The organism is Streptomyces graminofaciens (assembly GCF_030294945.1).
Classification (GTDB): domain Bacteria; phylum Actinomycetota; class Actinomycetes; order Streptomycetales; family Streptomycetaceae; genus Streptomyces; species Streptomyces graminofaciens.
The window spans coordinates 5,630,415-5,745,757 of the sequence record NZ_AP018448.1 but is presented as its reverse complement, the minus strand read 5'-3'; the positions used below and the strand labels follow the sequence as shown (position 1 = coordinate 5,745,757).

At 70.0% G+C, this 115,343-nt stretch carries 88 protein-coding genes, 3 rRNA genes and 1 pseudogene (2 of these 92 cut by a window edge); 52 read left to right on the top strand and 40 right to left on the bottom strand.

Annotated elements, in window-relative coordinates; genetic code table 11:
- The 4 genes from hutU to hutI form a co-directional block, all read left to right on the top strand.
- Window positions 1-987: the 3' portion of a urocanate hydratase gene (gene hutU / locus SGFS_RS24525; RefSeq protein ID WP_286253479.1), read on the top strand. 678 nt of this gene lie to the left of the window's left edge; only the last 987 of its 1,665 coding nucleotides appear in the window; the start codon falls outside the window, past its left edge; it ends in the stop codon at window positions 985-987.
- 113 nt (window positions 988-1,100) lie between these two features.
- Entirely contained in the window at window positions 1,101-2,393 is a 1,293-nt protein-coding gene (locus tag SGFS_RS24520) for an allantoate amidohydrolase (protein WP_286260038.1), read from the top strand.
- Window positions 2,390-3,742: a formimidoylglutamate deiminase gene (locus SGFS_RS24515; RefSeq protein WP_286253478.1), complete on the top strand. Its 1,353-nt coding sequence runs from the start codon at window positions 2,390-2,392 to the stop codon at window positions 3,740-3,742. The genes SGFS_RS24520 and SGFS_RS24515 overlap by 4 nt, the downstream gene beginning before the upstream one ends.
- Window positions 3,739-5,022 carry an imidazolonepropionase gene (gene hutI / locus SGFS_RS24510; protein WP_286253477.1) on the top strand — a complete coding sequence of 428 codons (1,284 nt, stop codon included), beginning with the start codon at window positions 3,739-3,741 and terminating at the stop codon, window positions 5,020-5,022. Before SGFS_RS24515 ends, hutI begins: the two co-directional genes overlap by 4 nt.
- A gap of 69 nt (window positions 5,023-5,091) precedes the next feature.
- Here the strand turns inward: hutI and SGFS_RS24505 are convergent, their stop codons facing one another.
- A complete protein-coding gene (locus SGFS_RS24505; protein WP_286253476.1) occupies window positions 5,092-6,636 on the bottom strand; it encodes an RICIN domain-containing protein in 1,545 nt (514 codons plus the stop codon).
- A 161-nt stretch (window positions 6,637-6,797) separates the two neighbouring features.
- Window positions 6,798-7,712: an RNA polymerase sigma factor SigF gene (locus tag SGFS_RS24500; RefSeq protein ID WP_286253475.1), complete on the bottom strand. Its 915-nt coding sequence runs from the start codon at window positions 7,710-7,712 to the stop codon at window positions 6,798-6,800.
- Between the two features lie 234 nt (window positions 7,713-7,946).
- Between SGFS_RS24500 and SGFS_RS24495 the strand changes: the two genes are divergently transcribed.
- The 3 genes from SGFS_RS24495 to SGFS_RS24485 all read left to right on the top strand — a co-directional run bounded on the left by SGFS_RS24495 (window position 7,947) and on the right by SGFS_RS24485 (window position 9,928).
- Window positions 7,947-8,315 carry an STAS domain-containing protein gene (locus SGFS_RS24495; protein ID WP_286253473.1) on the top strand — a complete coding sequence of 123 codons (369 nt, stop codon included), beginning with the start codon at window positions 7,947-7,949 and terminating at the stop codon, window positions 8,313-8,315.
- A gap of 215 nt (window positions 8,316-8,530) precedes the next feature.
- Entirely contained in the window at window positions 8,531-9,046 is a 516-nt protein-coding gene (locus SGFS_RS24490) for an ATP-binding protein (RefSeq protein WP_286253471.1), read from the top strand.
- A 234-nt stretch (window positions 9,047-9,280) separates the two neighbouring features.
- Window positions 9,281-9,928, top strand: a complete 648-nt coding sequence (locus SGFS_RS24485) for a tetratricopeptide repeat protein (RefSeq protein WP_286253470.1) — start codon at window positions 9,281-9,283, stop codon at window positions 9,926-9,928.
- 74 nt (window positions 9,929-10,002) lie between these two features.
- Here the strand turns inward: SGFS_RS24485 and SGFS_RS24480 are convergent.
- Window positions 10,003-10,092 (bottom strand): annotated as a pseudogene (locus SGFS_RS24480) (transposase); the annotation flags it as partial.
- Between the two features lie 172 nt (window positions 10,093-10,264).
- Between SGFS_RS24480 and SGFS_RS24475 the strand changes: the two are divergent.
- The 3 genes from SGFS_RS24475 (at window position 10,265) to SGFS_RS24465 (ending at window position 13,625) form a co-directional block, all read left to right on the top strand.
- Window positions 10,265-11,008: an LPXTG cell wall anchor domain-containing protein gene (locus tag SGFS_RS24475; protein WP_286253468.1), complete on the top strand. Its 744-nt coding sequence runs from the start codon at window positions 10,265-10,267 to the stop codon at window positions 11,006-11,008.
- Window positions 11,009-11,070: 62 nt separating this feature from the next.
- Window positions 11,071-12,213 carry a hypothetical protein gene (locus SGFS_RS24470; RefSeq protein WP_286253467.1) on the top strand — a complete coding sequence of 381 codons (1,143 nt, stop codon included), beginning with the start codon at window positions 11,071-11,073 and terminating at the stop codon, window positions 12,211-12,213.
- A 56-nt stretch (window positions 12,214-12,269) separates the two neighbouring features.
- Window positions 12,270-13,625: a hypothetical protein gene (locus SGFS_RS24465; RefSeq protein WP_286260037.1), complete on the top strand. Its 1,356-nt coding sequence runs from the start codon at window positions 12,270-12,272 to the stop codon at window positions 13,623-13,625.
- A gap of 63 nt (window positions 13,626-13,688) precedes the next feature.
- On the opposite strand, the gene SGFS_RS24460 is transcribed toward SGFS_RS24465, so the two are convergent.
- Window positions 13,689-15,233 carry a peptide MFS transporter gene (locus tag SGFS_RS24460; protein ID WP_286253466.1) on the bottom strand — a complete coding sequence of 515 codons (1,545 nt, stop codon included), beginning with the start codon at window positions 15,231-15,233 and terminating at the stop codon, window positions 13,689-13,691.
- Between the two features lie 397 nt (window positions 15,234-15,630).
- Between SGFS_RS24460 and SGFS_RS24455 the strand changes: the two genes are divergently transcribed.
- Window positions 15,631-16,308, top strand: a complete 678-nt coding sequence (locus SGFS_RS24455) for a response regulator transcription factor (protein ID WP_286253464.1) — start codon at window positions 15,631-15,633, stop codon at window positions 16,306-16,308.
- 355 nt (window positions 16,309-16,663) lie between these two features.
- Window positions 16,664-17,932: an ATP-binding protein gene (locus SGFS_RS24450; protein WP_286253463.1), complete on the top strand. Its 1,269-nt coding sequence runs from the start codon at window positions 16,664-16,666 to the stop codon at window positions 17,930-17,932.
- 98 nt (window positions 17,933-18,030) lie between these two features.
- Here the strand turns inward: SGFS_RS24450 and SGFS_RS24445 are convergent, their stop codons facing one another.
- On the bottom strand, window positions 18,031-18,585 hold the full coding sequence (locus SGFS_RS24445; protein ID WP_286253461.1) for a GtrA family protein: 555 nt from the start codon (window positions 18,583-18,585) through the stop codon (window positions 18,031-18,033).
- A gap of 202 nt (window positions 18,586-18,787) precedes the next feature.
- Here SGFS_RS24445 and SGFS_RS24440 point away from each other — a divergent pair, with 202 nt between their 5' ends.
- From SGFS_RS24440 to SGFS_RS24425, 4 genes are all read left to right on the top strand, one after another.
- Window positions 18,788-19,927 carry a 5-(carboxyamino)imidazole ribonucleotide synthase gene (locus tag SGFS_RS24440; RefSeq protein ID WP_286253459.1) on the top strand — a complete coding sequence of 380 codons (1,140 nt, stop codon included), beginning with the start codon at window positions 18,788-18,790 and terminating at the stop codon, window positions 19,925-19,927.
- A complete protein-coding gene (gene purE, locus SGFS_RS24435) occupies window positions 19,924-20,448 on the top strand; it encodes a 5-(carboxyamino)imidazole ribonucleotide mutase (protein ID WP_286253458.1) in 525 nt (174 codons plus the stop codon). Before SGFS_RS24440 ends, purE begins: the two co-directional genes overlap by 4 nt.
- Window positions 20,449-20,516: 68 nt before the next feature.
- On the top strand, window positions 20,517-21,695 hold the full coding sequence (locus SGFS_RS24430) for a dipeptidase (RefSeq protein ID WP_286253457.1): 1,179 nt from the start codon (window positions 20,517-20,519) through the stop codon (window positions 21,693-21,695).
- Between the two features lie 156 nt (window positions 21,696-21,851).
- Complete coding sequence (locus tag SGFS_RS24425) at window positions 21,852-23,141, top strand: dipeptidase (RefSeq protein WP_286253456.1); 1,290 nt, start codon at window positions 21,852-21,854, stop codon at window positions 23,139-23,141.
- A gap of 29 nt (window positions 23,142-23,170) precedes the next feature.
- Here SGFS_RS24425 and SGFS_RS24420 read toward each other — a convergent pair whose 3' ends face one another.
- Window positions 23,171-23,533, bottom strand: a complete 363-nt coding sequence (locus SGFS_RS24420) for a VOC family protein (protein WP_286253455.1) — start codon at window positions 23,531-23,533, stop codon at window positions 23,171-23,173.
- A 96-nt stretch (window positions 23,534-23,629) separates the two neighbouring features.
- On the opposite strand from SGFS_RS24420, the gene SGFS_RS24415 reads away from it, so the two are divergent.
- Window positions 23,630-24,169, top strand: coding sequence for a CGNR zinc finger domain-containing protein (locus tag SGFS_RS24415; protein ID WP_286253454.1), 540 nt, complete (start codon window positions 23,630-23,632; stop codon window positions 24,167-24,169).
- A 370-nt stretch (window positions 24,170-24,539) separates the two neighbouring features.
- Here the strand turns inward: SGFS_RS24415 and SGFS_RS24410 are convergent, their stop codons facing one another.
- Window positions 24,540-25,883 (bottom strand): UDP-glucose dehydrogenase family protein, encoded by a 1,344-nt coding sequence (locus SGFS_RS24410; protein ID WP_286253453.1) that lies wholly within the window; start codon window positions 25,881-25,883, stop codon window positions 24,540-24,542.
- Window positions 25,884-26,081: 198 nt separating this feature from the next.
- Between SGFS_RS24410 and SGFS_RS24405 the strand changes: the two genes are divergently transcribed.
- A complete protein-coding gene (locus SGFS_RS24405) occupies window positions 26,082-27,239 on the top strand; it encodes an acyl-CoA dehydrogenase (RefSeq protein ID WP_286253452.1) in 1,158 nt (385 codons plus the stop codon).
- Between the two features lie 176 nt (window positions 27,240-27,415).
- On the top strand, window positions 27,416-27,772 hold the full coding sequence (locus tag SGFS_RS24400; protein WP_286253451.1) for a four-helix bundle copper-binding protein: 357 nt from the start codon (window positions 27,416-27,418) through the stop codon (window positions 27,770-27,772).
- Window positions 27,773-27,838: 66 nt separating this feature from the next.
- Here the strand turns inward: SGFS_RS24400 and SGFS_RS24395 are convergent, their stop codons facing one another.
- Window positions 27,839-29,113: an LCP family protein gene (locus SGFS_RS24395; protein WP_286253449.1), complete on the bottom strand. Its 1,275-nt coding sequence runs from the start codon at window positions 29,111-29,113 to the stop codon at window positions 27,839-27,841.
- A 112-nt stretch (window positions 29,114-29,225) separates the two neighbouring features.
- A complete protein-coding gene (locus SGFS_RS24390; RefSeq protein WP_461850771.1) occupies window positions 29,226-30,665 on the bottom strand; it encodes an LCP family protein in 1,440 nt (479 codons plus the stop codon).
- 127 nt (window positions 30,666-30,792) lie between these two features.
- Here SGFS_RS24390 and SGFS_RS24385 point away from each other — a divergent pair, with 127 nt between their 5' ends.
- Entirely contained in the window at window positions 30,793-31,821 is a 1,029-nt protein-coding gene (locus SGFS_RS24385) for a glycosyltransferase family 2 protein (RefSeq protein WP_286253445.1), read from the top strand.
- A gap of 195 nt (window positions 31,822-32,016) precedes the next feature.
- Here the strand turns inward: SGFS_RS24385 and SGFS_RS24380 are convergent, their stop codons facing one another.
- The 4 genes from SGFS_RS24380 to SGFS_RS24365 all read right to left on the bottom strand — a co-directional run bounded on the left by SGFS_RS24380 (window position 32,017) and on the right by SGFS_RS24365 (window position 38,096).
- Window positions 32,017-33,687: an LCP family protein gene (locus SGFS_RS24380; RefSeq protein WP_286253444.1), complete on the bottom strand. Its 1,671-nt coding sequence runs from the start codon at window positions 33,685-33,687 to the stop codon at window positions 32,017-32,019.
- 299 nt (window positions 33,688-33,986) lie between these two features.
- Window positions 33,987-35,726, bottom strand: coding sequence for an LCP family protein (locus SGFS_RS24375; RefSeq protein ID WP_286253443.1), 1,740 nt, complete (start codon window positions 35,724-35,726; stop codon window positions 33,987-33,989).
- A 244-nt stretch (window positions 35,727-35,970) separates the two neighbouring features.
- The gene (locus SGFS_RS24370) at window positions 35,971-37,167 is read right to left on the bottom strand and encodes an LCP family protein (protein ID WP_286253442.1); all 1,197 of its coding nucleotides are present in this window, start codon (window positions 37,165-37,167) and stop codon (window positions 35,971-35,973) included.
- Between the two features lie 173 nt (window positions 37,168-37,340).
- Window positions 37,341-38,096: a TIGR03089 family protein gene (locus SGFS_RS24365; protein WP_286253441.1), complete on the bottom strand. Its 756-nt coding sequence runs from the start codon at window positions 38,094-38,096 to the stop codon at window positions 37,341-37,343.
- Between the two features lie 149 nt (window positions 38,097-38,245).
- On the opposite strand from SGFS_RS24365, the gene SGFS_RS24360 reads away from it, so the two are divergent.
- Window positions 38,246-39,619, top strand: coding sequence for a peptidoglycan recognition protein family protein (locus SGFS_RS24360; protein ID WP_286253440.1), 1,374 nt, complete (start codon window positions 38,246-38,248; stop codon window positions 39,617-39,619).
- Between the two features lie 237 nt (window positions 39,620-39,856).
- Window positions 39,857-40,939 (top strand): mannose-1-phosphate guanylyltransferase, encoded by a 1,083-nt coding sequence (gene manB / locus SGFS_RS24355; RefSeq protein ID WP_286253439.1) that lies wholly within the window; start codon window positions 39,857-39,859, stop codon window positions 40,937-40,939.
- 208 nt (window positions 40,940-41,147) lie between these two features.
- Here the strand turns inward: manB and SGFS_RS24350 are convergent, their stop codons facing one another.
- From SGFS_RS24350 to SGFS_RS24335, 4 genes are all read right to left on the bottom strand, one after another.
- Window positions 41,148-42,149: a DNA-3-methyladenine glycosylase family protein gene (locus SGFS_RS24350; protein ID WP_286253438.1), complete on the bottom strand. Its 1,002-nt coding sequence runs from the start codon at window positions 42,147-42,149 to the stop codon at window positions 41,148-41,150.
- 136 nt (window positions 42,150-42,285) lie between these two features.
- Window positions 42,286-43,683 (bottom strand): coenzyme F420-0:L-glutamate ligase, encoded by a 1,398-nt coding sequence (locus SGFS_RS24345; protein ID WP_286253437.1) that lies wholly within the window; start codon window positions 43,681-43,683, stop codon window positions 42,286-42,288.
- On the bottom strand, window positions 43,680-44,639 hold the full coding sequence (cofD, locus tag SGFS_RS24340) for a 2-phospho-L-lactate transferase (RefSeq protein ID WP_286253436.1): 960 nt from the start codon (window positions 44,637-44,639) through the stop codon (window positions 43,680-43,682). The genes SGFS_RS24345 and cofD overlap by 4 nt, the downstream gene beginning before the upstream one ends.
- 108 nt (window positions 44,640-44,747) lie before the next feature.
- Window positions 44,748-45,263, bottom strand: a complete 516-nt coding sequence (locus SGFS_RS24335; RefSeq protein ID WP_286253433.1) for a cysteine dioxygenase — start codon at window positions 45,261-45,263, stop codon at window positions 44,748-44,750.
- A gap of 688 nt (window positions 45,264-45,951) precedes the next feature.
- Here SGFS_RS24335 and SGFS_RS24330 point away from each other — a divergent pair.
- The 3 genes from SGFS_RS24330 (at window position 45,952) to SGFS_RS24320 (ending at window position 51,514) form a co-directional block, all read left to right on the top strand.
- Window positions 45,952-46,215: a WhiB family transcriptional regulator gene (locus tag SGFS_RS24330; RefSeq protein ID WP_003975777.1), complete on the top strand. Its 264-nt coding sequence runs from the start codon at window positions 45,952-45,954 to the stop codon at window positions 46,213-46,215.
- A gap of 173 nt (window positions 46,216-46,388) precedes the next feature.
- Complete coding sequence (locus SGFS_RS24325; protein ID WP_286253337.1) at window positions 46,389-50,027, top strand: glycosyltransferase family 2 protein; 3,639 nt, start codon at window positions 46,389-46,391, stop codon at window positions 50,025-50,027.
- A complete protein-coding gene (locus tag SGFS_RS24320) occupies window positions 50,024-51,514 on the top strand; it encodes a DUF5719 family protein (RefSeq protein ID WP_286253335.1) in 1,491 nt (496 codons plus the stop codon). Before SGFS_RS24325 ends, SGFS_RS24320 begins: the two co-directional genes overlap by 4 nt.
- Window positions 51,515-51,599: 85 nt before the next feature.
- On the opposite strand, the gene SGFS_RS24315 is transcribed toward SGFS_RS24320, so the two are convergent.
- On the bottom strand, window positions 51,600-52,049 hold the full coding sequence (locus tag SGFS_RS24315) for a metallopeptidase family protein (protein WP_286260036.1): 450 nt from the start codon (window positions 52,047-52,049) through the stop codon (window positions 51,600-51,602).
- A 294-nt stretch (window positions 52,050-52,343) separates the two neighbouring features.
- On the opposite strand from SGFS_RS24315, the gene SGFS_RS24310 reads away from it, so the two are divergent.
- The 8 genes from SGFS_RS24310 to SGFS_RS24275 all read left to right on the top strand — a co-directional run bounded on the left by SGFS_RS24310 (window position 52,344) and on the right by SGFS_RS24275 (window position 61,071).
- Complete coding sequence (locus SGFS_RS24310; RefSeq protein WP_286253334.1) at window positions 52,344-52,769, top strand: DUF3499 domain-containing protein; 426 nt, start codon at window positions 52,344-52,346, stop codon at window positions 52,767-52,769.
- Window positions 52,770-52,915: 146 nt separating this feature from the next.
- Window positions 52,916-54,280 (top strand): phosphomannomutase/phosphoglucomutase, encoded by a 1,365-nt coding sequence (locus SGFS_RS24305; protein ID WP_286253332.1) that lies wholly within the window; start codon window positions 52,916-52,918, stop codon window positions 54,278-54,280.
- Between the two features lie 285 nt (window positions 54,281-54,565).
- A complete protein-coding gene (locus SGFS_RS24300) occupies window positions 54,566-54,736 on the top strand; it encodes a Trm112 family protein (protein ID WP_286253331.1) in 171 nt (56 codons plus the stop codon).
- A 118-nt stretch (window positions 54,737-54,854) separates the two neighbouring features.
- Window positions 54,855-55,982 (top strand): SIS domain-containing protein, encoded by a 1,128-nt coding sequence (locus SGFS_RS24295; protein WP_286253328.1) that lies wholly within the window; start codon window positions 54,855-54,857, stop codon window positions 55,980-55,982.
- 77 nt (window positions 55,983-56,059) lie between these two features.
- The gene (gene manA, locus SGFS_RS24290; protein WP_286253326.1) at window positions 56,060-57,211 is read left to right on the top strand and encodes a mannose-6-phosphate isomerase, class I; all 1,152 of its coding nucleotides are present in this window, start codon (window positions 56,060-56,062) and stop codon (window positions 57,209-57,211) included.
- A 185-nt stretch (window positions 57,212-57,396) separates the two neighbouring features.
- Entirely contained in the window at window positions 57,397-58,374 is a 978-nt protein-coding gene (locus SGFS_RS24285) for a cation diffusion facilitator family transporter (protein ID WP_286253324.1), read from the top strand.
- Window positions 58,375-58,759: 385 nt separating this feature from the next.
- Window positions 58,760-60,217, top strand: coding sequence for an adenosylhomocysteinase (ahcY, locus tag SGFS_RS24280; protein ID WP_286253323.1), 1,458 nt, complete (start codon window positions 58,760-58,762; stop codon window positions 60,215-60,217).
- Between the two features lie 239 nt (window positions 60,218-60,456).
- Window positions 60,457-61,071: a hypothetical protein gene (locus SGFS_RS24275; protein ID WP_286253322.1), complete on the top strand. Its 615-nt coding sequence runs from the start codon at window positions 60,457-60,459 to the stop codon at window positions 61,069-61,071.
- Between the two features lie 137 nt (window positions 61,072-61,208).
- On the opposite strand, the gene SGFS_RS24270 is transcribed toward SGFS_RS24275, so the two are convergent.
- Window positions 61,209-62,282 carry an RDD family protein gene (locus tag SGFS_RS24270; RefSeq protein ID WP_286253321.1) on the bottom strand — a complete coding sequence of 358 codons (1,074 nt, stop codon included), beginning with the start codon at window positions 62,280-62,282 and terminating at the stop codon, window positions 61,209-61,211.
- 137 nt (window positions 62,283-62,419) lie between these two features.
- Here SGFS_RS24270 and SGFS_RS24265 point away from each other — a divergent pair, with 137 nt between their 5' ends.
- The 4 genes from SGFS_RS24265 (at window position 62,420) to rrf (ending at window position 69,193) form a co-directional block, all read left to right on the top strand.
- Window positions 62,420-63,427, top strand: a complete 1,008-nt coding sequence (locus tag SGFS_RS24265; protein ID WP_286253320.1) for a stage II sporulation protein M — start codon at window positions 62,420-62,422, stop codon at window positions 63,425-63,427.
- A gap of 598 nt (window positions 63,428-64,025) precedes the next feature.
- Window positions 64,026-65,552, top strand: a 16S ribosomal RNA gene (locus SGFS_RS24260).
- A 311-nt stretch (window positions 65,553-65,863) separates the two neighbouring features.
- Window positions 65,864-68,987 (top strand): 23S ribosomal RNA (locus SGFS_RS24255).
- Window positions 68,988-69,076: 89 nt separating this feature from the next.
- A 5S ribosomal RNA gene (gene rrf, locus SGFS_RS24250) occupies window positions 69,077-69,193 on the top strand.
- Together the 16S, 23S and 5S rRNA genes form the textbook arrangement of a ribosomal RNA operon.
- A gap of 97 nt (window positions 69,194-69,290) precedes the next feature.
- On the opposite strand, the gene SGFS_RS24245 is transcribed toward rrf, so the two are convergent.
- Genes SGFS_RS24245 through SGFS_RS24225 form a run of 5 tightly spaced genes read right to left on the bottom strand, consistent with a single transcriptional unit; the run spans window position 69,291 to window position 74,919 of the window.
- Window positions 69,291-70,601, bottom strand: coding sequence for a DUF58 domain-containing protein (locus tag SGFS_RS24245; RefSeq protein ID WP_286253318.1), 1,311 nt, complete (start codon window positions 70,599-70,601; stop codon window positions 69,291-69,293).
- On the bottom strand, window positions 70,601-71,590 hold the full coding sequence (locus tag SGFS_RS24240) for an AAA family ATPase (RefSeq protein ID WP_286260035.1): 990 nt from the start codon (window positions 71,588-71,590) through the stop codon (window positions 70,601-70,603). Before SGFS_RS24240 ends, SGFS_RS24245 begins: the two co-directional genes overlap by 1 nt.
- Window positions 71,590-72,798, bottom strand: coding sequence for a DUF4350 domain-containing protein (locus SGFS_RS24235; RefSeq protein ID WP_286253317.1), 1,209 nt, complete (start codon window positions 72,796-72,798; stop codon window positions 71,590-71,592). Before SGFS_RS24235 ends, SGFS_RS24240 begins: the two co-directional genes overlap by 1 nt.
- Entirely contained in the window at window positions 72,795-73,523 is a 729-nt protein-coding gene (locus SGFS_RS24230; RefSeq protein ID WP_286253316.1) for a DUF4129 domain-containing protein, read from the bottom strand. Before SGFS_RS24230 ends, SGFS_RS24235 begins: the two co-directional genes overlap by 4 nt.
- A 4-nt stretch (window positions 73,524-73,527) precedes the next feature.
- Window positions 73,528-74,919, bottom strand: a complete 1,392-nt coding sequence (locus SGFS_RS24225; RefSeq protein ID WP_286253312.1) for a glycerophosphoryl diester phosphodiesterase membrane domain-containing protein — start codon at window positions 74,917-74,919, stop codon at window positions 73,528-73,530.
- Window positions 74,920-75,059: 140 nt separating this feature from the next.
- Between SGFS_RS24225 and mtnA the strand changes: the two genes are divergently transcribed.
- The 7 genes from mtnA to SGFS_RS24190 all read left to right on the top strand — a co-directional run bounded on the left by mtnA (window position 75,060) and on the right by SGFS_RS24190 (window position 84,070).
- Window positions 75,060-76,205, top strand: coding sequence for an S-methyl-5-thioribose-1-phosphate isomerase (mtnA, locus tag SGFS_RS24220; RefSeq protein ID WP_286253310.1), 1,146 nt, complete (start codon window positions 75,060-75,062; stop codon window positions 76,203-76,205).
- Between the two features lie 8 nt (window positions 76,206-76,213).
- Complete coding sequence (gene mtrA / locus SGFS_RS24215) at window positions 76,214-76,903, top strand: two-component system response regulator MtrA (RefSeq protein ID WP_286253308.1); 690 nt, start codon at window positions 76,214-76,216, stop codon at window positions 76,901-76,903.
- Between the two features lies 1 nt (window position 76,904).
- The gene (mtrB, locus tag SGFS_RS24210) at window positions 76,905-78,980 is read left to right on the top strand and encodes an MtrAB system histidine kinase MtrB (RefSeq protein WP_286253306.1); all 2,076 of its coding nucleotides are present in this window, start codon (window positions 76,905-76,907) and stop codon (window positions 78,978-78,980) included.
- Window positions 78,970-80,793: an LpqB family beta-propeller domain-containing protein gene (locus SGFS_RS24205; RefSeq protein WP_286253304.1), complete on the top strand. Its 1,824-nt coding sequence runs from the start codon at window positions 78,970-78,972 to the stop codon at window positions 80,791-80,793. Before mtrB ends, SGFS_RS24205 begins: the two co-directional genes overlap by 11 nt.
- 171 nt (window positions 80,794-80,964) lie before the next feature.
- Entirely contained in the window at window positions 80,965-82,107 is a 1,143-nt protein-coding gene (locus SGFS_RS24200) for a ComF family protein (RefSeq protein WP_286253303.1), read from the top strand.
- A gap of 315 nt (window positions 82,108-82,422) precedes the next feature.
- Entirely contained in the window at window positions 82,423-83,115 is a 693-nt protein-coding gene (gene hpf / locus SGFS_RS24195) for a ribosome hibernation-promoting factor, HPF/YfiA family (protein WP_434027998.1), read from the top strand.
- Between the two features lie 205 nt (window positions 83,116-83,320).
- Complete coding sequence (locus tag SGFS_RS24190) at window positions 83,321-84,070, top strand: response regulator (RefSeq protein WP_286253300.1); 750 nt, start codon at window positions 83,321-83,323, stop codon at window positions 84,068-84,070.
- Between the two features lie 151 nt (window positions 84,071-84,221).
- On the opposite strand, the gene SGFS_RS24185 is transcribed toward SGFS_RS24190, so the two are convergent.
- Together SGFS_RS24185 and SGFS_RS24180 are read right to left on the bottom strand one after the other, a co-directional pair.
- On the bottom strand, window positions 84,222-85,385 hold the full coding sequence (locus SGFS_RS24185; protein WP_286253298.1) for a winged helix-turn-helix domain-containing protein: 1,164 nt from the start codon (window positions 85,383-85,385) through the stop codon (window positions 84,222-84,224).
- A gap of 183 nt (window positions 85,386-85,568) precedes the next feature.
- Window positions 85,569-86,159: a GNAT family N-acetyltransferase gene (locus SGFS_RS24180; protein WP_286253296.1), complete on the bottom strand. Its 591-nt coding sequence runs from the start codon at window positions 86,157-86,159 to the stop codon at window positions 85,569-85,571.
- Between the two features lie 366 nt (window positions 86,160-86,525).
- On the opposite strand from SGFS_RS24180, the gene secA reads away from it, so the two are divergent.
- Window positions 86,526-89,378, top strand: coding sequence for a preprotein translocase subunit SecA (gene secA / locus SGFS_RS24175; RefSeq protein ID WP_286253293.1), 2,853 nt, complete (start codon window positions 86,526-86,528; stop codon window positions 89,376-89,378).
- Window positions 89,379-89,552: 174 nt separating this feature from the next.
- On the opposite strand, the gene SGFS_RS24170 is transcribed toward secA, so the two are convergent.
- On the bottom strand, window positions 89,553-90,053 hold the full coding sequence (locus tag SGFS_RS24170) for an Rv3235 family protein (RefSeq protein WP_286253290.1): 501 nt from the start codon (window positions 90,051-90,053) through the stop codon (window positions 89,553-89,555).
- Between the two features lie 316 nt (window positions 90,054-90,369).
- Here SGFS_RS24170 and SGFS_RS24165 point away from each other — a divergent pair, with 316 nt between their 5' ends.
- The 3 genes from SGFS_RS24165 (at window position 90,370) to SGFS_RS24155 (ending at window position 92,508) form a co-directional block, all read left to right on the top strand.
- Window positions 90,370-90,885 (top strand): DUF6912 family protein, encoded by a 516-nt coding sequence (locus tag SGFS_RS24165; protein WP_286253288.1) that lies wholly within the window; start codon window positions 90,370-90,372, stop codon window positions 90,883-90,885.
- A gap of 74 nt (window positions 90,886-90,959) precedes the next feature.
- Complete coding sequence (locus SGFS_RS24160) at window positions 90,960-91,625, top strand: HAD family hydrolase (RefSeq protein ID WP_286253286.1); 666 nt, start codon at window positions 90,960-90,962, stop codon at window positions 91,623-91,625.
- Window positions 91,626-91,971: 346 nt separating this feature from the next.
- The gene (locus tag SGFS_RS24155) at window positions 91,972-92,508 is read left to right on the top strand and encodes a hypothetical protein (RefSeq protein ID WP_286253284.1); all 537 of its coding nucleotides are present in this window, start codon (window positions 91,972-91,974) and stop codon (window positions 92,506-92,508) included.
- 51 nt (window positions 92,509-92,559) lie between these two features.
- Here SGFS_RS24155 and SGFS_RS24150 read toward each other — a convergent pair whose 3' ends face one another.
- Window positions 92,560-93,132 carry a DJ-1/PfpI family protein gene (locus SGFS_RS24150; protein WP_286253282.1) on the bottom strand — a complete coding sequence of 191 codons (573 nt, stop codon included), beginning with the start codon at window positions 93,130-93,132 and terminating at the stop codon, window positions 92,560-92,562.
- Window positions 93,133-93,613: 481 nt separating this feature from the next.
- Here SGFS_RS24150 and SGFS_RS24145 point away from each other — a divergent pair, with 481 nt between their 5' ends.
- Entirely contained in the window at window positions 93,614-98,566 is a 4,953-nt protein-coding gene (locus SGFS_RS24145; RefSeq protein ID WP_286253281.1) for an NAD-glutamate dehydrogenase, read from the top strand.
- A gap of 75 nt (window positions 98,567-98,641) precedes the next feature.
- Here the strand turns inward: SGFS_RS24145 and SGFS_RS24140 are convergent, their stop codons facing one another.
- Window positions 98,642-100,489: a serine/threonine-protein kinase gene (locus SGFS_RS24140; protein ID WP_286260034.1), complete on the bottom strand. Its 1,848-nt coding sequence runs from the start codon at window positions 100,487-100,489 to the stop codon at window positions 98,642-98,644.
- Window positions 100,490-100,718: 229 nt separating this feature from the next.
- Complete coding sequence (locus tag SGFS_RS24135) at window positions 100,719-101,762, bottom strand: serine/threonine-protein kinase (protein ID WP_286253279.1); 1,044 nt, start codon at window positions 101,760-101,762, stop codon at window positions 100,719-100,721.
- A gap of 232 nt (window positions 101,763-101,994) precedes the next feature.
- On the opposite strand from SGFS_RS24135, the gene SGFS_RS24130 reads away from it, so the two are divergent.
- The gene (locus SGFS_RS24130; protein ID WP_286260033.1) at window positions 101,995-104,823 is read left to right on the top strand and encodes a bifunctional glycosyltransferase/CDP-glycerol:glycerophosphate glycerophosphotransferase; all 2,829 of its coding nucleotides are present in this window, start codon (window positions 101,995-101,997) and stop codon (window positions 104,821-104,823) included.
- A complete protein-coding gene (locus SGFS_RS24125) occupies window positions 104,820-105,920 on the top strand; it encodes a glycosyltransferase (protein ID WP_286253277.1) in 1,101 nt (366 codons plus the stop codon). Before SGFS_RS24130 ends, SGFS_RS24125 begins: the two co-directional genes overlap by 4 nt.
- Before the next feature lies 1 nt (window position 105,921).
- Here SGFS_RS24125 and SGFS_RS24120 read toward each other — a convergent pair whose 3' ends face one another.
- Together SGFS_RS24120 and SGFS_RS24115 are read right to left on the bottom strand one after the other, a co-directional pair.
- Window positions 105,922-106,746, bottom strand: coding sequence for an ABC transporter ATP-binding protein (locus SGFS_RS24120; RefSeq protein WP_286253275.1), 825 nt, complete (start codon window positions 106,744-106,746; stop codon window positions 105,922-105,924).
- Window positions 106,739-107,674 carry an ABC transporter permease gene (locus SGFS_RS24115; RefSeq protein WP_286253273.1) on the bottom strand — a complete coding sequence of 312 codons (936 nt, stop codon included), beginning with the start codon at window positions 107,672-107,674 and terminating at the stop codon, window positions 106,739-106,741. Before SGFS_RS24115 ends, SGFS_RS24120 begins: the two co-directional genes overlap by 8 nt.
- Window positions 107,675-107,883: 209 nt before the next feature.
- On the opposite strand from SGFS_RS24115, the gene SGFS_RS24110 reads away from it, so the two are divergent.
- Entirely contained in the window at window positions 107,884-108,516 is a 633-nt protein-coding gene (locus tag SGFS_RS24110) for a TetR/AcrR family transcriptional regulator (protein WP_434027987.1), read from the top strand.
- Window positions 108,517-108,567: 51 nt separating this feature from the next.
- On the opposite strand, the gene SGFS_RS24105 is transcribed toward SGFS_RS24110, so the two are convergent.
- The 8 genes from SGFS_RS24105 to SGFS_RS24070 form a co-directional block, all read right to left on the bottom strand.
- Window positions 108,568-108,858 (bottom strand): hypothetical protein, encoded by a 291-nt coding sequence (locus SGFS_RS24105; RefSeq protein ID WP_286253270.1) that lies wholly within the window; start codon window positions 108,856-108,858, stop codon window positions 108,568-108,570.
- Window positions 108,839-109,852: an ADP-ribosylglycohydrolase family protein gene (locus SGFS_RS24100; protein WP_286253269.1), complete on the bottom strand. Its 1,014-nt coding sequence runs from the start codon at window positions 109,850-109,852 to the stop codon at window positions 108,839-108,841. Before SGFS_RS24100 ends, SGFS_RS24105 begins: the two co-directional genes overlap by 20 nt.
- A gap of 281 nt (window positions 109,853-110,133) precedes the next feature.
- Window positions 110,134-110,511: a toxin-antitoxin system YwqK family antitoxin gene (locus SGFS_RS24095; protein WP_286253268.1), complete on the bottom strand. Its 378-nt coding sequence runs from the start codon at window positions 110,509-110,511 to the stop codon at window positions 110,134-110,136.
- Window positions 110,508-110,879: a toxin-antitoxin system YwqK family antitoxin gene (locus SGFS_RS24090; RefSeq protein WP_286253267.1), complete on the bottom strand. Its 372-nt coding sequence runs from the start codon at window positions 110,877-110,879 to the stop codon at window positions 110,508-110,510. Before SGFS_RS24090 ends, SGFS_RS24095 begins: the two co-directional genes overlap by 4 nt.
- A complete protein-coding gene (locus tag SGFS_RS24085) occupies window positions 110,876-113,413 on the bottom strand; it encodes a hypothetical protein (protein WP_286253265.1) in 2,538 nt (845 codons plus the stop codon). Before SGFS_RS24085 ends, SGFS_RS24090 begins: the two co-directional genes overlap by 4 nt.
- Window positions 113,410-113,847 (bottom strand): DUF6507 family protein, encoded by a 438-nt coding sequence (locus SGFS_RS24080; RefSeq protein ID WP_286253263.1) that lies wholly within the window; start codon window positions 113,845-113,847, stop codon window positions 113,410-113,412. Before SGFS_RS24080 ends, SGFS_RS24085 begins: the two co-directional genes overlap by 4 nt.
- Before the next feature lie 186 nt (window positions 113,848-114,033).
- Entirely contained in the window at window positions 114,034-115,017 is a 984-nt protein-coding gene (gene galE / locus SGFS_RS24075; RefSeq protein WP_286253261.1) for a UDP-glucose 4-epimerase GalE, read from the bottom strand.
- Window positions 115,018-115,065: 48 nt separating this feature from the next.
- Window positions 115,066-115,343, bottom strand: partial view of a glycosyltransferase family A protein gene (locus SGFS_RS24070; protein WP_286253259.1) — the end only. It continues 1,354 nt past the right edge of the window; only the last 278 of its 1,632 coding nucleotides appear in the window; its start codon lies beyond the right edge, outside the window; it ends in the stop codon at window positions 115,066-115,068.

The window sequence follows — 115,343 nt, the reverse complement described above, 5'->3', positions numbered from 1 at the left end:
CAGCGCAGGCCCCTCTCCATCGGCGTCCTCGGCAACGCCGCCGACCTCGTCCCGCAGCTCCTCGCCATGGGCGCCCCCATCGACATCGTCACCGACCAGACCTCGGCCCACGACCCGCTGGCGTATCTGCCGGTCGGCGTCGACTTCGACGACATGGCGTCGTACGCGGCCAAGGACCCGGCGGGCTTCACCACCCGTGCCCGTGAGTCGATGGCCCGCCATGTCGAGGCCATGGTCGGCTTCCTGGACGCCGGTGCCGAGGTCTTCGACTACGGCAACTCCATCCGCGGCGAGGCACGACTCGCCGGATACGACCGGGCGTTCGCCTTCCCGGGCTTCGTCCCCGCCTACATCCGCCCCCTCTTCTGCGAGGGCAAGGGCCCCTTCCGCTGGGCGGCCCTCTCCGGCGATCCCGCCGACATCGCCAAGACCGACCGGGCGATCCTCGACCTCTTCCCCGAGAACGAGTCCCTCCACCGGTGGATCAAGATGGCCGGCGAGCGGGTGCACTTCCAGGGGCTCCCGGCGCGCATCTGCTGGCTCGGCTACGGCGAGCGGGACAAGGCGGGCGAGCGGTTCAACGACATGGTGGCGAGCGGGGAGCTGGCGGCGCCGCTGGCGATCGGCCGCGACCACCTGGACTGCGGTTCCGTCGCCTCGCCGTACCGCGAGACCGAGGCCATGCTCGACGGCTCCGACGCGATCGCCGACTGGCCGCTGCTGAACGCCATGGTGAACGTCGCTTCCGGTGCGTCCTGGGTCTCCCTCCACCACGGCGGCGGCGTCGGCATGGGCCGCTCCATCCACGCCGGTCAGGTCACCGTCGCCGACGGTACGAAGCTGGGCGGGGAGAAGATCCGCCGGGTGCTGACGAACGACCCCGGGATGGGCGTGATCCGCCACGTCGACGCGGGCTACGACATCGCGGAGTCGGTCGCCGACGAGCGGGGTGTACGGGTGCCGATGCGTGAGGGTGACTCGGAGTGAAGCAGCGCGGCAACGGTCCGGCGGAGGCTGACGTCTCGTCGCCGGGTGCGGGTGCGGGTGCGGGTGCGGGTGCGGGTGCGGGTGCGGCTGCGGCTGCGCCCACCCGTTCCGCCCTGCGGAACGACTGCCCACAGCCTGGAGCTGCATCAGGTGGCACCGACGCCGACTCGTCGCCCGTCCCCGGCGGAACCTCCTTCCACGAGATGTGGCGTGAGCTTCGGCCCATCGGGCGGCACCCTGACTCCGGTGGGTATCGGCGGTTCGCCTGGACGGCGGCCGATGGCGAGTGCCGGGGCTGGTTCGAGGAGCAGGCCAGGGGCCGTGGCCTGACCTACGAGGTCGACCGGAACGGCAACCAGTGGGCCTGGCTCGGGGATCCCGAGCAGGGGGACGCGGTCGTCACGGGCTCCCACCTCGACTCCGTGCCCGACGGCGGCGCCTTCGACGGGCCCCTCGGGGTCGTGTCCTCCTTCGCCGCCCTCGACGAACTGCGGGCCCGGGGCGCTCGGTTCGACAAGCCGTTCGGCATCGTCAACTTCGGGGACGAGGAGGGGGCGCGGTTCGGGCTGGCCTGTGTGGGGTCGCGGCTCGCCGCCGGGCAGCTGACCGTCGAGCAGGCGCACCGGCTGACCGACGGCGACGGGGTCACCCTGCCGCAGGCCATGGAGGCCGCGGGGTACGACCCGGAGGACATCGGGCCCGACCCCGAGCGGCTCGCCCGTATCGGAGCCTTCGTCGAACTCCATGTCGAGCAGGGCCGGGCCCTGGACCTGTCAGGCGACTCCGTCGGCATCGCCAGCGCCATCTGGCCGCACGGGCGGTGGCGGTTCGACTTCCGCGGCGAGGCGAACCACGCCGGCACCACCCGGCTCGTCGACCGGCGCGACCCCATGCTGTCCTACGCCGAGACCGTGCTCGCCGCCCGGCGCGAGGCACGGCTCGCCGGTGCCGTCGCCACCTTCGGCAAGATCTCCGTCGAGCCGAACGGCGTCAACGCCATCCCCTCCCTCGTCCGCGGCTGGCTCGACTCCCGCGCCGAGGACCAGAAGACGCTGGACGTCGTCGTCACCGCCATCGAGGAGGCGGCCCGCGACTACGCGCAGGAGCACGGCGTCGCACTCGACGTCGTACGTGAGTCCTTCACCCCCGTCGTCGAGTTCGAGCACGCCCTGCGGGACGAGATCGCCCGCATCCTGGGCCGGGACGCCGACCTCAAGGTGCCCGTGCTCGGGACGGGGGCCGGACACGACGCCGGGATCCTCTCCGGGCGCGTCCCGACCGCCATGCTGTTCGTGCGCAACCCCACCGGCGTCTCGCACTCCCCGGCCGAGCACGCCGCCGAGGACGACTGTCTGGCCGGGGTGACCGCGCTCGCCGACGTACTGGAAGGGCTGGCCCGCAGGTGACGGAGACGACCTACTGGCTCGAACACGCCTGGCTCGACACACACGTCGAGCCGGGCGTGGCCCTGACCGTGACCACCACCAGCGGTGACGACGGCCGTATCACCGCCGTGCGCACCGACACCCCCGCCCCGCCGCCCGGTGCCGTGGTCCTGCGCGGGCTCACCCTTCCAGGGCTCGCCAACGCGCACAGCCACGCCTTCCACCGGGCCCTGCGCGGCACGGTCCAGGTCGGCTCGGGCACCTTCTGGACCTGGCGCGAGGTCATGTACCAGGTCGCGGACCGGCTGACCCCGGACACCTACCACGCCCTCGCGCGGGCCGTGTACGCCGAGATGGCGCTGGCCGGGATCACCGCCGTCGGCGAGTTCCACTATGTGCACCACGCCCCCGGCGGCACCCCTTACGCCGACCCGAACGCCATGGGCGAGGCGCTGATCGCGGCCGCGCGGGAGGCCGGGATCCGGATCACCCTGCTCGACACCGCCTACCTCTCCGCCGGGTTCGGACAGCCGCCGGGCCACCACCAGCTGCGCTTCTCCGACGGCACGGCGGAGGCCTGGGCGGAACGCTGTTCAGTTCTCAAGGACCGGGATCACGTGCGGATCGGCGCGGCCGTGCACTCCGTACGGGCCGTGCCGGCCGGGCAGCTGGCGACGGTGGCGCGCTGGGCCGAGGAGCGGCGGGCCCCGCTGCACGTACACCTCTCGGAGCAGACGGCGGAGAACGACGCCTGCCGCGCGGCACACGGACGCACTCCCACCCAACTCCTCGCCGACCACGGGGTGCTGGGCCCACGGACGACGGGTGTGCACAACACCCACCTCACCGACACCGACATCGCGCTGATCGGTGACAGCGGCACCGGCACCTGCATGTGCCCCACCACCGAGCGCGACCTCGCGGACGGCATCGGACCGGCCGTGGCCCTCCAGCGGGCGGGCTCCCCGCTCTCCCTCGGCTCCGACAGCCACGCCGTCATCGACCTCCTCGAAGAGGCGCGCGCGATGGAGCTCGACGAGCGGCTGCGCACCCGGACGCGAGGTCACTGGACGGCGGCGGCCCTCCTGCGGGCGGCCTCGGCCGACGGCCACGCCGCCCTCGGCTGGGACGAGGCGGGCACCCTGGAGCCCGGCGCGCTCGCCGACTTCACGACGATCGCGCTCGACTCGGTCAGGACTGCAGGGCCGCTTCCGCGGCTCGGGGCCGAGACGGCTGTATTCGCCGCGTCGGCAGCGGACGTGTCGCATACGGTCGTGGGCGGTCGGCACGTCGTACGGGACGGGGTCCACTGCCTCGTACCGGATGTGCCGCGGGCCCTCGCGGACGCCGTCGCAGCCCTGCGCGGATGACACCGGGCCGACCACCCGCACGGCCCGCCCCCGAACCCACCGCCGACCAGGCCAACAAGGACGCCATGAGCAGCGCTACGACCGTCAGCCCCGCCAACTCCGCGAGCACCGCAAGCACGCTCATCACCAACATCGCCGCCCTGGTCACCAACGACCCCTCCCTCGGTGACGGATCCCCCCTCGGACTGATCCAGGACGCGGCCGTCGTCATCGACGGTGAACGCATCGCGTGGACCGGTGATCAAAGCAAAGCACCCGCCACTGACAATCGGGTCGACGCCGGTGGCCGGGCGGTGCTCCCGGGCTTCGTCGACTCCCACTCCCACCTCCTCTTCGCGGGAGACCGGACCGCCGAGTTCAACGCCCGTATGTCCGGCCGGGCCTACAGCGCCGGCGGCATCCGGACGACCGTCGCGGCCACCCGCGCCGCCACCGACGAGGAACTGGAGGCCAACCTCACCCGTTACCTCCACGAGGCCCTCCGCCAAGGCACGACCACCTTCGAGACGAAGTCCGGGTACGGCCTGACCGTCGAGGACGAGGCCCGCGCCCTGCGCATCGCCGCCGCCCACACCGACGAGGTCACCTACCTCGGCGCGCACATCGTCGCGCCCGACCTCGCCGACGACCCGGCCGCCTACGTCGACCTGGTCACCGGTGAGATGCTCGACGCCTGCGCCCCGTACGCCCGTTGGATCGACGTCTTCTGCGAGCGGGGCGCCTTCGACGGCGACCAGGCCCGCGCGATCCTCACGGCCGGCCGGGCCAAGGGCCTGCACCCCCGCATCCACGCCAACCAGCTCTCCTACGGCCCCGGAGTCCAGCTCGCCGTCGAACTCGACGCGGCCAGCGCCGACCACTGCACCCACCTCACCGACGCCGACGTCGACGCCCTGGCCGGCGGAAACACCGTCGCCACGCTCCTCCCCGGCGCCGAGTTCTCCACCCGCGCCGAGTGGCCGGACGCCCGGCGCCTCCTCGACGCCGGTGTCACGGTCGCACTGTCCACCGACTGCAACCCCGGCTCGTCCTTCACCTCCTCGGTCCCCTTCTGCATCGCCCTCGCGGTACGGGACATGGGGATGACACCGGACGAGGCGGTCTGGTCCGCCACGGCAGGGGGCGCGCGGGCCCTGCGCCGCGACGACATCGGACGGCTCACACCGGGCGCGTACGCCGACCTCACGCTCCTGGACGCGCCCAGCCATGTCCATCTGGCCTACCGGCCGGGAGTTCCGCTGGTGGCGGGGGTGTGGCGCAGGGGCGTACGCCAACTCTGACGCGCGCCCAAGCCCTCAAACCGAAGCCCAAGCCCTCAAACCGAAAGCCCTCAACCGAAGCCCAAGCCCTCAGCGCGGCCCGGCCCCCGTCCGCCACCGCTGCCCCGCGCGCCCCGTCCCCTCGGCCAGGGACACCGCGCCGAGCGCGTCCGGTGTCACCGCGTGATCCGGGGCGATCGCCGGGCGGATCGCCCCTCGGGAGTCGACCGTGAACCTCAGGTTCCGGCCGTTGTCGCCGTCGACCGAGTCGCACTCCCAGATGCCCACACCGTCGTCGGTCGCCCCCCGGCTGTCCAGACAGAAGTCGGGGTCGGCGTACGACTGCACCACACCCCGGTCGGCGTCGACCCGCCAGCGCTGGGTGTCCGCCCGGGTACAGATGGCCGTGACGACGTCCGTCCCCTTCTCCAACTCGCCCCGCACATCCAGACACAGGCCCGACGCGACGTTCACGACCTGCGCGTATCCGCTGCCCGGTTGCTGCGCCGACGGAGCCGGGCTCTGCGTCGGCCCGGTCGGTTCCGGCGACTCGACCGAACGTGACACCGAGGGGCTCGGGTCAGGGCTCGGTGCCGGGCTCGACGGGACCGTCACCGACGGCGGGCTCGCCGGCGTACGGACGGCGTCCGCGCCCGCCGGGGCCGGGGACGGGGACGACGAGTCGCCCGAGAACAGCAGAAAACCCAGCAGCGCCAGAGCGGCCACGCCCAGGACCGCCGAGGTCAGCACGAACCGGCGGGACGGCGGCCGACGGGATTTGGTGGCGCCCCCGCCCGCATCCCGGGCGGTCGCCTCGCCGACGCCCTCGCCCGCGTCCCCGGCCGACGCCTCACCGACGCCCCCGCCCTCCTGCCCCTCGCTCTCCCTGCCGCGCACGTACGCCGCCCCGCCCCACGGCAGCAACCCCTCCGCCAGGGCCGCGCGCGGAGCGTCACGCAGGGCGCGGAGTTCCTCGAACGCGCCGGTGCAGTGGGCGCAGTGCGCCATGTGGGCGTGCAGATCCGCGCTGTGGCGGGGGGTGTCGGGGCGTACCGACTCCTCGATCAGCCGGCGGAAGTCCTGGCAGCGCGGGTCGTCGGAGGCGGCGAGACGGGTCCGGAGACAGGCTTGGCGCAGGGTGTGCAGCGCCGGGCCCTTCTCGTACGTCACGTCCTCGCGGGTGAGGCCGAGGAAGGCGGCCGCCTGGTCATCGGGCTCCCGCTCCACGAACCCGTACCAGAGCAGCCCCTGGGCGCGGGGCGGCAGTGAACGGAACGCCATGAGCATGGGCGGCTCCGGGCCGTCGGGGCCCGTGGTGTTCAGCATGACGAGCAGCCCGGCGTCGAGCCCGCCCGCGCGCTCGTCCCCGGCCCATGCGGCGGCCGACCGCCCGGCCAGCAGCAGGAGTTGGTGCCGCCACGGGACGCTCGGCTCAAAGCCCTGTGCCGTCTCGCGGGCCGCCGTCGTGAACACCTGCGCCGCCAGCTGCCGTGCCGCCGCCTCGCTCGCGGTGCACAGGCGGGCGTACGCGAGGACCGACGGGTGATGGCGTGCGCGCAGTTCGCGCAGTGCCGGGAACACGGTGGGGGTGTCGGCGCGCAACAGCTCGGTGAGCCGCGCGTCGGACCGAGCCATTCTCTGGCCTCCTCGCACCCCCGTGCGGGTGACCATAGTGGTGGAAGGAGACTCGCGGGAAAAGAGGTTCCCGTCAGTAACTACCAAGAACGACAAGGGACCAGGCCCGGCAGGAGAACAACTCCTACCGAACCCGGCCCACTTGTGTCATGACGAGGCGTTCACTCCTCGACCGTCAGCCCCTTGCGTAGTCGCACGAGTGTGCGTGACAGCAGCCGGGAGACATGCATCTGGGAGATGCCGAGTTCCTCGCCGATCTCCGACTGGGTCATGCCCGCGACGAAGCGGAGCGAGAGGATCTTCCGGTCACGCGGCGGGAGTTCCGCGATCAGCGGCTTGAGCGACTCGACGTACTCGATGCCTTCGAGCCCGTGGTCCTCGTAGCCGATCCGGTCCGCCAGCGCGCCCTCGGAGTCGTCCTCCTCGGGCTGGGCGTCGAGCGATGACGCCGTGTAGGCGTTCGACGCGGCCATCCCCTCCACGACCTCGTCGTTCGTCAGGCCCAGCCGCTCAGCCAACTCGCCCACCGTCGGAGCGCGGTCGAGCTGCTGCGCGAGCTCGTCACCGGCCTTGGCCAGGTCGAGCCGGAGTTCCTGCAGTCTTCGCGGTACGCGGACGGACCACGACGTGTCACGGAAGAAGCGCTTGATCTCGCCGACGATCGTCGGCATGGCGAAGGTCGGGAACTCGACGCCTCGGCTGAGCTCGAAGCGGTCGATCGCCTTGATCAGCCCGATCGTGCCGACCTGGATGATGTCCTCCATCGGCTCGCTGCGTGAGCGGAAGCGGGAGGCGGCGAACTTGACCAGCGCGAGGTTGAGTTCGACGAGCGTGTTGCGGACGTACGAGTACTCGTGCGTTCCTTCGTCGAGGGACTGCAGCCGCTCGAAGAGGGTCTTGGACAGAGCTCGTGCGTCAACCGGCCCCACCTCGTCGTACGGGGGGATCTCGGGAAGTCCTTGGAGCGCGTCGCTGAGGTGGGGGTCGAACGCGTCCCGGGTGTCTTCCGGAGAGGGTGTCGACGTCGCCGTCCGGGTATGCGATGCGTCGAGCCGGGGTGACATGATGTCCTCCATCGTTCTCGGCGTATGGCCGCCGATGCCAATACGTGCACTGCGGTGTGCGGCGCCCTCCGAGCGGCCGTGTCGATTGGTGTCCTTACTAGCCCTACCCGCAATCCGGAGTTCATCGCAAGTGCGTACTGCGGTGAAATGTCCACTTCTGGGCGGTTGTTCGGGTGTCGGAGATTGTGAGGAAGGCGTAGTGTTCGAGAGCGAGTCAACAGTCACGACGGTCGGGAGAGAGACGGCATGGACCGTGGGACGGTCGGCAGCGCGCAGTCGGGCCGACTGCACGTCGAAGTGCGGGAAGAGGGCCCCAGTGCCGTCGTGGCGCCGGCGGGTGAGCTCGATCACCACACCGCCGATCTGCTGCGCGAGCCACTCGAAGGGTGTCTGGAGAAGGGGTTCACGCGTCTCGTCGTGGACTGCTCCCGCCTCGAGTTCTGTGACTCCACCGGGCTCAACGTCCTCCTGGGGGTCCGGCTGAAGGCCGAGGCCGCGGGCGGCGGGGTCCATCTCGCGGCGATGCAGCCGGTGGTGGCCAGGGTGTTCGAGATCACCGGGGCGGAGGCCGTCTTCACCGTCCATGACTCGGTCGAGGCGGCGTTGGCCGGCTAGTCCGTCGGCGTCACAGCTTCTGTGCCGAAAACGTGGGTGTTCTGACGGTTCGCTCGGGCAGGAGACATCCTGAACGAGTCGACAGTACGGAACGTACGGGAGCGCGTACGGGGTGCGGGAGGCCCTGCCGTCCACACCGCGCCTCTGCCCCGCACTCCGTACCCGCACTCTGAGTCCTGAATCGTGAACTGGTGAATCGGTGAGGTGAAGTGCTGATGAGCACCCCCCGGCCTTGCTCGCCGGGCGACCGCGGCCCGGAATCGGGCATCGGCGGCGCTTCCGGCGCGTCCGGGGAGGACGCGTCCGCCGTGTCGGCCTCCGGTGGCCGCTCCCGCCGGCTGAGCTTCGACGGCGAGAGCGGGGTGGTGCCGCTCGCCCGCGACTTCGCCCGGCAGGCCCTGTACGCGTGGGGGTGGCTTCCCTCGGCCACCGCCGATCAGCGGGCGGCGGCCGAGGATGTGCTGCTGGTGGTCTCCGAGTTGGTCACCAACGCGTGTCTCCATGCGGAGGGCCCGGCCGAGTTGTGGATCGGCTCCGACGGCAAGGTGCTGCGGATCGAGGTGTCCGACCGGGGGGCGGGGGATCCGGCGCCGCGTACGCCGCACAGAGCCGGTAGGCCGGGTGGGCACGGGATGTTCATCGTGCAGCGGCTTTGTCTCGACTGGGGGGTCGTACGGACTCCTGGGGCGCCGGGGAAGACCGTTTGGGCGGAGCTGGGGGCGCCCGCCTAGGGCCTGTTGGGGAAGTCGCGGACGCCTGGACTCGTCGTCCAGTGAAGGACGCCTGAACCCGGAAGCCCGGACTGGCCGTCAGCGCGGGCTGACAGCTCGGGACCGCGCCCGGGGCACTCGCCAAGGTCACGGGCGAATGGGGCGCTTGAGGGCCGCCCTCGGAAATTGCCGAGTCCCGGCGGGAGGGCGGAGATAGCCTCGGCAGGCGAATCGTCCAACGGGGAGGGGCAGGGCATGCCAGGGCAGGACTGGATCGAACGTGCGGGAGAGTTGTTCGAAGCGGCGATGTTCGGCGGCGACACGTCCGCGCTGGATCGGTCCGATGACGCGCTGGACGCGATCGAGGCACCCCTCGCCATGGCGCGTGGAAAGGTGTTGCACGTCCGCTTCCTGAACGACCGCGAGGAGAACGGCCAGGAACTGGTGCTGTTCGAGCGCGCGGCCGAGTTGTACCAGCGTCTCGGGGACGTGTCGGGTGAGGCGGACGCGTTGTTCTGGGTCGGCTGCTGGCATCAGGTGGTGAAGGGCGATGGCGCCACCGGCAGGCCGTACTTCGACCGGTCGTACACGCTGGCGAAGTCCGTCGGCGACCGGATGACGATGTCCTACGCGGTACGCCATCTCGGCTTTGCCGACAAGGACGCAGGCCGGTTCCATCAGGCCCGCGAGCGGTTGACCGAATCGGTGACACTGCGCCGGGAGATCGGCTTCAGGCCCGGGGAAGCGGCCGGCCTGGTGGCGCTGGCCTACTTCTCGGCCGAGACGGGCGACCGATCGGCGGCGCTCGACCACCTCGACGAGGCCGAGTCGGTCGCCGAGGCGTGCGGTGCCAAGGCCGTGCTGGGGTGGATCGAGCATGCCCGCACGCTCATCCGTCCCTAGGCTCCATGGACAAGTGCTGGTCACAGGGCCTTCGCGTGGGCTTCGGCCTGGAGACGGGTGACGATCCGGGCTCACGTGCCATCCCGCTGCCAGCGGCGGAACAGGTCATGGACCCGGTCCCAGGGCCCGTGGCGTTCCGGGATGTCGCGCCAGGGGGCACCGGTCCCAGCGAGATCGTCGTGCCTGATCGCGCAGGTCCCCGCGCCCTGTGAAAGCCCGCGCCCCGCCTTGCTCGCAAGGCGGCCGCCGCACCCCCACACATCCGACACCCGCCTGTGTCTTCCTTCTCCAAGGGGCCCGGCGTACCTTGAGCGGCCGATCTGATGTCCCGTCAGAATGTGGGGTGCCGAGGTGTCGTACCGGACGTACCAGAAACGGACCGCCGCGTTCGCGTCTCTCGCGGCGCTGGCCGGCTCGGCGGTGCTGATGGCCGCGCCGGCGGCCCATGCCGAGGTCGTGAACGTCGAGTACAACTGCAAGACGCCGATCGGTGACAAGTCCGCCGTCTCGCCCATCGACATCAAGGGCGTCAAGAGCGGCAGCGGCTACAAGATCACCATGTCCTGGCAGAAGGGCGTCTCGTCCAGCCCGGTCGAACTCGGCAAGGGTGCGATGGAGCCGAGCGCCACCATCGCGCTGGGCGGCGCCGACAGCGGCACGCTCACGGTGACGGGTCCGGCCAACCAGGCGGCCATCCCCGCCGACACTCCCATCAAGATCAACGACCTGAGCGGCACGTACACCCCGAAGAAGTCCGGCAAGGTCACCTTCACCGCGGGCGTCCTGACCATCAAGGCCCTCGGTACGACCACGACCTGCACGCCCGGCAACACCCCCGGGCCGTCGCTGACGCTCGACGTCACGGCAGCGGGCGGAGGTTCGACGGGTGGCTCGACCGGTGGTTCGGATTCCGGCGGGTCGGGTGGGTCGAGCGGCTCGGGCGGTTCCGGTGGCGAGCTGCCGCAGACCGGGCCCGAGGACTCGGCGGTCGCGCTCGGCACGCTCGGCGGCACGGTGCTGCTCGTGGGCGCGGCGGGGGCGCTGTGGGTGACCCGTAGGAAGCAGGCGGTACGGCGGTGACGGCCGTGCACCGCTGAGGCGAGTTGTCGAGTTGTCGAGCTGACGGAAGCGGGGAGCGTGACGTGGAGAAAGGGCGGAACCGTACGTCGGCTGTGGTGCTGTGCGCGCTCGTCCTGCTGCTCGTGCCGGTGTTCGCGGGCGCGGCGGGTCGGGCCGCGGCCGCCGACAAGCCGAGCCTGAAGCTGTCCGAGTCTCAGGCGGGGACCGGCGGTTCCCTCACCGTCACCGGTACCGGCTGGCGGCCGAAAGCGCTGCTGATGATCCTGATCTGCGGTCAGGCCGAGCCCTCGCGGGGCGTGCCCGGTGGCACCAACTCCTGTGCCAACTCCGACGGCCGGGCCGCGACCGCGGACGGCGAGGGCCGGTTCAGCCGGAAGCTGCCGGTGGCCGAGCCGCCCGTGCCGTGCCCATGCGTGGTGCACGTGTCCACCATCACGGGCGAGAAGACCGAGGCCGACGTGGTCTTCCAGGTCGCCGGGCACTCCGTCCAACCCCTGCCCGAGGAAACGGGCAGCGGACGGCTGTCGGTCCTGACGGACACCCGGCTGGAGGGTTCGAGCGGCCTGCTGACCTGGTTCGGGGCGCCGCCCGCGCGCGAACTGGTCCTCACCGTCGGCAATGTCGGCACCGCGCCGGTCAAGGACCCCCTCTTCCAGGTGGGCACCTCGCACGGCGTGTTCGCGCCGAAGTGGGAGGAGCAGCAGTGGCGCGGCACGATCGCGCCGGGCCGCAAAGCGCGGATCGCCCTGCCGGTCGAACTCGTCGCCGGCGCCCACGGCGACTACTCCGTCTCCCTCAAGTACGGCGGCAAGGTCCTCGCCGAACGGCCCTGGGACGTCGGCCGCCCCTGGGGCGTGACCCTCTTCTGGCTGATGCTGTGCGTCGTCGTACCGGCCGCGCTGTTCCGCGCGGGGATGGCGGTGGTGGACCGCGTACGGCCGCGGCGGACGACGACGGCGCGGCGGCGCCGGGGCCCACGACTGCCCCGACTCGGCCTGCCCACAAGGAAGTCGGACGCGGCGGACCCGTCGAGGACCGGGCCCGCGCAGGCCGAGCCCCGCACCGTCCGCACCCTGCCGTGGTTCACCCCCGACACCGACCCCCGCGCGACGGCGGGACAGCTCTCCGCACCGCAAGAGGAAGACCCGACGAGCCCGACGAGCCCGACGAGCCCGACCACTCCGACCGGGAAGGGAACCACGTGAGAGCGCAGCGGAGAGCGAGAGTGCGAACGAGAGCGGGTGCTCTCGGAGCCGCGTTGATGCTCGGCGGGGCCGGGACCCTGCTGGGCGCGACGGCCGTGCCCGCGTACGCGGCGGAGGTGTCGTTCGCCACGAAGTGCGTGCCGCCGGCGGCCTCCGGGCTGCCACCGGTCGAGGGCACCACCAAGGTGGAGATCAGCGCCCCGGCCACCGCGAAGGTCGGGGACGAGATCGAGGTGGTGTGGAAGTTCGTCCAGGCCGCGTCCAGGAATCCCGACCTCATCGACCTGCCCGCGAACACCGTCCAGCCCAGCGGCACCCTCAAGGCGGCCGGCGCCCAGAGCGCCGACATCGCCATGCGGGGCCCGCGCGAGAACCCGGCGATCCCCAAGGGCGGCGCGATGGTGCTGTCCGACATGAAGGGCACGCTGAAGCTGACGACGCCGGGCAAGGTGACGCTGACGCCCGACGCGTACACGATCAACGTCTTCTCGACGAACACCGAGTGCGCGCCGACGGGGACGGTGACGGAGGCCGCGACCATCGACGTCACGGCGACCGGCGGCACGACCGGCACCACGGGCACCACGGGCACGACGGGTACGACGGGCACCACGGGCACGACGGGTACGACGGGCACCACCGGAACGACGGGTACGACCGGCACCACCGGCACGACGGGCACCACGGGCACGACGGGCACCACGGGCACGACCGGCACCACCACCAGCGAAGGCTCCACCGCCTCCGACGGCGGAACCAGCGGCGGTGACGGCGGCCAGACCGACTTCACCGGCAAGGAGGTCCAGGTCCCGTACGCGTGCAAGACGCCGATCGGGGACAAGAGCGTGACCTCGCCGGTGCAGATCGACGCCAAGAAGGACGGGGAGAGCTTCGACCTCATCGTCCAGTTCAAGAAGTCGGTGATGGACAGCCCCGCCGACATCCCCAAGGACTCCGTGAAGCCCTCCATGGAGATCGTCCTCGGCGGCGCCGACGACGGCTCGGTCAGTGTCGAGGGCCCCACCAATGCCGAGGCCATCAAGGCGGGCGACCCGATGGAGATCCCCGACCTCACCGGCACCTACAAGCCGGGCGCCACCGGCGAGTCCACGCTCGCCCCGGGTGTCCTGACCATCAAGGCCCTCGGTACGACGACGACGTGCACCCCGTCCCAGTCGCTGGTCTCCCTCACCCTCGACACCACCGAACAGCCGGGCGGCGCATCGGGCGGCTCCACCTCCGGGTCGACCACCAGCGGCGGCACCAGCACCGCCAGCACCTCGGGCGGCCTCGCCGACACCGGCGCGGGCGGCAGCCGCGGCACCCTGAAGGCCTTGGCCCTCCTCGCGGGTACCACGCTCCTCCTGGGCGGCGCGATCTTCACGTTCATGCCGCGCCGGAAGCTTCGCTGAGCGCGCGAGGGGCCGCCGCACCCGCTGGACAGGTGCGGCGGCCCCTCAGGGCACCGAAAAACGTCAGTGCACGTCGCCCGTGAGCGCCCTGACCTTCCTGCGGTACAGGTAGATCGCCAAGCCCGCGAGGACCGCGAGAGCCGCCTCGACCGCGACCATCCCGGTGCCGCTGAGGTCGAAGCCGCCGACGGCCGGGTTGGAGAGCAGACCCGTGACCGAGTCGCCTGCCGTCACCGCGAGGAACCACACACCCATCATCTGGCTGGCGTACTTGGCGGGGGCCATCTTCGTCGTCACGGACAGGCCGACCGGCGAGAGGCACAGTTCGCCGACGGTCTGGATGAAGTAGATGCCCACCAGCCACATGGGGCTGGTCAGGGTGCCGTCCGCCGCCATCGCCAGCGGGATCAGGAAGAAGAAGAACGAGACACCGATGAGCATCAGGGCCATGGCGAACTTCACGACCGTGCTGGGCTCCTTGCCCCTGCGGTTCAGCCACAGCCAGAGCCAGGCGAACACCGGGGCCAGCGCCATGATGAACAGCGGGTTCAGCGACTGGTACCAGGAGGTCGGGAACTCGAAGCCGAGCAGCGAGCCCGCGACCTTCTCACCGTCCGAGCCGAACGCCTGGACCGTTGACGCGCCCTGGTCGTAGATCATCCAGAACACGGCGGCGGCGACGAAGAACCAGATGTAGCCGGTCATCTTCGACTGCTCGGCGGCGTCGAGTTCCTTGTCGCGCTTGATGCGCAGCAGCACACCGGCCGGGACGACCAGACCGATGACGGTCAGCGGGATCATCGCCCAGTTCAGGGTGAAGTGGCCGGTGAGGCCCACGACGCCGTAGAAGACGACCGCGACGGACAGCCAGAGCAGGCCCTTGCGCAGCCAGGAGGCGCGCTCCTCGGCGGCCAGCGGCTTGGGGACGACGCTGCTGCGCGGGTTCAGCGTGTGGGTGCCGAGGAGGAACACGGCGAGCCCGAGGGCCATGCCGACGGCGGCCAGACCGAAGCCGAGGTGCCAGTCGACCTCCTGGCCGACGGTGCCGATGAGCAACGGGGCGAAGAAGGCACCCGCGTTGATGCCCATGTAGAAGATCGTGAAGCCGCCGTCGCGCCGCGGGTCCTGGGGGCCGTCGTACAGGTGGCCCACCATGGTGGAGATGTTGGCCTTCAGCAGACCGGAGCCGGCCGCGACCAGCGCGAGGCCCGCGAAGAACGGGGCCTGGCCGCCTGGCAGTGCCAGTACGAGGTGCCCGGACATGATCGTGACCGCGGCGATCGTGACTGTCTTGCGGGGACCCCAGACGCGGTCGCCGAGCCAGCCGCCGGGCATCGCGAGCAGGTACACCATCGCCGAGTAGACGGCGACGATCGTGGTCGTGGTGGCCAGGTCCATGGCCAGACCGCCGCCTTGGCCGCCCTTGCCGGCGTCGGGGCCGCCGGAGAGCAGATAGACGGTGAGCAGGGCTTTCATGCCGTAGTAGGAGAATCGCTCCCACATCTCGGTCAGGAAGAGGGTGGCCAGACCGCTGGGGTGGCCGAAGAAGGTCCACTGGGGGCCGGGGGTTCCCCGGCCGGCCGAGTCCTTCGTCAGGCTGGACGCCATGGTGGTTCCTTGCAGGTCGCATCGCTTTTCGGGCCGGAGAGAACTCCTCGGGCCCAGCCCGGGCACAAAAGAGACCTTCAGCGCAGATGTCCTGCCAAAGGTCCCCACATACAGCTACAGGCGTCCAGTCACCATACGTCAGGACACTGAAGGAAATGGAAGGTCTTGAGAGGCGGATCACAGGTAAGAAGGGGCTCCGAGCAGGCATTCGAAGGCCCTCAGGGAATTCGGCCGCCCGGTCACAGGGAGTGATCGTCGCGGACCCCCGTCGGGCCCGGGCCGGACCGCCCGCAGATTGGATCATGAGCGGTGAAGGTGAGAAAACCGCATGACGAAGGTGTGAATGCGCTTACGGATCACCCTCCAGCAGCGGTTCCCGGCGGACTACCATCACTGCATGACCCGTGTACTGCTCGCCGAGGACGACGCGTCCATCTCGGAGCCGCTGGCCCGCGCACTGCGCCGGGAGGGGTACGAGGTGGAGGTCCGTGAGGACGGCCCCACCGCGCTGGACGCCGGAATGCAGGGTGGCGTCGACCTGGTCGTCCTGGACCTGGGGTTGCCCGGCATGGACGGCCTGGAGGTGGCCCGCCGGCTGCGCGCCGAGGGGCACACCGTGCCGATCCTCATCCTGACCGCGCGCGCCGACGAGGTGGACACCGTCGTCGGCCTCGACGCGGGCGCCGACGACTACGTCACCAAGCCGTTCCGGCTCGCCGAACTGCTGGCCCGCGTCCGGGCCCTGCTGCGGCGCGGCGCCACCGAGCCCCAGCAGCCGCCCGCCACGCACGGCGTGCGCATCGACGTCGAGTCCCACCGCGCGTGGATGGGCGAGGAGGAACTCCAGCTCACGGCCAAGGAGTTCGACCTGCTGCGGGTGCTGGTGCGCGACGCCGGCCGGGTCGTCACCCGCGACCAGCTGATGCGCGAGGTCTGGGACACGACGTGGTGGTCCTCCACCAAGACCCTGGACATGCACATCTCCTGGCTCCGCAAGAAGCTCGGCGACGACGCGGCGAACCCGCGGTACATCGCGACGGTGCGAGGAGTGGGCTTCCGCTTCGAGAAGAACTGAGGCGCCCCGGGCTGCGGGCAATCGCGCCGCTGGGGCGGTGGCGGTACCTCCCGCTCGAGCGAAGCCGAGAGTGGGGGAGGGTGGGCGCAACGGCACCCCGTAGGCGCCGGGTCGCGCGACCCACCCCCGCCCGGTCCGGCGCCCAGCCCCGGCGCCCGGTGCCCAATGGCTCGGGGGCGCCCGTCATCCGGTGCCCAATGGCTCGGGGCGTCTGCCGTCCGGCCACTGCGGCTTCGTCGTGGCTGGTCGCGCAGTTCCCCGCGCCCTTCGCGGGGCGCCCCGCCCCGGCGCCGGGTGCCGAAACGAACAGGGGCACACTGGACCAAGTCAACACCCGTCCCTCCCGGAGGGCCCCGTGCGTCGCCGTCTCATCCAGTCCACCCTCGCCGTGGTGCTCGTCGTCATCGCCGTCTTCGGGGTCTCCCTCGTCATCGTCGAGACCCGCACGATCAGCAACAGCGCCCAGGAACGCGTCGATTCCGAGGCCGTACAGCTGGCGAGCATCGTGGACAGCCGCATCCTCGGCGACGAGCAGGTCACGGCCTCCGTCCTCGAGGACCAGGTCGGCGACGCGCGCTACGCCCACATCGTGATCCCCGGCCGAGCCCCGATCGAGATCGGCGAGAAGCCGACCGGCGAGGTCATCCGCCACACGGCCACCGGCGAGAAGGGCGAGACGGTCGTCGTCGAGGAGTCCCGCTCGACCGTGAGCGAGGAAGTCGGCCGTACGTTGATGATCATCGCGGCGGTCGCCCTGCTCGCCGTCATCGCGGCCGTCCTCCTCGCCGTACGCCAGGCCAACCGCCTCGCCTCCCCCCTCACCGACCTCGCCGAGACCGCCGAACGCCTCGGCTCCGGCGACCCGCGCCCCCGCCACAAGCGGTACGGCGTCCCGGAGCTGGACCGGGTCGCGGATGTGCTGGACTCCTCCGCCGAGCGCATCGGCCGCATGCTGACCGCCGAGCGGCGCCTCGCGGCGGACGCCTCCCACCAGCTGCGCACCCCGCTGACGGCCCTCTCCATGCGGCTGGAGGAGATCACCCTCACCGACGATCCGGCCACGGTGAAGGAGGAGGCGGTCATCGCGCTCACTCAGGTCGAGCGGCTGACGGACGTCGTGGAGCGGCTGCTCACCAACTCGCGCGACCCGCGCAACGGCTCGGCCGTCGCGTTCGAGCTCGACGAGGTCATCAAACAGCAGCTGGAGGAGTGGCGCCCGGCCTACCGCAGCGCCGGCCGCGCCATCGTCAGCTCGGGAAAGCGGCATCTGCAGGCCGTGGGTACGCCGGGCGCGGTCGCGCAGGTGCTGGCCGCGCTGATCGAGAACTCGCTGATGCACGGCGGCGGCACGGTGGCGTTGCGTACACGCGTGACCGGGAACCAGGCAGTGATCGAAGTCACGGACGAGGGGCCCGGTGTCCCGGCCGACCTCGGGGCGCGGATCTTCGAGCGGGCGATCAGCGGACGCAACTCGACGGGCATCGGGCTCGCCGTCGCCCGTGACCTCGCGGAGGCGGACGGGGGGCGATTGGAGATGCTTCAGGCGCAGCCGCCGGTGTTCGGGATGTTCCTGTCGCGTACGCCGGTCAAGCAGCCGCCTCCGGAGGACCGGCCGGTTCGCTAGGGCTTGTGGTCAAGTTCCCGTCGCACCGCCCGGAGCGCGGCAGACGGGAATGTGACGACAGTCCCTGGGGCAGGCGCTTCCTCGCGCCCGGAAGATGCCTAGCGGCGCTTACGAGGCGCTGTCCCCGTAAGGGCGGGCGGGTGGGCGGCACCCTCCTCCAGGAACGATTCCGCACTCGCCACCGCCTCCCGTGCCGGCAGGGTGCGGAACACCCACGTCCGGTACGACCAGAAGCGGAAGAGGGTCGCGACGCCGATGCCGAGGAACTTGAAGACGTTGCTCTGCAGCGGGGTGTCCCAGCCGAAGCCGTACGTCGCGACGTACAGCACGCCGTTCTCGATCACCAGTCCGACCGCACTGAACAGCAGGAAGAGCGTCAGCTCCTTCGTACGGCCGCTCTTGTCGCGGTCGCGGTACGTGAAGTAGCGGAACCCCACGTAGTTGAAGACGATCGCGACGACCGTGGCGATCACGCTGGCCCGCACCACCTGCAGGTCGGTGAGGTGCCGTACGAGATTGAACACGGCGAGGTTCACCAGCAGCCCCGCACCGCCCACCGCACCGAACTTGGCGACCTCACGTACCAGCAGGTCGATCCGTCGGCGCAGGGCGCCGCGGGGCTTCGTACGCGGCCCCGAGGTCGTACTTCCCATCGTGTGGGCCCCCGTCGCTCGATTGAGTCGTGGTCGTGATCGTGGTCGTAACGGTCCTGTCGGGTTCGCCCGACCCAGCCATGCTAACCAGCGCCCCTTGGGGATGCCTGTGCAGCGGCTCATAGGCATCGCGGGGCATCGCGAAGAGCACCGGAACCGGACATCGGGAAGTGGCCGATTCCATGGCCGATACTCTGGGGGTGTGACGTTCCCGGTAGTCGGCATGGTCGGCGGTGGACAGCTCGCTCGTATGACACACGAGGCGGGCATCCCGCTCGGCATCAGGTTCAAGCTCCTCAGTGACACCCCTCAGGATTCCGCGGCGCAGGTGGTGAGCGATGTCGTCATCGGCGACTATCGCGACCTCGACACGCTGCGTGCGTTCGCGCAGGGCTGCGATGTGATCACCTTCGATCACGAACATGTACCCACCGAGCACCTACGTGCCCTGGAGGCGGACGGCATTCCCGTACGCCCGGGGCCCGACGCGCTTCAGCACGCCCAGGACAAGGGTGTGATGCGGGCGCGGCTCGACGCGATCGGCGTGCCCTGTCCACGGCACCGCATCGTCGCGGACCCCGAGGACGTGGCCGCGTTCGCCGCCGAGGGTGAGGGTTTTCCGGTCATCCTCAAGACGGTCCGCGGCGGCTACGACGGCAAGGGCGTCTGGGTCGTCCGCTCCGTCGAGGACGCCGCCGAGCCGTTCCGCGCCGGGGTCCCGGTCCTCGCGGAGGAGAAGGTCGACTTCCTGCGGGAGCTGGCCGCCAACGTCGTACGGTCGCCGCACGGCCAGGCCGTCGCGTACCCGGTCGTGGAGTCGCGGCAGGTGAACGGCGTCTGTGACACCGTCATCGCGCCCGCCCCCGACCTGGACGAGGCACTCGCCCTCAGGGCCGAGGAGATGGCCCTGCGCATCGCCAAGGAACTGGACGTCGTCGGCCACCTGGCCGTCGAGCTGTTCCAGACCCGCGACGGACGCATCCTCGTCAACGAGCTGGCCATGCGCCCCCACAACTCCGGCCACTGGACCCAGGACGGCGCGATCACGTCCCAGTTCGCCAACCACGTACGCGCCGTCCTCGACCTTCCGCTCGGTGACCCGCGCCCCCGCGCGAAGTGGACCGTCATGGTCAACGTCCTCGGCGGCGACTACCCCGACATGTACTCCGCGTACCTGCACTGCATGGCCCGCGACCCCCAGCTCAAGATCCACATGTACGGCAAGGACGTGAAGCCCGGCCGCAAGGTCGGTCACGTCAACACCTACGGCGACGACCTCGACGACGTGCTGGAGCGCGCCCGTCACGCCGCCGGTTACCTGAGAGGCACGATCACCGAATGAGCCCCGTCGTAGGCATTGTCATGGGGTCGGACTCGGACTGGCCCGTCATGGAGGCCGCCGCGCAGGCCCTCGACGAGTTCGAGATCGAGTACGAGGTCGACGTCGTCTCCGCGCACCGGATGCCGCGCGAGATGATCGCGTACGGCGAGGAGGCCGCGGAGCGCGGTATCAAGGTGATCATCGCGGGGGCCGGGGGCGCCGCCCACCTGCCCGGCATGCTCGCCTCCGTCACCCCGCTGCCGGTCATCGGCGTTCCCGTGCCGCTGAAGTACCTGGACGGGATGGACTCCCTCCTCTCGATCGTGCAGATGCCGGCCGGCGTGCCCGTCGCGACCGTCTCCGTCGCCGGTGCCCGCAACGCCGGACTGCTCGCCGCCCGCATCCTCGCCACCCAGGACGAGGAACTTCGGGGCCGGATGCGGGAGTTCCAGCAGGAGCTGAACGACCAGGCCACCGAGAAGGGCAAGCGCCTGCGCTCCAAGGTCGAGGGCGCCGGCAACGGCTTCGGCTTCGGCAAGTGACAGGACACTGACCGGACAAGTGACAGGACGCTGACCGGACGATGACGGGAAAAACGGGGGAACCGAAGATGAGCTCTCTGACGGAAGCCCGGGAACTGCTGCGGGAGTTCCCGGTCGCCGACGGCCACAACGACCTGCCCTGGGCGCTGCGCGAGCAGGTCCGTTACGACCTCGACGCCCGTGACATCGCCACCGACCAGAGCGCCCATCTGCACACCGACCTCGCGCGGCTGCGCGCGGGCGGCGTCGGCGCGCAGTTCTGGTCGGTGTACGTCCCCTCGGACCAGCCCGACCCGACGCCCGCGACCCTCGAACAGATCGACTGCGTACGCCAGTTGATCGACCGCTACCCCGGCGAGCTGCGGGCCGCGCTGACCGCCGCCGACATGGAGACGGCCCGCGCCGAGGGCCGCGTCGCCTCCCTGATGGGCGCCGAGGGCGGCCACTCCATCTCGGACTCCCTGGCGACCCTGCGCGGGCTGTACGCGGTGGGTGTCCGGTACATGACCCTCACCCACAACGACAACGTGTCGTGGGCGGACTCCGCGACGGACGAGCCGGGCGTCGGCGGCCTGTCGGCCTTCGGCCGCGAGGTCGTACGGGAGATGAACCGACTCGGCATGCTCGTGGACCTCTCCCATGTGGCCGCGACCACGATGCGTGACGCGCTCGACGCGTCCGTCTCCCCGCTTATCTTCTCCCACTCCTCCGCGCGGGCCGTCTGCGACCACCCCCGCAACATCCCGGACGACGTCCTGGAGCGGCTGCCCGCCAACGGCGGCGTGGCCATGGTCACCTTCGTGCCGAAGTTCGTCCTCCAGGCCGCCGTCGACTGGACGGCCGCCGCCGACGAGAACCTGCGTGCCCACGGCCTGCACCACCTCGACACCACCCCCACGGCGATGAAGCTGCACCGCGCCTTCGAGGAGCGCAACCCGCGCCCGGTCGCCACCGTCGCCACGGTGGCGGACCATCTCGACCACATGCGCGAGGTCGCGGGCATCGACCACCTGGGCATCGGCGGCGACTACGACGGCACGGCCTTCACCCCCGACGGCCTCGACGACGTCTCCGGCTACCCGAACCTGATCGCCGAGCTGCTCGACCGCGGCTGGTCCAGGCCCGACCTGGCCAAGCTGACCTGGCAGAACACGGTACGGGTGCTGGGCGCGGCCGAGGACGTGGCCCGCGACCTCCAGAGCCGCACGGGCCCGTCGAACGCGACGCGGGAGCAGCTGGACGGCTGACCGCTGGCCGCCTGCGCGAGGGGGCCGGGTGGCGTAAGGGCCGTACCCCCGAAGTCCTCGGGGTCGTACCCCCGAACGCACCACCCACCAGGAAGGCGGGCGGCCCCCGTGCCACGGTGACGGTACTGCGACACCGACTGGCTAGGGAGTCCCGCCATGGCAGACCTGCAGGACGAACTGGAAGCGACAGCGGAGGCGGGTGCGCTCGACACACCGCCCGCGACGACCCGTACGACGACGACCACGGGTAGGGCGGGCACGGGTACGACGGGCACGGGCACGACGGGCACGAAGGGGAAGCGGAAGTCGAGCCACCGGAACCCGGTGGCCGAGCCCATAGCCGATTCGTCCACCGATTCGTTTACCGATTCGTCCGCCGAGCCGCCCACCGATCCGTTCGCCGAGCCTTCCGTCGAGCCTTCCGAGGCCGCAGAGCCGATGGAGGTCCTGGAGGCGGCCCACGCCTTCCTCGCCATGCACCCCGTGGCCGACGGCTACAGCGGGCTGCCGTGGGTGCTGCGCCATCTGCCCTGGTACGACCTGGAGCTGGGCGAGGGCGCCGTCGACACCGACCTCCCGCGGATGCGCAAGGGCCACGTCGGCGCGCTGTTCTGGTCGCTGCATCTGCCGGAGGGCCTCACGGGCGACCGGGCCGTCGGCGCCACCCTGGAACAGCTCGACCTGGTCAAGACGGCCGTCCACGCCCACCCCGAGGGACTCAGGCTCACGGCCGGCGCCGGTGACACCACCGACGCCCGCAACTGCGGCCGGGTCGCCGTGCTGCTCGGCCCCGCGGGCGCCCCGGCGCTCAGCGACTCCCTCGGCATCCTGCGCTCCCTGCACGCGCTCGGCCTGAAGGTCCTCACCCTCGTCGGCGCGTCCTGGGCGAGCGAGGCCGGGCTGACCCGGTTCGGCGAGGAGGTGGTCCGCGAGATGAACCGCCTCGGCGTCCTCGCCGACCTCTCCGGCGCCTCCGAGCCCACGATCAGGCGGACCCTGGTGGTCTCCCGGGCCCCGGCCCTGTGCACCCGCTCGGCGGCCGGCGCCCTGCGCCCCCACCCGGCGAACCTCCCCGACGACCTGCTCGTCGCCCTCGGTGAGACCCAGGGTCTGTGCATGGTCCCCCTGACCGCCGAGCAGACGGGCCCGTCCGTCCACGACGTCGCCGATCATCTCGACCACGTCCGCGCACTCGCGGGCCCCGAGTGCGTCGGCCTCTCCGGCACCTACGACTCCGGCGCCGCGCATCCCCAGGACCTCGCCGACGCCTCCTGCTACCCCAACCTGATCGCCGAGCTCCTCCACCGAGGCTGGTCCCCCGAAGACCTCGCCCTCCTCACCTGGGGCAACGTCCAACGAGTCCTCCGCAACGCCGACTTCGTGGCGCGAGCGGCCCAGGACCGCCGGGAGGCGTCGACGGCGAAGATCTCGGAGCTGGACGGGTGACCCCGTTCGGCGGGCGCTGAGGCAGGGCTTCAGGCCGCGCAGAGGCAGAACGGGTGCCCGGCGGGGTCCGCGTACACCCGGAAACTCCGCTTCCGATCCTCCGTGTCCAACGGCCTGGCCCCCAGCGCCAGCACCGCCTTCTCCGCCGCGTCCATGTCCTCGACCGTCAGGTCCAGATGGAACTGCTGCGAGTGGTCCGCCGAGGGCCACTCGGGCGGTACGAACCCCGGCGCCTCCTGGAACGCCAGCGAGGCGCCCCCGCCGGGCACCTCCAGGTCCACCCAGTCGCCCTGGTCGCTGACCTCCCCGCCGAGCACCTCGGCGTAGAACCCTGCGAGCGCGACCGGGTCCGGACAGTCCAGGACGACGACATCCAGCTTGGCGATGGCCATGGCCTTCTCTCCCTGCTGCTCGACATGATTACCGGTAGAATTGAGTAACCGGTAACGGTTACTGCATACTCCCGCATAAGCGGTAACGTCGCAAGCATGAGCGAGAGAACGCCCGCGCCCGGCGGCCTGGCCCTGATCCAGAGCCTGGTGAACACGTTGGACATCGAGACGGGCGCCGACGCGCTGGACACCCCCGAGGGCCGCGCGCGCCTCGACGTGCCGGAGAACTCGGACAACGAGGACATGGCCGCGGTACGCGAACTGCGCGAGTCCCTGCGTGTCACTTTGCTGGCCCACGCCGGGCACCCGCCGCACCGCACGGTGACCCCGCTCGGCGAGCTGCTGGCCGAAGCCCCGCTCCTCGTCGCGATCTCCGGCGAGGACGGCTCGGCGACCCTGCGCCCCGCCGCCGACCCCGCCCCGCTCGCCGCCCGGGTCGCCGCGGCCGTGGCCCAGGCCCTCACCGAGGGCACCTGGCAACGCCTCAAGGCCTGCGAGGCCCCCGACTGCCACTGGGCGTACTACGACCGCAGCCCGGCCGGCCGCGGCCGCTGGTGCTCGATGCAGGTGTGCGGGGCGCGCGCCAAGATGCGCAGATACCGGGCGAAGCAAACCGATGAGTCGACTGTGAAGTAAGCGCTTCGCCCCCGCCCGGCACCCGGACGGTGGAGAATGAACGCAGACGCCGTTCCGGCCGGCTGAGCCCCGGCCGGAACGGCGTCACCTTCTTGCGCGGGCGGTCGCCCTCTTACGTCAGCCAAGTCGCCTTCGTGCCTCAGCCGGTAGCCTCTTACGTCAGCCAAGTCACCGTCGTGCCTCAGCCGGTCGGCCTCTTACGCCAGGCGGTCGTCTTCTCGCCTCAGTCGGTCGGCTTCTCGCGCCAGGCGGTTGTCTTCTCGCCTCGGACGGTCGGCTTCTCGCGCCAGGCGGTCGTCTTCTCGCCTCGGACGGTCGGCCTCTCGCGCCAGGCGGTCGTCTTCTTGCCTCAGGCAGTCGCCTTCTCGCGTCAGGCGGTCGGTCGCCCCATCGCCCGGTACGTCCACCCCGCCCGCCGCCACAGCTCCGGGTCCAGCGCGTTGCGGCCGTCCAGCACGAGCCGCGTCGACGCGACCTCGCCCAGCGCCGCCGGGTCCAGCTCACGGAACTCGCGCCACTCGGTCAGATGCAGCACGATGTCGGCGCCCCGCACGGCGTCCAGCGCGGAGTCGGCGTACCCGAGCGTCGGGAAGAGCCGTCGCGCGTTGTCCATGCCCTTGGGGTCGTAGACCGTGACCTGGCCGCCCTGGAGGTGGATCTGCCCGGCCACGTTGAGGGCGGGCGAGTCGCGTACGTCGTCCGAGTCGGGCTTGAACGTGGCGCCCAGCACGGCCACCCGCTTGCCGAGGAAGGAGCCGCCGCCCAGCGCCTGCCGGGCCAGCTCCACCATCTGCCCGCGCTGGCGCATGTTGATGGAGTCGATCTCGCGCAGGAACGTCAGCGCCTGGTCGGCGCCCAGCTCACCGGCGCGGGCCATGAACGCCCGGATGTCCTTGGGCAGACAGCCGCCCCCGAAGCCGATGCCGGCCCGCAGGAACTTCCTTCCGATCCGGTCGTCGTGCCCGATCGCCTCCGCCAGCTTGGCGACGTCGCCCCCGGCGGCCTCGCACACCTCGGCCATGGCGTTGATGAAGGAGATCTTGGTGGCGAGGAAGGAGTTCGCGGAGGTCTTCACCAGCTCGGCGGTCGGGAAGTCGGTGACGACGAAGGGAGACCCCTCGCTCACCGGCGTCGCGTACACCTCGCGCAGCAGCTTCTCGGCGCGCTCGCTGCGCACCCCCACCACGACCCGGTCGGGGTGCAGCGTGTCGTTCACGGCGAAGCCCTCGCGCAGGAACTCCGGGTTCCAGGCCAGCTCGGCGTCCTCCCCGACGGGCGCGTGCTCGGCGAGATAGGCGGCCAGCCGGTCGGCGGACCCCACGGGCACGGTCGACTTGCCGACGACGAGGGCCGGGCCCGTCAGATGCGGGGCGAGCGCCGCGAAGGCGGCGTCGACGTACGACATGTCGCAGGCGTACTCGCCGTGCCGCTGCGGGGTGTTCACGCACACGAAGTGGATGTCGCCGAAGGCCGCGACCTCGGCGTAGTCGGTGGTGAAACGCAGCCGCCCGGTCGAACCCTCGATCCCCGCCACGTGCTTGCGCAGCAGTTCCTCCAACCCCGGCTCGTACATCGGGACCTCGCCGCGCCGGAGCATGTCGATCTTCTCTTCGACGACATCGAGCCCGAGCACCTCGAACCCCAGCTCGGCCATGGCCGCGGCGTGGGTGGCGCCGAGATAGCCGGTGCCGATCACGGTGATCTTGAGGGCCATGGATGCTCCTGGAATGTGCGGGGCGTGAGTGCGCTGCACGAGCATAGTCGGGGCGTGTTCGAGCCCTTCAACGGGCAGTTTTCCTCTGGCCCGTTCTCTTGTCGTCCTCTTGTCGTCAAACTCACGTACCAGTCGTGCGAGCAGGCCTCTAAAATTTGGGTTACTTAACGGTAGTTAGCGTCAGGAGCGTGAGAGACCTTGGCCGGATCGGCTGATTTCGACCTGTACCGCCCGTCCGAGGAGCACGACATGCTCCGCGACGCGATCCGCTCCCTCGCCGAGGCGAAGATCGCGCCCTACGCCGCCGTGGTGGACGAGGAGGCCCGCTTCCCGCAAGAGGCGCTGGAGGCGCTGGTCGCGGGCGACCTGCACGCCGTGCACGTACCGGAGGAGTACGGCGGCGCCGGCGCCGACGCGCTCGCCACGGTCATCGTGATCGAGGAGGTGGCCCGCGCCTGTGTGTCCTCCTCCCTCATCCCGGCCGTCAACAAGCTGGGCTCCCTCCCGGTGATCCTCTCCGGCTCCGAGGACCTGAAGAAGAAGTACCTGGGCCCCCTGGCCAAGGGCGACGCGATGTTCTCGTACTGCCTCTCCGAGCCGGACGCGGGTTCCGACGCGGCCGGCATGAAGACGAAGGCGGTCCGCGACGGCGACCACTACGTCCTCAACGGCGTGAAGCGCTGGATCACCAACGCGGGCGTGTCCGAGTACTACACGGTCATGGCGGTCACCGACCCCGCCAAGCGCTCGAAGGGCATCTCGGCCTTCGTCGTCGAGAAGTCGGACGAGGGTGTCTCCTTCGGCGCCCCCGAGAAGAAGCTGGGCATCAAGGGCTCCCCGACCCGCGAGGTCTACCTGGACAACGTCCGCATCCCCGCCGACCGCATGATCGGCGAGGAGGGCACCGGCTTCGCCACGGCGATGAAGACCCTGGACCACACCCGCATCACCATCGCCGCCCAGGCCCTCGGCGTCGCCCAGGGCGCCCTCGACTACGCCAAGGGCTATGTCCAGGAGCGCAAGCAGTTCGGCAAGCCGATCGCCGACTTCCAGGGCATCCAGTTCATGCTCGCCGACATGGCCATGAAGGTCGAGGCCGCCCGCCAGCTGACGTACGCCGCCGCCTGCAAGTCCGAGCGCGGCGACAAGGACCTCACCTTCCAGGGCGCCGCCGCCAAGTGCTTCGCCTCGGACGTCGCCATGGAGGTCACCACGGACGCGGTCCAGCTGCTGGGCGGGTACGGCTACACGCGTGACTACCCGGTCGAGCGCATGATGCGCGACGCGAAGATCACCCAGATATACGAGGGCACCAACCAGGTCCAGCGCATCGTCATGGCCCGCAACCTGCCGTAACCCTTTCGGCGCAGAGCGTACACAGCCCCCGGCATCCCGCCGGGGGCTGTCGTCATGGGTGCTGTCGGGGCGGATTGTCGCCGTCCTCCCGATGGCGCCGGGGGAGCCGCGGGCGTAGGACGGAAGAGCACGGGGCCGCCCCGGGCCCCGCTTCAGCGCCACCCCCAGGAGGAGCCATGAAGCAGCAGCAGGCCGGAACCATGTCCACCATGAGCAAGGAGATGCAGGACTGCATCGACGCGTGCATGACCGCGCACAGGCTGTGCGAGGAGACCATGAGCCACTGCATGCAGAAGGGCGGCCAGGCCCAGATGCAGGTCATGCGCGCGCTCATGGACTGCGCCGACATGACCCGCACGTGCGCGGACATGATGATGCGCGGCTCGGACATGATGACCCAGATGTGTCGCATGTGCGCCGAAGCCTGTTCCATGTGCGCGGAGGCGTGTAGTTCCATGCCGGACGATCCGCAGCTGACACGCTGCGCGGAGGCGTGTCGCCGCTGTGCCGACCTGTGCGGCGCGATGGCCTGACAGCGGGCCGAACGCGACCGAGGGGCACCCCGCACGGGGTGCCCCTCGACCATCCGGACCGTGCGGTCAGCTGTCCGACACGGTGACCGCGTCGTCGTTCCTCAGCTCCTCCACCAGCTTCTTCACCTTCGTGGTGTCCCACTGGAGGTTGCCGTTGGCGGCGTTGCCCGAGATCGGCATGTTGATCGACTTGCCGTCGCCGCTCGTCACGCCCTTCATCGCCCAGAACATGTCGGCCAGGTCGAACAGGCCCATGTCCTCGTCGACGATCAGGGTGTCCAGGCCCGCGCTCATCGTCGGGTAGAGCTTGAACGGGTTCAGGACCGTGCTCGGCGTCGCCGTCTGGCTGGCGAGGGCCGCGAGGAACTTCTGCTGGTTCTTCGTACGGTCCAGGTCGCTGCGGGCGAGCGCGTACCGCGTCCGCACGAAGGCGAGCGACTCCTCGCCGTTCAGCGTCTGCTTGCCCTCTTCGAAGTCGGCACCGGACTTGGTGTCCTTCATGCCGCCCTTGGGGATGTCGATCTCCACGCCGCCGACCGCGTCGACGATGTTGGCGAAGCCCGCGAAGCCGATCTCCACGTAGTGGTCGATCCGCAGCCCGGTGTTGGCCTCGACGGTACGGACCAGCAGCTCGGGGCCGTCCTCCGCGTACGCCGCGTTCAGCTTCACCTGGCGGCCGGTGCTCTTGTACGTCTTGCCGGACTCGGAGCCGACGAAGGTCGGGATCGTGACGTTCGAGTCACGCGGCAGCGAGATCAGCGTCGGGCCGTTCGAACCGGTGTGCAGGATCATCATCGAGTCCGTGCGCTTGCCCTCGGCCGACCCGGTGTGGAGTTCCTTCTTCTGCTCGTCGGACAGGCCCGCACGGCTGTCGGAGCCGACGATCAGGTAGTTCGTGCCCTCGCCCTCGTCCGGCCGGTCGATGACCTTGGAGAGGTCGACCTCGCGGTTCAGCTTGGAGTCGGCCCAGAAGTACGTGCCGATCGTCGTGGCGACCAGCACGGTCACGACCGAGATCGCCGTCCACTTGATCCGCTTCCGCCAGTTCGGCGCGGGGCGCTCCCCACGGCCCCCCGCGTACCCGTCGTGGCCCCCGCCGGAGCCGCCCGGCGAACCGTAGACCTGGCCGGTGTTGTAGCCGCTGTCGTACGGCTCACCGCCGCCGGCGCCCTGGCCGTAACCGTCGTTGTAGGACGGCTGCTGCGGTACGCCCCGAGGGGACGCCGCCGGGCCGCGCTGCACCTGACGCATCGCGCGCGCGTCGGGGCGTGCGCCTGCGCTTCCGTGTCCGTACCCGCCGCCGCGGTTGTCACCGGACCATCCCTCGGGCCAATCGTTCATGCGGACCAGTGTGCAGGGCAGCACTGTGTGCCGTACAAGAGTCCCCGGAGATTCGGAGCAGGGCTGTTGCCAAGCTGATGCAAAGAGCGGGGGCGCGTGGCGTGGCGGGCCCCTACCCGCACTTCACCTCGGCCCCCGTCACCACCCCGAACTCACCCTGCTGCGGGTCCTGTGCCCTGACCTTCCTGACCTGCTTGAAGTCCGTCCCGGCGATCACCTTCAGCACCGGCCCCCGGCCCGGTTCCGGTCGCAGTTCCGCGCCCGGCAGGGCCGCCGCCAGTGACTTGGCCGACAGGTCCCAGCGGGGGTCGTACAGGACGACGGTGCGGCGTACATCACGCACCTGGGCGTTCACGGGCGTACGGGTCGTCCGGAACCCGGTGGCCGCCAGCGCCCCGTCCACACGCTTGCCCAGGCCCGCGACCGTCGTGCCGTTCTCGACCTGGACGCGGATCTGCTGCGGGGCCACCTCGACCCGTACGACCTTGCTGCGGACCTTGTGGCGGGCCAGGGGGCGGTCGGCGCGCAGGGCCTCGAAAAGGAGGGCGGACCTGGTGTCGTCCCACTTCAGCGTCGAGCCGATGCCCTCCACGGCGTAGCCCATCCGCCCGATGGGGACCGTCGTGAACTCGGAGGAGGCGGGGGAGAGGTTCCGCAAGGCCCGGCCGAGGGTGATCAGCTCACCCGCGCCGAACTCCTTGTCGGCGCGCACCGAACCGAGCACGGCCCGGCTGACGTCCCGGAACTTCATCGGGTTGAGGAGCACTCCCGAGGAGGTGGCCTCGGACATCAGCGATGCCATGAAGCGCTGCTGGCGTTTCATGCGGCCCAGGTCGGAGGAGGCGTCGGTGTGACGTGAGCGGACGTACTGGAGGGCCTCGCCGCCATCGAGCCGGTGGGTGCCGGCGGGGAGGTCGAGGCCGGTGTAGGAGTCCGTCAGCGGCTGCGCGGTGCAGATCTCGACGCCGCCGAGGACGTCCACCATCTTCATGAAGCTGGTGAAGTCGACCTCGACATAGTGGTCGATCTTCACCTTGGTCATGTGCTCGACCGTCCGCACGGTGAGCTGCGGGCCGCCCTCCGCGTACGCCGCGTTCAGCTTGATGGGGTGGGCGCGGTGGGTCCGGCCCGTCGTCCGGTCGGTGTGCGGGGGCGTCTCCGCGTACGAGTCGCGCGGCAGGCTCACCACGCTCGCGCGCTCCCGGTCCGCCGAGATGTGCACGATCATCATCGTGTCCGTGCAGTGGCAGGGGGCGCCGCCGAGTCGGTATCTGCGCCGCTCCTGCTCGCTGATCTTGTCCCGGCCGTCGGTGCCGACCAGCAGGATGTTCATGCCGTGGCCCGGCTCGGGGCGGTTCTTCATGTCCTTGAAGGGGTCGACGCGGGCGATGTCGTTGTCGAGTCCGGTGACGATCGCGTGCCCGATGCCCGCGGCGGCCAGCACCACCACCGACAGCGTGGTCGCCGCCCGCATGGCCCAGTCGCGCTTTCTGCGGCGCACGGGAGGCCGAGGCTGCTGCGGCCGGGCTGGGCGGCGGGGCGGTGTGGGCACGGGGGGCACCTCCGCGGGGCCGGTCATGGGGATCCGTGGGCACCGTAGACCCTGACGGTCAGCCGCCCGTCCCGGCGGCCGGGCGGCGCGCGTCCGTGTCCCCCGTTCGCGGTAACCTGAGCCCTCTATGAACGCCAAGCCCGACGTGCAGCTCCCCGCCGTGTCCGTCATCATGCCCGTCCTCAACGAGGAGCGGCATCTGCGCGGAGCCGTCCAAGCGATCCTCGCGCAGGAGTACGCCGGCGAGATGGAGGTCGTGATCGCCCTCGGTCCGTCCACGGACCGCACGGACGAGATCGCGGCTCAGCTCGTCGCCGACGACGAGCGCGTGCACACGGTCCCCAATCCGACCGGCCGTACGCCCGCCGCGCTCAACGCCGCGATCAAGGCCTCCCGCCATCCGGTCGTCGTCCGCGTCGACGGGCACGGCATGCTGTCGCCCAACTACATCGCGACCGCCGTACGGCTCCTGGAGGAGACCGGCGCGCAGAACGTCGGCGGCATCATGCACGCCGAGGGCGAGAACGCCTGGGAGGACGCGGTCGCCGCGGCCATGACCTCGAAGATCGGGGTCGGCAACGCCGCCTTCCACACCGGGGGACAGGCCGCGCCCGCCGAGACCGTCTACCTCGGTGTCTTCCGCCGCGAGGCGCTGGAGCAACAGGGCGGCTACAACGAGGAGTTCATCCGCGCCCAGGACTGGGAGCTGAACTTCCGGATACGCGAGGCCGGTGGGCTGATCTGGTTCTCGCCCGAGCTGAAGGTGTCGTACCGGCCGCGGCCCAGCGTGAAGGCGCTGGCCAAGCAGTACAAGGACTACGGTCGTTGGCGGCACGTCGTCGCCCGTTACCACGAGGGCTCCATCAACCTGCGTTACCTGGCCCCGCCGACCGCCGTCGTGGCGATCGTCGCCGGCCTCCTCGTGGGCGCCCTGCTGACCCCTCTCGGCTTCGTGATCCCCGGCGGCTATCTCGCCGCGATCGTGCTGGGCTCGCTCCCCGCGGGCAGGGGGCTGGGGCTCAAGGCGCGCCTCCAGATCCCCCTCGCCCTCGCCACCATGCACATGTCGTGGGGCTTCGGCTTCCTCACCAGCCCGAAGGCCCTGGCGAAGAAGGTCATCGCCTCGCGGCGCCCGGCGGTTCTCAGCGAGCAGTAGGACGCCCGGCAGGACGTACGGCGGGCCGACCGGGAGTTTCCTTCCCGGTCGGCCCGTTGCTCGTTGCCCGCAGGTCGCAGGTCGCAGGTCGCAGGTCGCAGGTCGCAGGTCGCAGGTCGTATCCCGCATCTCGCAGGAGAAGCGTAATAAAGGGCCCATCCCGCTCTCCCGCGAGATGGGCCCCCGACCGGTCGGCTACCAGGTGAAGTTCGGGTTCACCTTCATGCAGGCCGACTTGTCCGCGCCGTTCAGGGCGTCCGCCGACTTCGGAGTCTTGTCGTCCTCCTTCTCGGCCTCGTACTTCGTCCCGTCCCGCCAGTCGGCGCCGACGACGAGCGTGACCCCGCTGACGTTCGTCGACTTCTCCACCTGGCTCATCGGGATGCCGAGCGCCTTGGCCACCGCCTGGGCGTCCCCCTCCAGCTCGGCGCTCGGGTAGCGCACCACCGTCTTGTCCGCGGTGGTCGCGGTCGTCGTGTCGGACGTGGTCCTGGTGAAGCCCTCACCGACCAGCAGTTGCGCCACCGTGTGCGCGCGGCCGCTGACCGGGGCGAGGGTGGAGGTCTGCGTGCCGTTCTGCACGAGGACGCCGATCTTGTCGTCCGCGGCGGCCGGGTCGTCGGACGACTCGTCCTCGGTCGTCGTCTTCTTCTTCGCGTCCTTGCCGTCCAGCGCGACGTCCTCGCGCACCAGCCGGAACAGCTTCTCCGCGTCGGCCTCCTTGGGCTTCACGCGGGCGCCGACGTACGTGTACGGCATCGTCGTCATCGTGATCCGCGCCGGCTCGACCTTGCGCAGCTCGGTGCTCAGGTCGTACAGCTTCGCCACCGAGCCGAGGCCCTCGTCGACGGTGAGCGCCGTCGTGGCCTCCTCGGCGAGCTTGCGCAGCTTGTTCGGGTTGGTGATCGTCGCGTTCTCGCGCAACTCGCGGACCATCGAGTTCATGTACATGTGCTGTGCCTTGGCGCGCGCGATGTCACTGCCGTCCTCGAAGCCGTACCGGGTGCGCAGCCACTGCAGGGCCTGCTTGCCCTGGATGTACGTGGTGCCTTCCTTCAGCTTCAGCCCCGAGCCCTTGCCCTCGCTGGTGTGCGAGTAGATGTTGGCCTTCACGCACACCGGCACACCGCCGATCGCGTCGGCCATCGACACCACACCGGAGAAGTCGACCATCATGAAGTGGTCGATGTGGATGCCGGTCAGCTCCTGCCAGGTGGCGACCGTACAGCCGGGGCCGCCGCGGCGCAGCGACTCGTTGGTCATCGTGTAGGTCAGCGCCTCGTACACCTCGCCGCTGTCCGGGTCGGTGCACTTGGGGATGTCGAGCAGGGTGTCGCGGGGCATGCTGACGACCGACATGTTGGTGCGGTCGGCGGACAGGTGCAGCAGCATCTGCACATCGGCGAGCGGTGGGCCGTTGAAGGTCTCCTTGGCGCCGCCGAGCTTCTGGTTCTCCTTGCTGTCCCGCGCGTCGGAGCCTATGAGCAGGATGTTCAGCGGGGTCTGGCCCGCCGCGTTCGGCGTCGGCTCGGCGATCTTGGTGTCGCCGAGGTTGAGCTTCTCCTTCTTGATGTTGGCGTTGAGGTGCTGGTAGTAGAGATAACCGGCGCCCCCGGTGCCGAGTATCACCACCGCCAGGACGATCGCCGACCAGCGCAGCACCCGTCTGCGGCGTGGCCGCTCGGGAGCGCCGGCCCGCCTACGCCCGCCGCCGCCACCGCGCCGGTCGGACCCGCGCTGCTCGGGCACCCGAACCGTCAGGCCCTCGCCCTCGTCATCGCCGTACGAGCCGCCCTGCGAGTCACCCTCAGCGGGTTCCCCGACTCGCGGCCGCCCCCCGTCCCCGCGCACATCGCTCCGCACCATTGCCCTGCCCCTCCCCACCCTGCCGTGCCGACGGGCCCGCGCCCGCCTCCTGTTGGACCGTCGAGACCCCAACGGGGATGTAGTCATGCCCTGTTGAACGCGCGTCGCGTTCTGTTCGGATGACACCCGTCGTGCGTCGCTTCGGTTACGCGTACGTACGGTCGGACGCCGTACGTGGATTCGCACATGCGTCCTCGCGCCCGGCCGGCCGGGCGCGTCAACAGCTCGCGCCGGACCGGCGGACGACAGCTTTGCGTTCTGTCAGACGCTCGAAGGCCCCTTCAGGTCACCTCGGGACGTCAACTGGCGCAGGTTTTCTTGTCCGCGGTGCTCTTGTCGACGTCCAGATCGGCCGCCGAGGACCCGCTCAGGGGCACCCCCGCGCCCTTGAAGTCCTTGCCCAGGGTCAGCACCATCGCGGGCAGCCCCTGTGCGTTGGTCTCGCTGTTGCCCTTGCCGGGCTTCAGCGCCGACGCGGACAGTCCCATGAGATCGGCCAGCTTGCGTGCCTGGTCGGCCTGGTCGGGATCGTACGCGAGGGTCGTCTTGGACAGCGTCTCGTCGGCGTTGCCGAGCTGGCTCGACTTCGTGACGCCGACATCATTCTGCATCCAGTTAAGAGTGTCCTGTGCGCTGCCGGCGACGGCCCCGCCGTTGTAGACGTTGACCCGGACCTCGGAGGCGTCGGCGCGCGAGCCCTTGAGCTTCGCGGCCTCCTTCGCCTTGGCCTTCTTCTTCACCTCGGTCAGCGAGATGTCGTTCTTGATCGTTTCGAACAGCTGCTCGGCCTTGCCGGGCGTGGGCAGCACGGTCGCGCCGTCGGTGTTGTCGACGACCGGCACGGTCGTGAAGGTGATGTTCTTCGTGCTGACCTTGCCGACCTCCTGGCCGAGCGAGGCCAGCTTCTTGATGTCGCCGAGGTTGTCGTCCACGGACAGCGCGTCGGTGGCCGCCTCCGCCAGGCTCAGCACCTTCTTCGGGCTGGTGAGCGTGTCCTCCGACTTCATCTGCCGGATCATCGAGCTGAGGAACTGCTGCTGGAGCTTGATCCGGCTCAGGTCGCTGCCGAGGCCGACGCTGTAGCGGGTGCGCAGGAACGACAGAGCCGTCTCGCCCTGGATGACGTGCTCGCCCTTGGTGAGGTCGAGCTTCGACTTCTCGTCCTTGATGTCCTTCTCCAGGCACACCTTGACGCCGCCGATGGCCGTGGAGAGCGTCTTCACCGCGTTGAAGTCGGCCACCATGAAGTGGTCGGGGACGATCCCTGTCAGCTCCGTGACGGTCCGCATCGTGCAGCTCGGGGTACGGCCGTACTGGCCGAGGCTCGTGTTGAACCGGACGTCGGTCGTGCCCTGGATGTTCTCCTTGGACCCGTCCGCCTGCGTGGTCTCGCAGTCAGGGATGTCCACGATCATGTCCCGGGGGATGCTCATCGCGGTCGCGTTCGTCCGGTCCTTGGACACATGCAGCAGGATCGTGGTGTCCGCGTGACCGACGCTGCCCGAGTCGCCGTACTTCTCGTTGCCCGCGCCCGTGCGCTTGTCCGTGCCGATCACCAGCAGGTTGATCGCCCGGTCCTTGCTGAAGCCGCCGGTGCTCGCCCCGTCGTCCGGGATCTTGTCGATGTTGTCGTTGAGGTGCTGGTAATACAGATAGCCCGCGGTGCTCACGCCGACCAGCACGAAGGCGAGCGTGCCGCCGGTCCACATCAGTATCCGCTTGCCGGTGGACTTCTTCTTGGGCTTCGCCTTGCTCCGCCCGCCGCGCCGACCGGGCAGCGGGTCCTCCTCGGGCGCCCCCCGCCGACGGCGCGGGCCCGGCACGACCTCGGGAATCTCCCGGGTGTCCGGCGCCGCGGCGGTCGTCGCGGTCCGCCCCCCGCCACCGCTCGCGGCGGCACCGGCCCGACGGGGCCTCGGCACCCCCGATTGCGGTGCGGAAGGGCTCAGTCGCAGTTCGTATTCACCGGTGCTCGGGTTGAGTACCCACTGGTCTGCGGGGTCGATGTCGTCCGCCCGCCCACGGCCTTGCGCGTCCACGGTTGTCTGATTCCTCCGTCGGGGCCACGCGGCGCCTTCCCCCTCAAAAGACGCTCGGGTCTCGCTGCAAGTGGTGCGCGACCGAAGGGCCTGACACACCGGATCGCTCACACTATCCGCCCGATCAGGCGGCAAGCGACGACGGTGAGAAATTCCACGTCTCTACATCCGGGCAATCTGCCCATTTCCTAGAGCATTTGTTCCACGTGTTGACGTGTGCTTTACCTGCGGGTGTCCAGAACTGTTACCCGCAGGCGTCCTCCGCGGCCGTACTCCCGCGGAAAGTGGGCGCGGATTCGGGTGTGCGGGCCGGACTTTCGGATCCGCTCCTCCCGGTCTTCTCTGTGCGTTCCTTTGGGAGTTCCTTTGCCACGACCACGGGTGAGTCCGACCGGAGTCGGGCGAAGAGCTGTTGAGCCTCGGGCTCGACGAGCTGGTCCCGATTCCGGTCATAGGCGTACGACTTCCTCGGAACAGTCAGAAATTGCACCCTTTCCGTGGGAATCATGCGCATTCCGCGCGCAAGGTCGTAGAGGGCACGCAGACTCGCCAGCCCCGGGTCGGTGGTGAGCGAGGAGGTGGCCGCGTCCAGCACCGGATAGAGCTTCACCGGGTTCAGCAGTACGTCGTTGCTGCGCACCTTTGTGACCAGCGCGCCCAGGAACCGCTGCTGCCGGTCCATCCGCTCGGTGTCGCTGCCGTCGCCGAGAGTTTTGCGGGCCCGCACATATCCCAGCGCCTGTTCCCCGCCCAGCCGCACCTTCCCGGCGGGCAGCCGCAGCTTGGCGGCCTTGTCGTCGATGGGCTCCTTCAGGCACACCTCGACACCGTCGACCGCGTCGACCATCTCCTTGAACCCGCTGAAGTCCACGACGACGTGGTGGTCGACACGAACGTCCGTCAGCTTCTCGACCGTACGGATCGTGCAGGCCGAACCCCCGGTCTGGAACGCGGAGTTGAACATCGCGAACGTCGGCTCGGTCCGGCTCCCGTCAGCCTGCCGGCAGCTCGGCACGTCCACCATCAGATCCCGGGGCAGCGAAACGGCGGTCGCGCCGTGCCGGTCGGCGGCCAGATGCAGGAGGATGGTCGTGTCCGACCGCTCGGTGCCGGAATCCCGCCCGTATTTGCCGTTGTCGTCGCCCGACCGCGAGTCCGACCCGATCAGCAGGATGTTCTGCGCGCCCCGCACCAGCGAGGTCGGCCGCTCCTTCTCGTACCGGGCCAGCTCGTCCGCCGCCGTGTGGTCGGACGTGATGTTCCCGTCCAGCTTCTCGTACGCGGCCCACCCGAGCCCGAGCGCCACCATCAGCAGGCCGCCGGTAACCCCGCCGGCCCACCGCAGCCACCGTCGCCGCCGCCGACGCACGATCCCCTGCCCACCGGCCGACCCACCCGCACCGGGCCCGGACGCGCGGGCCCCACCTCGGTCCTTGCCCACTTCGGATTCACCCCTCCCGGCGTACGAGCGTGCAGTGCTCCTACGACGATGGCGCGGGGGGAGGGGCGGGGCTGGGTGGGGGTGGGCCGAATGGGGGGTGACTCTCTGTGCTCGGGAGCTGCGCGAGCGACCACGAACAACCGCGGTCGCCCCACAACCTCACCGAAACGGCGCTACCGCGAGGTCGCGGTGACCCGCTCACTCTCGATCCGCTTGTCCAACGCGCCCTCTCCCAACTGCTCAAGATGCCGACACAGCACCACGGACCCCCCGGTGGCGAGGGGCGCGTACAACCCGGCGCTCAACCCTTCCCACGTGTCGTACCCCAGCCCCGACAACAACCGGGACCCCGGCCCGGTCAACCCCAGCCCCGTCGCCTCGTCCCGCGCCCGCTCCACGACCTCCGCCCCGCTGAACTCCCGCCCGGCCACGATCAACGCGGGCTCGTCGGGATCGACGGAGGCATACGGTACGAAACGGTCACCCTGTGACGGCACCTCGACGGCGTAGTCGACGAACCCGGCCGGGGGCTGGGGGAACCGCCCGCCCAGCGGCCGCAACGCGAGCGCGACCCGCTCCCCGCGGCACGCCAGCGCAGCGTCCAGCGTGTCCGGCCCGCTGACCACGACGTCGGCCGCGGCAGGATCTCCGGCCACGTCCGCGACGACACCCACGGACGAACAGGCGAGCAGCCACACGGCCGTCTGCCAGTGCGCGGGCAGCAGCAGCGCGACCCGGTCGCCGGGCTCCACGGACAGCTCGCCCTGGAGCAGATTCGCGGTCTTGGCCACCCAATTGGCGAAGGTGGCCACGGACAATTCGACGCGCTCGCCCGTGGCGTCGTCGTAGAAGGTCACCAGGGGGCGCGCGGGATCGGCGGCGAGCGCGGATCGCAGCAGGTCGGCAGGGGTGCGGTCGGTGGCGGTCACGCGCGTAAGCGTACGCGGGGACGGCATGTCGACGAGGCCCGGGCGGAGCTGACGGGCCACCGGTTCGGCGGAGCGCGACCGACAGTTCGTCAATTCCGGCTCGATTCACCATTAGACAGGTATGTACGACTATGTTCATGATCCGACGTATGCGTAGATATCGACTCCTCGCTTCCTCGATCGGCGTGACCTGCGCGGCGGCCCTCGCACTCCCGGCGGCGCTGCTCACCACTGCCGTTGCTTCCGACCGGGCGGCCCCCGAGGCCCCCGCCCCTGTCCCCGGCAACACCCAGTCGCTCCCCCTGGTCCCGCGCGGCGACGACCGGGCCTCGGGCGCCCCCGAACAGGGGCTGAGCCGCCGGGACGTACGGTCGTTCTCACTCCTCGGCGTCGTCTGGGACGATCCGGACACCGAACTGCTGGGCCGCGTCCAGGTCCGGACGCGCGCGACCGGCACCACCCGCTGGACGGGTTGGCAGAACGTCGAGACGCACAACCACGGGCACGCCGCCGACCCGGACACCGCCGAACGCGCCTCGGGCCGGGTGCGCGGCTCCACCGCCCCGCTGTGGGTGGGCGAATCCGACGGGGTCGAGGTACGCGTCCGCGCGGAGGCCCGGGGCCGTACGGGCGCGTCGGGCGTTCAGATGCTTCCGAACGGACTACGCCTGGAACTGGTCGACCCCGGCGGCTTCGCGGAAGCGGCCGGTACGTCCGGCCCGAAGGGCAAGGGGGCGCCGGAGCCGCCCGGCACCGCACCCGCGGACACCCCGCGCCTCGGCGCGCTGACCGCCGAGTCGGCCGCCGCGTCCGCCGTGAACGCCGATCTCGCGCCACTGGGCGCCGCCGAGATCCCGGCGCTGTCCCGGCGCGAGACGGCGGAGCAGGTCGTGGGGCTGGAGCCCGGGGCGAAGCCGTACATCGGGCCGCGCCCCCGGATCGTCACGCGCCGCGGCTGGGGTGCCGACGAGAAGCTTCGCGAGCGCGACTTCCGCTACACCACGCGGGTCAGCGCGGCCTTCGTGCACCACACGGCCTCGGGGAACAACTACACCTGCGCGCAGGCGCCTTCCGTCATCCGCAGTATCTACCGCTACCACGTGGTGAGCAGCGGCTGGCGCGACATCGGCTACAACTTCCTCATCGACAAGTGCGGAAACATCTACGAGGGGCGCGCGGGCGGTGTGGCCAAGCCGGTGATGGGCGCCCACACGCTCGGGTTCAACACCAACAGCATGGGGATCGCGGTGATCGGCAGTTTCAGCACCTCCAAGCCGGCGGGTGCGGCCGTGAAGGCGATCGCGCAGCTCACCGCCTGGAAACTAGGACTTTACCGGGCGGACCCGCTTGGAAAGACGTACCTGACGTCTGGAGGTGGCAATCTCTACCGAAAAGGTAAGAAGGTACGACTGAACGTGATCTCCGGCCACCGTGACGGGTTCGCGACCGACTGTCCGGGGAAGCGCCTGTACGGAAAACTCGGCGCGGTTCGCTCGGAGGCCGCCCGCTATCAGGGCCGATAGGGCGATGGCGGCGGCAGGGTGAAGGGGGGACCGGGTGGTGACGCATCACCCGGCTGACCGGGTGCCGGCCGGCGATCGCGACCGAGGCCGTGCCCTGTTCACAGACAGCTCGCGGCGTTTGCACGCGCCGCCTGGGAACAGGGAACCACGGCCGCCGAAGGCGCCATCGAACGGTCTGCATACATCGGCCGGCCGAAAGCGAGTTCGGCCGGTCCCGGCAGGAAGTAGAGACGACAGGTGACAGAAGCGATTCTCCTGGTCGGCGGCAGAGGCACCCGGCTGCGTCCGCTCACGGTCCACACTCCGAAGCCCATGGTCCCGGCGGCCGGGGTCCCTTTCCTCACCCACCAGTTGGCACGCGCCAAGGCGGCGGGCGTCGACCACATCGTCCTCGCCACCTCCTATCTGGCGGAGGTCTTCGAACCCCACTTCGGCGACGGCTCGGCGCTCGGCCTCCATCTGGAGTACGTCACCGAGGAGGAGCCCCTCGGCACGGGCGGCGCGATCCGCAACGCGGCCTCGCATCTCCACTCGGGCCCCGACGACCCGGTCCTGGTCTTCAACGGCGACATCCTGACCGGCCTGGACATCCGCCGCCTGGTCGCCACACATGAAGCGACGAGCGCGGACGTGTCCCTGCACCTGACCCAGGTGACGGACCCGCGCGCCTACGGCCTGGTCCCCACGGACGAGACGGGCAAGGTCCTCGCGTTCCTGGAGAAGCCCCAGACCCCCGAGGAGATCATCACCGACCAGATCAACGCGGGGGCGTACGTCTTCCGCCGCTCGGTCATCGACACGATCCCGGCTGGCCGCCCGGTCTCGGTGGAACGGGAAACGTTCCCGGACCTCCTCTCGGCCGGAGCCCACCTCCAAGGAATGGTGGACTCCACGTACTGGCTCGACCTCGGCACGCCCGCGGCCTTCGTCCGCGGCTCGGCCGACCTGGTCCTCGGCCGGGCCCCGTCCCCCGCGGTGCCCGGCCGCTGCGGCGACCGCCTGATCCTCCCCACGGCCCGGGTGGCGGGCGACGCGAAACTCACCGGCGGCACGGTGGTGGGCGAGGGCGCCTTCGTGGGCGAGGGCGCGCGCGTCTCGGGCAGCACGGTCCTGGCGGGCGCGGTGGTCGAACCCGGCGCGGTGATCACCGACTCCCTGATCGGCGCCCGGGCCCGTATCGGCGAACGCTCGATCCTCACGGGCGCGGTGATCGGCGACGGCGCGATCATCGGCGCCGACAACGAACTCCGCTCAGGCGTACGCATCTGGTGCGACGCCCAGATCCCGACGGGAGCACTCCGCTTCTCCTCGGACCAGTGACGGCGGCCCGCGCCCCGCAAGGGGCGCGGGGAACGGCGCGAGCAACCACGACGAACCCGCGGCCACGAACGCACCCCCGCGGGGGCCTGAGGGCGGCAGCCCCCCGAAAACTGTCGGGGTCGAAGGGGCAGAGCCCCTGGAGGATGGGACGGGCAGGGGCGGCCGGGGGCGAGAGGACCCACGGTCACCCACCTGTCACCCACCCACGTCACAACCTCCCGATATCCCCCCGGGGCATCCGGGGCGCCCGCCGCGCAGGCACCCGCCCCGACAACAGGATCAACCGAGCCGCCCGATGCCGCTGCCCCGCATACGGCTCCAACAACGACAACATCACAGAGTCGTCCGCATCCCGATCCCCCGCCAACGCGAACCCCACGATCCCCGGCAGATGCAGATCCCCCACGGTCACCGCATCCGCCGCCCCATGACTCCGCTGCACGGTCTCCGCCGAGGTCCACACCCCCACCCCCGGCACCAGCTCCAACCGCGCCCGAGCCTCCTCGGGCGCCATCCCCACGGCCTCCTCCAGCCGCCGGGCCACCCGAACCGCCCGCAGAATCGTCGACGCCCGCTTGTCGTCGACCCCGGCCCGATGCCACTCCCAGGAGGGAATCAGAGCCCACTCCCTCGGCCCCGGCATCACGGACATCGCCCCCGGCACGGGCCCGGGCGCGACCTCTCCGAATTTCCGCACCAGCAACCGCCACGCCCGATACGCCTCGTCCGCCGTGACCTTCTGCTCGAGAACCGACGGAATCAACGACTCCAGCACCAGCCCGGTCCGCGTCAGCCGCAACCCCGGCCGCCGCCGCCACGCCATGGCCACCACCCGATGCCGAGGCACGAAGACATCCGGCTCGTCGAGCGCCCCCATCAGCGAGGGCAACTGCTCCAACAGCCACTCGCCGCCGGGCCCCCAGGCCTCCGCTTCCACGACCCCACCGCGCAGCGCGACCCGCAGGGTCCCCGCCCCCACCGGCGTACGACTGCTCCGCCACACGGCCCCGTCCGGTGTCATACGGAACGTCGGATCGCCGGGCCCTCGCCGCAGCGGTCCGAGCACCAGCCCGAGATCGAGCGGCCCGTTCGGCGTCCAGGTACGCCGCCGCCCGGGCGCGGGTGCCGGCCCAGGCACCCCACCGGGCACGGCGACATGGCCACCACGCACGGTCGTACGCGTGGGCCGGGGAGCGAAACGACCAGCCACGGAAAAAGACCTCAGGGTCGGCGGAGAAGTCCTAAGAGCCTACGAGCCGCAGGTGAACCACGCCCCGAATGTGCGCCGACTCACGAAACCGACACCGACGCCCCTCACCTCGAAGAGCCCGGCATCTCACCACGGCTCACCGAACCTCGATGAACGCGCCCGCATCCCGCTCGCTCCGGGCCCGCGGTTCCTCCGCCGGCCGCCCCACCGCCACGGCCCCCATCGGATCCCAGCCCTCCGGCAGCCCCAGCACCTCCCGCACGACATCGCGGCAGAACATCGTCGACGACACCCACGCGGACCCCAGCCGCTCCCCGGCCAGCGCGACGAGGAAGTTCTGCACCCCGGCCCCGGCCGCGACGACGAACATCTCCCGCTCGGCCGCGTCCCGCCGCGGGTCCCCGTAGGTGTGCGAGCCGTCCATCACCAGACAGGGCACCACCAGGTACGGCGCGTGCCGCAGCACATCGCCCCGCCGCACCCGCTTGGCGATGGACTCCTCTGACTTCCCGTCCCGCCGCAGATCCGTGATCCACGCGTCCCGCATGGCGTCGAGCAGCCGTACCCGCGACTCCTCCGACTCCAGCAGCACGAACCGCCAGGGCGTCGTGTGATGCGGCGCGGGCGCGGTCACGGCGGCGGCCACGGCCCGCCGTACGGCACCGGGGTCCACGGGCTCGTCGGTGAACGCCCGCACCGTACGCCGCTGGGTCACCGCCAGCCGTACCGCCTCGGACGTGCCCAGCCGGAACATGTCGTCGGCCGCGCCCCGGACCAGCGCCCGGGTGCCCTCGCCGTGGTCCTCGGCCACGACATGGGCCAGCCCGCGCACCACGGCGACGGGCCGCCCGCCGGCCTTGCCCTTCACCAGGTCACCGGCGGCGGCCAACTCGTCGGCGGTCGCGACGACCGTCGCGCTGAGCGGATTGCCGTACGCGTCCGTCCCGCCCCGCAGGTCGTCCAGTACGCGCACGCCCGCCGCACCGATGGCGACGTCGGTCAGCCCGGACCGCCAGGGCCGCCCGAAGGTGTCCGTGACCACGACCCCGACCTCGACCCCGAGGATGTCCCTGATGCCGTCCCGGACGGCCCGGGCGGAGGCGTCGGGGTCCTCGGGCAGCAGCAGCACCGTCCCGGCAGGGGTGTTGGAGGCGTCGACCCCGGCGGCGGCCATCACGAGCCCCTGCCGGTTCTCCACGATCCGCAGTGCTCCGCGCCGCGCCACGACCCGTACGGTCTCGGCGTCGATCGCGGCCTCCCGGTCGGTGGCCTCGACGATCCGCCCCTCGGCCTTGGACACGATCTTCGAGGTGACGAGGAGCACGTCCCCGTCGGCCAGCCCCGGCTCGGCGGCGGCGATCAGCTTGGCGAGGTCGTCCCCCTGCTGCACCTCGGGAATCCCGGGCGGCGCCCAGACCCGGTACTCGGGAGCACCACCCGCGGCCCCCGTCTGCGTCGACTCACCGCTCGAACCGGTGACCTCGTCACTCGAACCGGTGAACTCGTCCTTCGAAGCGGTGGACTCGCCGCTCAAATCGCCCGCACCTCCTCGGCCAGCGCCAGGGCCTCACGCGCCATGGCCGCCGTCGCCTCCAGGTCCGTCATCATCAGGGGCACGGCCCGGCACCGGATCCCCGCGGCCTCGACGCGCTCCACGGTGGCCGCGTCCACGGTGTCGACGAGCCAGCCGTCGAGCAGCCCGGAGCCGTAGTGCTCGGCGACCGCGGCGGCCGTGGACTCGACGCCGACGGCGGCCAGCACCTTGTCGGCCATGCCGCGCACGGGCGCGTCCCCGACGATGGGGGAGAGGCCGACGACCGGCACCCCCGCCTCGGCGATGGCCTCACGGATACCGGGCACGGCGAGGATCGTGCCGACGGAGACGACGGGGTTGGACGGCGGGAAGAGAATGACGTCCGCCGCGGCGATGGCCTCCAGGACGCCGGGCGCGGGCTTGGCCTGCTCGGCGCCGACGGGCACGATCGCCTCGGCCGGCACGGCGGCCCGCAGCCGTACCCAGTACTCCTGGAAGTGGATCGCCCTGCGCTCGCCGTCCTCCTCGACGGCGACATGGGTCTCCACGCGGTCGTCGGTCATGGGGATGAGCCGGACGCCGGGCTTCCACCGGTCGCACAGCGCCTCCGTGACCGCGCTGAGCGGATAACCGGCGCCGATCATCTGCGTCCGCACGATGTGCGTGGCGAAGTCCCGGTCGCCGAGCCCGAACCACTCGGGCCCGACGCCGTACGCCGCGAGCTCCTCCTTGAGATGGAAGGTCTCGTCGGCCCGGCCCCAGCCCTGCTCCTCGTTGATGCCGCCACCGAGCGTGTACATCACCGTGTCGAGGTCGGGGCAGACCTTCAGCCCGAAGAGGTGGATGTCGTCCCCGGTGTTGCCGATGACCGTGATGTCCGCGTCCGGCGCGGCCTGCTTCAGGCCGCGCAGGAACCGGGCACCGCCGATGCCGCCTGCCAGAACCACAATGCGCATGGAAGCAGTCTCGCAGGCGGGTACGACAACGTGTCCCCCGCCCGCGACCACGGCCGGTTCTCACCCGGTCACGACCGGCCACTCCCGGTCGGGCCGCGACCGTCGGGCTCAGCCGGTCACGACCGCCGGCTCGGCCTCCACGGCCGTTCCCGCCGTGCACGCCTTCGTGTGCATGGGCATGTCCGTGAGCCCGGGGTAGTAGATGTGCAGGCTTATGGCCGGTTCCAGCGTGTCGTTGACGACCTCGTGCGCGAACCCCGGCGCGAACACCCGCTGCGCGCCCTCGCCGAGCACCCGCGTGCCCCGGTCGGTGCGCTCGGTCAGCGTGCCGTCGAGAACGGTGAGCACTCCGGAGGAGTGCCCGTGGTCGTGCAGCCCCGTGCCCTGGCCGGGCACCCAGGACAGCAGCCACACCTCGTAGCCGGGGCCGGTGCTCAGCCGGTGGTACCAGCGCGTCGTCGCGTCGTACTCGACGACGTGCTCCCACCGGGAGCGGTCGGCGGCGATGGAGCGGGCGAGTCCGACGAACTCGGCCACGGTGACCGGGTGTTCGCGGGGCGCCTGGAGCAGGTGCGGTACTTCGAGGATGTCGCCGGCGATCTGGATGTCGCTGTCGCTGTTCATGGAGTGGGTGGTCCTCGATGAAGAGTGCGTGGGGGATGGCTGTGCGTCGCGTACCGTCCGCCCGGGTCACGGGCGGAGCGCGGTTGCCCTGGTGCGGGCGGGAAGGGAACAGCAGCCGAGCCTGGATGGGCTCAGTGGCAGCCGGAGCGCGTTCGGCTCAACAGCTGGAACAGCAACAGCTACAGCGAGCGCGGGCAGCACCGAGGAACCCGGCGGAGCGGGTCGAGGTGAGTGCCAAGTTCGCGAGCATGCCCACAAGGACATCGGTTCACACCTCCGCTGTCAACTTCCCGTCCGTTATGTGGATCGTGTTTCACCTCTTCCGGTGCATCGGTGAGACGAAAGGTTTGTGCAGGAGTGGCCCCGGACACATGGCGCACAACCGGGCGCGCCCGGGACGGGTGGGAAACGAGGCGGAACGAGATCGAACGTCTGGACGTCTTCTTCCGTAAGGGAGGGGAGTCCCTGAGTCCGGAACTCCCGCTGCACCCCCAGCCTGCTGTCAGGGTTTATGCCGATTTGAACACTTTCCGCATAGCCTTGGTTCCGCAGAGTGAATAAGGGGCCCAATAGCAGATCTCGGCTTGACTCGCCCGTAGCAGCACACTTGTAATTTCACTCGTGTCGTTCAGCCGAAATCGGTAAACGGCCGCACGACGGGGACGCGAAAGACGGACGAGGGGCGCACATGACCGAGCTCGTGCAGCAACTGCTGGTCGACGACGCGGACGAGGAACTCGGCTGGCAGGAGCGCGCGCTGTGCGCCCAGACCGATCCCGAGTCCTTCTTCCCCGAGAAGGGCGGCTCGACCCGCGAGGCCAAGAAGGTCTGCCTCGCCTGCGAAGTCCGCTCCGAGTGCCTCGAATACGCCCTGGCGAACGACGAACGGTTCGGCATCTGGGGCGGCCTGTCCGAGCGGGAACGCCGCCGCCTGAAGAAGGCCGCCGTCTGAGACGCCGGACACACCCCCTTCCCGAACGTACGGCCCGTCACCCATGGGTTATCCACAGGCGGCGGGCCACGATCTTGTGCAGCCGTTAGTGTGGGCCTCCGTCCGAGACGTCCCGATGCCCCCAGGGGGCGCGGACGTCCACCGCAGTCCAGCGAACCGGGGCCCGTACCTCGATGTCCGTGCACAGCCACACGGCAGCCCACCACGACGCTGCCACTCCTGAGTTCCCACGCCATGTGGTGACCGCGGTCCTCGTCGCCCACGACGGCGCCCGCTGGCTGCCCGACGCGCTCGCCGGGCTGCTCGGCCAGGAGCGCCCCGTCCAGAACGCCCTGGCGGCCGACACCGGCAGCGCGGACGACTCCGCCCGGCTGCTCACCGACGCCCTCGGCCCCGACCGGGTCCTGCACCTCGCCCGGCGCACCGGTTTCGGCCAGGCCGTCGACGAGGTCAACCGCACCGCCGATGTCCTCACCCCGGACGACCTGCCGTACCTCAAGCGCCCCAGCGGCTGGGACCCCGTGACCCGCACCTGGCGCGACGACACGTACGACATGCCCGAGCTCCCGCACGGCGAACCCGAACAGTGGCTGTGGCTGCTCCACGACGACTGCGCCCCCGAGCCCGACGCCCTCGCCCAGCTCCTGCGGGCCGTCGAGAACGAACGCGAGCTCGGCCGCGACGACGTGGCCGTGGTCGGCCCCAAGCTGCGCGGCTGGTACGACCGCCGCCAGCTCCTGGAGGTCGGCGTCACCATCGCCAACTCCGGCCGCCGCTGGACCGGCCTGGACCGCCGCGAACAGGACCAGGGCCAGCACGACCACGTACGCCCGAGCCTCGCCGTCTCCACCGCCGGCATGCTGATCCGCCGTGACGTCTTCGAACAGCTGGGCGGCTTCGACCGCCGGCTGCCGCTGATGCGCGACGACGTCGACCTGTGCTGGCGCGCCACGTCCGCCGGCCACCGCGTCCTCGTCGCCCCCGAAGCGGTCGTACGGCACGCCGAGGCCTCCTCCCGCGAGCGCCGCACCGTCGACTGCGTGGGCCGCAGCGCCGCCTCCCCGCACATGGTCGACAAGGCCGGCGCCGTCTACACCCTCCTCGTCAACTCCCGTACGGCACAGCTGCCCTGGGTGCTGCTGCGCGTCGTCCTCGGCACCCTGCTGCGGATCGTCGCCTACCTCGTCGGCAAGGTCCCCGGCCAGGCCGTCGACGAGATCCGCGGCCTGCTGAGCGTGCTCCTGCGACCCGAGCGGATCATCGCCGGGCGCAACAAGAGAGGCCGCTCCCAGGTCGACAAGGGCGAGATGCGCCCCCTGTTCCCGCCCCCCGGCGCCACCATCCGGGCCACCGTCGAACAGGCCGCGGGCAGTCTGTTCGGCAACTCGGACACCGAGACCGCCGCGGCCGGACGGCACGGCGGAGCGGTCGAGTCCGGGCCCGGCGACGAAGACGCCGACTTCCTGCAGATCGAGCAGTTCGCCCGGCTCAAGCGCATCGCCCGCAAACCCGGCCCGGTGCTCTTCCTCGTCCTGCTGCTGGCCTCGCTCGCCGCCTGCCGCGACCTCCTCGGCGGCGGCGCGCTCGCCGGCGGCGCCCTGCTGCCCGCGCCCGCCGACTCCGCCGAGCTCTGGTCGCGCTACGTGGACGCCTGGCACCCCGTCGGCACGGGCGGCACCGACGCCGCCCCGCCCTACCTGGCCATCCTCGCCACGCTCGCCTCCCTGCTGCTCGGCTCCACCGGGCTCGCCGTCACCGTGCTCCTCGTGGCGTCCGTACCGCTGGCCGGCTGCACCGCCTACTTCGCCTCGCGCCCCCTCGTCGAGTCCCGGCTGCTGCGCGCCTGGGCCGCCGTCGTGTACGCCTTCCTGCCCGCCGCCACCGGAGCGCTCGCGGGCGGCCGCATCGGCACCGCCGTCCTCGCGATCCTGCTGCCGCTGATCGCCCGCGCGGGCGCCGCCGCCAGCGGGCTCGCGAACACCTCGGGGGCGCGTGGCAGTTGGCGCGCCACCTGGGCGTACGCCCTGCTGCTGACGATCACCACCGCGTTCACCCCGATCGTGTGGCCCATCGCGCTGCTCCTCGGCCTCGGCCTCCTCGTCGTGCGTCGCCGCGAGATCGTCCCCTACGGGCTGCGCTTCCTCGCCCAGCTGGGCACCCCGCTGCTGATCCTCGCCCCCTGGTCGCTGACGCTGCTGCCGTTCGGCTTCTTCACCCAGGCCGGCCTCGAGTACGGACCGAGCGCGGCCTCCGCGACCGATCTGCTCGGCGCGAGCCCCGGCGGGCCCGGCACGGTCGGCGGGCTGATGCTCATCGGCGTCGTCCTGGCCGCGCTGGCCGCCCTGCTGCGCTCCGAGCGCCAGTGGGCAATCCGGACCGCCTGGGCCGCCGCCCTGGTCGCCCTCGTCCTCGCGGTCCTCTCCAACAAGTCCACCTGGGCCGGACCCGCCACCCTCGTCTACGGCATCGCCCTCCTGGCCGCCGCCGTACTGGGCGCGGACGGGGCACGCGCGCGTGTGGCCGAGCAGAGCTTCGGCTGGCGCCAGCCGGTGGCCGCGCTCATCGCGCTCGCCGCCGCCGTGGGCCCGCTGTTCGCCGCCTTCGGCTGGATGCTCGGCGGCGCCGACGGACCCCTGGAGCGCCGCGACCCCGTACAGGTGCCCGCGTTCGTCGCCGAGGAGAGCGGCACCCGCGACCAGGCCCGCACCCTCGTCCTGGACAGCGACACCACCGCGCGCGTGGGCTACACCCTGGTCCGCGGCTCCGGCGCCCGCCTCGGCGACGCCGAACTCGCGGCCGCCGGCGGCGAGAACAAGCGGCTCGACAAGGTCGTCGCCAACCTCGTCGCCGGCTCCGGCGCCGACCAGAGCGACGAACTGGGCGGCTTCGCCGTGCGCTACGTCCTCGTCCGTGAGGGCGCGCCCCGCGAGGTCGGCCGCGTCCTGGACGCCACGCCCGGCCTGAGCCGCCTCGGCCAGCAGGACGGCAGTGCCCTGTGGCGGTTGGACCGTCAGGTCGCCCGCGCCACCATCGAGACCGCCTCCGGCACCCCGCAGCCCATCGCCGCCGGCCCCGTCGACGTGCACACCACGATCCCTGCGGGCGCGTCGGGCCGGGTGCTCCGCCTCGCCGACACCGCCGACGAGGGCTGGACGGCCACCCTGGACGGCAAGCCGCTCACCCCCACCACGGTCGACGGCTGGGCCCAGGGCTTCGAACTGCCCACCACCGGCGGCAAACTCGACATCACCTTCGACGCCCCCGCCGGCCACACGGCCTGGCTGTGGGTCCAGGGATCGCTCGCCGTCGTCCTCGTGGTGCTCGCCCTGCCCGGCCGCCGCCGGGACGTCGACGACGACCTCCCCGACGAGCCGGTCGCCGTGCCCGCGCAGGACAGCACCGGCGACGGCCGGCGCGCCCGCCGACTGCGCGCCCAGGCGGACTCCGAGGCCGAGGCCGACCGGTCCGCCGACGCCACCGAGCCTGCTCCTCCCGCGGAGGAGCCCCTCGCCCCCGACGCGGTCCCACAACAGCAGGCGTACGGGGAGTGGGACCAGTCGGCCTACGCGGGCGCGGCCACCGAGTACGGCCAGTACGACCAGCAGTACCAGGGCCAGTACCAGGGCGGGGGCTACGACCAGCAGCACTACCAGACCGACCCCTACCAGGGCGCCCAGTACGACCCGTACGCCTCCTACGGGGGCAACAACGCCTCCTACGACCAGACGTACACCCAGGGCTACGAGACGCCGTACGACCCGTCGCAGGGCACCGGCACCGACAGTGAGCGCCCCGACGGGAGCCAGCAGTGAAGCGCACGACCCTGTCCCTGCTCGCCGGCACGACCGCGCTCGCCGCCGTCACCGGCTTCGCCGTGCTCAGCACCCCCGACGCCGTCGGCGGCGACACCACCGCGGCGGCCGCCCAACTCCCCGTGGAACGCACGAGTCTGCTCTGCCCCCAGCCGAGCACCTCGGACGTCGCGGAGACCGCGTACACATCGTTCACACCCGTCACCAAGGGCACGGGCAGCGACGGAAGCGCGGCGCTGGAGGCGGCGGGCGGGACAGGCACCGACGGCAAGACGGAGAAGTCGAAGAAGGCGAAGAAGCCGGTCCTGGAGCTGAAGGAACCCGGCAAGCCCGTGACGACCAGCACCGACAGCGGCGACTCGCCCGCGCTGATCGGCACGGCCGAGGGGAAGTTCGCACCCGGCTGGACCGTCCAGCAGACCACCGAGGTCGCCGCCGGCATCGGCCGCGGCCTGCTCGGCGTCAACTGCACGGCCCCGGACACGGAGTTCTGGTTCCCGGGCGTCAGCACCTCCGAGGGCCGCACCGACTACGTCCACCTGACCAACCCGGACGACGCGGCGGCCGTGGTCGACATCGAGCTGTACGGCAAGGACGGCGCCCTGAAGTCGACGGTCGGCGAGGGGATCACAGTCCGGCCCCGCTCCAGCGAGCCGGTCCTGCTGTCGACGCTCGCCACGGCGAAGGAGGCCGACCTCACGGTCCGCATCAGCGTCCGCAGCGGCCGGGTCGCCGCCGCGGTCCAGGCCCTGGACGAGAAGCAGGGCGGCGACTGGCTGGCCGCCTCGACCGACCCCACGGCCGACCTGGTCCTCCCCGGCATCCCGAAGGACGCCACGGACGTACGGCTGATCGCCTTCGCCCCCGGTGACACGGACGCCGACCTGAACGTCCGCCTGGCCTCGCCCTCCGGCCAGATCACGCCCGCGGGCAACGAGACGCTCCATGTGAAGGCCGGCATGACGGCGGCGGCGGACCTCGGCGACGTCACGCGAGGCGAGGCGGGCTCCCTGATCCTGACGCCCACCGACAGCTCCGTCCCCGTGGTGGCGGCCCTCCGGATCGTCCGCGGCAAGGGCGCCGACCAGGAGACGGCGTTCATCCCCGCCACCCGCCCGGTCGGCTCACGCGCGACGGTCGCCGACAACCGGGCCAAGGGCACCACCCTCGCCCTGACCGCCACCGGCAGCGCGGCCAAGGTGAAGGTCACGGCATCCGCGGGCAGCGGTGGCGGCACACCCACGACAAAGACGTTCACGATCAAGGCAGGCACGACCCAGAACGTCGACATGCCCGCCCCGAACGGCTTGAAGGGCACCTACGCCCTCACGGTGGAACGGCTCTCCGGTGGCCGCCTCTACGCCTCCCGCACCCTCGCCTCCACCCTCGACGGAGTCCCCGCCTTCACCGTCCAAACCCTCCCGGACGACCGGGGCACGGTGGCGGTACCGGAGGCGGAACAGGACTTGTCGGTGCTGCAGAAGTAGGCGCCGGGGGGCTGGGGGTGCAGCCCCCAGTGAGTGGGACGGGTGGGGGCGGCGACGGCGAAACCCGCCTCGCCCACCCCCCTGGTCAGTCCTCCCCGTACCGCGGATCCACAGCCTCCGGATTCAATCCCAGCAACTCCGCCACCTGCTCGACGACGACCTCGTGCACCAGCGCGGCCCGCTCGTCCCGCCCCTTGGTCCGGATCTCCACCGGCCGCCGGTACACCACGACCCGAGCCGGTCGCCCGTCCCGTGCCGGAATCGTCCCGCCGAGCGGCACCGCCTCGTCGTTCCACGTCTCCCCGGGCCCATCGAGCCGCGGCACCTCCAGCACGAGGAAGTCGATGTCGACCAGCTGCGGCCACCGCCGCTCCAGCCGCTCCACGGAGTCCTGCACCAGATCCGCGAAGAGATCGGCCCGGCTCGCCGCGAGCGGCACCTGGGGCGGCGCGATGGGGCCACGCATGCCCCTGCCGTGACGATCGCGGCGACGGGGCCCGGGCGCGGCGGCGGGGGGCGGTACGAGGTTGTCCATCACCTACGAAGCGTAGTCCCCACGAGATCCACCCGCCGGACCCCACGCGGCCGACCCGATCCCCGCACCGACCGGGGCGTGGCATGTCGCCACATGACCATTCCGGCCAAGCTTGGGCTTGATTCCGATCTCTCCGAGACCGACAGCTTCACCACCTTTAACCAATTTTGCATCAATTGCTGATCGCGTTCGAGAATGTTCGATATCCCGGACGTTGGGTTACCCGCAGGTCAACGAGGTGGCCTCGGAAGCCCGTGTGGGCCGTTTCACAGCACGACACGGGGGAGTGACCTGGTGCAGAGTCGTCGCGGCCCGCTCAAGAGTGCGGTACCGTCCAACGTCGTGAGCCCTGTACGTCGCTGTTCGCGCACCGCTTGCGGCCGCCCCGCCGTCGCGACGCTGACGTACGTCTACGCCGACTCGACCGCGGTCCTCGGCCCGCTCGCCACCTACGCCGAACCCCACTGCTACGACCTGTGCGCCGAGCACTCCGAGCGCCTCACCGCACCGCGCGGCTGGGAGGTCGTCCGACTGCTCGACTCCTCGGCTCCGGCGCGCCCCAGTGGCGACGACCTGGAAGCGCTTGCCAACGCCGTACGCGAAGCGGCCCGTCCTCAGCAGCGCGCCGCGGAGGCCGGAGGCCCCGGCGCACGCACGGTGGACCCGATGGAGGTCGCGCGCCGAGGTCACCTGAGGGTCCTGCGCTCACCCGACAACTGACGCGACCTGCTTGGCGCCCGTCGCGGCTCACTCGTCACCAGGCTTCCCCCGGCAGGGTTCTCCCCGTGTCACCGGAGGCCACACAGCCGACTGTCAGTTCGGGCGGGTAGTTTGGGGTGACTGTGAGGACTTCAGGAGGGCCAGCCGTGGCTGCTGATCTGTCGACGATCGTCAAGGCGTACGACGTGCGCGGGGTGGTCCCGGACCAGTGGGACGAGCCCCTGGCCGAGCTCTTCGGGGCGGCCTTCGCGCAGGTGACCGACGCGGAGGCCATCGTGATCGGACACGACATGCGGCCCTCCTCGCCGGGCCTGTCGCGCGCTTTCGCGCGCGGAGCGGCCGCGCTCGGGGTGAACGTCAGCGAAATCGGCCTGTGTTCGACGGACCAGCTGTACTACGCCTCGGGGGCGCTGAACCTGCCCGGCGCCATGTTCACGGCCTCCCACAACCCCGCCCAGTACAACGGCATCAAGATGTGCCGCGCGGGCGCGGCGCCGGTCGGCCAGGACACGGGTCTCACCGAGATCCGCGAACTGGCCGAGTCCTGGAGCGAGTCGGGCGCCCCGCAGCCGGCCGCGACACCGGGGACGATCACCCGGCGCGACACGTTGGAGGACTACGCGGCGCACCTCCTCGGCCTTGTCGACCTGACCTCCATCCGCCCCCTGAAGGTCGTCGTCGACGCGGGCAACGGCATGGGCGGCCACACGGTCCCCACGGTCTTCGCCGGCCTGCCCCTGGACGTCGTCCCGATGTACTTCGAACTGGACGGCACGTTCCCGAACCACGAGGCCAACCCCCTCGACCCGGCCAACATCGTCGACCTCCAGAAGCGCGTCCGCGAGGAGGGCGCCGACCTCGGCATCGCCTTCGACGGCGACGCCGACCGCTGCTTCGTCGTCGACGAGCACGGCGACCCCGTCTCGCCGTCCGCGATCACCGCACTGGTCGCCTCCCGCGAGCTGGCCAGGAACGGCGGCAAGGGCACGGTCATCCACAACCTGATCACGTCGTGGACGGTCCCGGAGGTCGTGAAGGAGAACGGCGGCACGGCGGTACGCACGCGCGTGGGCCACTCCTTCATCAAGGCCGAGATGGCGAGAACGGGCGCGATCTTCGGCGGCGAACACTCCGCGCACTACTACTTCGCCGACTTCTGGAACGCCGACACAGGCATGCTGGCCGCGCTGCACGTCCTCGCCGCCCTCGGTGGCCAGGAGGGCCCCCTGTCCGGCCTGGTCGCCCAGTACGAGCGCTACGCGGGCTCCGGCGAGATCAACTCCACCGTCGCCGACCAGGCGGGCCGCCTCGCCGCGATCAAGGCCGCCTACGAGGGCCAGGAGGGCGTCATCCTGGACGAGCTGGACGGCCTCACGGTCTCGGCGTCCGACTGGTGGTTCAACGTCCGCCCCTCCAACACGGAACCCCTCCTCCGGCTGAACGCGGAGGCCCGCGACGAGACGACGATGACGAAGGTCAGGGACGAGGTGCTGGGGATCATCAGGGGCTGAGGCAGGGGATCGGCCCACCCCGGCAGCCGCGGGCGACCGTGCCGCCGTCCCGGCCGCGGGCAGTCGCGCCGCTGGGGCGGCACGGGTGGGCACAGCGGCACCCCGTAGGCGTCGGGCCGCGCGCCCCACGCCGCTCAGCAAACAGCCGCCGGGCACCCGCCCGCCAGCAGGTTCACCCCGGGTGCCCACCCGCGGGCCCAGCCCAACCCCGGCGCCAACCCCCACACGGCGGTACTCTGACCAGGCCGCACCGCATCACCATCCGCCCCCCCCGAAGGGAACGACATGCCGCTCGAAGCCGGCCTCCTGGAGATCCTCGCCTGCCCGGCGTGCCACGCCCCCCTCAAGGAGGAGGACGCCGAGCTGGTCTGCACGAGCGACTCCTGCGGCCTTGCCTACCCGGTCCGCGACGGCATCCCCGTACTCCTCGTCGACGAGGCCCGCCACCCCGCGTAGCACCCGTGGGCCGCACGGACCGCGCACCCGCACGAACCTGCGCACACACCAGGTGTAACCAATCATAGGTGGGGAAACCCGGCGAAAAGGGCAACCCGGTGATCGGAGGCTGCCGCCCATGCTCGACGACTCGCTGCTCGACACCCCCGACGCCCTGTCGGAGGCGGACCACCGCGGCCTGCTACGCGGCGCCGCCGAGGCAGGCGCACGGGTACGCACGGCCGTACGCCTCGGCGCCGAGGCCGGCATCCCCGACCTCAAACCGGACGGCCGCCCACGCGCCGTCCTGATCGCGGGCCCCGGCATGGCCTCCGCGGGCGTCGCCGACCTCCTCGGCTCCCTCGCGGGCTCCGGCTGCCCGATCATCCGCCTCCACCCCACCGGCGTGGCCCCCGCCGCCGGCGCCCTCCGCTGGGAACTCCCCGGCTGGGTGGGCCCGGTCGACCTCCTCCTTCTCGCCACCCCGGACGGCAGCGAACCCGGCCTGTCGCTCCTCCTCGACCAGGCCTACCGCCGTGGCTGCACGGTCGTCGCCGTCGCCCCCGCCCGTACCCCGGTCGCCGAGGCGGTGACGGGCGCCCACGGCCTCTTCGTGCCGATGGCGGCCGCCCCGTACGAGCAGGAGGTCCCGCTCGGTGCCGCCGCCCCCGGCGTACTGTGGGGCCTGCTCACCCCGATGCTCGCGCTCCTGGACCGCACGGGCCTCGTCACGGCCCCACCGGACGCCCTGCAGAAGGTCGCCGACCGCCTCGACCACGTCGCCGAGCGCTGCGGCCCGGCCATCGCCACCTACAACAACCCCGCCAAGACGCTCGCCGTCGAGCTCGCCGACTCGCTCCCGGTGATCTGGACCGAGGGCCAGGCCGCGGGCCCCGTGGGCCGCCGTTTCTCCGCCGCGCTGGCCGAACTGGCGGGCCGCCCCGCCGTCGTCGGCCAGCTCCCCGAAGCTCTCGCCTCGCACATGGTCCTGCTCTCCGGCCCGCTCGCCGCCAGCGCCGACCCCGAAGACTTCTTCCGCGACCGCGTGGAGGAGCCACCCGCCCTCCACGCGAGCGTGGTGCTCCTCCGTGACCGCCCGACCGGCGGCCTCAGCGCCGCCCCGGCCGCCCGTGACCTGGCCCTCAGCCACGACACGCCGCTCAGCGAGCTGGAGCCCGAGGAGGGCACCGACCTGGAGACCCTCGCGGAGATGATCGCCATCACGGATTTCGCCGCCGTTTACCTGTCGCTCGCCTCGGCGGCCTGATCTTTACCCGAGCCCTCGGAAGAGCAAGAAAGTCGGACGGCTCACGGCCCCGGACGGCGTACGGAGAAAGACACACCATGGACCGCCTCGACAACACCATCCGCCCCTACGCCTGGGGCTCCACCACCGCCATCCCGCACCTCCTCGGCGTGGCCCCCACCGGCGAACCCCAGGCGGAGATGTGGATGGGCGCCCACCCCGGCGCACCCTCACGCACCGGACGCGGCCCCCTCACCGAGGTCATCGACGAGGCACCGGAACGCGAGTTGGGAAACCAAACGGTCACCAAGTTCGGCCCCCACCTCCCCTTCCTCCTCAAAATCCTCGCCGCCGGCGCCCCCCTCTCCCTCCAGGTCCACCCCAACCTCGAACAGGCCAAGGAGGGTTACGAGGACGAGGAACGCCGCGGCATCCCGGTCGACGCCGGCCACCGCAACTACAAGGACGCCAACCACAAGCCCGAACTCATCTGCGCCCTCACCGAGTTCGACGGCCTCTGCGGCTTCCGCGACCCCCTCCAGGCCGCCGACCTCCTCGCCGGCCTCGACGTCGACTCCCTCAAGCCGTACGTCGACCTCCTGCACGCCCACCCCGAAGAGGCCGCCCTGCGCGAGGTGCTGACCGCGGTGCTGAGCGCCGACCCCGAGGAGATGGCCCACACCGTCACCGAGGCCGCGGCCGCCTGCACCCGCCTCGGCGGCCCCTACACCCCGTACGCCGACATCGCCCACCACTACCCGGGCGACCCCGGCGTCATCGCCGCCCTGCTCCTCAACCACGTCCGCCTGCAGCCGGGCGAGGCCCTCTACCTCGGCGCCGGCATCCCGCACGCGTACCTCGACGGCCTCGGTGTCGAGATCATGGCCAACTCCGACAACGTCCTGCGCTGCGGCCTCACCCCCAAACACGTCGACGTCCCCGAACTCCTGCGCATCGTCCGCTTCGAGGCGACCGACCCCGGCGTCCTGCGCCCCGAGGCGTCCCCCGACGGCGAGGAGGTCTACGAGACCCCCATCGACGAGTTCCGCCTCTCCCGCTACGTCCTCCCCGAAGAAGCAGGCCCGCACGACCTCACGAGCGCGACCCCGCAGATCCTGCTCTGCACGGCCGGCTCCGTGCGCGCGGGCGAACACCCGCTCGCCCCCGGCGAGTCCGTCTTCGTACCGGCAGGAGAAACGGTCGAAGTGTCCGGAACCGGCACACTCTTCCGCGCGACCGTGATCGCCTGAGCACGACCCCGACCCCGGCCTGACGGAACCTCATCCACAGCCTGCCGCACCCGCGCCGGACCGGGCTGCAACAATGCCCCCTGCAAAAGGCGGGCAAAGCCCGGCCCGGCGACGGACGAACGCGTATGCCCAAGCGCAGGCAGACGCACAGCACACATGCGTAGGCGAAGGGACACCCCGGACACATGAGCGCGTCAGGCGGCACCAAGGCGATCGTGGCGGCACTCGCCGCCAACCTCGCGATCGCGGTATCGAAGTTCGTGGCGTTCGCGTTCAGCGGCTCGTCGTCGATGCTCGCCGAGGGCGTGCACTCGCTCGCCGACTCCGGCAACCAGGGCCTGCTGCTCCTCGGCGGCAAGAAGGCCCAGCGCGAGGCCACCCCCCAACACCCCTTCGGCTACGGCCGCGAGCGCTACATCTACGCCTTCCTCGTCTCCATCGTCCTCTTCTCGGTCGGCGGCATGTTCGCCATCTACGAGGGCTACGAGAAGATCAAGGAACCGCACGAGATCGAGCACTGGTACTGGCCGGTCGGCGTCCTCGTCTTCGCGATCATCGCCGAGGCGTTCTCCTTCCGCACCGCCATCAAGGAGTCCAACGTCCTGCGCGGCGGCAAATCCTGGAAGGACTTCATCCGCCACGCCAAGGCCCCCGAACTCCCCGTCGTCCTCCTCGAGGACTTCGGCGCCCTCGTCGGCCTCGTCCTCGCCCTCGGCGGCGTCGGCCTCGCCCTCATCACCGAAAACGGCGTCTGGGACGGCATCGGCACCCTCTGCATCGGCATCCTGCTCATCCTGATCGCGATCGTCCTCGCCGCCGAGACCAAGTCCCTCCTCCTCGGCGAGTCCGCCGGCGCCGAAAACGTCACGAAGATCGCGAAGGCCATCGTCGACGGCGACACCGTCACCCGCGTCATCCACATGCGCACCCTCCACCTCGGCCCCGAAGAACTCCTCGTCGCCGCCAAGATCGCCGTCCAGCACGACGAGACGGCCACCGAGGTCGCCACCGCCATCAACGCCGCCGAGGCCCGCATCCGCGAGGCCGTCCCCATCGCCCGCGTCATCTACCTCGAGCCCGACATCTACAGCGAGACCGAAGCCGCCAAGGGCCCCGACCCCGAGGCCACCCCCGGCGGCCCCACCCCCACCGCCGAACACTGACCCCACCACACCGCTCCACCCCGGAAAGGGCCCGCCGCACCCGGCGGGCCCTTTCCCGTTCCCGCCCCACCAACGCCCGTACGACCACCTCGACCCGTCCCCCGGAACGGCACCCCCGTCCCCACAACTACCCGCAACGGCTTGATCTCTCCGTAGGCGAACTGGGGACACCCCGGCCGACCGGTGTAGCTTGGGACCGAGCCAGACGTCGCTGCTGATGGCGGTCGGGCGGTCCCACCGAGGACCGGCCGAGGGAGAGAGGGCCTCCGACGGACTGCGCTGCGCGCACGCGGGCATGCCTGTGTCCTCTTCGGGCACCCCTGTGTCCGCCGCCGCGCAGACCAGCCCTACCCACCCTCGACCCGACACCGAGGAGCAGCTCGCAATGACGACTGTCGAAAACCGACAGGACTTCAAGGTCGCCGACCTCTCCCTGGCCGCGTTCGGCCGCAAGGAGATCACCCTCGCCGAGCACGAGATGCCCGGCCTCATGGCGATCCGCAAGGAATACGCCGAGGCCCAGCCCCTCGCCGGCGCTCGCGTCACCGGCTCCCTGCACATGACCGTGCAGACCGCCGTCCTCATCGAGACCCTGGTCGCCCTCGGCGCCGAGGTCCGCTGGGCCTCCTGCAACATCTTCTCCACCCAGGACCACGCCGCCGCCGCCATCGCGGTCGGCCCGAACGGCACGGCGGACAACCCCCAGGGCGTCCCGGTCTTCGCCTGGAAGGGCGAGACCCTGGAGGAGTACTGGTGGTGCACCGAGCAGGCACTGACCTGGCCGGACAGCCCCACCGGCGGCCCCAACATGATCCTCGACGACGGCGGTGACGCCACCCTCCTCGTCCACAAGGGCGTCGAGTACGAGAAGGACGGCAAGGTCCCCTCCGTCGACACCGCGGAGAACGAGGAACACCGCGTCATCCTCGAGCTCCTCAACCGCACCATCACCGAGGGCTCCCAGAAGTGGACCCAGCTCGCCTCGGAGATCCGCGGCGTCACCGAGGAGACCACCACCGGCGTTCACCGCCTGTACGAGATGCAGCGCGACGGCGTCCTCCTCTTCCCGGCGATCAACGTGAACGACGCCGTCACCAAGTCGAAGTTCGACAACAAGTACGGCTGCCGCCACTCCCTGATCGACGGCATCAACCGCGCCACCGACGTCCTCATCGGCGGCAAGACCGCCGTCGTCTGCGGCTACGGCGACGTGGGCAAGGGCTGCGCGGAGTCCCTGCGCGGACAGGGCGCCCGCGTCATCGTCACCGAGATCGACCCGATCTGCGCCCTCCAGGCCGCGATGGACGGCTACCAGGTCACGACCCTCGACGAGGTCATCGACAAGGGCGACATCTTCATCACCACGACCGGCAACAAGGACATCATCATGGCCTCGGACATGGCCAAGATGAAGCACCAGGCCATCGTCGGCAACATCGGCCACTTCGACAACGAGATCGACATGGCCGGCCTCGCCAACGTCCCCGGCATCGTCAAGGACGAGGTCAAGCCCCAGGTCCACACCTGGACCTTCCCCGACGGCAAGGTCCTCATCGTCCTCTCCGAGGGCCGCCTGCTGAACCTGGGCAACGCCACCGGCCACCCGTCGTTCGTGATGTCCAACTCCTTCGCGGACCAGACGCTGGCCCAGATCGAGCTGTTCACCAAGCCCGACGAGTACCCGGTGGGCGTCTACACACTGCCCAAGCACCTCGACGAGAAGGTCGCCCGCCTCCACCTCGACTCGCTCGGCGTGAAGCTCACGACGCTCCGCCCCGAGCAGGCCTCGTACATCGGTGTGAAGGTCGAGGGCCCGTACAAGGCGGACCACTACCGCTACTGATCACGTACCACTGATCACGCACAACGCCGTGGCACCCGTACGGCGGTCGGCGCCGACCGCCGTACGCGAGCCCAAGGCGCTGCACATGCCGAGCGCGTCGGTGCGCCGACACACTCGCGCAGCGGCTCCCGAGCCGACGGTTTCCCGGTAGGCCCCCCGCACCCCCGTGCCGGGGGGCCTACCCGTCGGACCGCGGCCCGACCGTCGGCCGGACCAGCCCATCAAGACCCAGGACCTTCATGCCCCGCGGCCGGTATTCGCTCCATGACCCGCACGACCACACCCTCCTCGCCGAAGAACACTTCCACTGCGCACCCGGCCCCTCCGGCTGGCGCTATGTCTCCCAACTGACCACCCCCTCCGGCGATCACGCAGGCTCCGTCGACCTCGCCCTCGACGACATCGGCCGCTCCATCCGCCTCGAACTGCACGCCGCGAGCTGGCAGATCCGCGGCGCCGCCCTCGACGGCGTCACCTGGGTCCGCACCGACCCCACCGGAACCCACGCCACCGAAGGCAATGTCCGCGCCCACGCCTTCACCGGCACCTCCCCGGCGTTCCTCATCGCCACCACCCGTCTCCTGCGCCTCACCCCCTCCGCGCCCGCGACCCGCGTACGCCTCGTCGCCTTCACCGATCCGGTCCTCGCCCCGCGCACCGTGGACCAGTCCTGGGCCTTGATCGCAAGAGAAGCACACACCACTGACAACGCCCCCCTGACCGTGGACGAATACCAGGTCACAGCCCTGGACACGGGCGAGCAGCACACCGTCCACATCGCCGGCGACGTCGTCCTCGCGGCACCCGGAATCGAGCTGGAGCACCTGGAAACACCGCCGTCGACGTTCGACTGACGAGGGACTCGCGACAGGCGCCACAACGCACTGAGGAATGCTTCGAGCAGCAGGCGCCACAGCGGTCAGCCGTCGCCACCGAGCGCACGACGGCTGACAAGACGGCTGACAGAAGGAACAGAGCCGCGGCGACCTTCTCAGGCAGGCGGCACGAACCCGGTGGCCGGGCGGCCACCCTCGCCACCCGACGGCTCCCGCACCGGCTCGGGAGCCACCGGAGCCCCAGGAACCCTCGCACCCTCGGCCGGCCCCACAGCTCCCGCCGACGGGACGTACTGCCCCGCAGCCCCCACAGGCGCAGCCGGGCTCGCAAATCCGCCGGACGGCGCATAAGGCGCAGGCGACGGCGCGTAAGGCAAGGCCACAGGCGGCTGAGCCGGCGCTCCCCACCCCGGCATACCCGCCGGAGCCCCCGGCACGACACCCCCAGGAACCGCCCCCGGCGCACCGCCCACCACGGCCGCACCCCCGAACGCCCGCCGAGCCTCCCGCGCCTGGCGCTCGTGCACCACGGCCGCCAGATACGCGGCCGGCGGAACCCCGTACGGCGCCGGAGTCCCCGTGCACGCCGCGAGATCAGAGGCGAGACGTTCCGCCATCGCCACGCCGACCCGCGGCTCCAGCTGATGCATCCGCGTCAGGTACTGGCGAACGGCCAGCCACAGCCCGTCCGGAACGGCGGAGAGATCGAGCTCGGAGAACCGTCCGACCAGCCAGTGCGGCGGCGGAGGCACGAACCCCGTCCGCCCGGCCGGCACCCGCTCCCGTACGACGAGCGTCCCCGCGAACACGTCGCCGAGCCGCCGCCCCCGAGCCGACACCAGCGAGGCGATGCACGCGACGACCCCGAAAGTCATCAGGATCTCCACCACCCCGACCGCACCGCGCACCAGCGCGTGCCGGAACCTGATGGGCCCACCGTCGTCCCGCACCACTCGCAGCCCGCACGCCAGCTTTCCCAGTGAACGCCCATGGCTCAGCGTCTCCACCGCGATCGGCACCCCCACCAGCACGAGCAGGAAGCTCGCTATGGACACTGCCGTCTGCGCGGCCTCGTCCAGATCGGCCAACGCCAAGGCCAGAACCAGGGTCACCATGACGTAGACGAACCCGGCCACCAACAGGTCGAGCAACACGGCCAGCGCTCGACTCGGCAGCTTCGCGGGACGCAACTCCAGCGCCACCGCCTCACCCGTGACCAGCTCACTCACACCCGTAGTCCTTCCAGTTCATCCCCTGATCTGCCCCAAGAGTGGCCAGTCTGCCAAGCTGAGGGCACATCGCGCCGTAGTACGACCAGTAAGACAAGCTGACACGCAGTTCGAGAGGACGAGGAGCAGCACACCCGATGGACCTCGACGTCTTCGTGTCCGCCCATCGCGCCGAGTGGGACCGCCTCGACGCACTGCTCCGCCGCCAGCGCCGCCTGACGGGCCCAGAGGTCGACGAACTGGTCACCCTCTACCAGCGCACCGCCACGCACCTCTCACTCATCCAGTCCAGCGCACCGGACCCCCAGCTCACCGGCCGCCTCAGCCAACTCGTGGCACGCGCGCGTAGTGCCGTGACAGGAACCCGACGCGCCTCCTGGCGCGATGTCACACGCTTCCTGACCCACGGTTTCCCCGCAGCGGTCTACCGCTCACGCCACTGGTGGGTCCCCACCGCTCTTCTCTCGACGCTCGTGGCGGCACTCCTGGGGTGGTGGATCGGCGCACACCCGGACGTCCAGGCCGCGATCGCGGCCCCCGACGCACTACGCGAGATGACCCGCCCCGGCGGCCAGTACGAGACCTATTACTCCAGCCACCCCGCCGCCTCCTTCGCCGCACAGGTGTGGACGAACAACGCCCAGGCCGCTGCCATGTGCCTGGTCCTGGGCATCTTCCTTGGGCTGCCGGTCCTCTGGATCCTCCTCCTGAACATGCTCAACCTGGGCGTGGGCATAGGCCTGATGTCCTCGGCCGGCCGCCTCGACGTCTTCCTGGGCCTGATCCTCCCGCATGGCCTCCTGGAGCTGACGGCCGTCTTCGTCGCCGCAGGCACGGGCCTACGCCTCGGCTGGACCCTCATCGACCCCGGCCCCCGCACCCGTCGCGCGGCCCTGGCCGAGGAGGGCCGCGCCGCCCTGGGCATGGCGATAGGCCTGGCGCTGGTGCTCTTCGTCTCCGGCGCCATCGAAGGCTTCGTCACCCCGTCGGGCCTGCCCACCTGGGCTCGCATCGCCATCGGCATCCTCGCCGAGCTCGCCTTTCTGACCTACGTCTACGTCCTGGGCGGACGCGCCGTCCGGGCCGGTGACACGGGTGATGTCGAGGAGCATGAACGCAGTGCCGCGGTCCCTACGGCGGCCTGATGTGCGGACACCCCTGCCGGGCTGTTAGTCTCCTCTTCGTTCCCGCAAGAGCTGTTGACACGGCCCATGTGGGGAGGTAGATTTGCACAGTTGCCTAGAGGTGGACATACCCCAGGGTGACAGTGAAAATCTATCGGCTTCTCGTGAATGAGATTTCCCGAGTGAGCCCAATCCGATGATTCAGGAACGAGCGGCTGGTAAGTCCGGCCAAGAACTTCTGATAAAGTCGGACTCGCCGAAAGAAAGCCGCAAGGCAATCAATTAGGCAAAGGCCCTCCAACGGCCACCGGAAATGAAATCCGACCGGGAACGGAACGGAAAACGGATCTGGTAAGGTTGGAAACGCAAGACCGAAGGGAAACTGCCCGGAGGAAAGCCCGAGAAGATACTCGGGTGAGTACAAAGGAAGCGTCCGTTCCTTGAGAACTCAACAGCGTGCCAAAAATCAACGCCAGATATGTTGATACCCCGTCTCCGGCCAGTTCGTCTGGTTGGGGCGAGGTTCCTTTGAAGTAAACACAGCGAGGACGCTGTGTGCGAGAGGATCATTCCTCCTCTTGCACCGCTCTCGTGGTGTCGACCCGATTACGGGTACACATTCACGGAGAGTTTGATCCTGGCTCAGGACGAACGCTGGCGGCGTGCTTAACACATGCAAGTCGAACGATGAAGCCCTTCGGGGTGGATTAGTGGCGAACGGGTGAGTAACACGTGGGCAATCTGCCCTTCACTCTGGGACAAGCCCTGGAAACGGGGTCTAATACCGGATACAACCACCGGCCGCATGGTCTGGTGGTGGAAAGCTCCGGCGGTGAAGGATGAGCCCGCGGCCTATCAGCTTGTTGGTGAGGTAGTGGCTCACCAAGGCGACGACGGGTAGCCGGCCTGAGAGGGCGACCGGCCACACTGGGACTGAGACACGGCCCAGACTCCTACGGGAGGCAGCAGTGGGGAATATTGCACAATGGGCGAAAGCCTGATGCAGCGACGCCGCGTGAGGGATGACGGCCTTCGGGTTGTAAACCTCTTTCAGCAGGGAAGAAGCGAGAGTGACGGTACCTGCAGAAGAAGCGCCGGCTAACTACGTGCCAGCAGCCGCGGTAATACGTAGGGCGCGAGCGTTGTCCGGAATTATTGGGCGTAAAGAGCTCGTAGGCGGTCTGTCGCGTCGGATGTGAAAGCCCGGGGCTTAACCCCGGGTCTGCATTCGATACGGGCAGACTAGAGTGTGGTAGGGGAGATCGGAATTCCTGGTGTAGCGGTGAAATGCGCAGATATCAGGAGGAACACCGGTGGCGAAGGCGGATCTCTGGGCCATTACTGACGCTGAGGAGCGAAAGCGTGGGGAGCGAACAGGATTAGATACCCTGGTAGTCCACGCCGTAAACGGTGGGAACTAGGTGTTGGCGACATTCCACGTCGTCGGTGCCGCAGCTAACGCATTAAGTTCCCCGCCTGGGGAGTACGGCCGCAAGGCTAAAACTCAAAGGAATTGACGGGGGCCCGCACAAGCAGCGGAGCATGTGGCTTAATTCGACGCAACGCGAAGAACCTTACCAAGGCTTGACATACACCGGAAACGGCCAGAGATGGTCGCCCCCTTGTGGTCGGTGTACAGGTGGTGCATGGCTGTCGTCAGCTCGTGTCGTGAGATGTTGGGTTAAGTCCCGCAACGAGCGCAACCCTTGTTCTGTGTTGCCAGCATGCCCTTCGGGGTGATGGGGACTCACAGGAGACTGCCGGGGTCAACTCGGAGGAAGGTGGGGACGACGTCAAGTCATCATGCCCCTTATGTCTTGGGCTGCACACGTGCTACAATGGCAGGTACAATGAGCTGCGATGCCGTGAGGCTGAGCGAATCTCAAAAAGCCTGTCTCAGTTCGGATTGGGGTCTGCAACTCGACCCCATGAAGTCGGAGTTGCTAGTAATCGCAGATCAGCATTGCTGCGGTGAATACGTTCCCGGGCCTTGTACACACCGCCCGTCACGTCACGAAAGTCGGTAACACCCGAAGCCGGTGGCCCAACCCCTTGTGGGAGGGAGCTGTCGAAGGTGGGACTGGCGATTGGGACGAAGTCGTAACAAGGTAGCCGTACCGGAAGGTGCGGCTGGATCACCTCCTTTCTAAGGAGCATCTAGATCCCGTAAGGGATCCAGAGCCACTACGCAGGCAAACGTCCTGCGGTGGTCAGCTCATGGGTGGAACGTTGATTATTCGGCTGGGTTTCCGGGTCGGAGGCTGTGAGTACTGCTCGTCAGAGCGTGGAAAGCATGATCTTCGGACGGAGTCCGGTCGGGCACGCTGTTGGGTGTCTGAGGGCACGGCCGGTTACGGCTGCCTTCAGTGCCGACCCCAGTGCACTCGGATCTGCTGGTCCGGGGTGATGGGTGGTTGGTCGTTGTTTGAGAACTGCACAGTGGACGCGAGCATCTGTGGCCAAGTTTTTAAGGGCGCACGGTGGATGCCTTGGCACCAGGAACCGATGAAGGACGTGGGAGGCCACGATAGGCCCCGGGGAGTCGTCAACCAGGCTTTGATCCGGGGGTGTCCGAATGGGGAAACCCGGCAGTCGTCATGGGCTGTCACCCTTGCCTGAACACATAGGGCAAGTGGAGGGAACGCGGGGAAGTGAAACATCTCAGTACCCGCAGGAAGAGAAAACAACCGTGATTCCGGGAGTAGTGGCGAGCGAAACTGGATGAGGCCAAACCGTATACGTGTGAGACCCGGCAGGGGTTGCGTATGCGGGGTTGTGGGATTTCTCTGTCACAGTCTGCCGGCTGTGAGACGAGTCAGAAACCGTTGATGTAGGCGAAGGACATGCGAAAGGTCCGGCGTAGAGGGTAAGACCCCCGTAGTCGAAACATCAGCGGCTCGTTTGAGAAACACCCAAGTAGCACGGGGCCCGAGAAATCCCGTGTGAATCTGGCGGGACCACCCGCTAAGCCTAAATATTCCCTGGTGACCGATAGCGGATAGTACCGTGAGGGAATGGTGAAAAGTACCGCGGGAGCGGAGTGAAATAGTACCTGAAACCGTGTGCCTACAAGCCGTGGGAGCGTCGCGCATCGAGTTTACTCGGTGCGTCGTGACTGCGTGCCTTTTGAAGAATGAGCCTGCGAGTTTGCGGTGTGTTGCGAGGTTAACCCGGGTGGGGTAGCCGTAGCGAAAGCGAGTCCGAACAGGGCGTTTCAGTAGCACGCTCAAGACCCGAAGCGGAGTGATCTAGCCATGGGCAGGTTGAAGCGGAGGTAAGACTTCGTGGAGGACCGAACCCACCAGGGTTGAAAACCTGGGGGATGACCTGTGGTTAGGGGTGAAAGGCCAATCAAACTCCGTGATAGCTGGTTCTCCCCGAAATGCATTTAGGTGCAGCGTCGTGTGTTTCTTGCCGGAGGTAGAGCACTGGATAGGCGATGGGCCCTACCGGGTTACTGACCTTAGCCAAACTCCGAATGCCGGTAAGTGAGAGCACGGCAGTGAGACTGTGGGGGATAAGCTCCATGGTCGAGAGGGAAACAGCCCAGAGCATCGACTAAGGCCCCTAAGCGTACGCTAAGTGGGAAAGGATGTGGAGTCGCAGAGACAACCAGGAGGTTGGCTTAGAAGCAGCCACCCTTGAAAGAGTGCGTAATAGCTCACTGGTCTAGTGATTCCGCGCCGACAATGTAGCGGGGCTCAAGCGTACCGCCGAAGTCGTGTCATTGCGATATATACCCCCAACGGGGATCGTGATGGGTAGGGGAGCGTCGTGTGCCGGGTGAAGCAGCCGCGGAAGCGAGTTGTGGACGGTTCACGAGTGAGAATGCAGGCATGAGTAGCGATACAAACGTGAGAAACGTTTGCGCCGATTGACCAAGGGTTCCTGGGTCAAGCTGATCTGCCCAGGGTAAGTCGGGACCTAAGGCGAGGCCGACAGGCGTAGTCGATGGATAACCGGTTGATATTCCGGTACCCGCTGTGAAGCGTCAAACATTGAACCAGGCGATGCTAAGTCCGTGAAGCCGCCCTGGAGCCTTCGGGCAAAGGGGAGTGGTGGAGCCGACGGACCAGACTTGCAGTAGGTGAGTGATGGGGTGACGCAGGAAGGTAGTCCATCCCGGGCGGTGGTTGTCCCGGGGTAAGGGTGTAGGCCGAGTGGTAGGCAAATCCGCCGCTCATCAAGGCTGAGACCTGATGCCGAGCCGATTGTGGTGAAGTGGATGATCCTATGCTGTCGAGAAAAGCCTCTAGCGAGTTTCATGGCGGCCCGTACCCTAAACCGACTCAGGTGGTCTGGTAGAGAATACCGAGGCGTTCGGGTGAACTATGGTTAAGGAACTCGGCAAAATGCCCCCGTAACTTCGGGAGAAGGGGGGCCATCACTGGTGAGAGGACTTGCTCCTCGAGCTGGGGGTGGCCGCAGAGACCAGCGAGAAGCGACTGTTTACTAAAAACACAGGTCCGTGCGAAGCCGTAAGGCGATGTATACGGACTGACGCCTGCCCGGTGCTGGAACGTTAAGGGGACCGGTTAGTCACATTTCGGTGTGGCGAAGCTGAGAACTTAAGCGCCAGTAAACGGCGGTGGTAACTATAACCATCCTAAGGTAGCGAAATTCCTTGTCGGGTAAGTTCCGACCTGCACGAATGGCGTAACGACTTCTCGACTGTCTCAACCATAGGCCCGGTGAAATTGCACTACGAGTAAAGATGCTCGTTTCGCGCAGCAGGACGGAAAGACCCCGGGACCTTTACTACAGTTTGATATTGGTGTTCGGTTCGGCTTGTGTAGGATAGCTGGGAGACTGTGAAGCTTGGACGCCAGTTCAGGTGGAGTCGTCGTTGAAATACCAGTCTGGTCGTGCTGGATGTCTAACCCGGGTCCGTGATCCGGATCGGGGACAGTGTCTGATGGGTAGTTTAACTGGGGCGGTTGCCTCCCAAAGGGTAACGGAGGCGCCCAAAGGTTCCCTCAGCCTGGTTGGCAATCAGGTGGTGAGTGTAAGTGCACAAGGGAGCTTGACTGTGAGACCGACGGGTCGAGCAGGGACGAAAGTCGGGACTAGTGATCCGGCGGTGGCTTGTGGAAGCGCCGTCGCTCAACGGATAAAAGGTACCCCGGGGATAACAGGCTGATCTTCCCCAAGAGTCCATATCGACGGGATGGTTTGGCACCTCGATGTCGGCTCGTCGCATCCTGGGGCTGGAGTCGGTCCCAAGGGTTGGGCTGTTCGCCCATTAAAGCGGTACGCGAGCTGGGTTTAGAACGTCGTGAGACAGTTCGGTCCCTATCCGCTGCGCGCGCAGGAATATTGAGAAGGGCTGTCCCTAGTACGAGAGGACCGGGACGGACGAACCTCTGGTGTGCCAGTTGTTCTGCCAAGGGCATGGCTGGTTGGCTACGTTCGGGAGGGATAACCGCTGAAAGCATCTAAGCGGGAAGCCTGCTTCGAGATGAGTATTCCCACCCACTTGATGGGGTAAGGCTCCCAGTAGACGACTGGGTTGATAGGCCAGATATGGAAGCCCAGTAATGGGTGGAGTTGACTGGTACTAATAGGCCGAGGGCTTGTCCTCAGTTGCTCGCGTCCACTGTGTTGGTTCTGAAACCACGAACAACCCCATGCCATGGTCACGGTGTGGTGCGGTTGAGTGTTTCATAGTGTTTCGGTGGTCATAGCGTGAGGGAAACGCCCGGTTACATTCCGAACCCGGAAGCTAAGCCTTACAGCGCCGATGGTACTGCAGGGGGGACCCTGTGGGAGAGTAGGACGCCGCCGAACAAATATTGCGAGAGAACCCCTGCCGGGAAACCGGCGGGGGTTTTCTGCGTTTAGGGGTTTTCCCTTTCCGGGTTGAGGATCTCTGACTTCTGAGTGGTTAGAGGCGTCCTGCTGCCTTGAGGGCCAGGTAGGCGTCTGCCAGGGCCGGAGCCAGGTTTTCCGGAGAAGCGTCGACGACCGTGACGCCTTGGCGGCGGAGCTGTTCCGCTGTGCGGTGGCGGTCTGTTTGGGCCTGGGCTGCCGCTGCGGCCTCGTACACGGCGTCTGTGCTTCCTCGGGAGTTCGCCATGTGGGCGATGTGCGGGTCCGACACCGAGGCCACCAGGACCGTATGGCGTTGGGTGAGGCGAGGTAGGACGGGGAGGAGGACCTCTTCGACCGGGGCTGCGTCGAGGCTGGTGAGGAGAACGATCAGGGCGCGGCGGGGGGCCGTACGGAGTGCGGCGGCGGTGAGGCCGCGGGCGTCCGTCTCGATGAGTTCCGGTTCGAGCGTGGCCATCGCGTTGACCAGGGAAGGCAGGACGTCGCCTGCCGTGCGGCCCTGGACGAGGGCGCGGATGCGGCGGTCGTAGGCGAGGAAGTCCACGCGGTCGCCGGCACGGGATGCGAGGGCGGCCAGGAGAAGCGCCGCGTCCATTGAGGAGTCGAGGCGTGGGGCGTCGCCGACGCGGCCGGCGGAGGTGCGGCCTGTGTCGAGGACCAGGAGGATGTGGCGGTCTCGTTCGGGGCGCCAGGTGCGTACCGCGACCGTGGTCTGGCGGGCCGTGGCGCGCCAGTCGATGGAGCGGGTGTCGTCGCCGGGGATGTACTCGCGGAGGCTGTCGAACTCGGTGCCCTCGCCTCGGGTCAGCATGCTGGTGCGGCCGTCGAGTTCGCGCAGGCGGGCCAGCTTGGAGGGCAGGTGCTTGCGGCTGGTGAACGGCGGCAGGACACGTACCGTCCAGGGGACCTTGTGGCTGCCCTGGCGGGCGAAGAGCCCGAGGGGGCCGTACGAGCGGATCGTGATCTTGTCCGCTTTGCGGTCGCCTCTGCGGGTGGGGCGTAGGCGGGTGGTGACGCGGCGGCGTTCGCCCGCAGGGACCGTGAGGCGGTGGCGGGAGGCGGCCACCTCGGTGCCGGGCAGCCAGCTGCTGGGAGGCCAGGCGTCGCGGAGGTGGGCGCGCAGGGGGCGTTTGGACGGGTTGGTGATCGTGAGGGTGACGTCCGCTGCTTCGCCCAGGCGCGCGGAGGTGTCGCCGGAGCGTGTGAGGCCCAGACGGCGCACGGGGGTGGCGAGGGCGTAGTCGCAGGCGCACGCCAGCGCGAGAGGGGCGTTCACGGCGAGGATGCCCGTCCAACTGGGCTCCCAGATGCCGACGGGGAGGGTGCCGAGGGCCGCGAGGAGCGCGGCGCGTCCGGTGAGTGCCATCAGCGGGGGACGGGAACGTGGGCGAGGATCGCGTTGATGACCGAGTCGGCCGTCACGCCTTCCATCTCGGCCTCCGGGCGGAGTTGCACGCGGTGGCGGAGTGTCGGCAGCGCGAGGGCTTTGACGTCGTCGGGGATGACGTAGTCGCGGCCGGTCAGCCAGGCCCAGGCGCGGGAGGCGGCCAGGAGGGCCGTCGCGCCACGCGGGGAGACACCCAGAGTGAGCGAAGGGGACTCGCGGGTGGCGCGGCAGATGTCGACCACGTAGGCGGTGATCTCGGGGGAGATCGTGGTCTTGGCGACGGCGGCGCGTGCGGCTTCTAGGTCGGCCGCGGTCGCGACGGGGCGTACGCCGGCGGCGCGCAGGTCGCGCGGGTTGAAGCCCTCGGCGTGGCGGGTGAGGACGTTGATCTCGTCCTGGCGGGACGGCAGCGGGATCGTCAGTTTGAGGAGGAAGCGGTCCAGTTGGGCCTCGGGGAGGGGGTACGTGCCCTCGTACTCGACGGGGTTCTGGGTCGCGGCCACCAGGAACGGCTCGGGGAGCGGGCGCGGGGTGCCGTCGACCGTGACCTGGCGCTCCTCCATGGCCTCAAGCAGGGACGACTGGGTCTTCGGCGGGGTCCGGTTGATCTCGTCGGCGAGGAGGAGGTTGGTGAAGACCGGGCCGGGCTGGAAGGAGAACTCGGCGCTGCGGGTGTCGTAGACGAGGGAACCGGTGATGTCGCTCGGCATGAGGTCCGGGGTGAACTGGACGCGCTTGGTGTCCAGTTCGAGTGCGGATGCCAGGGCGCGGACGAGCAGGGTCTTGGCGACGCCGGGGACTCCTTCCAGCAGGACGTGGCCGCGGCAGAGAAGGGCGACGACGAGGCCGGTCACGGCGGGGTCCTGGCCGACCACGGCTTTGGCGATCTCGGCGCGCAGGGCCTCCAGGGAGGCTCGGGCGGTGCCCGCGTCCCCAGTCGTCCCGGCGTTGTCAGTGGTCGGGTCCATCATGAACGGCGTACCTCTCTTTCGAGGGCGTCGAGTTGGTCGGCGAGGGTGATGAGGGCCGCGTCGTCGCCGGGCGGCGGGCCGAAGAGGAGGGTGTGCAGGGCCTGGCCGTCTCCGTGGTCGCGGAGGTGCGCGGACAGGGCGGGGAGCAGGGCCTCGGGCGCGTGCGCCCGGGAGACGGGGACACCTACGAGGGGGGCGAGGCGCGTGCGGGTGGTGGAGCGAAGAGCGGCGGCCGCGCGGTCGCGGGCGTTGGCCTTGCGGTAGAGGCGGGCGCGGCCTTCGACGGTTTCGGAGGCGCGGATCGCGACGGGGAGTTTTTCGGGCACGAGGGGGCCGAGTCGGCGTGCCCTCCAGAGGGCGGCCAGGGCTGCTGCGATGAAGAGCTGCAGGGTGCCCCAGAGCCAGCCCGAGGGGAGCAGGTCGACGAAGCTGCGGTCGCCGGCGTCGGTGGCCGAGTCGTCGGAGAGCGAGGGGAGGTACCAGACCAAGTGGGGGCGCGAGCCGAGGAGTTGGAGGGCGAGGGAGGCGTTGCCCTGCTCGACGAGGCGGTCGTTGTAGAGGATGTCGGGGGCGCCGAGTACGACGGTGTCGCCGTTTCCTTCGGCCGCCGGGATGCGCAGCAGGGTGGGCAGGCCGTCGCTGGGGTAGCAGGAGTCGGCGCCGCGAGCCGTCACGTGGAAGCGGATGCCTCCCATTTCGGCGGTGCCCGCGCGACGGGCGGCCGACAGGTCGCAGCGGGGCGCGAGCGTGGAATCGAAGCTGAGGGCCGAATCGGCGGTGACCCCGGGGGCGAGGGTGCTCACGGACGGGATGTCGGGGGCTACGAGGACGGTGCGGCCGCCGGAGTCCTCGATCGCCGCGCGGAGTCCGTCCTGCTGGTCGTCCGTCAGCAGGTCGGGGACGGCGACCAGAAGGGTCGTGTCCGGGCCGGCCGCGGCGCGGGCCTTGCTCAAAGTGGTGACCACGCGGGTCGAAACGCCCCGGTCGTTCAGAAGTTCGGCGACGGCCCGGCTGCCGTTGGTGTCGGCGGAGCGCGGGTCGAGCCGGCCGTGCCGGGCGTCGGAGCTGATCGCGGCGATCACGACGGCCGCCACCAGGAGGATCACCCCGGCCAGGACGACACCGCGCGTGCGGGTCCACACCTGGCGGGCGGAGGGCGAGGCCGAGGTGGCCGGGAGCGTCGGGAGGGTGGCCTCGGTGGTCATTCGGCGGCTCCCCGGCTGCTGCTGTGGGCCGTGCTCGCCGCGCTGTGGGTGCTGCTGCCGCTCAGCGTGGGCTTGGCGCGCTCCAGGTCGTCGTCGAGGGCGGCGAGGTGCCGGTACGTTCCTTCGCCGGCGGACCGGCCGCCGTATGTGACGTCGTCGAAGTCCTGGGCGGCGGCGCGCAGTCGGTCCGCGTGGACGGGGAGCGTGCGGCCCGCTTCGGAGGCCGCCTCGTCGGCGGTGCGGCCGGGGCGTACGTCGAGCAGGGCGCGCTCCTCCAGGGAGCGGACGACGGCCCGCATGCGTTCCTGGACGGCCTGGTTCCAGTGGCCCTCGGCGGCGTGTGCCTGGGCTGCCGCGCGGTGTTCGGCGGCGCTGCGGGGGCGGTCGTCGAAGAGCGTGGCGGACGAGGTGGGGGCGCGGTGCGGGGTGCCGAGGCGCCACCACAGGGCGCCCAGGAGCGCCAGGACGATCAGCACGATGACGAGGAGGCCGACCAGGCCGCCCGGGGTGGCCAGGGACGTGGCGCCGAACAGCTTGTCGAGCCAGTCCCAGAACGCGTTCATGGCGCGCTCGTACCAGCTGGGGTCGTTCTCGTGGTACATCCCCTTGGACAGCTCGCGGCGGGCCGCCTCCTGCGCGGGGTCGCGCGGGATCGTGACCGGCGGCTCGTCGGCCGAGCGCCACGACACGGGTACGGCCGTCAGCACTCCCCCCGGCAGTCTCACCCCATCAGCTCCCCGGTGTGGTGCCGGGGGCGGCGTCGGAGCCGTAGTCCTGGAGTCCGGCGGCGCGGGCCAGTTCGAGGTCGAGGGCCTCGCGGCGGATGCGCTGGTCGACGTAGAGGAGCACGGTGACACCGGCGCTGATCGGGAAGGTGAGCGTCGCCCCGATCACCGAGCCGATGCCGCTGACGACGAGGAACGTCCAGCCGAGGTTGCTACCGCTGCCGGTGAGGAAACCGGAGAAGCCGTCCCCGTCCAGGGCCACGGCCAGGAAAGAGAAGGGGATCACGACGATCGACGCCACGACGTTGGCGATGATCGCGGCGAGCAGCTGGATGCCGAAGACCCGCCACCAGGAGCCGCGCACCAGCTTCGCGGAGCGGTTCATCGACTTCAGGACGCTCTGCTTCTCCAGCATCAGCGCGGGCGAGGCGAGCGAGAAGCGGATCATCAGCCAGAGGGCGACGACGCCCGCGCCGAGCCCGCCGAGCACGGCGAGCGCGGCGCCCGATCCGCCTTCGCCGCCGGCCGCGAGGAGGATGCCGGGCAAGATGCCGACGCCGACGATCAGGCCGCCGATGAGGGGCAGCAGGAGGGTCAGGCCGAACAGCTTCAGCAGCTGCGGGCGGGCGTCCCGCCAGGCCTCGGCGGTCGTGACCGACTTGCCGAGCACGGCACGGCTGGTGACGGTCGTGAGCAGGGCCGTGGCGACGATGGTTCCCAACAGGGAGATCAGCAGGACGGCGGAGGTGCTCAGCAGGGTCTCGCCGAGGGCTCGGCTCAGCTCGCTGGGCGTGGCGGTCGAGTCGCCGAGGACGTCCGAGTTCGCCGTGTCGTTCAGGACGAGGCCCTGGAGCAGGATGGCCGCGATCTGGGTGACGACCGCCACGGTCAGGGAGATGCCGAGGACCGTGCGCCAGTGGGCGCGCATGGTGGAGACGGCGCCATCGAGGATCTCGCCGACGCCGAGCGGGCGCAGCGGGATCACACCGGGCTTGGCCGCGGGCGGGGGACCGCCCCAACCGCCGCCGCCCCAGCCGGGGGCCCCGTAGCCGGGCGGACCGTAACCGGGCGGACCGTAACCGGGACCGGGGCCGCCGTAGCCGGGGTGACCGCCGGCGCCCGGGTAGCCGCCTGGGCCGGGCTGCTGAGGGCCGGGGTGGCCCGGGTGGCCGCCCCAGCCCGGGCCGGGCGGAGGTGGTGGCGGGGTCTGGCCGGGGGCCTGTGGGCTCGGCGTGGTCCACTGGGCGGGCGCCGGCTGCTCCTTGGACCACTTCGACGGGGGCTGCTGCTCGTCCGCGCCGGTCTGGTCCGCGGGCTGCGTGGCACCGCCCTGCGCCGGCTCCTCGCCGTCCTTGGGGGCTGATCCGGGCGAGGCCCAGCCCGGAGTGTCCTTCATCGTCGCTCCTTCACAGTGCCCGTCCGCGGTCGCGGCGGCAGGTTGGCGCCCATCGTGCCACGCGGTGTCTGGAAAGGGACCGGGGGCCGTATGGGCTGCGCACCTTCAATTGTCCGCCGGATACGGGGCAGACTGACTGCATGGCTGATCAGTACGCGCAATCCGGCGACGACATCCGGCCGACCGAGATACCCGCGATCCGTTGGGAGGAGCCACCCGAAGGTCCCGTTCTGGTCCTGCTCGACCAGACACGGCTGCCCGCCGAAGAAGTCGAGCTGGTGTGCACGGACGCGCCAGCGCTGGTCGAGGCGATCAGATCGCTCGCCGTGCGCGGGGCACCGCTGCTGGGCATCGCGGGGGCGTACGGCGTCGCGCTCGCCGCCGCACGCGGCTTCGACGTGGAGGACGCCGCCGAGGCGCTCGCGGCGGCCCGGCCCACCGCGGTGAACCTCACCGTCGGCGTGCGCCGGGCCCGGGCCGCGTACCGGGCCGAGCTGGAGCGGTCCGGGGACCGCGAGCAGGCCGAGCGGGCCGCGCTCGCCGCGGCGCGGGCGCTGCACCGGGAGGACGCCGAGGCCAGCACACGCATGGCCGCGCACGGGCTCGCGCTGCTCGACGAGCTGCTGCCGGGCGGCGGGCACCGGATACTCACCCACTGCAACACCGGGTCGCTGGTGTCGGGCGGGCGGGGCACGGCGTTCGCGGTGGCGCTCGCGGCACACCGCAAAGGGCGGCTGCGCAGGCTGTGGGTGGACGAGACGCGTCCGTTGCTGCAAGGTGCCCGTCTGACGGCGTACGAGGCGGCGCGCAGCGGAATGGCGTACACCTTGCTGACGGACAATGCCGCGGGCTCGTTGTTCGCGGCGGGGGAGGTGGACGCGGTGCTGGTCGGGGCCGACCGGATCGCGGCCGATGGTTCGGTGGCGAACAAGGTGGGGACCTACCCGCTCGCGGTGCTGGCCCGATATCACCATGTGCCGTTCGTCGTGGTCGCTCCGGTGACCACGGTGGATCCGGACACCCCCGACGGGGCGTCCATCGAAGTGGAACAGCGCGCAGGTCATGAGGTGACCGAGATCATGGCGCCGCAGGCGCCGGTGGCGGGAGCGGAGACGGGAGGTGGGATCGTGGTGGCACCCCTGGGAACCCAGGCATACAACCCGGCGTTCGACGTGACGCCGCCCGGGCTGGTGACGGCGATCGTCACCGAGGAGGGCGTCGTGTCGCCCGTGACCGCTGACGCGCTGACCGTGCTGTGTGACAGGTCACGCCAGGTAACGATTTAGTTAATGGGATGATGGCATTCATGAAGGGACGAGTCCTTGTCGTCGACGACGACACCGCACTGGCCGAGATGCTCGGCATTGTGTTGCGTGGTGAAGGTTTTGAGCCGTCTTTCGTAGCCGACGGCGACAAGGCGCTGGCCGCGTTCCGTGAGGCGAAACCGGATCTGGTGCTGCTCGATCTGATGCTGCCGGGCCGGGACGGGATCGAGGTGTGCCGCCTGATCAGGGCGGAGTCCGGAGTGCCGATCGTGATGCTCACAGCGAAGAGCGACACCGTGGACGTAGTGGTCGGCCTCGAGTCGGGCGCCGACGACTACATCGTGAAGCCGTTCAAGCCGAAGGAGCTGGTGGCCCGGATCCGGGCGCGGCTGCGCAGGTCGGAGGAGCCGGCGCCCGAGCAGCTCGCCATAGGCGACCTGGTCATCGACGTGGCCGGGCACTCCGTGAAGCGGGACGGGGCCTCGATCGCACTGACGCCGCTGGAATTCGACCTGCTGGTCGCGCTGGCGCGCAAACCGTGGCAGGTGTTCACCCGCGAGGTCCTGCTGGAGCAGGTCTGGGGGTACCGCCACGCGGCGGACACCCGGCTGGTGAACGTCCATGTGCAGCGGCTGCGCTCCAAGGTCGAGAAGGACCCGGAGCGGCCGGAGATCGTGGTGACCGTCCGTGGTGTCGGATACAAGGCAGGACCCAGCTGACATGTCCGTTGACAGTGCCGCTTCGGTGCCCGGCCAGCCGGGCACCCGCGCGGAGCGGCCTGTCGGCCGGAAACCGACGCGTTCCCGCTGGGGACGCCTCCTCGAGGGCGGGCTGCTGCACGGCGGAGTCCAGGGCAGCCCGGTCCTGAGGCTGTTCATGCGCTGGGTGCGTCGCCCGCTGCTGCCCGTGATGCGGCTGTGGCGGCGAAACATCCAGCTCAGGATCGTCGTCACGACCCTGCTGATGTCGCTCAGCGTTGTGCTGCTGCTGGGCTTCGTCGTCATCGGACAGGTCCGCAACGGCCTCCTCGACGCCAAGGTCAAGGCCTCCCAGAGCCAGGCCACGGGCGGGTTCACCGTCGCCGAGCAGAAGGCCGACAGCGCGGCGAGCGCGGGCGGCGGCGAGGGCGCCGAACTAAACGGCGACTCCGTACAGAACGTCGTCGAGTGGATGACCAACCTCGTGGCGTCCCTCTCCAGCGGCGGCCAGGGCGCGTTCGACGTGGTCACACTCAGCCCCGCCTCCGCCGACGGCGACACCGGAGGCCTCGGACCCCGCGCCTCCGGCGGCGTGAAATGGGACCTCAGCGTCCCCGTGGAACTGCGCGAGCGGGTCGACGACGGCACCGGCGCAGTCCAGAGCTACACACGGATCTACTACGACAACGGCCAGGAATCCCAGCCCGCGCTGATCATCGGCAAACAGGTCAACGCCCCCAACAGCAACCCCTACCAGCTGTACTACCTCTTCCCGCTCACCCAGGAGGAGAAGTCCCTCAGCCTGGTCAAGGGCACCCTGGCCACGGCCGGGCTGTTCGTCGTCGTACTCCTCGGGGCCATCGCCTGGCTCGTGGTGCGCCAGGTCGTCACCCCCGTACGGATGGCGGCCGGCATCGCCGAGCGGCTCTCCGCCGGGCGCCTGCAGGAACGTATGAAGGTCAGCGGCGAGGACGACATCGCACGGCTCGGCGAGGCCTTCAACAAGATGGCGCAGAACCTGCAACTGAAGATTCAGCAGCTGGAGGACCTGTCACGAATGCAGCGACGGTTCGTCTCCGACGTGTCGCACGAGCTGCGCACGCCGCTGACGACCGTCCGCATGGCGGCCGACGTCATCCATGACGCGCGCGTGGACTTCGACCCGGTGACCGCGCGGTCGGCGGAACTGCTCGCCGACCAGCTGGACCGCTTCGAGTCGCTGCTCGCGGACCTGCTGGAGATCAGCCGCTTCGACGCGGGCGCGGCGGCCCTGGAGGCCGAGCCGATAGACCTGCGCGAAGTCGTGCGGAAGGTCGTCAGCGGGGCCGCACCGCTCGCCGAACGCAAAGGCACGACCGTACGGGTCCTCGGCGACCAGCAGCCCGTCGTCGCCGAGGCCGACGCCCGGCGCGTGGAGCGCGTACTGCGCAACCTCGTCGTCAACGCCGTCGAGCACGGCGAGGGCAAGGACGTCGTCGTCAAACTTGCCGCGGCGGGCGGCGCGGTCGCCGTCGCCGTACGCGACTACGGCGTCGGGCTCAAGCCCGGCGAGGCGACCCGCGTCTTCAGCCGCTTCTGGCGGGCCGACCCGGCACGCGCGCGTACCACCGGCGGAACAGGACTCGGCCTTTCCATCGCCCTGGAGGACGCGCGGCTGCACGGCGGCTGGCTGCAGGCGTGGGGCGAGCCCGGCGGCGGATCGCAGTTCCGGCTCACACTGCCGAGGACCGCCGACGAGCCCCTGCGCGGATCCCCGATACCCCTGGAACCGAAGGACTCGCGGCGCAACCGCGGACTCAACGGCGCCGGCCTGCCCCAGAGCGGCGGCGGCAAGCTCGCCACGGTCCCCGTGCAGCCCGGTGAACCGGGCGCCGCACGGACCGCGATAGGCCCGCGACCCGGTGGCGGGACGGCCCCCACGGCCGACCCGACGGCGCTGCCCGGCAACGGGGCGCGCGTGGTGCCCCGGCCCACGGCGCCGAGCATGCCCGCGGGACGGCCGGACGCCGGGGCGGGACAGCAGGAGGAGCGGCCGTCCGGGAGCGGCGCGGACGCGGAGCAGCAGCACGAGCAGGGGGAGGCATTCCGTGGGCGCTGACCGCGACGAACGCGGCCGCCGGCGTCCGATACGGATGGGGGCGTACGTCGGCATCGGAGCCGTACTGCTGGCCGGCTGCGCCTCGATGCCGGACAGCGGGGACATGCGGGGGGTCGAATCCACGCCGCGCCAGGACACCCAGGTACGGGTCTTCGCGCTGCCGCCCGCCGAGGACGCCCAGCCGACCGAGATCGTGCAGGGCTTCCTCGAGGCCCTGACCAGCGACGACCCCAACTACGAGACGGCACGCAAGTACCTGACCGGCAACGCCGAGAAGCATTGGGACCCGGACGCCTCGACCACGGTCCTCGCCGAGGCGCCCACGCCCTTCACCAAGGTCACGGGGAACCGGCCGGACGGAAACGAATACTGGTTCGAGCTGACCGGTGACCAGGTCGTCGCCAAGGTCGACGGACAGCACGCGTACACGCCCGCCGACGGGAAGTACCACAAGACCGTCCACCTCACGCGGGTGAAGGACACCGACCAGTGGCGCATCGACGAACTGCCGCAGGGTGTGGTGCTCGGCAGGTCGGACTTCCAGCGCAACTACACGTCCATCAACAAGTACTACCTCACCTTCGCCGCACAGTCCGGGCAGCCGGGCACGGTCGCCGACCCGGTCCATGTACGCAGCAAGGTCGACCCGGTGACCCAGGTGGTCCGCGATTTGCTCAAGGGGCCCACCAGTTGGCTCGACCAGGCCGCATGGACGAGTTTCCCCTCCGGGACGGCGCTGCAGAAGGGCGCCGGGCCGCTGACGCCCGACGAGCAGAACAGACTCGTCGTACCGCTCAACAAGAAGGCCGACCGCGTCTCGCAGAGCAAGTGCAAGGAGATGGCCGCCCAACTCCTGTTCACCCTGCAGGACTACATGCCCAGCGGCGTCGACGAAATCGAACTCCAGGGCTCCGACGACCAGCAACTGTGCCTGCTCCGTGAGGGCCAGGCCGACATCATCGCCTCGCACGGCCCCGGCAAGAGCCCCACGTACGAATACTTCATCGACGGCGACCACAAGCTCGTACGCCTGTCCACGACCGGTACGGCACCCTCAGCCGTGCCCGGCGCGCTCGGCGAGGGCGACACACAACTGCGATCGGCCGCCGTGTCCCGCGACGAGGACTGGGCGGCAGGAGTGTCGCTCGACGGCAGCGACCTGTACGTGTCACCGCTGACCACGGGCGGAGTCTCCGGCGACCCCGTGCTGCGCAGCACCGGCGCCACCGCCAAGGACCGGCTGACCACGCCCAGTTGGGACGGGCGCGGAGACCTGTGGGTCGCCGACCGCGACCCGAAGAAGCCCCGGCTGCTGGTGCTGCAGGACGGCATGGGCGAGCCCGTCGAAGTGACGACACACGGGCTCGCCGGGCGCATCGAAGCGGTACGGGTGGCCTCCGACGGGGTGCGGATCGCGCTGATCGTCGAGAAGGGCGGCGAGCGCTCGCTGTACATCGGACGCATCGAGCGGGAAGCCGACGCCGACGGCACCACCGTCTCCATCGTCGAACTGCGCTCCGCCACACCGGACCTGGAAGACGTCACGGCCATGTCGTGGGCCGGCGACAGCAAACTCGTCGTCGTCGGGCGCGAGTCCGGCGGTGTGCAGCAGATGCGATACGTCCAGGTCGACGGCTCCCCGGTGCCCGGACCGGCACCCGCCGCCCTCACCGGCGTCAAGGAGATCGCCGCCTCCGAGGACGAAGGGCTGCCGCTGGTCGCGTACTCGGAGGACGGGATCGTACGACTGCCGTCCGGGGCGCAGTGGCAGAAGGTCGTCAAGGACGGGACCGCGCCGGTCTATCCGGGGTAGTTGCCCCGTTTCGGGTTGCCGGTTGAGTGAGGTGGCCCGTTCGTCTTTGTGAGGGCTTCGCCGGGGTCGTCACTCGTGTGGGGGACAACCCGTGATGGTTACGGTGAGTTGTCCACAGGGCGTTGTCCACAGGGGTGGCAGGCCGTCCCCCGCATTGGCAGAGTGGTCCGCATGCGGGCGTGGTGGCGGGACCTCACGGATCTGGTGCTGCCGGCCGAGTGCGGAGGCTGCGGCAGGCCTCGCGCGGTGCTCTGCCCGGAGTGCCGCGCGGCCCTGACCGGAGCCGCGCCGAGCCGGGTGCGACCGGTGCCGGAACCATGGGGGCTGCCTGTGGTGCACGCGGCGGCACCGTACGAGGACGCCGTGCGGGCGACGCTGCTCGCGCACAAGGAACGTGGCGCGCTGGCACTCGCCGGGCCGCTCGGGGTGGCGTTGGCGGGGGCTGTGCGGGTGGGGGTGGGGAGGGGTGGGGGTGGGGGAGGGGCCCCCGAAGAGCCGCCCGCCCCGGAGCAGCCGCCCGCCCCGAAACAGCCGCCCCTCCCGGAACACTCGCCCGTCCTCCTCGTCCCCGTCCCCTCCTCCCGTCAAGCCGTCCGCGCTCGTGGTCACGACCCGGCCCGTCGGATCGCGCTCGCCGCTGCCCGGGAGCTGCGGCGTACCGGGATGCCGGCCCGGGTGCTCGGGGTGTTGCGGCAGTGTCGTGTGGTCGCCGATCAGTCGGGGCTGGACTCGCGGGAGCGGCTGGACAATCTCGCGGGCGCTCTGGAGGTGGTCGCCGGTGGGGCTGGGCTGTTGGCGGGTGGGCGGGTCGTGCTGGTGGACGACCTGATGACGACCGGAGCCTCGCTCGCGGAGGCGGCGCGCGCGGTGCGGGCCGCGCGTGTGGCATCGGAGGGCATTCATGCGGCATCGGGGGGCATGCGCTCGGGGCCGGTGTATCGGGGTGTGGCGCCGGTGGACAGGGGCGCGGCGTCGATGGCGCGAGGAGTTTCTATGGCAGGCAGGGACGTGGCGTCGATGGGCCGGGGCGAGGTGCTGGTAGACAGGGACGTGGCGTCGATGGATGTGGGCGTGTCGCCGGTGGGGAGGGGCGCGGTGCCGAGGAGTCTGGGCGTAGTGGCCGCCGGGAGAGGGACGGAGTCGACGGGATTCGGCGTGGTGCCGCGGGAGGCGAGAGGTGTGAGGCGCACGGCGGTGAAGACGCCTCGGGCATATGCCGTGCGGGAAGCCGTCGGCGAGGACGGCGCCCGTGGCTGGATCTGCGCGGCCGTGATCGCGGCGCCTCCGGACTCTTTCGAAATAAACCGGAACTGATAGAGATCTTCCATCGTTGCAGGTAATGAGAGCCCCTATTCACCTGAACGGAGGTACGTCTCGGTAGAGGGTGACGACATCCGTCCGGGCGAGATATGTTCGGTTGTGAGGGAATGGCCCAGGCTGTTCACCGCATATCCGAGTGCCGTGCTGCGGGTTTTCTGTAATCACCCGCACCGGTGGGGTGGAGATCTTGTCCCCGGGGGAGGAGGAGGTGGAAGTCACCGAGTCCGCGGTTCCGGAAGTCACCGGAACCTGGTGCACAAGGGAGATGCTCCGCCAGTGGAGCGGAGCGATCCGGGAACGGAGTTCTGCGTGGACATCGTCGTCAAGGGCCGCAAGACCGAGGTGCCCGAGCGGTTCCGCAAGCACGTGGCCGAGAAGCTGAAGCTGGAGAAGATCCAGAAGCTCGACGGCAAGGTGATCAGCCTCGACGTCGAGGTGTCCAAGGAGCCCAACCCCCGACAGGCCGACCGCAGTGACCGAGTGGAGATCACGCTCCGCTCCCGCGGGCCGGTGATCCGGGCGGAGGCCGCGGCAAGCGATCCGTACGCGGCGCTAGACCTGGCGGCGGACAAGCTGGAAGCCCGGCTGCGCAAGCAGCACGACAAGCGTTACACGCGCCGAGGCGCCCGTCGGCTCACGGCCGCAGAGGTTCCCGACCATGTTCAGGGCGTAGCGACACTGAACGGCAACGGGTACGCCGCTCAGGAGGAAGAGCCGGACGGTGTGCCGACAAAGAAGATCGGCTCGCTCGAGGTGAAGGGCGAAGGCCCCCTCATCGTCCGCGAGAAGACCCACGTCGCGTCGCCGATGACGCTCGACCAGGCGCTCTACGAGATGGAGCTGGTCGGGCACGACTTCTACCTGTTCGTAGACTCCGAGACCAAGGAACCGAGTGTCGTCTACCGGCGGCACGCGTACGACTACGGTGTGATCCACCTCAGCACGGACACGATGGTCACCCAGGCGCATCCGGACGCTGCGGGTGGCGCGCTCGGCGGCTGACCGCGCCGGGCGATGACCGAGCCGGTGCCCCTGGAGAGCGTGTGCGCCCCCAGGGGCACCGGTGTGCGACCCCTTGCGGTCCGCTCAATCACCGCTCCGGCGCCCGGGCATGAAATCATGGCCGAACCGGCCCCAACCGGCGGGCTGTTGCCTTGGGCTGGCGATGGCACAGAAACACAGGCCACGGCCTTCAGGGGGAGGAACGATGGCGGACAGCAGCTTCGGACCGATGCGTGACGCGGATGCCGACGACGGCAGCGCGGGCACGGTCCCGGCCGCGGGCTCCCCGGGCAAGGAGCCCATTCGGGTTCTCGTCGTGGACGACCACGCGCTCTTCCGCCGCGGTCTGGAGATCGTGCTCGCCGCCGAGGAGGACATCCAGGTCGTCGGTGAGGCGGGTGACGGGGCGGAGGCCGTCGACAAGGCGGCGGATCTGTTGCCGGACATCGTGCTGATGGACGTGCGGATGCCCAAGCGGGGCGGGATCGAGGCGTGCACCTCCATCAAGGAGGTGGCCCCCAGCGCGAAGATCATCATGCTGACGATCAGCGACGAGGAGGCAGACCTCTACGACGCGATCAAGGCGGGGGCCACGGGTTATCTCCTCAAGGAGATCTCCACGGACGAGGTCGCCACGGCCATTCGCGCGGTCGCCGACGGGCAGTCCCAGATCAGTCCCTCGATGGCGTCGAAGCTGCTCACCGAGTTCAAGTCCATGATCCAGCGGACCGATGAGCGGCGTCTTGTGCCGGCGCCGCGGCTGACCGATCGGGAACTGGAAGTCCTCAAGCTGGTGGCGACCGGAATGAACAACCGGGATATCGCCAAGGAGCTGTTCATCTCCGAGAACACCGTGAAGAACCACGTGCGGAACATTCTGGAGAAGCTTCAGCTGCACTCCAGGATGGAGGCCGTGGTGTACGCGATGCGAGAGAAGATCCTCGAGATCCGCTAGGGCCTGTCCGACCCTTCCCGTCGTCGCCCGGAGCCGCGGCCAGGCGCCCGTTGCGGCACCGGTGTGTCCGCGTACGTGCGTGCTCTCGGCATGGCGTCGCGAGGCAGACGGGAATGGTCGGACAGGCCCTGGGGCCGTGAGAACCGCAGGGTCACGTCAGGGCTCGTACCAGAGGCTCGCGTAGTTCCGGGGCGTCCACCCGCTCCACCCGTACGTCCGTACAGTCCACCCAGCTTGCGGCTTCGAGCAGGGCCTGGGCCACGGCCGGGACCGCCTTGGGGCCGTCGAGGGTGACCTGCCTGGCGACCAGGGTCCGGCCGTCGCGCGCGGGGTCGACGCGGCCGACCAGACGGCCGCCGGCAAGGACCGGCATCGCGAAGTAGCCGTACACCCGCTTCTGCTTGGGGACGTATGCCTCCAGGCGGTGGGTGAAGCCGAAGATGCGCTCCGTGCGGGCCCGCTCCCAGATCAGGGAGTCGAACGGGGACAGGAGCGTTGTGCGGTGGCGGCCGCGCGGGGCGGTCTCCAGGGCCGCCGGGTCGGCCCAGGCCGGTTTCCCCCAGCCCTCCACCGTCACCGGGACGAGGCCCGAGTCGGCGATCACCGCGTCGAACTGCTCGGCCTTGAGGCGGTGGTAGTCGGCGATGTCCGCGCGCGTGCCGACGCCCAGGGCCTCGCCGGCCAGGCGGACCAGGCGGCGCAGGCACTCCGCGTCGTCCAGCTCGTCGTGGAGCAGGGGCTCGGGGACGGCGCGCTCGGCGAGGTCGTACACCCGCTTCCAGCCGCGGCGCTCCACGCACACCACCTCGCCGTACATCAGCGCGCGTTCGACGGCGACCTTCTCACCGGACCAGTCCCACCATTCGCTGGTGCGCTTGGCTCCGCCCAACTCCGTGGCAGTGAGGGGGCCTTCGGCGCGGAGCTGCTTGATGACGCGGTCGTAGGCGCCGTCCGGGAGTTGGTGGCTCCACTGGGGACGGGAGCGGTAGGCGCGGCGGCGGAAGGCGAAGTGGGGCCACTCCTCGATGGGGAGGATGCAGGCCGCGTGGGACCAGTACTCGAAGGCGTGTACATCCGTCCAGTACGCCTTGTCGACCGTCGTGCGGCCTACGGCGCCGAGGCGGGCGTACGGGATGAGTTCGTGGGAACGGGCGAGGACCGAGATGGTGTCGAGCTGGACCGCGCCCAGGTGCCGCAGGACGCCGCGGACGCCGGATCTGCGGTCCGGGGCGCCGAGGAAACCCTGGGCCCTCAGAGCGATACGGCGGGCTTCGTCTGCGGTGAGTTCTGTGGTGGGGCGTGGCAGGGGTGTCATGGGGCGCAGCGTAGGGGAGGGCACTGACAAGTGGGGTTGAGCTGGGGAGATGGGGTCGGGTGTGAGTGGGGACGCTTGGTGCTGGTGTCGATGACGTGTTTGTTTCGCCCCCGTCGGCCTTGCCCGGCCCATCCCTGGGGGCTTCGCCCTCAGACCCCCCGATCGGCCTGAACGGCCTCGTCCTCAAACGCCGGACGGGCCGGGACTTTCCGGCGCCGGCAGGTAGGGCGCCGTCGAAGGCAGCCCCATGTCCGACGGCAGCAACGAGGCCAGCCAGCAGTCTCGGCGGGTGCCTTGGTTGAGGAGGGCTGAGCGGAGGGTGCCTTCCAGGGTGAAGCCGGTGTTCTCGGCGACCGCGCGGGAGGCGGTGTTGCCCAGTTCGGCCCGCCATTCGAGGCGGTCGAGGCCGAGCTGGGTGAAGGCCCAGTGGGCGGTGGCGAGGGTGGCCTCGGTGATGTAGCCGTTGCGGCGGTGTTCCTTGGTGGCCCAGAAGCCGACCTCGCCGGTGCCCGGGGCGCGCATGGTGATGCCGATCATGCCCGTCAGCTCCCCGGAGGGGAGGAAGACGCCGAAGGTGAACATGGAGGCGTTCGCCCAGCCGTCCGGAACCACTTGGCCGACGAAGGACTCGGCGTGCTCACGCAGATACGGCGAGGGGATCGTGGTCCAGCGCTGGATGTCCGGGTCCTGGGCGGCCGCGTACACGGTGTCGGTGTCGTGCGGGCCCACGGTGCGCAGGAGCAGACGCTCGGTGGTCAGGGTGACGGGTTCCATCGGGCGATTCTGCTCGGGGGCGTGGAAGCACGCCATCCTATTTGCGGACGCTCCGGGGCTCTTTGTGGACGCTCCGGGGCCCTTTGCGGATGAGCCGGGTGTCCGGGCGTCCCCATGCGTCCGGTGCTATGCATGGGTGTCCGTCCGCGTTCCTCGCGGGGGCGAGCACGGCGCCGCAATTCGTGCGTTTCGTGGGCGGAACGCGGCACCAACGGCCTCGCCCGCCCGTTGTCGTAGTGGCTGTCGCCGACAGACCTCCCGGCACGGCGGGGTCCTCGCTTACGATGGCCGTTGCTCAAGCTGTGATTTGAATCTGTCCATTGAAACCGACCGTCCCAGGCCCGACCGGCAAGGAGACAAACCCCCGTGTCCGTCCTCTCGAAGATCATGCGTGCAGGCGAAGGCAAGATCCTGCGCAAGCTGCACCGCATCGCGGACCAGGTCAACTCCATCGAAGAGGACTTCGTCGACCTCTCCGACGCCGAGCTGCGTGCCCTGACCGAGGAATACAAGCAGCGGTACGCCGACGGCGAGAGCCTCGACGACCTGCTCCCCGAGGCGTTCGCCACCGTCCGTGAGGGTGCCAAGCGCGCGCTCGGCCAGCGGCCCTACGACGTACAGATCATGGGTGGTGCGGCCCTGCACCTCGGCTATGTGGCCGAGATGAAGACCGGTGAGGGCAAGACCCTCGTCGGCACGCTGCCCGCGTATCTGAACGCGCTGTCCGGCGAAGGCGTCCACCTCATCACGGTCAACGACTACCTGGCCGAGCGCGACTCCGAGATGATGGGCCGCGTCCACAAGTTCCTGGGCCTGAGCGTCGGCTGCATCCTCGCCAACATGACGCCGGCCCAGCGCCGCGAGCAGTACGCGTGCGACATCACGTACGGCACGAACAACGAGTTCGGCTTCGACTACCTGCGCGACAACATGGCGTGGTCCAAGGACGAGCTCGTCCAGCGCGGCCACAACTTCGCGATCGTCGACGAGGTCGACTCCATCCTCGTCGACGAGGCCCGTACGCCGCTGATCATCTCCGGTCCGGCCGACCAGGCCACGAAGTGGTACGGCGACTTCGCCAAGCTGGTCACGCGCCTGAAGAAGGGCGAGCCGGGCAACCCCCTCAAGGGCATCGAGGAGACCGGCGACTACGAGGTCGACGAGAAGAAGCGCACGGTCGCCATCCACGAGTCCGGCGTCTCCAAGGTCGAGGACTGGCTGGGCATCGACAACCTCTACGAGTCGGTGAACACGCCTCTGGTGGGCTACCTGAACAACGCCATCAAGGCCAAGGAGCTCTTCAAGAAGGACAAGGACTACGTCGTCATGGACGGCGAAGTCATGATCGTCGACGAGCACACCGGCCGTATCCTCGCCGGCCGCCGCTACAACGAGGGCATGCACCAGGCGATCGAGGCGAAGGAAGGGGTGGACATCAAGGACGAGAACCAGACGCTCGCCACGATCACCCTGCAGAACTTCTTCCGCCTCTACAAGCGCCACGACCACAACGGCAAGGAACAGCCCGGTCTGTCCGGCATGACCGGTACGGCGATGACCGAGGCCGCCGAGTTCCACCAGATCTACAAGCTCGGTGTCGTGCCGATCCCGACCAACCGGCCGATGGTCCGCAAGGACCAGTCCGACCTGATCTACCGCACCGAGGTCGCGAAGTTCGAGGCGGTCGTCGACGACATCGTCGAGAAGCACGAGAAGGGCCAGCCGATCCTCGTCGGTACGACGTCGGTCGAGAAGTCCGAGTACCTCTCGCAGCAGCTGAGCAAGCGCGGTGTCCAGCACGAGGTGCTCAACGCCAAGCAGCACGACCGGGAGGCGACGATCGTCGCCCAGGCCGGCCGCAAGGGCGCCGTGACCGTGGCCACCAACATGGCCGGTCGTGGTACGGACATCAAGCTCGGCGGCAACCCCGACGACCTCGCCGAGGCGGAGCTGCGTCAGCGCGGCCTCGACCCCGAGGAGCACATCGAGGAGTGGGCCCACGCCCTGCCCGAGGCCCTCGCCAAGGCCGAGGAAGCGGTCAAGGCGGAGTTCGAGGAGGTCAAGGAGCTCGGCGGGCTCTACGTCCTCGGCACAGAGCGGCACGAGTCCCGCCGTATCGACAACCAGCTGCGCGGTCGTTCCGGCCGTCAGGGCGACCCGGGCGAGTCCCGCTTCTACCTGTCGCTGGGCGACGACCTGATGCGGCTCTTCAAGGCCCAGATGGTCGAGCGCGTGATGTCGATGGCGAACGTGCCGGACGATGTGCCGATCGAGAACAAGATGGTCACGCGCGCGATCGCGTCGGCCCAGTCGCAGGTCGAGCAGCAGAACTTCGAGACCCGGAAGAACGTCCTCAAGTACGACGAGGTCCTCAACCGGCAGCGCGAGGTCATCTACGGCGAGCGCCGCCGTGTCCTGGAGGGCGAGGACCTGCAGGAGCAGATCCAGCACTTCATGGACGACACGATCGACGCGTACATCGCCGCCGAGACCGCCGAGGGCTTCGCCGAGGAGTGGGACCTGGACCGGCTGTGGGGCGCCTTCAAGCAGCTCTACCCGGTGAAGGTCACCGTCGAGGAGCTGGAGGAGGCGGCCGGTGACCGGGCGGGGCTGACCGCCGAGTTCATCGCCGAGTCCATCAAGGACGACATCACCGAGCAGTACGAGGCGCGCGAGAAGCAGCTCGGCTCGGAGATCATGCGTGAGCTGGAGCGGCGGGTCGTGCTGTCGGTCCTCGACCGCAAGTGGCGTGAGCACCTCTACGAGATGGACTACCTCCAGGAGGGCATCGGTCTGCGCGCGATGGCGCAGAAGGACCCGCTGGTCGAGTACCAGCGCGAGGGCTTCGACATGTTCACCGCCATGATGGAGGGCATCAAGGAGGAGTCCGTCGGCTATCTGTTCAACCTGGAGGTCCAGGTCGAGCAGCAGGTCGAGGAGGTTCCGGTCGAGGACGACAAGCCCTCGCTGGACAAGAAGGAGGACGGCGTTCCGGCGCAGGCGGGTGCCTCGCGCCCGGAGATCCGCGCCAAGGGCCTGGAGGCCCCGGCCCGCCGTGACCGCCTCCACTTCTCCGCGCCGACCGTGGACGGCGAGGGCGGTGTCGTCGAGGGCGACCTGCCCGAGGACGAGCCCGTCCGCTCCGAGGCCGACGGCCTCACGCGCGCCGAGCGCCGCAAGCAGCAGGCGGCCAAGGGCGGACGCCGCCGCAAGAAGTGACGCTCGCTCCGCGTGACGGAGCCGAGCGGGTGAAGGGCCGGGCATCTTCGGGTGCCCGGCCCTTCGGGTTGTCCGGCCGCCGGTTCCGGTGCGGTTCCGGGCTCGGCTCTCGTGGTGTCGGTTCAGGTGGACCCGGTTGCCGGGCCGGCGCCGGCTGCAGGGCCGGTGTCGGTGTCAGTCGTCGTCCGTGCGAGGCATGCGTGGGCCGCCCAGTTCCACCGCCGTGCAGCGCCAGCGGTGGTCGGGGCCGTGTTCCAGACGGAAGGCCATCGCGCGCAACTGGTCGCCGGCGCCGATACGGGCGAATACCTCCAGGGCGCCCGGGCCGGCGACGTAGTGGCCGATGTCGCGGATGACCGGGCGGCTGCCGCGTGTGGTGCGCAGAAGGCCGCGTTCGGTGAGCCAGGCCAGTTCGTCGTAGGCCCGGCCGACGGTGTGCCGGAGCATGCTGTGCACGGGCCGCTGACCGCTCAGCACGGCCAGCAGGAGGTCCGCGAAGTGGTCGGTGGGGCGGAGCTGCGGGGCGGGCGCTGCGGGGGCCGTGGCGGCGGCTGTACGGCCTGTGCCCCTGGCCGGTGCCGTACGGGACGGGCCGGTGCCGGGGCGGCGGGTGTCGTGGCGGACGGGCGGGCGGGTGCCGGGGTGGCGCTTGGACCTGGTCATGACCTTGTTCATGGAGTCCCCGTTTCGTCGTGATGCCGCGTGATACCGGTCGGTAACTTGGCGGTGAGGATCTTGTACGAGGTCGGAGGCGGCTGCTGCAAGAGGAGACACCCGCCTGCCGGGGGCCCCGGGATGTTCACCTATCAGGGTGATCGGGACGGTGGCCGACCCCGAGGTGAAGAGGGCGTACCGGGTGAGGAGACGGGCCCGGTGTGGACGCCTGCGAGGCCTTGGCCGGGGGCTCGAAAGGAGGACGCCCGCACGTATCCTGAAGCTCGTTCGAGACCCCTGCCAAGGGTCCCTGTCACGACTACGAAAGCGGCCTGCCATGCGCGTCTACGTCCCCCTGACCCTCCCCGGGCTCGCCGAGGCGTACAAGACGGGTGAGCTGGGGGAGGCGTCGTTCGTCGCGTACGCCGTCACGCCCGCGCTGCGCGAGTGGTACCTCTCGGACGACATCGAGGAGCTGGAGTACGCCGCGCTGAACCGGGCCGCGTTGGCCTCGCTGCGGCTCGTCGCCGTGGAGCCGGGGGCCGCGCGGCGCCGCATCGTGGTGGCCGTCGACGTCGCCGACCGGGACGCGGTCGCCGACCCCGACCGGGGGCTCGACCCGGCCGCGCTCGGCGAGGTGCGGGTCGCCGGGCCGGTGGCACTGGCCAAGGCCGCCGCGGTGCATGTCGACGCCGACGAGGCCGAGGAGGACGTGGCCGCGGCCGCCGACGCGCTCGGGGCGGCGGACCACGGCGACGACGACGCCCAGTTCATCGTGGACGGGGCCTACGACCACGAACTGCTCTGGTACGCGACGCAGGAGATCCCGAACCTGGTGGGGCTGGGCGACTGAGCGTCCCGCGCCGGTCACAGTTACGAACCCCTGGTCACGATGCGTTGTCAGTGGGCCGGGGTACGTTCTTGATTATGGGGAAGCACGAAGTGGCGCACATTGTGTGGGACTGGAACGGGACGCTGTTCCACGACAACGAGGCGATCATCGGGGCGACGAACGCGGCGTTCGCGCAGCTGGGCATCGAGCCGCTCACGATGGAGCGGTACCGGGAGCTGTACTGCGTTCCGGTGCCGAAGTTCTACGAGCGGCTGATCGGGCGGCTGCCCACCGACGAGGAGTGGGAGGTCATGGACGAGATCTTCCACCGGTACTACGCGGAGCACCGGGTGGCCTGCGGGCTCACCGACGGGGTGCCGGAGTTGCTCGCGGGGTGGCGGTCGGCGGGGCGCAGCCAGTCGATCCTCAGCATGTATGTGCACGATGAGCTGGTGCCGTTGGTGCGGGGATTCGGGATCGAGCCGCACTTCATACGGGTCGACGGGCGGACCGGGCCGTCCGGGGGCAGCAAGACCGAGCACATGGTCCGGCATCTGCGGCGGCTGGGGGGCGTGGAGGCCGAGCGTACGGTCGTGATCGGGGACGCCGCCGATGACGCCGTGGCCGCGCGGCATGTGGGGGCGCGGGCGGTGCTGTACACCGGGGGGTCGCACAGCCGGGCCAGCCTGGAGGGGGTCGGCGTGCCTGTGGTGGACACGCTGGAGGAGGCTGTCGCGGAGGCGGAGCGGTTGGCGGCGTGACGGTGAGCTGAGCGAGCTGAGCCGACCCGGTTTGTGCGGCACCCCTGCGGCTGTTGCTGGGCGGGGCCAGGTCGCGCGGCCCGGCCCCCTTACGGGGTGCCCCGACCGGCGTCGAGCGTCCGCGCCCCCCTCGCTCGTCTCTCCCGCGCCTCCGTTTGCCATGACCTGAGCCGTGGCTCACAGTCGTGCTGTGGAGAGGCGCATGTGGGCTCGTCGATGCGCAGTGGCCGCCGTGGGCGTGTCTCTGCTGGGCGGTGTTTCCGCGTGTGGCGGTGGGTCCGCGGCGAAAACCCCGTCGTCGCCCTCCGTCATCCGGGCCACGGCGTCGGCATCGCCCTCGTCCGTCGTGTACACGAGCAAGAAGTTCGCCGTGCCGCTGACGGTCACCGTGCCCGCCTCGCTCGGCGCGCGTCCCGTGGCGGACACCCGTACGTTCCTGACCTGGGTGAAGGGCGAGAGCGACAGAGTCAGGTTCCTGCTGCCGGTGGTCGTGTACCCGCCGGGGCGGAACGAACCGGTGAAGCCGCCCAGGAGCTACGAGAAGTACCTGGCCTTCCTGCGCGGGCAGGTCGACTACCACGCGAAGTGGCGGGACAAGACCGAGACGAGCGTCGACGGGCACCCGGCGACCCTGATGACCGGCACCACCGACTGGTCGCTCAATGGCAGCCTCGGCTGCCCCATGGCCGACGGAGACGCCGCCGACGACTGTTATGGGCTGCAACCCGAGTACGCGCTACGAGTGGCCGTCATCGACATCGGCGACCGGACCCCCTTGGTGGCCTGGACCACCGTGAACATCGAACAGCAGCGGGAAACATCGGCCGAGTTCACTCGTTTCGAGGCGATGCTGCGAAGCCTGAGGTTCTCACCCCGGTCCTGAGGTTCTCACCCCGGTGCTCAGTGAGGTTCTCACCCCGGTCCTGGCCCGCAGCTACGCGGGCGTGACCGGTGCCGTCGCTCGCAGCACCTTCAAGAACTCCCGCATCCACGCCGAATGGTCCGGCCACGCCCGAGCCGACACCAGCGTGCCGTCGACCACCACCTCCGCGTCCTGGAAGGTCGCGCCCGCTGCCTGCATGTCGAGTTCCAGGGCGGGGTACGCCGTGACGCGGCGGCCGCCGAGGGCGTCCGCGGCGGCGGTGAGCAGGGGGCCGTGGCAGATCTGGGCCACGGGCTTGTCGGTGTCGAAGAAGGACTTGAGGATCTTGCGGAGCTCGGGGTCGTTGCGGAGGTACTCGGGAGCGCGCCCGCCGGGGACGACGAGGGCGGCGTACTGGCCGGGGTCCACCTCGGAGAAGGCGAGGTCGGCGGGCCAGGTGTAGCCGGGCTTCTCCGTGTACGTGTCGAAGCCGGGCTCGAAGTCGTGGACGACGAACTGGAGCTTCTTGCGGCTGGGGGCGGCGATGTGGACGTCGTAGCCCTCTTCGAGCAGTCGTTGGTAGGGGTACAGGACCTCCAGTGATTCCGCCGCGTCGCCGGTGACGATCAGGATTTTCGCAGTCATGGCCGCGCTCCGTCCGTTATGCCCGTTTCCTCTGCTTGCTCTCTCTTTTCTGTCTGTGCAGTTCGTCAAAGTTCCACCCCTTCTTTTGTACACATACGGCTCATGACGGGGCACCCGTAAGGGGCGATAGCCTTGGTGGCGTGATCAGCGCGATAGTTCGCGGGGGCCTCGTCGTCCCTGCCCTGCGCCCGGAGAGCACGGACCACAACCGTGACCGGGTGGCGGTCGCTGATCTTCGCGGGCGGGAGGGAGCCGAGCAGGCTCCCGGGACGCCAGAGACATCCCACCGGCCCACGGCGCCGAGATCAGCGTCACACCCCCACCGGGCGCCGAGAATGGCCGATTGCCCCCCGCTCATCTCACCCTGCGGCATAGCGTCGAGACAGACCGGACACCCCGCGTCGTGGCGTCGCGTCCCAAGGGGTAGGGACCGTACTTCTTTCTACGTCACGCAACGGCGCGCGACAGGAGCCAGAGGACAATGCAGACCAAGCTGGACGAAGCCAAGGCCGAGCTGCTCGAGAGGGCTGCCCGGGTAGCTGAGAACAGCCCGGTCGGGGGGCACCTACCGACTGGGACGACGAGCGAGGGAACCCCCGGCACCCCGGACCACGACACCTTGCTCGCGTTCCTCCAGCGCTACTACCTGCACACGGCCCCGGAGGACCTGAACGGCCGCAACCCGGAGGACATCTACGGCGCGGCCCTCTCCCACTTCCGGCTGGCCGAGAACCGGCCCCAGGGCACGGCCAATGTGCGGGTCCACACCCCGACCGTCGAGGAGAACGGCTGGACGTCCAGCCACTCCGTCGTCGACGTCGTCACCGACGACATGCCGTTCCTGGTCGACTCCGTCACCAACGAACTGTCCCGGCAGGGGCGCGGCATCCATGTCGTCATCCACCCGCAGGTCCTCGTCCGGCGGGACGTGACCGGCAGGCTCATCGAGGTGCTGCCCGAGCGGCGGACCGCGGACACCGGTGACACGTTGGCGCACGACGCGCACGTCGAGTCGTGGATCCACGTCGAGATCGACCGCGAGACCGACCGGGCCGACCTGAAGCAGATCACCAACGACCTGCTGCGGGTGCTGTCCGATGTCCGTGAGGCCGTCGAGGACTGGGAGAAGATGCGGGAGGCGGCGACCCGGATCGCCGAGGGCCTGCCCACCGAGCCCACCGCCGGTGACCTGCCCGACCAGGAGGTCGAGGAGGCCCGCGAGCTGCTGCGCTGGCTCGCCGACGACCACTTCACCTTCCTGGGCTACCGGGAGTACGAGCTGCGGAACGACGACTCGCTCGCCGCCGTCGCCGGGACCGGGCTGGGCATCCTGCGCGCCGACCCGCACCACACCGGCGAGGACAAGCACCCGGTCAGCCCGTCCTTCGAGCGGCTGCCCGCGGACGCCCGCGCCAAGGCCCGCGAGCACCGGCTCCTCGTCCTCACCAAGGCCAACAGCCGCTCCACCGTGCACCGGCGCTCCTACCTCGACTACGTCGGCGTGAAGAAGTTCGACGCCGAGGGCAATGTCGTCGGTGAGCGGCGGTTCCTGGGGCTGTTCTCGTCCGCCGCCTACACCGAGTCCGTGCGGCGCGTGCCCGTCGTCCGCCGCAAGGTGGACGAGGTGCTGCGGGGCGCCGGGTTCTCGCCCAGCAGCCACGACGGGCGCGACCTGCTCCAGATCATGGAGACCTACCCGCGCGACGAACTGTTCCAGACCCCCGCCGACGAACTGCGCTCCATCGTCACCTCCGTCCTCTACCTGCAGGAACGCCGCAAGCTGCGGCTCTACCTGCGCCAGGACGAGTACGGGCGCTACTACTCCGCGCTCGTCTACCTCCCGCGCGACCGCTACACCACCGACGTACGCCTGCGGATCATCGACATCCTGAAGGAGGAGCTCGGCGGCATCAGCGTCGACTTCACCGCCTGGAACACCGAGTCGATCCTCTCCCGGCTGCACTTCGTGGTCCGTGTCCCGCAGGGCACCGAACTGCCGCAGCTGTCCGACGCCGACAAGGACCGTATCGAGGCCCGGCTCGTCGAGGCCGCCCGGTCCTGGGCCGACGGCTTCTCCGAGGCCCTCCACGCCGAGTGCGGCGAGGAGCGGGCGGCCGAGCTGGTGCGCCGCTACGCGGGCGGCGTCCCCGAGGGCTACAAGGCCGACCACAGCCCCCGCGCCGCCGTCGCCGACCTCGTCCACCTCGAAAAGCTCGGCGAGGAGAAGGACTTCTCGCTCAGCCTCTACGAGCCCGTCGGCGCCGGCCCCGGCGAGCGCCGCTTCAAGATCTACCGCAAGGGTGGCTCGGTCTCCCTCTCCGCCGTCCTGCCCGTCCTCAACCGCCTCGGCGTCGAGGTCATCGACGAACGGCCGTACGAGCTGCGCTGCTCGGACCGTACGACGGCGTGGATCTACGACTTCGGGCTGCGCATGCCCACCGCGCGCGACGGCGCCGGGGACTACGTCGGTGACGACGCCCGTGAGCGGTTCCAGGACGCCTTCTCCGCGACCTGGACCGGGCAGGCCGAGAACGACGGCTTCAACTCCCTCGTGCTGAGCGCCGGGCTCTCCTGGCGGCAGGCGATGGTGCTGCGCGCGTACGCCAAGTACCTGCGGCAGGCCGGGTCCACGTTCAGCCAGGACTACATGGAGGACACCCTCCGCAACAACGTCCACACCACCAGGTTGCTCGTGTCGCTGTTCGAGGCACGGATGTCGCCCGACCGGCAGAGCGCCGGGCGGGAGATCGTCGACGCGCTCCTCGAAGAGGTCGACGCGGCCCTCGACCAGGTGGCCTCCCTCGACGAGGACCGCATCCTGCGGTCGTTCCTCACCGTCATCAAGGCGACCCTGCGGACCAACTTCTTCCAGGAGGCGGCCGGCGGCAAGCCGCACGACTACGTCTCCATGAAGTTCGACCCGCAGGCCATCCCCGACCTCCCGGCGCCCCGCCCGGCCTTCGAGATCTGGGTGTACTCGCCGCGCGTCGAAGGCGTCCACCTGCGCTTCGGCAAGGTCGCGCGAGGCGGCCTGCGCTGGTCCGACCGGCGTGAGGACTTCCGCACCGAGATCCTCGGCCTGGTCAAGGCGCAGATGGTGAAGAACACCGTCATCGTGCCCGTCGGCGCCAAGGGCGGCTTCGTCGCCAAGCAGCTGCCCGACCCGGGTGTGGACCGCGACGCATGGCTCGCGGAGGGCATCCGCAGCTACAAGACGTTCATCTCCGCCCTGCTCGACATCACCGACAACATGGTGGCCGGCGAGGTCGTGCCGCCCTCCGACGTCGTACGGCACGACGAGGACGACACTTATCTCGTCGTCGCCGCCGACAAGGGCACCGCGACCTTCTCCGACATCGCCAACGGGGTCGCCGAGAACTACAACTTCTGGCTCGGCGACGCCTTCGCCTCCGGCGGCTCCGCCGGGTACGACCACAAGGGCATGGGCATCACCGCGCGCGGCGCCTGGGAGTCCGTCAAGCGGCACTTCCGGGAGCTGGGCGTCGACACCCAGGCCGAGGACTTCACGGTCGTCGGCATCGGTGACATGTCCGGTGACGTGTTCGGCAACGGCATGCTGCTCTCCGAGCACATCCGCCTGGTCGCCGCCTTCGACCACCGGCACATCTTCATCGACCCGCACCCCGACGCGGCCGTCTCCTACGCCGAGCGCCGCCGGATCTTCGACCTCCCGCGCAGCTCCTGGGAGGACTACAACACGGAGCTGATCTCGGCCGGCGGCGGCGTCTTCCCGCGCTCCGCCAAGGCGATCCCGGTCAACGCCCACATCCGCGACGCCCTCGGCATCGAGGACAAGGTCGCCAAGATGACCCCGGCCGACCTGATGAAGGCCATCCTCAAGGCGCCGGTCGACCTGCTGTGGAACGGCGGCATCGGCACCTACGTCAAGGCCTCCACCGAGTCCCACGCGGACGTCGGCGACAAGGCCAACGACGCCATCCGCGTCGACGGCCGCGACCTGCGCGTCCAGGTCGTCGGCGAGGGCGGCAACCTCGGCCTGACCCAGCTCGGCCGGATCGAGATCGCGCAGACCGGCGGCAGGGTCAACACCGACGCCATCGACAACAGCGCGGGCGTGGACACCTCCGACCACGAGGTGAACATCAAGATCCTGCTCAACGGCCTGGTCGCCGAGGGCGACATGACCGTCAAGCAGCGCAACAAGCTGCTCGCCGAGATGACCGACGAGGTCGGCCACCTGGTCCTGCGCAACAACTACGCGCAGAACACGGCCATCGCCAACGCCCTCGCCCAGTCCAAGGACATGCTCCACGCCCAGCAGCGCTTCATGCGCCACCTGGTCCGCGAGGGCCACCTCGACCGGGCCCTGGAGTTCCTGCCCAGCGAGCGGCAGATCCGTGAGCGGCTGAACGCGGGGCACGGCCTCACCGGCCCCGAGACGGCCGTCCTGCTGGCGTACACGAAGATCACGGTCGCCGAGGAGCTGCTGCACACCTCGCTCCCGGACGACGCCTATCTGCGCGACCTGCTGCACGCGTACTTCCCGGCGCAGCTGCGCGAGCAGTTCGCCGAGCACATCGACAACCACCCGCTGCGCCGCGAGATCGCCACGACGCTGCTGGTCAACGACACGGTCAACACGGGCGGTACGAGCTTCCTGCACCGCCTGCGCGAGGAGACCGGGGCCTCCCTGGAGGAGATCGTCCGGGCGCAGACCGCGTCCCGCGCGATCTTCGGGTCGGGCCCGGTGTGGGACGGCGTCGAGGGCCTGGACAACAAGGTCGACGCGGCCGTCCAGACCCGCATCCGGCTGCACTCCCGGCGTCTCGTCGAGCGCGGCACGCGCTGGCTGCTCAACAACCGGCCGCAGCCGCTCCAGCTCACCGAGACCATCGCCTTCTTCAAGGAGCGCGTCGACCAGGTCTGGGACGAGCTGCCCAAGCTGCTGCGCGGCGCGGACCTGGAGTGGTACCAGAAGATCTACGACGAGCTGACGGGCGCCGGCGTCACGGACGTGCTGGCCACGCGCGTGGCCGGGTTCTCCTCCGCCTTCCCGGCACTCGACGTGGTCTCGGTCGCCGACCGCATGGGCAAGGAGCCGCTGGCCGTCGCCGAGGTGTACTACGACCTCGCCGACCGGCTCGGCATCACCCAGCTCATGGACCGCATCATCGAGCTGCCGCGCGCCGACCGCTGGCAGTCCATGGCCCGCGCGGCGATCCGCGAGGACCTGTACGCGGCCCACTCGGCCCTCACGGCCGACGTCCTCGCCGCCGGGAACGGCACGTCGACGCCGGAGCAGCGGTTCAAGGTGTGGGAGCAGAAGAACGCGGCGATCCTGGGCCGGGCGCGCACCACGCTGGAGGAGATCCGCAGCTCGGACTCGTTCGACCTGGCCAACCTGTCGGTGGCGATGCGGACGATGAGGACGCTGCTGCGCGGCCACTCGTAGGCCTGTACGGCCAAGGGGGCGCCCCCGGGTTCTGATGGACCCGGGGGCGCCCCCTGCTCGTTGTCGCTGTCGACGTCAGCGCTTGACCTGCCAGATGGTGACCGTGCCCTTGATGTTGGGCAGGTAGTCCAGGTCGTCGGGGGCGTTGACCTCGGTGATCGTCCACATCGCGAGGTCTCCCTCGCCGGTCACCGTGCAGAGGTGGTCGCCCTTGACGATGGCCTGGTCGCGGTTGATGGAGTCGGCGCTCAGCGTCTCCGTGAACGGGTTCTGCTCGGCGCCCGACAGGCACTCCTGGGGCGTGGTGCCCGTCGCCTTGCCCATGGGCCGGGTGAACTGCAGGGAATCCTCGCTCGCGGAGAACTCCTGGACGTCGGAGTCCATGTACGAGGTCGGGTCGACCTTGGGCCCGTCGAGGTCGACGTAGGTGGAGTCCAGGCCGGCCGGTCGCCGCACGGTCATCGGCTCGTCCTCGAACTTCTTGATGAACTCGGCGTCCGCAGGTACCCCAGTGGACTCGGACGGGGTGGACTCCCCGCCGCTGCCGCCGTCGGAACCCTGGTCCTCCTCGGTCGGCGTCTCGCCCGGCGTCGACTCCGAAGTGCCCTTGTCGGTGTCCTTTTCGCTGCCCGCGCCGCTGCTGCTGTTCTTGTCGTCGTCCTTGTTGTTCAGCACATACACGGCAGCCGCCGCGCCCGAGCCGACCGCGAGGACCAGCACGAGGGCGATGAGCGCCGCCTTCAGGCCCCGGCGGCTCTTCTTCGGCGGAGGCGTCGGTGCCGGGGCAGGGGCCTGCGGGTTGAGGTTGTACGTCTGCGGGGCCGCCGGCGGGTAGCCGTAGCCGGTGGGCGTGGACTGGGCGGGCGGGCCGAAGCCGCCGGCCGGCGGGGGCACATGGGTCGCCGGGGCGTGCTGGTGCAGGCCCTGTGTGGTGTCCTGCGGCGGGGCCACGGGCGGTGCCGGAGCCGTCGTGGGAGCCGTGGGAGCGGTCGCCGCCGGTGGTGCCGTCGGCATCTGGGGTGCCGTCGGCTGGGGCGGGGTCTGGGCGGACTGCTCGCGCCGGGCGATCTCGGCGGTGAGCGGCGCCGGCAGCCAGCCGGTGAAGTCGCTGAGGCCGCGGCCCACCAACTCCTGGCAGAGCGCGGCCAGTTCCTCCGTGCTGACGCGCTCGGCCGGGTTCGCGGTCAGGCAGCGCTCCAGCAGCGGGCGCAACTTCTCGTCGTACCCGTCGAGTTGCGGCGGCCGCTGCGAGGTGTTGGCGATCTGCGCGGCGATGGTGATGGCGCCCCCGTCGCCGTACGGGTGGCGTCCGGTGGCCGCGACCGCCGCGATCAGGCCGAGGGAGAAGACGTCCGTCGCCGGGGTGACCTTCTCGCCGAGGGCGTGCTCCGGCGACATGTACTGCGGGGTGCCGATCATGCCGCCGGACTGCGTCAGCTGGGTGGCGTCGGCGGCGCGGGCGATGCCGAAGTCGATGACGTACGGCCCCTGTGAGCCCAGCAGGATGTTGCTGGGCTTGAGGTCGCGGTGGATGACGCCCGCGGAATGGATCGAGGACAGGGCGCGGGCCGTGCAGCCGACCAGCTGGAAGACCGCCTCGGGCGGCAGCGGGCCGAACGCCACGAGCGCGTCGTGCAGCGGAATGCCCGGGATGAACGCGGAGGCCAGCCAGGGGAGATCGCCGGTGGTGTCGTGGTCGACGACCGGCACGATGTGGTAGCCCTGGACGCGTCTGGCCGCCTGGACCTCCTGCTCGAAACGGCGGCGGAAGTCCGCGTCCTGGCCGTACTCGCGGCGGATGACCTTGAGGGCGACCGGCTGGCCGCCACGGGTGTGCGACAGATAGACCGTGCCCATGCCGCCTTCGCCGATGCGGGCGGTGAGTTGGTAGCCCGCGGTCTCTCGCGGGTCCTGTGGTCCCAGAGGGCTCAGGATGTCGCCAGTGCTGGTGGTAATGGGAGCCTCCCCCGGTACGGTGCCGAACTCCTGTGCCTCGGCTGGGCACTTGAAGCGGTCCGAGCTTATACGGCACTTACGACACGTGGATCAGGCGTTACGGTTCCGTTTGGTTCCGGTACAGAGTCGTGCGGAGACCTTGGCTCCATGGTGCCCGGCGCTGTCGGCCGTGCCCAGCCGGTGACAGCGGTTGTCACTAGGGCTCTCGTCGCACCCTTCGCTGCCATTCCTCGTCCCGCATCGTGATGGGCGCCGTCTGCGGCATGCGGCGGACCGTCGGGGCCTCGGCGGGGTGGGGGGCCCTGGCTGTCGGGGCCTCTGTCAGGGACAGCGTGCGGAAGGCCGTCTCCACGATGGCCACGGACGTCGCGACCGGGGCCGGCAGCCAGCCCGCGAAATCGCGGACGTCGCGGCGGGCCGCGCCCGCGCAGTGCTCGGCGATCTCGGCGGCGGAGGCGCGGGCGGCCGGGTCGGCGACGAGGCAGCGGCGTACGACGTCGAGGAGGGGGCGGGCGATGCCGTCCAGGGCGGGCGGTTCGACGTCGGTGGCCGCGATGCGCGTCGCGATGGCGAGCGGGTTGCCCCGGCCGTACGGATGCGCCCCCGTCGCGGCCTCGGCGGCGATCACGCCAAGCGCGAAGACGTCGGAGGCGGTGGTGACCCTGCGGCCGAGGGCGTGCTCGGGAGACATGTAGCGCGGGCTGCCGATCAGGCGTCCGGCGGTGGTGAGCGTGGCGGCGCCCACGGCCCGGGCGATGCCGAAGTCGAGCAGCCAGGGCCCGTCGGCGGCGAGCAGCAGGTTGGCGGGCTTGACGTCGCGGTGGATGATCCCGGCGGTGTGCACGGCGTCCAGCGCGTACGCGGCGCAGGCCAGCAGTTGCAGGACGGTGGCGACGGGCAGTGTGCCGTGCGTCTTCAGGGCCTCGTCGAGGGGGACGCCCGGGATGTAGCGGGTGGCCAGCCAGGGGCGTTCCGCGCCGGCGTCGTGGTCGACTATCGGCACCAGGTGGTAGCCGGAGACGCGGCGCCCGGCGGCCACCTCGCGGGCGAAGCGCTCACGGAAGGCCGGGCTGTCGGCGTACTCGCGGCGCACCAGCTTCAGCGCGACCGGCTGGCCGCCCCGGCTGCGGGAGAGGTAGACGGTACCCATGCCGCCCTCACCGATCCGGGCGTACAGCGGGTACTGGGCGATCTCCCGCGGATCATCGGCCCGCAGCGCCTCCGGTACCACCCCTCGCATCGACCGGACCCCCCTCGTCTCGTCGCGTCACCGGAGCGTATCGCGCGGACGCTCGCGTCGCGGTGACAGCCGACGTCCCATACCCCTGCGAAGCAACGCGTACACCTCCGTGGACATCTGCCCAAGTGGCCCCCAAAGGCGTCATGCCTTATAGAGATAACTAACCAGGATGTTTGGGGTGAAAGTGGAGCAGCGACTGCAGTCGGGGAAAACGGAATCCGTACGGCCGGCGATGTCCGTCGTCGTGATCGTCTACAACGACGAGGCCAGGCTGCCCACGGCCGTGCGCTCGGTCCTGGCGCAGACGCTGCGCGGCGTCGAGGTCGTGATCGTCGACGACCACAGCACCGACGGCTCGTACACGGTCGCCCGGCGACTCGCCGACGAGCACCCGGGCCGCGTTCGGGCGTATCGCCTCCCAGAGAACAGCGGCGGCTGCGGAGCACCGCGCAATCGGGGCCTGCGCGAGGCCCGTGGCGGGTACGTCGTCTTCCTCGACAGCGACGACGTACTGGACCGCAACGCCTGCCGCAACTTCCTGGAGGCCGCCGAGACCACCGGCGCCGACCTCGTCTCCGGTCTCTGCGTCCGCGTCCACGTCGACTCGCGCACGGGCAAGCGGGTCAAGTGGTACCCCTGGCTGTACGCCCGCACCCGTACGCTCGACGCGATCTCCGAGCTGCCCGACCTGCTGGTCTACGACACCCTGTCGACGAACAAGTGCTACCGCCGGGCCTTCCTGATCGAGCGGGGCCTCGACTTCCCGGTCGGCATCCACTACGAGGACCTGCTCTTCTCCGCCCAGGCGTATGTGGCCGCCGACCGCATCACGCTCATCCCGAACCGCGTCTATGAATGGCATGTCGAGGACAAGTCGGCGGCCAAGTCGATCAGCAACCGGCGGTCCGAGATCGCCAACTTCGCGCACCGCATGGAGATCCACCGCAGGGTCGACCAACTCCTCGCCGACCGGGGCCTGCTGGAGCTGAAGTTCTGCAAGGACGTCAAGTTCCTCAAGCACGACCTGGTGCTGCACCTGCGCGACCTGCCCTTCCGTGACGCCTGCTACCGCCAGGAGTTCGCCGCGCTGGCCCGCCCCTATCTGGCGTCGATCGACCCGACGGCGTACGACGAGGTCGAGCCCATCCACGCGATCTGCGCCTACCTCCTCCGGATGAGCGACTGGGACAACCTGCTGCCCGCCGTGGACACGCTCACCAACGGCGACAAGGTCTCCGCGCCGCTCACGGAACAGGGCGGCCGTGTCTACTGGTGTGCCGAGCACCTCGACGACCCCTTCGCCCGCCGCGTCCTGGACGTCACCGAACTCGGCTACCACGCCAAGCCGGTCGAAAGACTGTTCCTGCGCAACGAGCTGCTCTCGTACGTGGACCTGGGCGGCCGCGGCCGCGTCCGCCTCGCGGGCCGCATCACCAACCCGCTCGGCGTGATCCCGCCCGGCGCGCGCCTCACGGCCGCGCTGGAGTTCTACGCCCGCCGCCCGGGCGTCCGCTTCCAGACGTTCCGGCTCCCCGTGGCGACGGTCCGGCACGAGGGCCCGTACGTGGTCTGGGAGGCCACGGCCGACATCAGCGGGACCCTGCGCCCGCTGGGCATCGTGGACGCGGTGTGGGACGTGCGCCTGCACCTGTACGTCGACGGCACACGCACGACCACCCGCCTCACGGCCTCCCAGCCGGGCCTGGCGACCGGCTCCCTGCCGATCCGCCCCCGCCTCACCCGTCTGGTCGCCGACCGCATCGAGCCGCAGGTCTCCGCCCGTGGCCACCTCGCCTTCCGCCTGGTCCCCGACAAGAGGGCGGGCGCCCTCGTCGAACGGGGCCTGCGCGGCGCCCCCGGCCGCCTCGCCAAGTCCGGCTACCGCAGGGCGAAGGCGCTGCGCAAGAGGGCGACCTCCGGAGACGCCAAAATCCGCCTCTATCACGAGATGTTCCAGCGACTGCCGGTACGCAAGCGGCTCGTGGTGTTCGAGAGCCACCTCGGCAAGCAGTACAGCGACAGCCCCCGGGCGATCTACGAGGAGATGCGCCGCCAGGATCTCGACTTCGAGGCGGTGTGGTCGTACACGGGCGCACCGGAGGGCTTCCCGGCCGACGCGACGCTCGTACGCCGCTGGTCGCTGCCGTACCTGAGGGCACTGGCCCGCGCCGAGTACTGGATCGACAACCAGAGCTACCCGCTGAAGCTCGCCAAGCGCCCCGGGACGACGTACATCCAGACCTGGCACGGCTCGGCGCTCAAGCGGATGGGCTTCGACGAATCGGAGTGGAAGCTCAAGTCCCGTGCCGAGCAGGCGGAACAGCAGCGCACACTGGACCGTTTCGACCACTTCCTGATCCGCTCCGAGCACGACGTGCGGACGCTGGCGAAGGCGTTCCGGCTGAAGGAGAAGGTGTTGCTGCGGGTGGGGTATCCGCGCAACGACGCGCTGGTGGCGGCGCGGCAGGCGTCCGAACGCCCGCCACTGTCCCATGAACTGGGCCTGGCGGCGGACAAGAAGGTCCTCCTCTACGCCCCCACGTTCCGAAAGTCCGGCCGGCGTCGCCGCTTCGCGCTCCCCTTCGACGTGGCGCGCTTCGCACGGGAGTTCGGCGACGAGTACGTCCTGCTGGTCCGCGCCCACTACCTCGACCACGTCGTCCTCCCCCCGTCGGTCCGGGGCCGGGTCATCGACGTATCCGCACACCACGACGTGACGCCCCTCCTCGCCCTCGCCGACGCGCTGATCACGGACTACTCGTCGGTGATGTTCGACTACGCCCTGCTGGACCGCCCGATGTTCTTCTTCCCGTACGACTACGAGGAGTACGTGCTCGAGGGCCGGGGCACGTACTTCGACCTCCTGGAGCGGGCGCCGGGCCCGGTGGTCCGCACGGAGGACGAGCTCCACGCCGTGCTGACGTCCTCGTCCCTCGACGAGCAGACGGTCAAGTACGCGGCGGCGCGGGAGCGGTTCGTGTCGGACTTCGGCGAGTACGACAGGGGCACGGCGGCGGCGAGCATCGTGGACCAGTTCTTCTCCGAGTGGAGGCGTAAGTGAGCGGTGACCGGGACATCTTCTTCGTCTCCAACAGCGTCGACGAGCTGGGCGGTGTGACGAGCTGGTCGCACCAGATGGCGAGGCTGTTCGGCAAGCGGGGCCACCGGGTCCACGTCATAGGCATCACGCCCCCGGAGATATCCCAGGAGCTGGGCGAACTCCCGTACCCCACGACTACGTTGTACGAGGGCCAGCCGCCGCGCCCCGGCCGCGCGCGCGAGGCGAGCAGGCGCGAGAAGGGGGCCGTCCTGACGGCTCTCTTCCAAGGCGCCCGCCCCGGCGGAGTCGTCATCGTCACCCAGGTGTGGGCGATGGAGTGGGTGAAGGCGGCGGACACGTCCGGGCTGACGGTCATCGGCATGAGCCACGAGTCGTACGAGCGCTCCAGGCTGTCCTCGCGCTTCCAGCGGGTCCTGAGGCACTACCGGGACGCGCACGTCGACCGCATGCTCGTCCTCACCCGCGAGGACGCGGACCTCTGGATCGGCGAGGGCCTCAACAACACGTCCTTCATGCCGAACCCCCTGCCCTTCGTCCCGGAGCTGCCGTCCCCGCGCACCGAGAAGGCGGTCGTCAGCATCGGCCGGCTGCACGACCACAAGGGCGTCGACATGCTCCTCGACACCTGGTCGGAGGTCGCGCCCCGGCACCCCGACTGGACCCTGAGGATCTACGGCTCGGGCGAGGACGAGGAGGTGCTGCGCAAGCAGTGCACGGCCCTCGGTCTGGACGACTCGGTGGAGTGGATGGGCCGCACCGGCGATGTGCCGGGCGCGCTGCGCGGCGCCTCGGTCTTCGTCCTGTCGTCGAGGGGCGAGGGCTTCCCGCTGGCCCTGATGGAAGCGATGGCGACGGGCGTCCCCTGCGCCGCGTTCGACTGCGCGCCGGGCGTCCACGAGATAGTCCACGACGGCGAGGACGGCCTCCTCGCCGCCCCCGGCAACACCGGCGAACTGGCCCGCAAACTGGACGTGTTGATGTCCGACAAGGGGCTCAGGGACCGGATGGGGGAGGCGGCGAGGGAGAACATCCTCAGGTACGGGGAGAAGGAGATCGTGGGGCGGTGGGAGGCGTTGTTCACCTTCCTGGAGAGGTGACCTACTTCTTCCCGCCGGTGAAGTTCTCGTACTCCTTCAGCACCTCGTCCGTGGCCCCGTCCATCCGCAGCTCCCCCCGCTCCAGCCACAGCACCCGATCACATGTGTCCCGGATCGACTTGTTGTTGTGGCTGACGAGGAAGACCGTGCCCGCGTGCTTCCGCAGCTCCCTGATCCTGGCCTCAGAGCGCTTCTGGAAGGAGCGGTCGCCGGTCGCGAGGGCCTCGTCGATCAGCAGCACGTCGTGGTCCTTGGCCGCGGCGATGGAGAACCGCAGCCGCGCCGCCATCCCGGAGGAGTACGTCCGCATCGGCAGCGTGACGAAGTCCCCTTTCTCGTTGATGCCGGAGAAGTCGACGATCTCCCGGTACCGCTCCTTGACCTGCTCGCGGGACATGCCCATGGCGAGCCCGCCGAGGTGGACGTTGCGTTCGCCGGTGAGGTCGTTCATGAGGGCCGCGTTGACGCCGAGGAGGGACGGCTGGCCGTCCGTGTAGATGTGGCCGTTCTCGACGGGCAGCAGCCCGGCCACGGCCTTGAGGAGCGTCGACTTGCCGGAGCCGTTGGTGCCGATGAGCCCGATGGCCTCACCCCGGTACGCGGTGAACGAGACGTTCCGTACTGCGTGCACCTTGCGCACACCGGCGGCCTTCTCGGTCTGCTTGCGCCGCAGTATGCGGTTGAGCGCGGCGGTGGCGGTACCGCGCCCGGCGCCCGTGCCGTTGACGCGGTAGACGATGTCGACGGAGTCCACGACGACGGTGGGGACGAGGTCGGTGATGGTTCCCCGCTGCTGCGGGACGGTGATGGTGTCGATGTCAGCCACGGCCGTACGTCTCCTCAGCCTTCCAGAAGTAGATGAACCCGCCGACGCCCGCGAGGAGCGCCCAGCCCGTGGCGACCGCCCACACGTGCGGCGGCAGCTGGCTCGCGTGGAAGCTGTCGATCAGCGCGAACCGCATGAGGTCGATGTAGACGGCCGCCGGGTTGCACTGAAGCAGCAGGGGCACGACGCGGGGCATGTCCCGGCCGGCGAGGATGTGGTCCATGCTGAACATCACGCCCGACGCGTACATCCACGTACGCAGCACGAACGGCATCAGCTGAGAGATGTCGGGGGTCTTGGCGCCGATGCGCGCCATGACCATCGCGACCCCGGCGTTGAACACGAACTGCAGCGCGAGCGCGGGCACGATCAGCAGCCAGGACGGCGCGACCGGCACCCCGAAGGCGAGCAGGATCACGACCAGCGCGGCCATGGAGAACAGCAGCTGCTGGAGCTGCTGCAGACAGTACGAGAGGGGGAGCGAGGCCCGCGGGAAGTGCAGGGCGCGGACGAGGCCGAGGCTGCCGGAGATGGCCCGGGTGCCCGCCATGATCGAGCTCTGCGTGAAGGTCCACACGAACACGCCGGTCACGAGGAACGGGACGTAGTCCGGGACGCCCTTCTTGGTGCCCATGAGCAGACCGAAGATCAGGTAGTAGACCGCCGCGTTGAGCAGCGGGTTCGCGATCTGCCAGACCTGCCCGAGCTTGGCCTGGCTGTACTGCGCGGTGAGCTTCGCCGTGGCGAAGGCGGTGATGAAGTGCCGCCGGGCCCACAGCTGCCGTACGTACTGGCGCAAGGTGGGCCGGGCCCCGCTGACGCTGAGGCCGTACCGCGCGGCCAGCTGCGCCGGGGACTCGGAGGGAGGCTCGGCGGGGGGCTGGGCGTCGCGCGTGGTCGGTGGCGGTGTGTGGAGGACCTGGCTCACATCCGCTGCTTTCGCTAGTGGGGGCGTCCCTTGTCTCCAAGACGTCGACGTCTTCGCGATGTCTCCGACGCCATCGAGTCCATCGACGTCTTTGCGTCGCTCTTGACTTGCTCTTACGTCGGGACGGGACCGTATCGTCGCAACGTGAGCGTAAGCCGATCGAACGTCGGAACGCAACCGTTTCGTCGTAACGGCCTATGCTGGGCGGTATGACGACGAACGCCGACGCCCGGGTGGACAGCACTCCGCCGCGCCGCAGGGCCCCCGCCGGGGCGGCCGTGCTGCGCGAGGACGTGACCGAGGCGATCCGGGCGGCGGTCTTCGAGGAACTGGCGGCCGTGGGCTACGCCCGGATGTCCATCGAGGGCATCGCGCGGCGTGCGGGTGTCGGCAAGACGGCGGTGTACCGCCGGTGGCGTTCCAAGCTGCACCTGGTCCTGGACCTGGTGTCGGCGGTGGCGGTACAGGGCCTGCCGGCGCCGGACACGGGTTCCTTGGAAGGGGACCTCAGGCTGCTGTACGAGGTCACGTCCCGCGCCCTGCGCCACCCGGTGGCGGGCCAGATCATCCCCGACCTTCAGGCGGAGGCCGCCCGCAATCCCGAGATCGCCGAGGCCATGCAGAAGGCGTTGCGGGAGGGCCAGCAGAGCGTGGCGACGGGCATCGTGGCGGCGGCGGTGGCGCGCGGCGAGGTCCGGGAGGGCGTGGACGAGGACCTGGCCCTGGACGTGATGTTCGGGCCGCTGTACTGGCGCGCGGTGGTGGTGCGGTCGCCGAAGCTGCCGAAGGGGTATCTGGCGAGTCTGACCAGGGCTACGGCGGCGGGGTTGCGGGCGCTCTAGGGCTGTTGGGCCGTTGGGCGCCCGGGGGCTGTCGCCGGTCGAACGCCGAGATCAGGGTTTGGCGGCGGCTTCGGCGACGTCGTTGGCGGCGGCCGCTCCGTCCTGCGCCAGGCGGAGGAAGCGCCGGATCGCTTCGACCGACATGTCGAGCGCCTCGGACGCGGACTGCTCGTTGCCGAACACCTGCACCGCCTCCGTGACGGCCACGGCCAGTTCGGCCTCCGCCTTGCGGACCTTGACCTCGGCCTTGTCCACGGTGTCGACGACCGCCAACTGGCGGCGCTGCTTCTCCTGAAGCCGCTGCTTGCGGGAAAGCGTCTTGTCAGAGTTCTGCACGGTCATGGCCAAGATCATAATCAGCCGAGTACGCGCCCGAGAAATCGTCAACTGGCCTGTCGTGCGGTGGCGTTGACGCGGCTCGGCGAGTCAGCCGCTGGGCGAGGTCTGAGAGTTCGGCGGCGCGCAGCAACCGGTCCGCGAACCCCGGCAGGGGGATGTGCAGCGGCTCCAGCCACCGCTCCGGGATCGCGTCGGCGCCGTACACGGCCCCCGCGAGCCCGCCGGTCACCGCGGCGACGGTGTCCGTGTCGCCGCCGAGGTCGATGGCGGCCCGTACGGCGCCCTCGTACGAGTCCGTCGTGCGCAGCGCCCACACGGCGGAGCCGAGGCAGGGCCAGACGGCGCCGTTGAACTCGGTGGCGTCGTCCGGGTGCCAGTCCGGGGCGAGGACGACGGCGTACCGGGCGCGGTGATCGTCCCGTACGGCGTCCAGGGTGCCGGGGAGGGCGGCGATCGGATCGCCCCCGTCCAGCGCGACCCGCACCAGCTCGTGGAAGACGGCCGTACCCTCCCACGCGGCAGCGTCCCCGTGCGTGAGCGCGGACAGCCGCCGCCCGGCGTCCATGGTGGCGTCCCGCCCGTCCGGCGCGAAGTACACGGCGGAGGTCGTCGCCCGCATCAACGCGCCGTTGCCCGCGGCGCGGAGGTTGACCTGGAAGTGGAGGGCGGCGGCGAGGTCCCAGGGTTCGCCGTTGGTGAGGACGTCCTCGGTCTGGAGGCCGATGTCCTTGGGGGAGGAGGCGGCCCAGCGTTGGAATCGCCGGAAGACGTCGGGCAGTTCGAGCCCGCCGCGTTCGACGAGCGACTCCCCGACGAGCACGGCCATCTGCGTGTCGTCGGTGGCCTCGCCAGGGTCCCAGCCGCCGCCTCCGCACATCTCACCGCCGTGCCCGGGCTGCGGGAAGCGGGCGGAGAACGCCCCTTCGGGGCCGAACTCGAAGGGGGCGCCGAGGGCGTCGCCGACGGCGGAGCCGAGGATCGCGCCGAGGGCGGTCATCGTGCGTTGATGCTTCGCTTCAGGGGGGACCTGAACAACTCGCCCCGGTACAGGAGACGCTGTCCGTAGTCCATGTCGACCTCGGGGTCGTCGATGTCGATACGAGTCGTCACGGCCGCTCCTGAGGTGTCCGCTTCCACTGCGTCTGCTTGTCCAGGACGTCGAGGTCGTCCGGGAGGAGACCCGTGACCGGGTCGGCGTTCGTGCGGCGACGGCAGAGGCGCTGTGGAACATCCAGGCTCCTTCGAACGCCTCGCACGGTCCCGACCCCTGCGTACCCGCTACTCCTGCCGCGCTCCCGGTGCGTACCAGGAGCGGGTCTGCTGACCGTTCTCGTCCCACTCGAGTTCCGCGAGCGGTCGATGGCCGTCCTCGGTGGTGATCCGCTTTGCCGCGAGTGTGCCGTTGGGGTGCCATCTCCGGGATTCCCCGACCGGAAATCCCATGCGCATGTTTCCTTCGGCTCGCAGGGTCCCGTCCTCGAACCATTGCTTTACCGGGCCGTCCGTAATTCCGTCCCGATATGTTTCCAGGCCGACCAGCGCGCTGCCCTGGTATTCGACGACCTCACCGGTGAACAGCTCTCCCTGGTAGAAGAGGCGCTCTCCGTCGTCGAAATCCACCTCGAGGTCTTCGGCGCCGATGCGCGGAAGTGTCACTCGGCGTCTTTGCGCCAGGTCTTGGTGGGCTGCCCGTTCTCGTCCCAGTGAAAGTCCTGCAACATGGTCAGGCCGTTCTCGGCGAATACTTGTTCCGAGGCGAGTGTGCCGTCGGGGTGCCATTCTCTGGCGATTCCGACCGGCCGTCCCTGGCGTACCGTCGCCTCGGAGCGAAGTGTGCCGTCCTTGTACCACTCGCGGCTGGGGCCGTCCTGCACGCCGTCGACGTAGGAGTCCAGGCTGATGACAACACCGCCCGAGCGCTCTTCGACCTCTCCGGTGAAGGGCTGCCCCCGGTACAGCAGACGTTGTCCGTAATCCATATCGACCTCGGGGTCGTCGATATCGATTCGTGCTACCGGAGTCATTGCGGAATCCAATTGTCGTCGGTCGGCGGGGTGCCCGTGAACCTGCCGTGCAGGCTGTCCACACCCTGAAGCATATGGTGACAGTTCACGCAGAACGCCGCGGGCCGTACGGGAAGCCCTGTCTTCATGTGGTTCAGGTACGGGAACTCGATAGAGGCGATCATGTCGGCGAGTGCTTCCTCGCCATCGGGAAGGCCTCGTTTCTGTCGTTCCAGGAGCAGCTCGTTGACCGCCTTGACCTCGGCGTGCCCGAGGGGGTGGTCCGGCCCCGGCGGGGGATCGCCGATTTCGCCGTATCGGGCCGCGATGGTCGGGTGGACCTTCTCGGGCGGGATGATGTTGGTGGCCTTGCCGTTGATTCCTTCGGCGACCAAGCCCGTCCGCAAGTCCATGACCGGACCGGCGCACGCCCCCGTTTGCTTCCTGGGGAACGTCCCCAGTTCCTTCGCCTCCAAGTAGGAAGCGGCACGCTGGTGTCCGAGCTCCTTGAGGAAATGCTCGACGTTTTTGCCATCGACCTTGGTGATCACCTCGTAGCCATTGACCTCCACCGTCTCCACGCGGCTCATCGGCACCTGGCCGAGGATCTTCGTGCCAGGGCCGGGTGGTGGCAGGGGCTGGCCCGGGACGATCTCGACGGGGGGTGCGGCGCGGCGGGCGACGTCCTCCGCGATCGAGCCGCCCGGTTCACGTACGTCCCGGTCGCCGTGGTGAGCACCGTCGGCTTGGCCGCTCGGCGGCGTGCCGTCGTCACCGTGACTGCCCGGGCCCGGGTCGTGGCCATCGCCATCGCTGCCATGACGGGCTCCGTCGTCGCCGTGGCCGACGGGGCCCGGCTCATGACCTGTGCCGTGGTGGGCGCTGTCGTCGGCATGACCGTTCACCGTGGGACCGTCGCCGTGCGGGGGCGTGCCAGAGAGGTCCCGCGGACCGGTCGGCGCCTCATGGCTCGCGGCCGGCCCCCGGCCCAGGTCGTCGGCACGCCCACCAGGCAGGTTGTCCGCCCGCCCACCAGGCAGGTTGCCGTCCCCGACCCGCCCGGTGCCACCGAGGTCGTCACCCACGCGCGTGGTGCCGCCCAGGTCGTCCCCGACCCGCCCCACAGCCGTGGTGCCGTCGCCAACCCTGGCCCCGGCCCCCACCAAATCAGGCTGCCGTGCCCCGACGTCGACACCCCGCTCCGCCGCCGTACCCTCGTGCTTGATGGCGTCCAGGGACTCCCGCACCGACCCGTCCGCGTTGTGCATGACCAGGGTCTTGGTGTCGAGGTAGACGACCTCGCCCTTGGGGGTCTCCATGCGGACGCTGTTCTCGGGGGTCAGCCCCGCCGGGAGTTCGTCGGCGATGTTCGGCACGTCGGCGATCTGGTACGTGCCCTCGCCGAGCTTGATGTGCGTGCCGTCGGTGATGCCGCGCAGGCTCGCCATGACGTCGCTGATCTTCACCGCCGTCGCGCCGACGCCCTTGGTGATGTACGTCATCGGGTCGACGATCCTGCCCGCCTTGCCCGCGAAGGAGATCGCCTTCGCGATGGCGCCCGCCTTGCCGGCACCGGAGACCGCGCCGCCCGCGCCGCCCGTGAAGACCGTCGTCAGGACGTTGAACGACACCGCCCCGGCCGCCCGCGCGGGGTTCTTGCCCCACTCGTCGTACGCGATGAGCGCCTTGCCGGTCTCCACCACCGCCGTGCGCGAGTCGCGGATCCAGGAGGGCAGCTTGTCGTCGGGGGTCAGCCAGAACGCGGCGGCCGTCACCGGGTTGGCCATGATGGCCACGCCGGTCAGAAGCTTGCCGAGCCCCGTCCACGCCTGGCCCGCCGCGTCCCAGCCGTCCACGCCGACCAGTGTGCCGAGGCCTCGGATCGTGCCCCACACGCCGTCGACGACGAAGCCGACCGCGAAGTCCCAGACGTGCTCGTGGATGTAGTACCAGGGGTTGGACTCCTCGACCGGGTCGCCCCAGGGCAGACCACCGGCGTTGTCGAGGTCCTCGCCCCGGTAGCCGTACATGTTCTCTTTGTTCGAGCCGTCGTTGATGACGAGCTTCTCGCCGCCGATCAGCCCGATGATCGTGTTGTAGCAGTCGCGCTCGGCGGCCTGGAACGCCGCGTACGCCGCGTTGATGTCGGAGCGGCGGTTGTTGTTCTCCTCGACGAGGTCACCGTCGGCGCGCCACTCGTCGTCGTCCGCGATCTTGTTCCGGAAGTCGATCGCGCCCTGGCGGAGCTCCGCGAACTTCGCCTTCAGCGGGCCGACCGCCGCCGCGTACGTGTCCAGCGCCGACGCCACGGTCCCCAGCTCCGTGGACATCTCGGCGCCCTTGGTCGCCACCGGCGCGGTCGTCGCGAACAGCTGGTCCGCCTCCGGTGCCTTGTAGTGCGCCGAGAGGCCGCCGAAGCGGGTGTTGATCGCCGAACCGGCGTCCGACAGCGAGGTCCCGGCCGCGCGGATGCCCGCGATGTGCTGGTCCAGCAGCTCCAGATTGCCGGTGAACTCGGGGACCTCCTCCGGGATGACGGGGATGTCGTCGCTCACTTGGGGCCGCCCTGACCGCCGTTGCCGTCCGCGCCCGGAGGTGGCGTCACCACCGTCGCCTTGAGTGCGTTGCTCTGGGACTTCGCGGCCATGTCCAGGTCGCCCGTGACATACGCGTTCGTCGCGTTGGCCGCGCCCGTCACCGAGTCCACGGTCCGCTGCGCCATGTACGCGATCTTCTTCTGCCGCTCCGACAGATACTTGCTGAGCGCGGCGGCCACCGGGCCCACCGGCACCCGCGGGGTCCCGGCGGCGACCGGGCCGATCATGGGTCCGCTGAACTGCCCGCCCGGCACGGCCGTACCGGCCGACTCGGCGGCGCTCGACACGTTCGTCACCAGAGAGGTGGCGGCCTTCTCCAGGTCGCCACCCGCTTCACCCGTGGACTTGAGCGTGGCCTGCACGCCGATCGGATCGATGTCCCAAGCCGGCATCGTCGCTACCCCCGTAACGGCCTGTCGGATACGTCTGCGTCACTCGTACGTCTGCACGTCGCTTCACTACTACACACGCGCAACCACTACCGATTGGTTCCCGCGCGACGCGCAAGTCAACTCTTCGTACCAAACGGTCCGTTACGGACGCAACGCAAATCCCGTCACGCCTCCGTCACGTGCCGGTCACCGGCCGGGCCCGCCGCCATGGGCCGCGACCCAGCCCGCCCACGCCGACGCGATCATCTCGTCCACCCCGTACCGGGCCTTCCAGCCCAGCTCCGTCGCGACGCGGTCCGCCGAGGCGACGACCCGCGCGGGGTCGCCGGGCCGCCGGCCGACGACCACCGGCTCGATGTCGTACCCGCTGATCGCGTGGATCCGGTCGATCATCCGGCGCACCGAGACGCCCTCCTCGCGCCCGATGTTGAGCGTGAGATCCGTGCCGGGTGCCTCGCGCAGCCGGCGCGCGGTCGCCACATGGGCCTCGGCCAGGTCGACCACGTGGATGTAGTCCCGCACACCCGTGCCGTCGGGGGTCGCGTAGTCGTCGCCGAAGACGCGCGGGGCGGCGCCCTCGGTGAGCTTCTCGAAGACCATCGGTACGAGGTTGAAGACCCCGGCGTCGGCCAGCTCGGGGCTTGCCGCGCCCGCCACGTTGAAGTAGCGCAGGGAGGCCGTGGACAGGCCCGGGGTCGCCCGGCCCGTCGCCCGGACCAGCCACTCGCCGGCCAGCTTCGTCTCGCCGTACGGGTTGATCGGCACGCACGGTGTGTCCTCGGTCACCAGGTCGACATCCGGCATGCCGTACACGGCGGCGGAGGACGAGAACACGAACGACGCGACCCCGGCGTCCGTGACCGCCGACAGCAGGACGCGCAGGCCCTCGACGTTCTCCCGGTAGTAGTGCAGCGGCAGTTCGACGGACTCGGCGACCTGTTTCTTCGCCGCGAGATGGACGACGCCCGTGACACCGTGCTCCCGGATCGCGCGCCCCACCGCCTCGCCGTCCAGCGTGGAACCCACGACCAACGGCACCCCGTCGGGCACCCGCTCGGCGATCCCCGTGGACAGGTCGTCGTAGACGACGGCCTGTTCGCCCGCGGCGAGCATCGCGCGCACCACATGCGCCCCGATGTAACCGGCACCACCGGTGATCAACCAGGTCATCTGCGACCAACCTCTCGTGAGGGCCCGCCGACGAAGTGATGTGCGACGTCAGTGAAGCAGGCGTTTGAGACGACGGAGTACGACATCGGTCAACCCTCGCCAACCGGGCGCGAGTCGCAGCGCGAGCGAGCCCGCATGGGTCGCGTACGGCTGTACGAGGAGCACGCCGTGCCGCGCGCTCGGGAGTGCGCTCCGGCGCAACAGGCCTGGGCCGGCGACCGCGTGGGCGGTGGTGTCCCGGTGGGTGCCGTCCTTGAAGCGCAGCCGCAGCCTCAGGTCCCAGGTGCCGTCGCCGAGCGTCGCCAGGTCCACGGGGACCTCGGCCG

Excerpts from the sequence above, each read along its gene's own strand:
- SGFS_RS24395 (WP_286253449.1), bottom strand. The coding sequence starts at position 29,113 with ATGAACGATTGGCCCGAGGGATGGTCCGGTGACAACCGCGGCGGCGGG.
- SGFS_RS24185 (WP_286253298.1), bottom strand. The coding sequence starts at position 85,385 with ATGACACCCCTGCCACGCCCCACCACAGAACTCACCGCAGACGAAGCC.
- SGFS_RS24235 (WP_286253317.1), bottom strand. The coding sequence starts at position 72,798 with ATGACCACCGAGGCCACCCTCCCGACGCTCCCGGCCACCTCGGCCTCG.
- cofD (WP_286253436.1), bottom strand. The coding sequence starts at position 44,639 with ATGCGCATTGTGGTTCTGGCAGGCGGCATCGGCGGTGCCCGGTTCCTG.
- SGFS_RS24400 (WP_286253451.1), top strand. The coding sequence starts at position 27,416 with ATGAAGCAGCAGCAGGCCGGAACCATGTCCACCATGAGCAAGGAGATG.
- SGFS_RS24135 (WP_286253279.1), bottom strand. The coding sequence starts at position 101,762 with ATGCGAGGGGTGGTACCGGAGGCGCTGCGGGCCGATGATCCGCGGGAG.
- SGFS_RS24165 (WP_286253288.1), top strand. The coding sequence starts at position 90,370 with ATGCGCGTCTACGTCCCCCTGACCCTCCCCGGGCTCGCCGAGGCGTAC.
- SGFS_RS24415 (WP_286253454.1), top strand. The coding sequence starts at position 23,630 with ATGAGCGAGAGAACGCCCGCGCCCGGCGGCCTGGCCCTGATCCAGAGC.
- SGFS_RS24110 (WP_434027987.1), top strand. The coding sequence starts at position 107,884 with ATGACGACGAACGCCGACGCCCGGGTGGACAGCACTCCGCCGCGCCGC.
- SGFS_RS24315 (WP_286260036.1), bottom strand. The coding sequence starts at position 52,049 with ATGGACAACCTCGTACCGCCCCCCGCCGCCGCGCCCGGGCCCCGTCGC.
- SGFS_RS24425 (WP_286253456.1), top strand. The coding sequence starts at position 21,852 with ATGGCAGACCTGCAGGACGAACTGGAAGCGACAGCGGAGGCGGGTGCG.
- manA (WP_286253326.1), top strand. The coding sequence starts at position 56,060 with ATGGACCGCCTCGACAACACCATCCGCCCCTACGCCTGGGGCTCCACC.
- SGFS_RS24130 (WP_286260033.1), top strand. The coding sequence starts at position 101,995 with ATGTCCGTCGTCGTGATCGTCTACAACGACGAGGCCAGGCTGCCCACG.
- SGFS_RS24420 (WP_286253455.1), bottom strand. The coding sequence starts at position 23,533 with ATGGCCATCGCCAAGCTGGATGTCGTCGTCCTGGACTGTCCGGACCCG.
- hutI (WP_286253477.1), top strand. The coding sequence starts at position 3,739 with ATGACACCGGGCCGACCACCCGCACGGCCCGCCCCCGAACCCACCGCC.
- SGFS_RS24505 (WP_286253476.1), bottom strand. The coding sequence starts at position 6,636 with ATGGCTCGGTCCGACGCGCGGCTCACCGAGCTGTTGCGCGCCGACACC.
- SGFS_RS24150 (WP_286253282.1), bottom strand. The coding sequence starts at position 93,132 with ATGACTGCGAAAATCCTGATCGTCACCGGCGACGCGGCGGAATCACTG.
- SGFS_RS24160 (WP_286253286.1), top strand. The coding sequence starts at position 90,960 with ATGGGGAAGCACGAAGTGGCGCACATTGTGTGGGACTGGAACGGGACG.
- ahcY (WP_286253323.1), top strand. The coding sequence starts at position 58,760 with ATGACGACTGTCGAAAACCGACAGGACTTCAAGGTCGCCGACCTCTCC.
- SGFS_RS24490 (WP_286253471.1), top strand. The coding sequence starts at position 8,531 with ATGAGCACCCCCCGGCCTTGCTCGCCGGGCGACCGCGGCCCGGAATCG.
- SGFS_RS24495 (WP_286253473.1), top strand. The coding sequence starts at position 7,947 with ATGGACCGTGGGACGGTCGGCAGCGCGCAGTCGGGCCGACTGCACGTC.
- SGFS_RS24385 (WP_286253445.1), top strand. The coding sequence starts at position 30,793 with ATGAACGCCAAGCCCGACGTGCAGCTCCCCGCCGTGTCCGTCATCATG.
- SGFS_RS24225 (WP_286253312.1), bottom strand. The coding sequence starts at position 74,919 with ATGAAGGACACTCCGGGCTGGGCCTCGCCCGGATCAGCCCCCAAGGAC.
- galE (WP_286253261.1), bottom strand. The coding sequence starts at position 115,017 with ATGACCTGGTTGATCACCGGTGGTGCCGGTTACATCGGGGCGCATGTG.
- SGFS_RS24245 (WP_286253318.1), bottom strand. The coding sequence starts at position 70,601 with ATGGCACTCACCGGACGCGCCGCGCTCCTCGCGGCCCTCGGCACCCTC.
- SGFS_RS24500 (WP_286253475.1), bottom strand. The coding sequence starts at position 7,712 with ATGGAGGACATCATGTCACCCCGGCTCGACGCATCGCATACCCGGACG.
- mtrA (WP_286253308.1), top strand. The coding sequence starts at position 76,214 with ATGATGGCATTCATGAAGGGACGAGTCCTTGTCGTCGACGACGACACC.
- SGFS_RS24455 (WP_286253464.1), top strand. The coding sequence starts at position 15,631 with ATGACCCGTGTACTGCTCGCCGAGGACGACGCGTCCATCTCGGAGCCG.
- purE (WP_286253458.1), top strand. The coding sequence starts at position 19,924 with ATGAGCCCCGTCGTAGGCATTGTCATGGGGTCGGACTCGGACTGGCCC.
- mtrB (WP_286253306.1), top strand. The coding sequence starts at position 76,905 with ATGTCCGTTGACAGTGCCGCTTCGGTGCCCGGCCAGCCGGGCACCCGC.
- SGFS_RS24360 (WP_286253440.1), top strand. The coding sequence starts at position 38,246 with ATGCGTAGATATCGACTCCTCGCTTCCTCGATCGGCGTGACCTGCGCG.
- SGFS_RS24105 (WP_286253270.1), bottom strand. The coding sequence starts at position 108,858 with ATGACCGTGCAGAACTCTGACAAGACGCTTTCCCGCAAGCAGCGGCTT.
- mtnA (WP_286253310.1), top strand. The coding sequence starts at position 75,060 with ATGGCTGATCAGTACGCGCAATCCGGCGACGACATCCGGCCGACCGAG.
- SGFS_RS24180 (WP_286253296.1), bottom strand. The coding sequence starts at position 86,159 with ATGGAACCCGTCACCCTGACCACCGAGCGTCTGCTCCTGCGCACCGTG.
- SGFS_RS24200 (WP_286253303.1), top strand. The coding sequence starts at position 80,965 with ATGCGGGCGTGGTGGCGGGACCTCACGGATCTGGTGCTGCCGGCCGAG.
- SGFS_RS24460 (WP_286253466.1), bottom strand. The coding sequence starts at position 15,233 with ATGGCGTCCAGCCTGACGAAGGACTCGGCCGGCCGGGGAACCCCCGGC.
- SGFS_RS24380 (WP_286253444.1), bottom strand. The coding sequence starts at position 33,687 with ATGGTGCGGAGCGATGTGCGCGGGGACGGGGGGCGGCCGCGAGTCGGG.
- SGFS_RS24300 (WP_286253331.1), top strand. The coding sequence starts at position 54,566 with ATGCCGCTCGAAGCCGGCCTCCTGGAGATCCTCGCCTGCCCGGCGTGC.
- SGFS_RS24445 (WP_286253461.1), bottom strand. The coding sequence starts at position 18,585 with ATGGGAAGTACGACCTCGGGGCCGCGTACGAAGCCCCGCGGCGCCCTG.
- SGFS_RS24475 (WP_286253468.1), top strand. The coding sequence starts at position 10,265 with ATGTGGGGTGCCGAGGTGTCGTACCGGACGTACCAGAAACGGACCGCC.
- SGFS_RS24275 (WP_286253322.1), top strand. The coding sequence starts at position 60,457 with ATGCCCCGCGGCCGGTATTCGCTCCATGACCCGCACGACCACACCCTC.
- SGFS_RS24080 (WP_286253263.1), bottom strand. The coding sequence starts at position 113,847 with ATGCCGGCTTGGGACATCGATCCGATCGGCGTGCAGGCCACGCTCAAG.
- SGFS_RS24485 (WP_286253470.1), top strand. The coding sequence starts at position 9,281 with ATGCCAGGGCAGGACTGGATCGAACGTGCGGGAGAGTTGTTCGAAGCG.
- SGFS_RS24285 (WP_286253324.1), top strand. The coding sequence starts at position 57,397 with ATGAGCGCGTCAGGCGGCACCAAGGCGATCGTGGCGGCACTCGCCGCC.
- SGFS_RS24330 (WP_003975777.1), top strand. The coding sequence starts at position 45,952 with ATGACCGAGCTCGTGCAGCAACTGCTGGTCGACGACGCGGACGAGGAA.
- SGFS_RS24090 (WP_286253267.1), bottom strand. The coding sequence starts at position 110,879 with ATGACTCCGGTAGCACGAATCGATATCGACGACCCCGAGGTCGATATG.
- SGFS_RS24430 (WP_286253457.1), top strand. The coding sequence starts at position 20,517 with ATGAGCTCTCTGACGGAAGCCCGGGAACTGCTGCGGGAGTTCCCGGTC.
- SGFS_RS24240 (WP_286260035.1), bottom strand. The coding sequence starts at position 71,590 with ATGGACCCGACCACTGACAACGCCGGGACGACTGGGGACGCGGGCACC.
- SGFS_RS24335 (WP_286253433.1), bottom strand. The coding sequence starts at position 45,263 with ATGAACAGCGACAGCGACATCCAGATCGCCGGCGACATCCTCGAAGTA.
- SGFS_RS24465 (WP_286260037.1), top strand. The coding sequence starts at position 12,270 with ATGCTCGGCGGGGCCGGGACCCTGCTGGGCGCGACGGCCGTGCCCGCG.
- SGFS_RS24190 (WP_286253300.1), top strand. The coding sequence starts at position 83,321 with ATGGCGGACAGCAGCTTCGGACCGATGCGTGACGCGGATGCCGACGAC.
- SGFS_RS24170 (WP_286253290.1), bottom strand. The coding sequence starts at position 90,053 with ATGAACAAGGTCATGACCAGGTCCAAGCGCCACCCCGGCACCCGCCCG.
- SGFS_RS24100 (WP_286253269.1), bottom strand. The coding sequence starts at position 109,852 with ATGACCGCCCTCGGCGCGATCCTCGGCTCCGCCGTCGGCGACGCCCTC.
- SGFS_RS24325 (WP_286253337.1), top strand. The coding sequence starts at position 46,389 with ATGTCCGTGCACAGCCACACGGCAGCCCACCACGACGCTGCCACTCCT.
- SGFS_RS24295 (WP_286253328.1), top strand. The coding sequence starts at position 54,855 with ATGCTCGACGACTCGCTGCTCGACACCCCCGACGCCCTGTCGGAGGCG.
- SGFS_RS24145 (WP_286253281.1), top strand. The coding sequence starts at position 93,614 with ATGCAGACCAAGCTGGACGAAGCCAAGGCCGAGCTGCTCGAGAGGGCT.
- SGFS_RS24410 (WP_286253453.1), bottom strand. The coding sequence starts at position 25,883 with ATGGCCCTCAAGATCACCGTGATCGGCACCGGCTATCTCGGCGCCACC.
- SGFS_RS24265 (WP_286253320.1), top strand. The coding sequence starts at position 62,420 with ATGGACCTCGACGTCTTCGTGTCCGCCCATCGCGCCGAGTGGGACCGC.